Source organism: Proteiniclasticum ruminis (assembly GCF_900115135.1).
GTDB lineage: Bacteria > Bacillota > Clostridia > Clostridiales > Clostridiaceae > Proteiniclasticum > Proteiniclasticum ruminis_A.
Genome location: NZ_FOVK01000003.1, coordinates 1 through 115343, shown reverse-complemented (window position 1 = coordinate 115343; position 115343 = coordinate 1). Strand labels below are relative to the sequence as shown.

109 protein-coding genes, 2 tRNA genes, 1 pseudogene, 1 riboswitch and 3 other annotated features (1 of these 116 running past the window's edge) are annotated in these 115343 nt (G+C 44.4%); of the genes and pseudogenes, 41 read left to right on the top strand and 71 right to left on the bottom strand.

Translation table 11 applies throughout. The features are described from left to right. The 5 genes from rsmA to metG all read right to left on the bottom strand — a co-directional run. Positions 1–453, bottom strand: the 5' portion of a protein-coding gene (gene rsmA, locus BM243_RS06940; RefSeq protein ID WP_074911668.1) for a 16S rRNA (adenine(1518)-N(6)/adenine(1519)-N(6))-dimethyltransferase RsmA. It extends 378 nt beyond the left edge of the window; only the first 453 of its 831 coding nucleotides appear in the window; the start codon lies at positions 451–453; its stop codon lies off the left edge, out of view. Beyond that, positions 446–997, bottom strand: a complete 552-nt coding sequence (rnmV, locus tag BM243_RS06935) for a ribonuclease M5 (RefSeq protein ID WP_074911667.1) — start codon at positions 995–997, stop codon at positions 446–448. Before rnmV ends, rsmA begins: the two co-directional genes overlap by 8 nt. A 118-nt stretch (positions 998–1115) precedes the next feature. Continuing rightward, a complete protein-coding gene (locus tag BM243_RS06930; protein WP_074911666.1) occupies positions 1116–2309 on the bottom strand; it encodes a ubiquitin-like domain-containing protein in 1194 nt (397 codons plus the stop codon). A 149-nt stretch (positions 2310–2458) separates the two neighbouring features. Further along, a complete protein-coding gene (locus BM243_RS06925) occupies positions 2459–3226 on the bottom strand; it encodes a TatD family hydrolase (RefSeq protein WP_074911665.1) in 768 nt (255 codons plus the stop codon). Positions 3227–3665: 439 nt separating this feature from the next. Continuing rightward, complete coding sequence (gene metG, locus BM243_RS06920) at positions 3666–5585, bottom strand: methionine--tRNA ligase (RefSeq protein ID WP_074911664.1); 1920 nt, start codon at positions 5583–5585, stop codon at positions 3666–3668. Between the two features lie 65 nt (positions 5586–5650). Further along, positions 5651–5887 (bottom strand) — a binding site (T-box leader). 241 nt (positions 5888–6128) lie between these two features. On the opposite strand from metG, the gene BM243_RS06915 reads away from it, so the two are divergent. The 3 genes from BM243_RS06915 to BM243_RS06905 all read left to right on the top strand — a co-directional run bounded on the left by BM243_RS06915 (position 6129) and on the right by BM243_RS06905 (position 6745). Then, a tRNA-Ala gene (locus BM243_RS06915) sits at positions 6129–6204 on the top strand. An 86-nt stretch (positions 6205–6290) separates the two neighbouring features. Beyond that, a tRNA-Leu gene (locus BM243_RS06910) sits at positions 6291–6377 on the top strand. Between the two features lie 113 nt (positions 6378–6490). Further along, positions 6491–6745, top strand: coding sequence for a hypothetical protein (locus BM243_RS06905; protein ID WP_074911663.1), 255 nt, complete (start codon positions 6491–6493; stop codon positions 6743–6745). 48 nt (positions 6746–6793) lie between these two features. On the opposite strand, the gene BM243_RS06900 is transcribed toward BM243_RS06905, so the two are convergent. After that, the gene (locus BM243_RS06900) at positions 6794–8035 is read right to left on the bottom strand and encodes an aminopeptidase P family protein (protein WP_074911662.1); all 1242 of its coding nucleotides are present in this window, start codon (positions 8033–8035) and stop codon (positions 6794–6796) included. A gap of 245 nt (positions 8036–8280) precedes the next feature. Beyond that, positions 8281–8384, top strand: a riboswitch (THF riboswitch). 66 nt (positions 8385–8450) lie between these two features. On the opposite strand from BM243_RS06900, the gene BM243_RS06895 reads away from it, so the two are divergent. Then, a complete protein-coding gene (locus BM243_RS06895) occupies positions 8451–8990 on the top strand; it encodes a folate family ECF transporter S component (protein ID WP_083422683.1) in 540 nt (179 codons plus the stop codon). 207 nt (positions 8991–9197) lie between these two features. Beyond that, on the top strand, positions 9198–9671 hold the full coding sequence (locus BM243_RS06890) for a hypothetical protein (RefSeq protein WP_074911661.1): 474 nt from the start codon (positions 9198–9200) through the stop codon (positions 9669–9671). Positions 9672–9761: 90 nt separating this feature from the next. On the opposite strand, the gene BM243_RS06885 is transcribed toward BM243_RS06890, so the two are convergent. From BM243_RS06885 to BM243_RS06870, 4 genes are all read right to left on the bottom strand, one after another. Next, the gene (locus BM243_RS06885; RefSeq protein WP_031574984.1) at positions 9762–10199 is read right to left on the bottom strand and encodes an ACT domain-containing protein; all 438 of its coding nucleotides are present in this window, start codon (positions 10197–10199) and stop codon (positions 9762–9764) included. Positions 10200–10223: 24 nt separating this feature from the next. Next, positions 10224–11186, bottom strand: coding sequence for an L-threonine 3-dehydrogenase (locus BM243_RS06880; protein ID WP_074911660.1), 963 nt, complete (start codon positions 11184–11186; stop codon positions 10224–10226). A gap of 12 nt (positions 11187–11198) precedes the next feature. After that, positions 11199–12386 carry a glycine C-acetyltransferase gene (locus tag BM243_RS06875; protein ID WP_074911659.1) on the bottom strand — a complete coding sequence of 396 codons (1188 nt, stop codon included), beginning with the start codon at positions 12384–12386 and terminating at the stop codon, positions 11199–11201. A 183-nt stretch (positions 12387–12569) separates the two neighbouring features. Next, positions 12570–13325, bottom strand: coding sequence for an HNH endonuclease (locus tag BM243_RS06870; protein WP_074911658.1), 756 nt, complete (start codon positions 13323–13325; stop codon positions 12570–12572). A gap of 312 nt (positions 13326–13637) precedes the next feature. Here BM243_RS06870 and BM243_RS06865 point away from each other — a divergent pair, with 312 nt between their 5' ends. The 4 genes from BM243_RS06865 (at position 13638) to BM243_RS06850 (ending at position 15273) form a co-directional block, all read left to right on the top strand. After that, entirely contained in the window at positions 13638–13877 is a 240-nt protein-coding gene (locus tag BM243_RS06865; RefSeq protein ID WP_074911657.1) for a hypothetical protein, read from the top strand. A 9-nt stretch (positions 13878–13886) separates the two neighbouring features. Then, on the top strand, positions 13887–14072 hold the full coding sequence (locus BM243_RS06860; protein WP_074911656.1) for a hypothetical protein: 186 nt from the start codon (positions 13887–13889) through the stop codon (positions 14070–14072). Between the two features lie 71 nt (positions 14073–14143). Beyond that, on the top strand, positions 14144–14863 hold the full coding sequence (locus BM243_RS06855; RefSeq protein WP_074911655.1) for a Crp/Fnr family transcriptional regulator: 720 nt from the start codon (positions 14144–14146) through the stop codon (positions 14861–14863). Positions 14864–15069: 206 nt separating this feature from the next. Beyond that, a complete protein-coding gene (locus BM243_RS06850) occupies positions 15070–15273 on the top strand; it encodes a DUF6199 family natural product biosynthesis protein (protein ID WP_074911654.1) in 204 nt (67 codons plus the stop codon). A 100-nt stretch (positions 15274–15373) separates the two neighbouring features. Here BM243_RS06850 and rimO read toward each other — a convergent pair whose 3' ends face one another. Both rimO and BM243_RS06840 read right to left on the bottom strand, forming a co-directional pair. Then, entirely contained in the window at positions 15374–16699 is a 1326-nt protein-coding gene (gene rimO, locus BM243_RS06845; RefSeq protein ID WP_074911653.1) for a 30S ribosomal protein S12 methylthiotransferase RimO, read from the bottom strand. Positions 16700–16837: 138 nt separating this feature from the next. Then, complete coding sequence (locus BM243_RS06840) at positions 16838–17725, bottom strand: LysR family transcriptional regulator (protein WP_074911652.1); 888 nt, start codon at positions 17723–17725, stop codon at positions 16838–16840. A 108-nt stretch (positions 17726–17833) separates the two neighbouring features. Between BM243_RS06840 and BM243_RS06835 the strand changes: the two genes are divergently transcribed. Both BM243_RS06835 and BM243_RS06830 read left to right on the top strand, forming a co-directional pair. Beyond that, entirely contained in the window at positions 17834–18415 is a 582-nt protein-coding gene (locus BM243_RS06835) for a chromate transporter (protein ID WP_074911651.1), read from the top strand. Beyond that, a complete protein-coding gene (locus BM243_RS06830; RefSeq protein WP_347499603.1) occupies positions 18399–18968 on the top strand; it encodes a chromate transporter in 570 nt (189 codons plus the stop codon). The genes BM243_RS06835 and BM243_RS06830 overlap by 17 nt, the downstream gene beginning before the upstream one ends. Before the next feature lie 87 nt (positions 18969–19055). On the opposite strand, the gene BM243_RS06825 is transcribed toward BM243_RS06830, so the two are convergent. Together BM243_RS06825 and BM243_RS06820 are read right to left on the bottom strand one after the other, a co-directional pair. Continuing rightward, positions 19056–20315, bottom strand: coding sequence for a sensor histidine kinase (locus BM243_RS06825; RefSeq protein ID WP_074911650.1), 1260 nt, complete (start codon positions 20313–20315; stop codon positions 19056–19058). After that, the gene (locus BM243_RS06820) at positions 20296–20994 is read right to left on the bottom strand and encodes a response regulator transcription factor (RefSeq protein ID WP_074911649.1); all 699 of its coding nucleotides are present in this window, start codon (positions 20992–20994) and stop codon (positions 20296–20298) included. The genes BM243_RS06825 and BM243_RS06820 overlap by 20 nt, the downstream gene beginning before the upstream one ends. Positions 20995–21112: 118 nt before the next feature. On the opposite strand from BM243_RS06820, the gene BM243_RS15235 reads away from it, so the two are divergent. Then, positions 21113–21286, top strand: coding sequence for a hypothetical protein (locus BM243_RS15235; protein ID WP_177213476.1), 174 nt, complete (start codon positions 21113–21115; stop codon positions 21284–21286). A 59-nt stretch (positions 21287–21345) separates the two neighbouring features. On the opposite strand, the gene BM243_RS06815 is transcribed toward BM243_RS15235, so the two are convergent. Continuing rightward, a complete protein-coding gene (locus BM243_RS06815; protein WP_074911648.1) occupies positions 21346–21789 on the bottom strand; it encodes a MarR family winged helix-turn-helix transcriptional regulator in 444 nt (147 codons plus the stop codon). A gap of 168 nt (positions 21790–21957) precedes the next feature. On the opposite strand from BM243_RS06815, the gene BM243_RS06810 reads away from it, so the two are divergent. The 5 genes from BM243_RS06810 (at position 21958) to BM243_RS06790 (ending at position 28454) form a co-directional block, all read left to right on the top strand. Further along, positions 21958–24162, top strand: coding sequence for an ABC transporter ATP-binding protein (locus BM243_RS06810; protein WP_074911647.1), 2205 nt, complete (start codon positions 21958–21960; stop codon positions 24160–24162). Then, positions 24162–26015, top strand: coding sequence for an ABC transporter ATP-binding protein (locus BM243_RS06805; protein ID WP_074911646.1), 1854 nt, complete (start codon positions 24162–24164; stop codon positions 26013–26015). The genes BM243_RS06810 and BM243_RS06805 overlap by 1 nt, the downstream gene beginning before the upstream one ends. A gap of 246 nt (positions 26016–26261) precedes the next feature. After that, positions 26262–27587 (top strand): alpha/beta hydrolase family protein, encoded by a 1326-nt coding sequence (locus tag BM243_RS06800; protein ID WP_074911645.1) that lies wholly within the window; start codon positions 26262–26264, stop codon positions 27585–27587. Beyond that, on the top strand, positions 27562–28008 hold the full coding sequence (locus BM243_RS06795) for a LytTR family DNA-binding domain-containing protein (protein WP_074911644.1): 447 nt from the start codon (positions 27562–27564) through the stop codon (positions 28006–28008). Before BM243_RS06800 ends, BM243_RS06795 begins: the two co-directional genes overlap by 26 nt. Continuing rightward, on the top strand, positions 28008–28454 hold the full coding sequence (locus BM243_RS06790; protein WP_074911643.1) for a DUF3021 family protein: 447 nt from the start codon (positions 28008–28010) through the stop codon (positions 28452–28454). Before BM243_RS06795 ends, BM243_RS06790 begins: the two co-directional genes overlap by 1 nt. An 80-nt stretch (positions 28455–28534) precedes the next feature. On the opposite strand, the gene BM243_RS06785 is transcribed toward BM243_RS06790, so the two are convergent. The 8 genes from BM243_RS06785 to BM243_RS06750 form a co-directional block, all read right to left on the bottom strand. Beyond that, positions 28535–29953 (bottom strand): MATE family efflux transporter, encoded by a 1419-nt coding sequence (locus BM243_RS06785; RefSeq protein WP_074911642.1) that lies wholly within the window; start codon positions 29951–29953, stop codon positions 28535–28537. A gap of 234 nt (positions 29954–30187) precedes the next feature. Further along, on the bottom strand, positions 30188–30685 hold the full coding sequence (locus BM243_RS06780) for a phosphatidylglycerophosphatase A family protein (RefSeq protein WP_074911641.1): 498 nt from the start codon (positions 30683–30685) through the stop codon (positions 30188–30190). A gap of 13 nt (positions 30686–30698) precedes the next feature. Further along, a complete protein-coding gene (locus BM243_RS06775) occupies positions 30699–31697 on the bottom strand; it encodes a LacI family DNA-binding transcriptional regulator (protein ID WP_074911640.1) in 999 nt (332 codons plus the stop codon). Positions 31698–31998: 301 nt separating this feature from the next. Beyond that, a complete protein-coding gene (gene ileS / locus BM243_RS06770) occupies positions 31999–35112 on the bottom strand; it encodes an isoleucine--tRNA ligase (protein WP_074911639.1) in 3114 nt (1037 codons plus the stop codon). Between the two features lie 47 nt (positions 35113–35159). Beyond that, positions 35160–35392: a binding site (T-box leader), on the bottom strand. A gap of 76 nt (positions 35393–35468) precedes the next feature. Further along, positions 35469–36563, bottom strand: a complete 1095-nt coding sequence (locus BM243_RS06765; protein ID WP_074911638.1) for a hypothetical protein — start codon at positions 36561–36563, stop codon at positions 35469–35471. Between the two features lie 154 nt (positions 36564–36717). Beyond that, positions 36718–36987 (bottom strand): barstar family protein, encoded by a 270-nt coding sequence (locus BM243_RS06760; RefSeq protein ID WP_074911637.1) that lies wholly within the window; start codon positions 36985–36987, stop codon positions 36718–36720. Then, complete coding sequence (locus BM243_RS06755; protein ID WP_074911636.1) at positions 36984–37544, bottom strand: ribonuclease domain-containing protein; 561 nt, start codon at positions 37542–37544, stop codon at positions 36984–36986. The genes BM243_RS06760 and BM243_RS06755 overlap by 4 nt, the downstream gene beginning before the upstream one ends. Further along, positions 37544–37768 (bottom strand): (2Fe-2S)-binding protein, encoded by a 225-nt coding sequence (locus tag BM243_RS06750; protein WP_074911635.1) that lies wholly within the window; start codon positions 37766–37768, stop codon positions 37544–37546. The genes BM243_RS06755 and BM243_RS06750 overlap by 1 nt, the downstream gene beginning before the upstream one ends. Before the next feature lie 162 nt (positions 37769–37930). On the opposite strand from BM243_RS06750, the gene BM243_RS06745 reads away from it, so the two are divergent. After that, positions 37931–38407 (top strand): hypothetical protein, encoded by a 477-nt coding sequence (locus BM243_RS06745; protein ID WP_074911634.1) that lies wholly within the window; start codon positions 37931–37933, stop codon positions 38405–38407. Between the two features lie 15 nt (positions 38408–38422). Continuing rightward, on the top strand, positions 38423–38767 hold the full coding sequence (locus BM243_RS06740) for an SH3 domain-containing protein (RefSeq protein ID WP_177213475.1): 345 nt from the start codon (positions 38423–38425) through the stop codon (positions 38765–38767). Positions 38768–38804: 37 nt separating this feature from the next. On the opposite strand, the gene BM243_RS15035 is transcribed toward BM243_RS06740, so the two are convergent. From BM243_RS15035 to BM243_RS06705, 6 genes are all read right to left on the bottom strand, one after another. Then, positions 38805–39905, bottom strand: a complete 1101-nt coding sequence (locus BM243_RS15035) for a histidine phosphatase family protein (protein WP_083422673.1) — start codon at positions 39903–39905, stop codon at positions 38805–38807. 26 nt (positions 39906–39931) lie between these two features. Continuing rightward, positions 39932–40651: a 2-phosphosulfolactate phosphatase gene (locus BM243_RS06725; protein ID WP_074911632.1), complete on the bottom strand. Its 720-nt coding sequence runs from the start codon at positions 40649–40651 to the stop codon at positions 39932–39934. Beyond that, positions 40641–41618, bottom strand: coding sequence for a tRNA modification radical SAM protein MnmL/YtqA (locus BM243_RS06720; protein ID WP_074911754.1), 978 nt, complete (start codon positions 41616–41618; stop codon positions 40641–40643). The genes BM243_RS06725 and BM243_RS06720 overlap by 11 nt, the downstream gene beginning before the upstream one ends. 132 nt (positions 41619–41750) lie before the next feature. Beyond that, a complete protein-coding gene (locus tag BM243_RS06715) occupies positions 41751–42914 on the bottom strand; it encodes an N-acetylmuramoyl-L-alanine amidase (RefSeq protein WP_074911631.1) in 1164 nt (387 codons plus the stop codon). Between the two features lie 23 nt (positions 42915–42937). Continuing rightward, positions 42938–43798 carry an RNase adapter RapZ gene (gene rapZ / locus BM243_RS06710; protein ID WP_074911630.1) on the bottom strand — a complete coding sequence of 287 codons (861 nt, stop codon included), beginning with the start codon at positions 43796–43798 and terminating at the stop codon, positions 42938–42940. A 47-nt stretch (positions 43799–43845) separates the two neighbouring features. Further along, positions 43846–44142 (bottom strand): ATP cone domain-containing protein, encoded by a 297-nt coding sequence (locus BM243_RS06705; protein WP_083422672.1) that lies wholly within the window; start codon positions 44140–44142, stop codon positions 43846–43848. A gap of 270 nt (positions 44143–44412) precedes the next feature. Between BM243_RS06705 and BM243_RS06700 the strand changes: the two genes are divergently transcribed. From BM243_RS06700 to BM243_RS06670, 7 genes are all read left to right on the top strand, one after another. Beyond that, positions 44413–45033 (top strand): 50S ribosomal protein L25, encoded by a 621-nt coding sequence (locus BM243_RS06700; protein WP_074911629.1) that lies wholly within the window; start codon positions 44413–44415, stop codon positions 45031–45033. A 190-nt stretch (positions 45034–45223) separates the two neighbouring features. Further along, a complete protein-coding gene (locus BM243_RS06695; protein WP_074911628.1) occupies positions 45224–46375 on the top strand; it encodes a baeRF3 domain-containing protein in 1152 nt (383 codons plus the stop codon). A gap of 118 nt (positions 46376–46493) precedes the next feature. Beyond that, on the top strand, positions 46494–47354 hold the full coding sequence (locus tag BM243_RS06690) for a Cof-type HAD-IIB family hydrolase (protein ID WP_074911627.1): 861 nt from the start codon (positions 46494–46496) through the stop codon (positions 47352–47354). Between the two features lie 13 nt (positions 47355–47367). Then, on the top strand, positions 47368–47778 hold the full coding sequence (locus BM243_RS06685; protein ID WP_074911626.1) for a hypothetical protein: 411 nt from the start codon (positions 47368–47370) through the stop codon (positions 47776–47778). 96 nt (positions 47779–47874) lie between these two features. Further along, positions 47875–48696 (top strand): alpha/beta fold hydrolase, encoded by an 822-nt coding sequence (locus BM243_RS06680; protein ID WP_074911625.1) that lies wholly within the window; start codon positions 47875–47877, stop codon positions 48694–48696. 269 nt (positions 48697–48965) lie between these two features. Further along, complete coding sequence (locus tag BM243_RS06675) at positions 48966–49304, top strand: hypothetical protein (protein ID WP_074911624.1); 339 nt, start codon at positions 48966–48968, stop codon at positions 49302–49304. A 2-nt stretch (positions 49305–49306) separates the two neighbouring features. Beyond that, a complete protein-coding gene (locus tag BM243_RS06670; protein ID WP_074911623.1) occupies positions 49307–50509 on the top strand; it encodes a cation:proton antiporter in 1203 nt (400 codons plus the stop codon). 49 nt (positions 50510–50558) lie between these two features. Here the strand turns inward: BM243_RS06670 and BM243_RS06665 are convergent, their stop codons facing one another. The 9 genes from BM243_RS06665 to BM243_RS06620 all read right to left on the bottom strand — a co-directional run bounded on the left by BM243_RS06665 (position 50559) and on the right by BM243_RS06620 (position 58648). Then, on the bottom strand, positions 50559–51020 hold the full coding sequence (locus BM243_RS06665) for a hypothetical protein (protein ID WP_207646172.1): 462 nt from the start codon (positions 51018–51020) through the stop codon (positions 50559–50561). After that, positions 51013–52782, bottom strand: a complete 1770-nt coding sequence (locus BM243_RS06660) for a M3 family oligoendopeptidase (protein WP_074911621.1) — start codon at positions 52780–52782, stop codon at positions 51013–51015. Before BM243_RS06660 ends, BM243_RS06665 begins: the two co-directional genes overlap by 8 nt. A 108-nt stretch (positions 52783–52890) precedes the next feature. Continuing rightward, positions 52891–53619 carry an ABC transporter permease gene (locus BM243_RS06655; protein ID WP_074911620.1) on the bottom strand — a complete coding sequence of 243 codons (729 nt, stop codon included), beginning with the start codon at positions 53617–53619 and terminating at the stop codon, positions 52891–52893. Further along, the gene (locus tag BM243_RS06650; RefSeq protein ID WP_074911619.1) at positions 53606–54535 is read right to left on the bottom strand and encodes an ABC transporter ATP-binding protein; all 930 of its coding nucleotides are present in this window, start codon (positions 54533–54535) and stop codon (positions 53606–53608) included. Before BM243_RS06650 ends, BM243_RS06655 begins: the two co-directional genes overlap by 14 nt. Next, positions 54532–55680: an ABC transporter permease gene (locus tag BM243_RS06645; RefSeq protein WP_143093554.1), complete on the bottom strand. Its 1149-nt coding sequence runs from the start codon at positions 55678–55680 to the stop codon at positions 54532–54534. The genes BM243_RS06650 and BM243_RS06645 overlap by 4 nt, the downstream gene beginning before the upstream one ends. Before the next feature lie 24 nt (positions 55681–55704). After that, entirely contained in the window at positions 55705–56652 is a 948-nt protein-coding gene (locus BM243_RS06640) for a glycine betaine ABC transporter substrate-binding protein (protein WP_074911617.1), read from the bottom strand. A gap of 349 nt (positions 56653–57001) precedes the next feature. Then, positions 57002–57691 carry a helix-turn-helix domain-containing protein gene (locus BM243_RS06630; RefSeq protein WP_074911615.1) on the bottom strand — a complete coding sequence of 230 codons (690 nt, stop codon included), beginning with the start codon at positions 57689–57691 and terminating at the stop codon, positions 57002–57004. Between the two features lie 7 nt (positions 57692–57698). After that, positions 57699–58094: a DUF3783 domain-containing protein gene (locus BM243_RS06625; protein ID WP_074911614.1), complete on the bottom strand. Its 396-nt coding sequence runs from the start codon at positions 58092–58094 to the stop codon at positions 57699–57701. Between the two features lie 41 nt (positions 58095–58135). Beyond that, positions 58136–58648 (bottom strand): peptidylprolyl isomerase, encoded by a 513-nt coding sequence (locus BM243_RS06620; RefSeq protein WP_031575117.1) that lies wholly within the window; start codon positions 58646–58648, stop codon positions 58136–58138. A gap of 314 nt (positions 58649–58962) precedes the next feature. Continuing rightward, positions 58963–59213 (top strand) — a binding site (T-box leader). A 169-nt stretch (positions 59214–59382) separates the two neighbouring features. Between BM243_RS06620 and tyrS the strand changes: the two genes are divergently transcribed. After that, positions 59383–60579, top strand: a complete 1197-nt coding sequence (tyrS, locus tag BM243_RS06615; protein ID WP_074911613.1) for a tyrosine--tRNA ligase — start codon at positions 59383–59385, stop codon at positions 60577–60579. 76 nt (positions 60580–60655) lie between these two features. Then, positions 60656–61435, top strand: a complete 780-nt coding sequence (gene murI, locus BM243_RS06610) for a glutamate racemase (RefSeq protein ID WP_074911612.1) — start codon at positions 60656–60658, stop codon at positions 61433–61435. A 61-nt stretch (positions 61436–61496) separates the two neighbouring features. Here murI and BM243_RS06605 read toward each other — a convergent pair whose 3' ends face one another. Then, positions 61497–62318, bottom strand: a complete 822-nt coding sequence (locus BM243_RS06605) for a hypothetical protein (protein ID WP_074911611.1) — start codon at positions 62316–62318, stop codon at positions 61497–61499. A 19-nt stretch (positions 62319–62337) separates the two neighbouring features. Continuing rightward, complete coding sequence (locus tag BM243_RS06600) at positions 62338–63240, bottom strand: aldo/keto reductase (RefSeq protein WP_074911610.1); 903 nt, start codon at positions 63238–63240, stop codon at positions 62338–62340. A gap of 189 nt (positions 63241–63429) precedes the next feature. On the opposite strand from BM243_RS06600, the gene BM243_RS06595 reads away from it, so the two are divergent. Next, positions 63430–63726 carry a hypothetical protein gene (locus BM243_RS06595; RefSeq protein ID WP_074911609.1) on the top strand — a complete coding sequence of 99 codons (297 nt, stop codon included), beginning with the start codon at positions 63430–63432 and terminating at the stop codon, positions 63724–63726. A gap of 39 nt (positions 63727–63765) precedes the next feature. On the opposite strand, the gene BM243_RS06590 is transcribed toward BM243_RS06595, so the two are convergent. After that, positions 63766–65511, bottom strand: a complete 1746-nt coding sequence (locus BM243_RS06590) for a phosphoenolpyruvate carboxykinase (ATP) (protein ID WP_074911608.1) — start codon at positions 65509–65511, stop codon at positions 63766–63768. A 186-nt stretch (positions 65512–65697) separates the two neighbouring features. Here BM243_RS06590 and BM243_RS06585 point away from each other — a divergent pair, with 186 nt between their 5' ends. Further along, positions 65698–65901: a PspC domain-containing protein gene (locus BM243_RS06585; RefSeq protein WP_074911607.1), complete on the top strand. Its 204-nt coding sequence runs from the start codon at positions 65698–65700 to the stop codon at positions 65899–65901. A gap of 90 nt (positions 65902–65991) precedes the next feature. On the opposite strand, the gene BM243_RS06580 is transcribed toward BM243_RS06585, so the two are convergent. From BM243_RS06580 to mgsA, 3 genes are all read right to left on the bottom strand, one after another. Then, positions 65992–67635 (bottom strand): cobalamin-dependent protein, encoded by a 1644-nt coding sequence (locus BM243_RS06580; protein ID WP_207646171.1) that lies wholly within the window; start codon positions 67633–67635, stop codon positions 65992–65994. Further along, on the bottom strand, positions 67632–68738 hold the full coding sequence (locus BM243_RS06575; protein WP_177213474.1) for an NAD/NADP-dependent octopine/nopaline dehydrogenase family protein: 1107 nt from the start codon (positions 68736–68738) through the stop codon (positions 67632–67634). The genes BM243_RS06580 and BM243_RS06575 overlap by 4 nt, the downstream gene beginning before the upstream one ends. 262 nt (positions 68739–69000) lie before the next feature. Further along, positions 69001–69390, bottom strand: coding sequence for a methylglyoxal synthase (gene mgsA / locus BM243_RS06570; RefSeq protein ID WP_074911605.1), 390 nt, complete (start codon positions 69388–69390; stop codon positions 69001–69003). 180 nt (positions 69391–69570) lie between these two features. On the opposite strand from mgsA, the gene BM243_RS06565 reads away from it, so the two are divergent. Then, positions 69571–70407, top strand: a complete 837-nt coding sequence (locus BM243_RS06565) for an aldo/keto reductase (protein WP_074911604.1) — start codon at positions 69571–69573, stop codon at positions 70405–70407. A gap of 93 nt (positions 70408–70500) precedes the next feature. Here BM243_RS06565 and BM243_RS06560 read toward each other — a convergent pair whose 3' ends face one another. Both BM243_RS06560 and BM243_RS06555 read right to left on the bottom strand, forming a co-directional pair. Next, on the bottom strand, positions 70501–70893 hold the full coding sequence (locus BM243_RS06560) for an arsenate reductase/protein-tyrosine-phosphatase family protein (protein ID WP_074911603.1): 393 nt from the start codon (positions 70891–70893) through the stop codon (positions 70501–70503). Between the two features lie 76 nt (positions 70894–70969). Next, complete coding sequence (locus BM243_RS06555) at positions 70970–71866, bottom strand: tRNA 2-thiocytidine biosynthesis TtcA family protein (RefSeq protein WP_074911602.1); 897 nt, start codon at positions 71864–71866, stop codon at positions 70970–70972. Between the two features lie 229 nt (positions 71867–72095). Between BM243_RS06555 and BM243_RS06550 the strand changes: the two genes are divergently transcribed. Then, positions 72096–72416 (top strand): putative heavy metal-binding protein, encoded by a 321-nt coding sequence (locus BM243_RS06550; RefSeq protein WP_031575158.1) that lies wholly within the window; start codon positions 72096–72098, stop codon positions 72414–72416. An 82-nt stretch (positions 72417–72498) separates the two neighbouring features. Here the strand turns inward: BM243_RS06550 and BM243_RS06545 are convergent, their stop codons facing one another. Then, entirely contained in the window at positions 72499–73446 is a 948-nt protein-coding gene (locus BM243_RS06545) for a D-2-hydroxyacid dehydrogenase (RefSeq protein ID WP_177213473.1), read from the bottom strand. 171 nt (positions 73447–73617) lie between these two features. Between BM243_RS06545 and BM243_RS06540 the strand changes: the two genes are divergently transcribed. Together BM243_RS06540 and BM243_RS06535 are read left to right on the top strand one after the other, a co-directional pair. Then, complete coding sequence (locus BM243_RS06540; protein WP_074911601.1) at positions 73618–74517, top strand: DMT family transporter; 900 nt, start codon at positions 73618–73620, stop codon at positions 74515–74517. Positions 74518–74593: 76 nt separating this feature from the next. Beyond that, positions 74594–74959, top strand: coding sequence for a RidA family protein (locus BM243_RS06535; RefSeq protein WP_074911600.1), 366 nt, complete (start codon positions 74594–74596; stop codon positions 74957–74959). Between the two features lie 90 nt (positions 74960–75049). On the opposite strand, the gene dhaL is transcribed toward BM243_RS06535, so the two are convergent. From dhaL to BM243_RS06500, 6 genes are all read right to left on the bottom strand, one after another. Beyond that, complete coding sequence (gene dhaL / locus BM243_RS06530; RefSeq protein WP_074911599.1) at positions 75050–75673, bottom strand: dihydroxyacetone kinase subunit DhaL; 624 nt, start codon at positions 75671–75673, stop codon at positions 75050–75052. A gap of 24 nt (positions 75674–75697) precedes the next feature. Then, entirely contained in the window at positions 75698–76693 is a 996-nt protein-coding gene (gene dhaK, locus BM243_RS06525; protein WP_074911598.1) for a dihydroxyacetone kinase subunit DhaK, read from the bottom strand. Between the two features lie 310 nt (positions 76694–77003). Then, positions 77004–77363, bottom strand: a complete 360-nt coding sequence (locus BM243_RS06520) for an MmcQ/YjbR family DNA-binding protein (RefSeq protein ID WP_074911597.1) — start codon at positions 77361–77363, stop codon at positions 77004–77006. 105 nt (positions 77364–77468) lie between these two features. Next, positions 77469–77663 carry a hypothetical protein gene (locus BM243_RS06515; RefSeq protein ID WP_143093553.1) on the bottom strand — a complete coding sequence of 65 codons (195 nt, stop codon included), beginning with the start codon at positions 77661–77663 and terminating at the stop codon, positions 77469–77471. 271 nt (positions 77664–77934) lie between these two features. Next, positions 77935–79509 carry a DEAD/DEAH box helicase gene (locus BM243_RS06505; protein WP_074911594.1) on the bottom strand — a complete coding sequence of 525 codons (1575 nt, stop codon included), beginning with the start codon at positions 79507–79509 and terminating at the stop codon, positions 77935–77937. Positions 79510–79728: 219 nt separating this feature from the next. Continuing rightward, a complete protein-coding gene (locus BM243_RS06500) occupies positions 79729–80769 on the bottom strand; it encodes a polysaccharide deacetylase family protein (RefSeq protein WP_143093552.1) in 1041 nt (346 codons plus the stop codon). Between the two features lie 292 nt (positions 80770–81061). On the opposite strand from BM243_RS06500, the gene BM243_RS06495 reads away from it, so the two are divergent. Continuing rightward, positions 81062–82075: a lactonase family protein gene (locus tag BM243_RS06495; protein WP_074911592.1), complete on the top strand. Its 1014-nt coding sequence runs from the start codon at positions 81062–81064 to the stop codon at positions 82073–82075. A gap of 133 nt (positions 82076–82208) precedes the next feature. Here BM243_RS06495 and BM243_RS06490 read toward each other — a convergent pair whose 3' ends face one another. From BM243_RS06490 to BM243_RS06480, 3 genes are all read right to left on the bottom strand, one after another. Beyond that, entirely contained in the window at positions 82209–83603 is a 1395-nt protein-coding gene (locus tag BM243_RS06490) for an NCS2 family permease (RefSeq protein ID WP_074911591.1), read from the bottom strand. 369 nt (positions 83604–83972) lie between these two features. Next, positions 83973–85421 (bottom strand): decarboxylating NADP(+)-dependent phosphogluconate dehydrogenase, encoded by a 1449-nt coding sequence (gnd, locus tag BM243_RS06485; RefSeq protein WP_074911590.1) that lies wholly within the window; start codon positions 85419–85421, stop codon positions 83973–83975. 168 nt (positions 85422–85589) lie between these two features. After that, positions 85590–85796 (bottom strand): helix-turn-helix domain-containing protein, encoded by a 207-nt coding sequence (locus tag BM243_RS06480; RefSeq protein WP_074911589.1) that lies wholly within the window; start codon positions 85794–85796, stop codon positions 85590–85592. Between the two features lie 155 nt (positions 85797–85951). Between BM243_RS06480 and BM243_RS06475 the strand changes: the two genes are divergently transcribed. Together BM243_RS06475 and BM243_RS15030 are read left to right on the top strand one after the other, a co-directional pair. Beyond that, entirely contained in the window at positions 85952–86290 is a 339-nt protein-coding gene (locus BM243_RS06475; protein ID WP_074911588.1) for a helix-turn-helix domain-containing protein, read from the top strand. Between the two features lie 157 nt (positions 86291–86447). Beyond that, positions 86448–87781, top strand: a protein-coding gene (locus tag BM243_RS15030) for an IS3 family transposase (protein ID WP_143093551.1) whose coding sequence is annotated in 2 segments (ribosomal slippage) — positions 86448–86829 and positions 86829–87781 — 1335 coding nt in all. Because the reading frame shifts where the segments join, the coding sequence is not laid out codon by codon here. A gap of 39 nt (positions 87782–87820) precedes the next feature. On the opposite strand, the gene BM243_RS06460 is transcribed toward BM243_RS15030, so the two are convergent. The 4 genes from BM243_RS06460 to BM243_RS06445 all read right to left on the bottom strand — a co-directional run bounded on the left by BM243_RS06460 (position 87821) and on the right by BM243_RS06445 (position 92621). Continuing rightward, positions 87821–88834, bottom strand: coding sequence for an aromatic acid exporter family protein (locus BM243_RS06460; protein WP_177213472.1), 1014 nt, complete (start codon positions 88832–88834; stop codon positions 87821–87823). Then, positions 88821–89315, bottom strand: a complete 495-nt coding sequence (locus BM243_RS06455) for a MarR family winged helix-turn-helix transcriptional regulator (protein WP_242943522.1) — start codon at positions 89313–89315, stop codon at positions 88821–88823. The genes BM243_RS06460 and BM243_RS06455 overlap by 14 nt, the downstream gene beginning before the upstream one ends. 111 nt (positions 89316–89426) lie before the next feature. Continuing rightward, complete coding sequence (locus BM243_RS06450) at positions 89427–91223, bottom strand: FAD-dependent oxidoreductase (protein WP_074911584.1); 1797 nt, start codon at positions 91221–91223, stop codon at positions 89427–89429. Between the two features lie 162 nt (positions 91224–91385). Next, positions 91386–92621 (bottom strand): MerR family transcriptional regulator, encoded by a 1236-nt coding sequence (locus BM243_RS06445; protein WP_074911583.1) that lies wholly within the window; start codon positions 92619–92621, stop codon positions 91386–91388. A gap of 270 nt (positions 92622–92891) precedes the next feature. Between BM243_RS06445 and BM243_RS06440 the strand changes: the two genes are divergently transcribed. The 4 genes from BM243_RS06440 to BM243_RS06425 all read left to right on the top strand — a co-directional run bounded on the left by BM243_RS06440 (position 92892) and on the right by BM243_RS06425 (position 96924). After that, a complete protein-coding gene (locus BM243_RS06440; RefSeq protein ID WP_074911581.1) occupies positions 92892–93584 on the top strand; it encodes a response regulator transcription factor in 693 nt (230 codons plus the stop codon). Continuing rightward, positions 93581–95047: a sensor histidine kinase gene (locus tag BM243_RS06435; protein WP_074911579.1), complete on the top strand. Its 1467-nt coding sequence runs from the start codon at positions 93581–93583 to the stop codon at positions 95045–95047. The genes BM243_RS06440 and BM243_RS06435 overlap by 4 nt, the downstream gene beginning before the upstream one ends. Positions 95048–95157: 110 nt before the next feature. Next, positions 95158–96261, top strand: a complete 1104-nt coding sequence (locus BM243_RS06430; RefSeq protein WP_074911577.1) for a TolB-like translocation protein — start codon at positions 95158–95160, stop codon at positions 96259–96261. A gap of 264 nt (positions 96262–96525) precedes the next feature. Then, positions 96526–96924 carry a 23S rRNA (pseudouridine(1915)-N(3))-methyltransferase RlmH gene (locus BM243_RS06425; RefSeq protein ID WP_074911575.1) on the top strand — a complete coding sequence of 133 codons (399 nt, stop codon included), beginning with the start codon at positions 96526–96528 and terminating at the stop codon, positions 96922–96924. Between the two features lie 108 nt (positions 96925–97032). Here the strand turns inward: BM243_RS06425 and BM243_RS06420 are convergent, their stop codons facing one another. The 11 genes and pseudogenes from BM243_RS06420 to BM243_RS15330 all read right to left on the bottom strand — a co-directional run. Beyond that, complete coding sequence (locus BM243_RS06420; protein WP_074911573.1) at positions 97033–97665, bottom strand: DUF4230 domain-containing protein; 633 nt, start codon at positions 97663–97665, stop codon at positions 97033–97035. Next, the gene (locus BM243_RS06415; RefSeq protein ID WP_074911571.1) at positions 97662–98255 is read right to left on the bottom strand and encodes a DUF4230 domain-containing protein; all 594 of its coding nucleotides are present in this window, start codon (positions 98253–98255) and stop codon (positions 97662–97664) included. Before BM243_RS06415 ends, BM243_RS06420 begins: the two co-directional genes overlap by 4 nt. Positions 98256–98523: 268 nt before the next feature. Further along, entirely contained in the window at positions 98524–99765 is a 1242-nt protein-coding gene (locus tag BM243_RS06410; protein ID WP_074911569.1) for an McrC family protein, read from the bottom strand. Further along, positions 99762–102017 (bottom strand): AAA family ATPase, encoded by a 2256-nt coding sequence (locus tag BM243_RS06405; protein WP_074911568.1) that lies wholly within the window; start codon positions 102015–102017, stop codon positions 99762–99764. Before BM243_RS06405 ends, BM243_RS06410 begins: the two co-directional genes overlap by 4 nt. Before the next feature lie 80 nt (positions 102018–102097). After that, positions 102098–103135: a hypothetical protein gene (locus BM243_RS06400; RefSeq protein ID WP_074911566.1), complete on the bottom strand. Its 1038-nt coding sequence runs from the start codon at positions 103133–103135 to the stop codon at positions 102098–102100. 87 nt (positions 103136–103222) lie between these two features. After that, complete coding sequence (locus BM243_RS06395; protein ID WP_074911565.1) at positions 103223–103990, bottom strand: hypothetical protein; 768 nt, start codon at positions 103988–103990, stop codon at positions 103223–103225. 2 nt (positions 103991–103992) lie between these two features. Next, on the bottom strand, positions 103993–105075 hold the full coding sequence (locus BM243_RS06390; protein WP_074911563.1) for a radical SAM/SPASM domain-containing protein: 1083 nt from the start codon (positions 105073–105075) through the stop codon (positions 103993–103995). Between the two features lie 45 nt (positions 105076–105120). Beyond that, positions 105121–109701 (bottom strand): sacsin N-terminal ATP-binding-like domain-containing protein, encoded by a 4581-nt coding sequence (locus BM243_RS06385; RefSeq protein ID WP_074911561.1) that lies wholly within the window; start codon positions 109699–109701, stop codon positions 105121–105123. A 2-nt stretch (positions 109702–109703) separates the two neighbouring features. Continuing rightward, positions 109704–112823 carry a DEAD/DEAH box helicase gene (locus BM243_RS06380; RefSeq protein WP_074911749.1) on the bottom strand — a complete coding sequence of 1040 codons (3120 nt, stop codon included), beginning with the start codon at positions 112821–112823 and terminating at the stop codon, positions 109704–109706. Between the two features lie 190 nt (positions 112824–113013). Next, the gene (locus BM243_RS06375; protein ID WP_074911559.1) at positions 113014–114561 is read right to left on the bottom strand and encodes a BRCT domain-containing protein; all 1548 of its coding nucleotides are present in this window, start codon (positions 114559–114561) and stop codon (positions 113014–113016) included. A 539-nt stretch (positions 114562–115100) separates the two neighbouring features. Further along, positions 115101–115343 (bottom strand): annotated as a pseudogene (locus BM243_RS15330) (AAA family ATPase); the annotation flags it as partial.

Here is a 115343-nt window from a genome sequence, read left to right as displayed (position 1 = left end):
ATCCATTCTCTCTGCCACTTCCTTCTGGATCATGATGGTCAAAGAGGAAAAAGCCACCTTGTCATTTAAAATCTTCGTGATGATGGGCGTTGTCACATAGTACGGAAGATTTGCCACGAGTTTGATTTCTTTTCCTGGATAAACAGCGTCCAGCTGCACCTTCGTAGCATCGCCATGGATGAGATGAAAATTCTCATAGTCTTTCAGCTCTTCCTTTAGAATGGGCAGAAGCTTGTCATCTAGTTCTATGGCCGTCACGGAAGCTGCCTCTTTCAGCAGTTCCCTCGTAAGGGTTCCCACCCCAGGACCGATTTCAATGACGTAATCCTCTTTTGTCACTCCGGCACCTTTGACGATATCTCTAACAATGTTCTGGTCCACAAGAAAGTTCTGACCCAGACTCTTGGTGAACCTGAACTGATATTTCTCTACTAGTTCTCTTGTATTACTCATCCCTAAACTCCTCAAAATTATTCACAACCGCTTCCATAAACTCTTCTTTTGAAATCCTGAAAGAATTCAGTTTCGATAAGAAGGAACTGGAATTTCCATATCCTATGCCCAGTGCCTTTCCTAAAATCTGTCTTCTGTTTTTGGAGTCTTGCGCACCCGTCAGCTTGAAATACTGCATATCCCGTATGCTGAAGGTAATGACAGCATCTTCCATCACCGCTTTCGCTTTGGAGAGGGCTCTTAAGATCGCTTCAGGGGCAGCATTTTCCACACCGATGTCTCCATCTTTATAGCCTTCCTCCCGCATGATATAGGCATGCTTGGCCTCTGGCACTCTTTTGGCAATCATCCTCCTGATTCTTTCTCCTGCGTGATCCGGATCTGTCAGGATGATGACCCCGGTTCTTCTGGAAGCTTCTTTGATCTTGTCCATGGAGGCTTTATTGATGCCATATCCGCTGACAGAAATCACCTCTGCATCCACAGCCTTTTTCACCGCCGACACATCATCTTTTCCTTCAACCACAATTACTTCTTTAATCATTGTTTTTACTCACCTTCAAAATTTCTACCCTTTATTATAACAGATAATCTGAAACTTCCCAAAAAAAGGACCAAGAAGCATACTACTTCTCAGTCCTTTTGGAATGTCTTTGATGGAATTACTCCAGAATGTAAATGGTTACGGTTCTTCGTCCCCAACGGTAGGCTTCTGCAGTGCTGTTCACATAGATGTCGATCTTGTTGCCTTTAATGGCTCCACCTACATCTTCTGCGATGGCATATCCGTAGTTTTCTACATATACTTTTGTTCCCAGCGGAATGACATTTCTGTCTACCGCGATGGTGGACCAGCCGCTCGGATTTCTTACAGGTTTTGTACCTGTTGCTGTAATGCCATGTCCCGCATAGGCTGTGGCTTCAACTCTAAACGCCTTGGAGTAGTTTAAAGAGCTTGGTATGGCTGAGCCTCTGGATGCATTGATAGAAGATGCCGATGGCTTCTTTCCATATACTGTGGTATTCTTTGTGCCCACATGAACAATCTTGTCTACAGCCTCTTTCAGCACTTCAGTGGATAGAACTTCTTCTGATACCTGAACGCCGTCTTCAAAGGTCAGCTTCTTGGTGACAACACGCTCACCCTTGACGCCTTCCTGCTTCACAACAGTCTTTCCTTTGTCTATGGTGCTGTCCTTCTTCTCTTGAACAGTAAATGCAATACTCTGGTTTTCCTCTACCACTTCAGTGGTGACACGGATGATGGTGATGGCCATCCCGTTTGCTATGGCATCTTCCATAGAAGAAGAAACTTTGTCGAGCTCATTGACTACCACTTCTTCAGCAGTAAAAAATGCACCTACAGTCTTTTCTGGAGTCAGATATGTAACTTCCTGTCCATCCGCGATGAGGGTCACACCAACAGCACGGTCAATGTTGACCTTCATGCCGCTTGTTACTTCATCTTCCAGGGATGCGGATACTTTATCCTTCTCCATTAAAGCAATATTCTCAGTTTCAAAAAAAGCACCAACGGTTTTCTCTGGGGTCAGATATGAGGTGACAGTCCCGTCAATAGAAACCTGCACAGGAACTGCGCGGTCAATCTGGATCATATCTTTCTTTCCTAGGGTTTCGTTTGTATTTTTGCTTAATTTGTCTTTCTCAGCAATGGTGATTCCATTTTCTTCTAAAACTTCCTCAACAGTGTCTTTAAATGTTGATACTACTTGCTCTTTTCCATCGATAACAATTGTAATGTTCTTCATCATACTGTCTACAGCAATGACCACTGTCATAATTACAGCGGCTGCAAACAGGGCAATGAATACACTCTTTGAAAAATATCTTTTCATATTACCCTCCTTTGAGCTACGGACCTATTATATCCGCGCCTCAAATCGGTGTCAAAAAATAGCGATAATCATTGACGCTCAATGACTATCGCTATTAAATATTCTAAATATGAATAAATTGTTAACAGGATTCTTCACAAGTCCCAGTCTTAAATCTTGAAAAGTTTTCTCATGTTCTTTTCTGTTGCCAAAAGCACTTCTTCTTTTGTCATATTTTTGATCTCGGCGATCTTTTCTGCAACCCCATGAAGGTAATCAGAACGGTTTCTTTTTCCTCTATAAGGAACCGGAGCCATATAAGGGGCATCGGTTTCAATGAGAAGCCTTTCCAGTGGAATTTCTGCTACCACATCTGGCAGCTTTCTGGCATTTTTAAATGTCACTACGCCAGATATCCCCAGATACCCTCCAATCTTTACGATCTCTCTTGCCATCTCCACGCTTCCAGAATAGGAATGAAATACAGAAGTGACCTCTTTGTATTCCTTGGCCATGGAAAGCACATCCTCATGTGCTTCACGGTCATGCAAAATGATAGGAATTCCAAGGGTTTTCGCTATCTCATACTGAGCTCTTAAAGTTTTTTTCTGTACTTCTTTGGGTGGATTGGACTCCCAGTAGTAATCAAGACCTACTTCACCCACTGCAACAAATTTATCTCTCTTCAAAATCTCCAGAAGCTCTTTCTCCACTTCTTCATTATACTCATCAGCATGCTCCGGATGGATCCCCACAGCACCATAAATATAGTCATGATTTTCCACCAAGTCCACCGTCTTTTGGACAGAGGCATAGTCGGAGCTCATATTTAAAATGGCCCCTACACCATTTTCCTTCATTTCTTTTAGAAGCTGTTCCCGATCTTCATCAAATTGCTCATCGTCATAGTGTGCATGGGAATCAAAAATCTTCTCCATAACCTTCCTCCTGCTTCTCACTTGTGAAGTGAAAACTTTACATTCATGTACAAATTGTAAACATATTAAGCGAATGTTCATCATTTGTACATAATTGTAAAAACCCATTGATTCTCAAGGACTTTTCCACTTGTAAAGGACTCTTCACAGCTATTAATTTTCTAAAACGTCTCTATTTCGTAAGTTTTTTGTCATAATTGGCCCCTTTTTCGCACCGTTTTTTTACTTTTCTTGGTCTGATACACTGTAAAAGGAGTCCTTTTTCAGTGTACCATGAATTATTGTGCACATCAAAATCAAAAGCTGAAATTCACATCTCTCATTTCAACATTCACCCACAGTCTCTCCTCTATATACAACCCTATTTCATGAAAAAGGAGGCTCTGCACATCTCTTCAACGTGCAGAACCTCCCTTCCTTATATATGTAGTGATGGGATTTAGCTGACTACTGTTCCTTCTTCCATTTCTTTATCCAGTGAAACAATGGATAGCGCATCCTCATCAGAGGCTGCCAGAATCATTCCTTGAGAAAGTTCTCCTCTTAGCTTCACAGGTTTCAGATTTGCTACCAGGACCACTTTTTTACCAATGAGATTCTTTGGCTCGTAGTGCTCTGCGATGCCGGATACCACTTGGCGGATCTCATTTCCAAGGTCCACTTTGAGCTTCAGAAGCTTCTTGGCTCCCTTGATCGGTTCGCATTCCAGCACTTTTACCACACGAAGATCAAGCTTTGCAAAATCATCAATAGTAATCTCTTCCTTTAAAGGCTTCACATCTTTCTTGGGTGCTTGAGAAGCATTCAGTGCATCCAGCTCTTCCAGCTTCTTCTCCACATCTATCCTAGGGAAGATGATTTCCCCCTTGGCTACGGAAACGCCCGCCTTGGTTCCACCAAAGCTCTTCACACTTTCAAAGGAGATATCTTCTGCGCCAATCTGCTCTTTGACCTTCTGCGCTGTGGTAGGCAGGAACGGCTCCACAAGAGCTGCGACAATTCTTAATGTCTCCACCAGATTGTACAGTACACCCCCAAGTCTTGCTTTCTTTTCTTCATCCCTTGCAAGAATCCAAGGTGTGGTTTCATCAATGTACTTATTCGCTCTGCCAATGAGGGTCCAGATATGGCTCAGCGCTTCTGGAATCTTCAGTGTATCGATGGCTTCTCCAACGAGCACACTGGTCTTTTCTGCAAGCTGCACCAGATCCTTGTCAAAGTCTCCTTCGTCACATCTTTCTGGAATAACTCCTTCAAAATACTTGTCCACCATGGAGACACTTCTGGACAGAAGGTTTCCAAGATCATTGGCAAGGTCGGAGTTGATTTTCTTGATGAAGGTTTCATTGTTGAAAAGTCCGTCGCTGCCAAAAGGAATCTCTCTTAATAAGAAGTAACGCACCGCATCCACACCAAAATGCTCTACAAGAACCACTGGGTCCACCACATTTCCTTTGGATTTGGACATCTTTCCACCATCCACCAGGAGCCAACCGTGGCCAAACACCTGCTTGGGGAGTTCGATATCTAAAGCCATGAGCATGATGGGCCAGTAAATGGTATGGAATCTTAGGATGTCCTTACCAATGAGATGCACATCGGCAGGCCAGTACTTCTTATATAAAGTGTCATCATTTAAACCATATCCCAAAGCAGTGATGTAGTTGGAAAGCGCATCGATCCATACATAAACCACATGGCCCTCATCGAAGGTCACTGGAATGCCCCAGTCGAAACTGGTTCTGGATACACAAAGATCCTGAAGACCCGGTCTTAAGAAGTTGTTGAGCATTTCATTCTTCCGGGATTCTGGCTGAATGAAATGAGGATGATCCTCTATGTGCTTGATGAGCCTGTCAGCATACTTGCTCATTTTAAAGAAGTAGGCTTCTTCCTTAGCCTTTTCTACTGCTCGTCCGCAGTCTGGGCACTTGCCATCCTTCAGCTGTGAATCTGTCCAGAAGGATTCATCCGGTGTGCAGTACCATCCTTCGTAAACGCTCTTATAAATGTCTCCCTGGTCATAGAGCTTCTTGAAAATATCCTGCACCACTTTGATATGATCTGCATCGGTGGTTCTGATGAACTTATCATAGCTGATGTCCATGAGTTTCCACAGATCTTTGATGCCTGCAACAATATGGTCCACATACTCTTTAGGGGTCACGCCTTTGTCTTCTGCCAGTCTTTGGATTTTCTGGCCATGCTCATCACTTCCTGTGAGGAACATCACATCAAAGCCGTCTTTTCTCTTGTACCTTGCCAGGGCATCGGCTGCCACTGTGGTATAAGTATTTCCGATATGCAGGTTCGCTGATGGATAGTAAATGGGGGTTGTAATGTAATAGGTTTTCTTCATGAATCCTTCCTCCTAAATCAGTTCAATGTTACAAATAAAAAAGTCTCTATGATCTGAATCCAGATCATAGAGACGTGTTTTACAACGTGTTACCACTCTACTTTGCAGCCGCTTCACAGCAGACTGCCTCAAAAGGTGACTCCTTATCACCCTGCCCTTTAACGGTGGCATCCGTGCATCCTGATTATTCAGATGCAAGACTCCAAGGCCATCTTCCAGAATTTCCTCTTTACCTCTCTTTCACCAAACCGGAGGCTCTCTGAAAAGCATTCATTCTGTACTCTTCTCTTCTTCGTCTATATATCGTACTTTATTCTAGCAAAGAAGATGAAAATATGCAATGATTCCTTCTTTTTTGTTCTTTCTCCTGGCAGAACCTCATAGAACCTAGCAAATCCTCTGCTGTTCAAGGAAAAACCAGTGTGTTCTTTTGAAGGAGCATCTCCGATTCAAGGTTTTATCAAGCTTTATCAAGCTTTGATGAATTTTTATCTCCTTTCCTATAGATATTTTCTCGTTCCTGTTATATAATATAATTTGTTTGGGGGCGTAGCTCAGCTGGGAGAGTGCCACACTGGCAGTGTGGAAGTCGTGGGTTCGAGTCCCATCGTCTCCACCATTATTTTTTTCACCGTCAGGAAATAAATCCTTGACAAAACCCTATGAACACTGATATAACAGTATAGTAGGTTTTAAACAGAATATGCAGATATGGCGGAATTGGCAGACGCGCTAGCTTCAGGTGCTAGTGGGGGAAACTTCGTGCAGGTTCGACTCCTGTTATCTGCACCACAAAGAATGATCTTTTCTATGGAAGAGATCATTCTTTTTTTGCTTTTCATTTCTACTGTAGCTTTTAACAATGATATACTGATATAAAAGAGAGAAGAAAGGAGCCGCATTTGATGAACTATAAAATCAGTCATTATATTTTCCTGGCAGGGCTTTTTCTCGGGGTTATTTTCTATACCTTGGCTGCATCCATAGGCGAAGGAAATGAAGGGCTAGGAAGAATCCTAAGCTACCTTTCCATAGGTACGCTTCTACTGGGACTTCTTCAATATGTGCTCTATTACCGCTGCCCTCACTGCAAGAAACCCCTCATCAGCAGCAAAGGAAGAATTCCAGTTGCCTGTCCTCACTGTAAGAAAGAGCTGTAAAAAAAGACAAGAGCTTGAAACAAGCTCTTGTCTTTTTTCTTTCATAATTTATCTGGCTGCGAGAAACGCTTCCACTTCTTCTGGACGTATTGGAATGTCCTTGGAGAGATTCTCCATGGCGTCTTTGGTGATCAGGATGTCATTTTCCAGCCGGATGCCAATGCCTTCCTCTTCAATATAGAGACCAGGCTCCACTGTAATGACCATACCTTCTTCCAGGAGACCTTCCCGTCTTCCCACATCATGGGTATCCAGTCCCAGGAAATGGGAGGTATTGTGGTAATAGTACTTTCTCACCTCTTCGTCCTTTTCGATGAGTCCCAGAGCTTTCAGTTCTTTTGCATAGATCTCATGAACCAGTTCATTGATTCTTGCATAAGGAACACCTGGTTTTAAAATCTTCAGCACTTCATCATGGGCTTTCAGGACGATATCATAGAACACCCTCTGCCTTTCGGTGAACTTACCACTGACAGGGAAGGTTCTTGAAATATCAGCACTATAGTAGCCATACTGAGCGCCAAGGTCCAGAAGCATCAAATCGTTCTCCTTCACTTCTGCGTCATTGGCCACATAATGAAGCACTGTAGCATTTTGCCCCGCAGCACAGATGGTGGTGAAGGCAAAGTCCTTCACGCCATGACTCTTCAGCGTGAAATTGAAATGAGCCTCCAGCTGATATTCTTTCATGCCAGGCTTGGCATTTCTCATGAGATTTCCAATTCCTTCTTTAGTAATCTCAATGGCCTTCTTCATGAGGGCTATTTCTTCTTCTGTCTTATATACTCTCAGCTTGCAGATTTCGTTATAGATGTTCTTCACACGCACCTGAGGATACTTGGCTGTAATTTCTTTTGCAAACAGCACACCCTTTGTATCTGGGCTTCCATAACCGTCTTTCTCAAGGTCCAGATAGATCCTGGAAAGATCATCTTTAAAAATACTCTGATTGAGGAAACCTTCAAAGGTATCGAGGAATCTTACTTCCTCCACACCAGATACTTCCTTTGCTTTTTCTTCAGATATGGTTTCTCCCACCCATTTCACCAGGACCGGATCTCTTCTTTTGATAAAAAGAAGCTCTTCCACTTTTCCTGGGGTTTTTCTCAGGGCTAAGATTACATGCTCCTCTTCTATACCTGTCATATAATAGAAATTTCTGTTTGGTGTGAAGTCATAGGCTGCATCCGCCGACTTCTTAGGGGCTTCCCCTGCAAAAAGAAGCAGCAGTGACCCTTCTTTCATTCCATCCGCAATGCGGCTTCGGTTGTTCTTATGAAAATCTTTCATGACATCCTCCTCAAATATACGATAGTCTTCTTTCTTGATTGTATCACAGCTGAAAAAATCTAAAACCCAGAAAATACTGAAATCTGATATATTTCACTAAAAACTAGTACTGAACCCGTACGAATATAAGAGTACTGTTCATCCTGATTTCTCCTTCTCAATTAATTGGGCTAAACTTAATCGCGCCTGTGTTATTTCTTGTGAAAATATTGAAAAAGTCTTCAGGATTACATACAATGAAAGTAGGCAAAGTAGGTTGATGTGCGTTAAGTGCCAGATGGACGGGAAGTTGCCACTGGACGAAAAACTGCTTTACCAGTTTACGGTACATCATCCGCATTCCGTTGCCACACAAGGAGTCTTCTCTTTATGTGGTGAATCACCAATAATAAGGGAGGTCATTTTTTTGGAAAAAATGATGCACACAGTCAAGTTGTCCGCACAGGAGATGAGAAAAACCTCCGTGGTTACCATCGGTGGAGTCCTCATCGCCATCAGCGTCGTCTTATCTTTCTTTAAAGTCCCACTGGGTCCGACCCTGCAGATCAGTTTCGCCTCGCTGCCCATAGCCGCCGGGGGAATGCTCTTTGGTCCATTTGTAGGCGCTGTCATCGGTTTTGTCAGCGATCTTCTCGGATTCATCGTGAGACCAAATGGGTTCTTCTTCCCAGGATTTACCCTGAACGCCATTCTCATCGGTGTTTTCTACGGGTTCTTTTTCTACAAAAGAAAGGTAACGCTTCTGAACGTTATTCTAAGTTCCTTACTGGTGACCCTTGTCATCAACCTGGGACTTACAACTCTTTGGCTCAGCATGATGTATGGAGATGCTTTCATTGTGCTTCTCGGTGCACGCGTCCTGAAAAACGTTCTGCTGTTCCCCATCGACACAGCGCTTCTTTTCATGATTTTAAAGATCATGGAGGATCTGCGGCATCGCTTCAAGATCAGTTAGCTCCTGAGCACACCACTTACCCAATGACGATTTCTAAAGCAGTTCAATTTTTTGAACTGCTTTTTTGTTTCATCAATCTTTCAGGAAGTCTTCAGGTTTTTATCACTAGATATCTCCCCCTATATGTTATACTCTTTTTAATAATACTATTGAATCTTTTATACTATGCATCTTCAAAACTATATTGCCATAGAGGAGAGGTGTTCCATGAAAAACAATATCCTCAGTAAACTGTTCAAAAAGCTTGCTGCCGCTGCAGCCATCCTTTTGGGTTTCGTTCTCCTTCTATCTCTTGCTGGTTCCTATGGACGATATCGAACTAAGGAAAATACTAGGGAATTAGTCATAGAACATCTTGAGTTTCTCAATGAAAGCATTGAAAACGAGGAATACGAGAGAATTCTTGAGCTTGAAGGTGTGCAGAAACAAAATTTCTGGAAGAATGATGAGGAGAGCCTCATTATAGAGTATTTCTGCAAGGGTGCAGGCATAGCCTCAGCTGGGACCTATGCTGGATTTTACTACACCAGTGAAGATCAGCCAGTAGGTTTTGATGGCACTGCGTTAAACTTCACCAAAACGAAGAACGGTGGGTGGAGATGGGAAGAAGAGAATGGCGACAACTATGAGTATACAGAAAGAATCTCAGCCCATTGGTACTACTATGAAGCCGGATTCTAACTCTTATCCCATCGCCATTCTGTAGCCTCATATAGAACAACTGAAAAAGCACAGCAAAAAAGAGCACCCTCGTGCTCTTTTTTAGTTTCATTATTCCACTGCCACCAGCTGAACAGTGATGATATACTCTTCTTTCTCAAAAATATCCAGAAGCTCTTTCACACCAATGTTCATTTCCTGAGTATCGATGGTGAGATTCATGCTTGCCGCATTATTGATGGGAATATCCTGGTTGATGGTGATGATATTTGCATTGAACTGACGGAGGGTCTCCAAAATCTTGGAGAGAACGCCCGCCTCGTGGCTGATCAGGAAAGAAAATGTCGCTTTTCTTCCTTTGCTTCCTTCTGAAAGAAGAAAGACATGATCTTTATATTTATAGTACGCACTTCTAGAAATGCCTACTGCCTTTACCCCTTCACTGATGTCTTTCACTTTTCCGGTATGAATCAGTGTCTTCACTTCCAGTACCTTTGTGAAAATCTCAGGCAGGATTCTGCTGTTGACTACATAGAGCTCATCGCCCATAAATTCACCTTCTTTCATCTTCCCTTACCTGTCCTTGATATTAAGCTTGATACGAAGCTTTTCCAGCATATCCTTGGTCATGGCTGCCAAGTCATACTCTGTCTTGAAGCCCCATTCCTCAATGGCTGCTGTGAAGTCAATGTTGTCCGGCCAGTTGTTTGCGATGCCTTGTCTCACTGGATCCACCTGATAGGTCATGGTAAATTCAGGAATATGTTTTTTGATTTCCGCTGCAATCATCTCTGGATCAAAGGACATGGCGGAAATATTAAATGCATTTCTATGGATCAGCTTCTTAGGATCTGCTTCCATGAGCTGGATGATGGCATTGAGCGCGTCGGGCATGTACATCATATCCATGAAGGTTCCTTTGTCTATATAGGATTCATAAGAACCTTTCTTCAGCGCATCATAATAGATGTCCACTGCGTAATCTGTGGTTCCGCCTCCTGGAGGTGTCACATAACCGATGAGTCCCGGGAATCTTACCCCTCTTGTGTCCACCCCAAACTTCTGGAAATAATAATCACAAAGAAGCTCTCCTGAAACCTTTGTCACACCATAAATGGTCGTTGGTCTCTGGATGGTATCCTGTGGCGTATCCTTCTTTGGTGTGCTTGGTCCAAAGGCTCCGATGGAGCTTGGTGTGAAAAAGCTCGTATTGTTTTCTCTTGCTACTTCCAGCGCGTTCACCAGTCCACCCATATTGATGTCCCAGGCAAACTTTGGATTTCTTTCTGCAGTGGCAGAAAGAAGTGCTGCCAGATGGATGATGGTATCCACCTTTTCATTCTTCACAATTTCCGCCATTTTCTGTCCATCCAGAACATCTAGCAGCTCATAAGGACCTTCTAGCAATGGTGAACCCTCTTCCGGTCTTCTGATGTCTGTACCAATAACGTTATTTGCTCCGTAATGGTCTCTTAAAACAGTGGTCAGTTCTGATCCCAGCTGGCCCATGGCACCTGTGATGAGTATTTTTTTCATAGTAGCTCTCCCTTATATTACGCCTAATTCTTTTCCAATTTTTTCATAGATTCTCACTGCTTCCAGAAGCATTTCTTTGGTATGCTGGGCTGTTGGCATATTTCTCACTCTACCGGTACCCATGGGCACGGTTGGGAAGACGATGGATTTGGCATAAACCCCTTCTTCAATGAGTCTTCTGGAGAACTTCTGAGTCAGTGTCTCATCTCCAATGATTACAGGTGTAATTGGTGTCGCAGATGCTCCAATGTTGAAGCCCAGGTTCTTCAGTTCTTTCTTCAGGAAATCTCCGTTTTCCCATAGCTTCTGATGAAGACTTGGATCTTCTTCCATAATTCTGATGGCTTCAATACAAGCCGCTGCATTGGCTGGGGTAAGAGATGTGGAGAACAGGAAAGGTCTTGCGCGAACCTTCAGCCAGTCAATAAGATCCTTGGTTCCTGCCACATATCCACCAACGACGCCAATGGCTTTGGACAGTGTCCCCATCTGGAAGTCGATGTTCTTGGCATGACCGAAATGCTTCACTGTCCCAGCACCTTTTCCCATGACGCCTGATCCATGAGCATCATCGATATAGGAAATGATATCCAGCTCCTTACATACTTCTACAATGCCATCGATGTTTGCCACATCCCCATCCATGGAGAAGACGCCATCACTGATGTACATGATTTTCTCATAAAGTCCGGAAGCAATGGCTTCCTTTGCTTTCGCACGAAGATCTTCCATATCCTGATGCTTCACACGGATGATCTTTGCACCGGATAGTCTGCATCCATCTATGATGGACGCATGGTTGAGTTCGTCAGATAAGATGGCATCCTTCTTTGTCATCACCGCAGAGATTGCCCCCATATTGCAGTTGAACCCAGATTGGAAGGCAATGGCCGCTTCCGTTCCTTTAAATCTTGCAAGGGTCTTTTCCAGCTCATCATGAATGTCCATGGTACCATTGATGGTTCTTACCGCACCTGCACCTACACCATATCTGTCTGTAGCTTCTTTCGCCGCCTTCTTCAAACGCTCATCGTTTGCCAGTCCAAGATAGTTGTTGGAAGAAAGATTAATCAGTTCTCTTCCTCTAATTTTTATCTTGGGTCCATTGGCCCCTTCCAGAATATCAATCTCATTATACAGTCCTTTGCTCTTCAGATCGTCCAGGTTCTCTGATAAGAACTTTTCTAACGCTTTACTCATTTCGACCTCCTGTGTACTTCGTGTATTTACAAATAGTTTTATTTGTCCGTATACTCAATTATAACAGAGGGGAATCAGTTAGAAAACCCTCCCCGTAAAATTGATTACTTTATAAGAAATCCTTTACATTCATCGATAATCTGATAAAAGAAAAAAGTCTACCCATACAATGTGATAGACTTTCTACTTATCCAGTTTATGAAGTTCTGACTGAATCTTGATGATCTGCTGCAGCTCTTTCACGGACAGATCCACTTCTTTATTTCTGTGAAGAATACCATGACAGTTATCACAGACGGGGATAAAATCTTTCTCCAGATCCAGCTCCTCCAGACCCTTGTCTTCACTGCCGATCTGATGGATCTGGATATATCCTTTGGCCACATCCCCATAGATATGCTCAAAGTTAAAACCGCAGATGCCACAGCTGACCCCATGGATTTTGAGAACCTTCAGCCGGACGTCTGGATCCAGCTCATAGCGGGCCTTTACTCCATAGATGAATTTGTCCTCGTGGAGCATATACTCCTTGGCATCCTTCTCCACTTCCTCCGGAAATATCACATCGGCTCGGAAGGTGAGCCGGTCCACCTTCTCCAAACGGAGAAGTGGTGCATTCTCTTCCCGGATGTCGTACCCGTAGCTTTCATAAATATATTTCGATGCGGTATTTCTCAGCTCTCTTGTAAGCTCTTTACCCCACCGGAGCTTCCCTCGGAGTCTCTTGTAGTCATCCAGATACAGCACTCCGTAATAAAGGGAATGATGATAGGTGATTTCTATATCCCACCGGTCATGCTTCTCCATCTCATGAAAATGAAAAAAGTCCCGAAGATAATTGGGAATGCGGATTTCTCCATAGGTAAGAAGAGACTTGTCTATTCTTTTAATGATAATATTTTCATTGATGATCTCAAAAGAATGTACTGTTTTTTCCAACCGCTCCCTCACCTCCATGGATAAAAATTAGCCCAACATTTTTCTGGTGTCTTCTGTATGAACTTCATGAGAATCTAGATTCAAATCTTCATGTTCATTCCAAAACCCTCATGGGAGAACTTTTCCAGACACCTTAAAACTGTTTGAAATTTCCCATTGGTCTAATTTTCAGTATATTATCTATTATAGGGGAAGGAGCATAATTTCTCTACCCACTTGAAAATCTTTTTTCCTTAGCCCCATAATCTTTATTGCATAAAATGCATCTTAGTGCTAACATAGGGAAGAATTATTCCTAAGGGAGGAACTCGTGTGAACTTAAATGAAGTAATGAAGTTTGTAGAAAGTGAATATATCATCATCAACAATACCCCCTGCGAACTCTGCGGTGGTAACTTTCTCACTGAATCGGTGGGTCTTCGCTTTGACAGCGGAAAGCCTGAAAATATCACCCTATGTATCTGTGAAGACTGTGGACATGAAAGAGAATTCTCTTTCAGAGCTCCTTTCATACATCCCATGAGTGGGGAACAGCAAGAAGAATTAAACTAGAGGTGCAGAATGAAAAAAGAAATACTGGATGCAATCAACGAAGACATCGAAGCAGCATTAACTGATGTAAGCGAAATGGAAGCCATTTTGACAGAGGAAAGTGCAGAAGAAAAAATCAAAGAGAAATTCAGGATGCTTTCTCACAAAGTATCCAATCTGGAATCCCTGCTGAAAAAAGAAGGTATACTGGAATAGTAAAAACAGGATGCTTATGGTATCCTGTTTTTTAAGCTGTAGTGATTATCGACAAAAGGACAGGTGAAGCTATGCTGCTAGAAACTGGATGCAAGTGCAGCTGTGACAGCTGCAAGAGAAATGGGGTCTCCTGCGTAGATCAGATTACTCTTTTTGACTCCCTTACTTTTGAACAAAAGAGACTGATTTTAAGCAAATCAGTCCATAAAACCTTTGATAAAGGAGAACTCATCTTCTCTCCTGGAGACCCCGGGGACAATCTCTATATCATCAACCTGGGCGAAGTGAAAATCTATAAGCTGTCCAGCCAGGGGAGACAGCAGATTCTCCACGTTCTTGGACCCGGAAGCTTTTTAGGTGAACATGCTCTTTTTGACAGTCAGCCCATCCTAAATACAGCAGAAGCCATGAAACGGACCAATCTCTGCATCTTAAAAGGACAGGACATCAAGGAACTGATTCTATCTCATCCGGAAATGGGACTGAAGATCCTGGAGCAGTATGCCAAGAAAAATGTGCAGATTCTGGATATCGTAGAATCCATCGGGCTCTATGATGTGGAGCAGCGCATTGCCAAGTATCTTCTGGATCTCTCTACAGAATTTTCCATGAAAGCCTTCAAGCTTCCTTTCAGTAAAGGAACTCTTGCCAGCATCATTGGCACTTCCCAGGAGACTTTAAGCCGTAAGCTTTCTGCTCTTCAGGATGAAGGAATTCTGTCTCTTCAAGGGCAGAGAAACATCAACATTCTGGACCAAGAACGGTTGAAAGCCATACTGGACCGAGAATAACTCTCCTCAAATCAGCGAAGACCATGCAAAAAATGCATGGTCTTTTATTATGTGACTGGAACTCAATTTTCATAAAGAATAATCCATCAAAATCAAGTATACTATATGTATACAGATGGAACACGGGTACCCTTACACGTACCTTTGAAACCAGATAAAGATATCCATGCTTCAAGAACCTGGTACATGATAAAAGGGGGGATACCATGATTTTTATGGCATTTATACTCCTTCTACTAGGACCCGTCATGTTTTTCAAGACAGATTGGTTTTGGAGACTCACCGAATCCTGGAAGTCAGAGAAAGTCTCTGGTCCATCGGAGCTCTATGACATCAATATCAAATTTGGAGGGATCATGTGCTTCCTCGTCGGTTTGGCAGGTGTGATCACGGAGCTGTTTTTTAGATAAGAAATAATACTGGATAACACAAAAGGGATTTGCTGCAAATCCCTTTTGTTATGCTTTCATTTAATATTTTTGGTAATTTGTGCCTGGATATTAGAGCCCGCTATAAAAGCACGCCCACGAGGTCATACTCCAGCGCCTCTATGATTTTCACGTCCACAAAAGATCCTACCATCAGGTCCTTCTGCGTTTTGATGATGATCATGCCATCCACTTCCGGTGCCATTTCGAAGTTTCTGCCATAATAGCCGTCTTCTCCCATGCCCTCCACAAGGACTTCATAGGTCTTGCCTACTTTACGTTCCAGAATTCTTCTGCTGACTTCCTGCTGCCTTTCCATGATGAGATTTCTTCTGCGTTCCTTTACATCTTTACGGATCTGCTCCTTCATGAGTGCCGCTGCAGTCCCCTCTTCCTTGGAATAGGTGAATACGCCCAGCTTGTCAAACTCAATCTCGTCCACAAAGTCATAGAGCTCTTTGAACTCCTCATCGGTCTCTCCCGGGAATCCCACGATAAGAGATGTTCTCAGCACCAGATCCGGAATTTCATGTCTCAGGGTTCTTAAGAGAGAAAGAAGATCCTCTTTTTTAGTCCTCCTGGCCATTCTCTTCAGAACACCATCACTGATGTGCTGAATGGGAAGATCCAGATACTTCACAACCTTCTCATTGGTCTTCAGCTCTTCAATGAGCTCCTCGGTGAACTCTTCCGGATACAGGTACAGCACACGGATCCACTTGATCCCTTCGATTTCCTTCAGCCTTCTTAAAAGCTCCGGCAGTGCTTTTTTACCATAAAGATCTGTTCCGTATCTTGTGGTGTCCTGTGCCACCACAATAACTTCCTGAACGCCCCCTTTGGCAAGGGTCTTCGCTTCTTCCAGGATCTTCTCCATGGGTCTGCTTCGATAGGTTCCACGAATTTTTGGAATGATACAGTAGGTGCAGTGATTGCTGCAGCCTTCTGAAATTCTTAAATACGCCGTCTGGCCAAATCCAGTGGTGAGGATTCTTTCTCCTTCATTAATCCCAGAATCGAGATAATCCACTGCCATGATCCGCTCACGGGTCTTGATGAATTTTTCCACATACTGGTCCAGGAAGCCATAGTTGTTTACCCCAAGAATGATATCCAGCTCCGGCATGAGCTTTAACAGCTCTTCCCCATAGCGCTGGGTGAGGCACCCAGTAGCCATGAGAAGCTTGCAGTTATAGTCTTTCTTATATTCTGCCATCTCCAGGATGGTGTCAATGGACTCCTGCTTGCTGCTTTCAATAAAGCCGCAGGTGTTCACGATGATGATGTCTGCTTCCTTGGGCTCTTCGGTGATCTCATAGGTGTTTTTCAGCATGCCCAGCATGATTTCTGAATCCACCCGGTTCTTGTCACAGCCAAGGCTCACAAGCCCTAATTTATATTTTTCCATAGTATTCTCCCTTATCCCATACGTTTCCACTTTTTTACAACGTTACTATTATATCTTTAATTGGAAACCGTGCCAAGAGCATCACAACATATGAAAAAACTTAGCCCACCTAGGATTTATCCATTCTCTTTGGAAGAGTCACATCCATTTTCCCATCTCTTCTTCAATGAAGGACAAAGCTTCTTTCATTTCTTCCTTCATATACTTGTCTTTATGCCAGATCAGGTGGAAGGTTCTTATGAAAGGTTCCCCTTCCATCTCTATTTCCCGGAGCAGCCCCAGCTTGATGGAAGGCTCCACGATAAAATGGGACAGCACGGCCACCCCCAGATTCTCTCTTGCGGCAGAGACCAAGGACTCATTGGTGCTGCTCTCCATGAGCACTGTGGGCTCCCCAATCATTTTCCTGAACCGCTCATCCAATAGATCTCTTCCAGCGCTTCCTTTCTCTCTTAACAGCAGCGGTTCTTCGGTAAGCTCCTGCCATGAAAAAATCCTATGGGGATCCAGATGATACTTGGGAGAACAGACTGGCACCAGCCGGTCCCTTAAAATCACTTTACTGTCTATGGACGAGTCTAATGAAGGAATTTCAATGATGCCCACATCCAGAAGATTCTCCTTGATTTTCCTTATGATGCTTTGGGAGTTTTCCACCTGCACCGAGAACTTGATGCTGCTGCCCTTCTCTTGAAGCAGCCTCACCACTTGGGGAAGAATATACGTGCCGATGGTCAGACTGGATCCAATCCTCAGATGGAGGGTTTTTTCATGGTCTTTCATGGCTTCCTCCAGAGATTCTTTCTCATGGATCATACGCCGCGCATGATAAAGAAAAGTTTCTCCTGCTTCTGTGAGCAGTGTTTTTTTCCCGAAACGCTCAAAGAGCTGAACCCCATAAAGGTCCTCCAGCTGCTTTATGGTCCTTGAAACACTGGGCTGAGCCAAATACAGTTTTTCAGAAGCTTTGGTGAAACCGCCCCTCTCCGCCACAGCAAGAAAAATTTCCAGATCCCGTACTTTCATTTTCTCACCTCTATAACAATTTCGTTATGATTATTCATAAATTATACTATTTCACTTATAACCCTACAAGAGGTATCATGGAAGAAACAAAAAAGAGGAGGGATTCTCATGAAAGAACCCCAAAATTTATATAGAACTCTGTTCACCTCAACCTTTATGCTCAGCGCTTTTACCTTTGGCGGAGGTTATGTCATCGTCCCCCTCATGAGAAAGAAATTTGTAGAAAAGCTGAAGTGGATCGATGATGAAGAAATGCTCAACATGATCTCCATCGCCCAGTCTTCTCCTGGAGCCCTTGCTGTAAACACCTCTGTGATTCTGGGGTACAAGCTGAAAGGCATCAAAGGAGCTCTCGTTACTGTACTTGGCACCATTCTTCCCCCACTTCTTCTGCTTTCCCTGATTTCACTTTTTTATGCTTCCTTCCGGGACAACGCGCTGGTTTCCTCAGTCCTTTCCACCATGCAGGCAGGGGTGGCCGCCATCATCCTGCATGTGGTGTATACCATGACCAGAAGCATCCTGACATCGAAAAACCTGACCTCTGCCTTGATTCTTTTCACAAGCTTTCTCCTGGTGATTCTGTTTCAAGTACCCATTCTGCCTGTACTCATTCTCTCTGCACTGGCTGGCTTTCTCCCAGATCTCTCCATGATAAAGGAAGGTGAATCCCATGATGCTGTATCTTGAACTGTTCCTCAGTTTTGCCCAAATCGGCCTCTTCAGTTTTGGTGGAGGTATGGCAGCCCTTCCCCTCATTGAAAACCAGGCGGTTCGGGTGAAGGGATGGCTGGCTCTTTCTGAATTTGTGGATCTCATCACCATTGCAGAAATGACTCCCGGTCCCATTTCCGTAAATTCTGCCACATTTGTGGGCACCAAGGTGGCGGGACCTTTGGGGGCAGTTTTTGCAACCCTTGGCGTGATTTTCCCCTCCGTTGTCCTTGTGCTTGTCCTTGCTTCTCTCTATCACAAATACAGAGATCTGCCTGTGCTTGCAAAGGTGCTCCGTGGACTTCGCCCTGCTACCGCAGCACTGATCGGTGCAGCAGGCTTTGCCATTGTAAAAGTCGCTCTGAAGCAGACACCAGAGAATGCCCTAAGCCTTCAGAACTTCAATGGGTTTTCTTTCCTGCTTCTTAGCGCATCCTTTTTCCTCCTGGTCCGCTACAAAAAAAGTCCGCTGTTCATCATCGGGCTCACAGGTCTCATCGGAGGGGTTTCCTACTTTCTCTTCTCCTGATGGCATGAAAGCATCCTATTTTTTTCAGCATAGCAAAGCACCCTATAGATGGTCTCCCATTACATAGAGTGCTTTGTTTTTCTCTTCTCATGATTCCTTTTCGGAACTGTTTTTTCCTATTTTTAGCTTGTTTTCTTTTGGCAGCTGCACCTCAATCATGGTGCCGCCTTCTTTTCGCCGTTCTGCTCTTATGGTGCCACCATGACAGTCGGTGATCCATTTGGCGATGGAAAGACCGAGACCTGTGCCGCCATTGTTTCTGTTTCGCGCTTTATCCTCCCGGAAGAATCGGGTAAAGACTTTGTCAAGATTCTCTTCCTTGATGCCTACCCCATTGTCCAATACCCGAATGATGCCTTTGTCCTTGGAGGAGGTGATGGAAAGCTCAATGATTCCTTCATCCTTGGTGTATTTTAACGCATTGTCCATGAGAATGATCAGAAGCTGATGAAGATTCTCATAGTTTCCTTCAATAATCACTTCTTCTTTTGGTGTATAGACAAACTTCTTGTTCTGAATGGCTGCAAACTCCCCATAAATAATGGCAATGTCATCGCCAAGCTTCCGAAGGTCAAATTTCTCCATCTTGTCCAGGGTCGCTCCCGCATCTGCCCGAGTAAGGATCATGAGATTAGAAACCATTCTGGAGATTCTTCTGCTCTCCCGAAGGGCAGGCTCAATATACTCATACCGGTCAATGATTTTCTCCTCGGGATTCCTAAGAAGTCCCTCGAGTCTGCTCTGAATCACCGCAATGGGGGTTCTCAGCTCATGGGAAGCATCCTGGAGAAAAGCTCGCTCTTTCTCAATGGACTCTTTCATGGGCTTGATGGTCCTGTTGGCCAGCACATAGCTGATCATGATGGACGCAAAAATAATGAGAATACTTCCATTCACAAGGATGCTCTTTAAGCTGTTCAGAACCCTAATATCCGAATCGATGTTATAAAGCACCTGCACGTCCCGGACTTCTTCCCCCAGCATCAGCTGGAACCTGGTGGTCCTATAGTGGCCCCCTTTATAGGCAACGGTTTTCACTTCATCCAGTGGAAATGCCTCAAACATCTTTAAAGACTCTTCATAAAACTCCGATACAGGAAATCTCATATCAAGCTTTCCATCTTCTTCTCGGACAATGGTGATGGTCTTAGGATTCAGCGGCAGTGCCACATGAAGGTCATTGTCATATACCCTTACAATTGCATTTTTAAAAAGCTGCAGATCAGTGTCCACTTTCTTCATCTGATTATGGGACACAAATATAAAGATACTCATGGAGAAAAGGCAGATGATCACAAAAAATATGGACGCATACGTCAGAAGAATCCTAAGCTTTTTCTTCTTCATCAGGCTCTTCCTCCACAGAGAACATGTATCCTAAACCTCTCACTGTCTTGATGGGCAAGGAATATCCATAGTTTTTTAAAGCTTTGCGGAGATTAGACACATACACCTCCACCACACTGACCATGGTGTCCGAATCAAAGCCCCAGATTCTGTCAAAGATCTGTTCTTTGGTCAGGATGGTGTCCTTATTGGAGATGAGATATTCCAGAAGATCATACTGCTTCCCTTGAAGAAAAATCTCCTTCTCTCTTAAGAATACTCTCTTGGTCTTTCTCTCTAAAGTGAGGTCCCGGTACTTAATGGTGGCAATATCCAGAAGCCTTCCGCTTCTTCTGAGGACCGCTTCCACTCTTGCCAGAAGCTCTTCTCTGAAAAATGGTTTCACGATGTAGTCATCGGCTCCAAGCTTCAGTCCTTTGATCTTGTCCTCCAGTCCGTCCTTGGCGGTGATCATGATCACCGGCGTGGAGATGCCTTGCTTTCTTAACGCTTCCAGCACCTCATAGCCATTCATTTCGGGCATCATGATGTCCAGAAGAATCAGATCATAGATATCTTTTTCCGCCTCATAGAGGCCTTCTTCGCCATCCTTGGCCAGGTCCACAGAGAAACTGTCCTTCAGATAGTCTTTGATGGATTCTGCCAAGAGCTTATCATCTTCAATGATGAGCATTTTCATTTTACTTTCACCTCTATATCCTTCCTGTCTCCACAAAATGCAAAGATTTTCAGAAACCTCATGTTATAATGGATTATATCCTTTCATAATTAAACTTCTCTTAAAGGAGGCTCGCGCCATGGATTATCTCATCATACTGCTGGCTGTCATTGCTGTGGTGACGGTGCTGAAGATCGTGAAATCAGCATTTAAGTTTGTACTCACCGCCATCATCATTCTTCTTGCACTTTACTATATGGATATGCAAGGATTCATCGATCTGGGCCCGTTCCTGGATGCTATAGGCATCTGAGATATGAGAATCTAAAAGAGGACAGAATGCTTTACGCTTTCTCTCCTCTTTTTTCATCCCTATAATTTCCTCAGCACATCCTGTAAGGTTTTGGTTGCCTCATGAAGCTTCAAGAGGTCTTCCTCTGACATTTCTGAAAGCCTCTCACCAAGCTTTTCTTTAGCTTTTTCATGAAGCATATGGATGAACGCTTCTCCATCTTCTGTGATTTCCACCACCAGCTTTCTTCTGTCTTTCTGCGCTTCTTTCCTTGCAATGAGCTTTTCTTCCAGCAGCCTGTCCACAATAGGCGTAAGGTTCGGCTTCGACACCTCCATGATCTTGGCCAGCTCACTCATGGTTTTTTCTCCCATCTTTTTCAGAAAGAACAGCACTTTGATATGGCTGGGCGGAAGATCTGAGATCTTTGCCATGTTCTGAAAGTTCATGAGCTTGCTGTGCATCAGCATATTCACATGAAATATATATTCTCCTGTTTCACAGATGATCTCTTGCCTGTCCAACTGCCCATCTCCTTTTTTTCTTCTATACTCTATTATAAAGAAAAAATGTAAGACTTCAAGGTTTATTTATGAATTCATAATTATTATTGACTTATAACTTTCTCTAAAATATAATGAGTAAGATACAAAAAGAAGCAACAAACAAAAGCCAAAGGAGTGACCCAATTCATGCTGAAACTCATGCAGTTCCTAAAAAAATACAGCGTGCATATACTGATCATCATTGCACTCCTCTTTGCTCAGGCTTCCCTAGAGCTCTCGCTTCCAGACTATATGTCCAGAATCGTCAACGTGGGAATCCAGCAGGGAGGGATTGAAAAAACTTATCCTGAAGTCTTATCTGGAGAGCAGCGAGAGATTTTAACTCTACTCATGTCTCCTGATGATCTGACCTCTTTCAATGAAGACTATACAATCTATGATGGCGGAGATGCCTCATTAGAGAAGCTTTACCCTAATCTGACCCCAGGCTCAGACTACGTGCTGGCAGAGGGAGAAACCTCCGAAGACAGCCTGTCCTACCTGACCCCATACCTGGTCATGGCTTCCGGCCTCCAGGGAGAAGCAGGAGATGACAATCCTTTTGCCGGGGATGCCTTCGCAAACCTTCCAGAAGGCATGACGCCTCTGGATGCGCTGAAGATGATGCCAGAAGCCCAAAGATCTGAGATCCTCGCCAAAATCACAAGCGCTCTAGATGCTCTGCCAAAAAGCATCCAGGACCAGACTGCAACACAGTTTGTCAAAGGAGAATATGAAACCCTGGGAAGAGACATCGGAAAAATCCAAACAAGCTACGTGATCACCGCTGGACTTCAGATGGTGGGCCTTGCGCTTCTTGCCATGGTGGTCGCTGTCCTGGTGGCGTATATTTCCAGTAAGGTTTCTGCCTACCTTGGCAGAGATCTGAGACTGTCTCTCTTTAAGAAAGTAGCTTCCTTCAGCAATGAAGAGTACAACGAATTTTCCACAGCCTCTCTCATCACAAGAAGCACCAATGACATCCAGCAGGTGCAGATGTTCACCGTCATGCTTCTGAGAATGGTGTTCTTTGCTCCAATCCTTGGTATCGGCGGTATCATCAAAGCTCTAAGAACCAATCAGTCCATGGCTTGGGTCATCGCTGTTGGCGTTCTAGGCATTCTGATCCTTGTGGTCACCATGTTTACCGTAGCCCTGCCCAAGTTCAAATCCCTCCAGAAACTGGTGGATAAAGTGAATATGGTGGTCCGAGACTCCCTGGTGGGCCTCATGGTCATCCGTGCTTTTAACACAGAACGTCATGAAGAGAAAAAATTTGAGGAAGCCAATGAGAACCTCACCAAAACAAACCTCTTCATTTCCAGAATGATGTCACTTATGCAGCCTCTCATGATGCTCATCATGAATGCCCTGGGTATTCTCATCGTCTGGGTAGGCTCTTATGAAGTGGACCTGGGTAATATGCAAGTGGGAGATATGATGGCGTATATCCAATACACCATGCAGATTATGATGTCCTTCCTGATGCTTTCCATGGTCTCCATCATTCTGCCAAGAGCTTCCGTTTCTATGAACAGAATCGGAGAAGTTCTCGATAAAGACCTCAGCATCACAGACCCTCTCCAGCCCATGGCCATGGAGAAAGGTATGAAGGGAGAGATTGAATTCAAGAATGTCTCCTTCAAATATCCAGGAGCAGAAGATTATGTACTGAAGAACATCACCTTCTCTGCAAAACCAGGAGAGACCACTGCCTTCATTGGTTCCACCGGTTCAGGAAAATCCACGCTGGTGAATCTGATTCCAAGATTCTATGACGCCACCGAAGGAGAAATTCTTCTAAATGGAGTCAACATCAAAGATCTGATGCTGAAGGATCTGAGATCAAGAATCGCCTATGTGCCACAAAAGGGAATTCTGTTCTCTGGTACTGCAGAGTCCAACATCAAATACAGTGATGCAAATCTTTCAGATGAAGCCATGAAAAAGGCTGCAAGAATTGCCCAGGCGGAAGACTTCATCCTGGACAAAGAGGATGGCTACCAGTTTGGTATTGCACAGGGAGGCGCCAATGTCTCCGGTGGACAAAGACAAAGACTTTCCATCGCCAGAGCTCTGGCAACAGATGCGGAAGCCATCATCTTTGATGACAGTTTCTCCGCACTGGACTATAAGACAGATTCAGCCTTAAGAGCGCAGCTGAAAAAAGAAGTGAACAACACGGTGCTCATCGTCGCTCAGAGAATCAGCACCATCAAAACCGCAGAAAAGATTATCGTATTGAACGAAGGAAAAATTGCCGGACAAGGCACCCACGAGGAGCTCATGAGAAGCTGCAGTGTCTATCAGGAAATTGCTTCCTCACAGATGACAAAGGAGGAGCTGGCATAATGCAAGATGAAAAAAGAAATACTCAAATGAAAGCTCCCCGAGGACCTGGAGGTCCTGGCATGGGCCATGGAATGCCCATGGGAGATAAACCGAAAGACTTCAAGAAGACCTTCAGAAAGCTGAAAGACTTCCTGAAGCCCTACTTCCTGCCCCTTATTTTAGTGGTATGGTTTGCCATCGGCAGCACCATTTTTGGCATCACCGGACCTAAGATTCTTGGTAATGTCACCACAAAGATCTTTGAGGGACTTTTGAGCAAGATCACCGGAGGTCCTGGTATTGATTTTGAAGGCATCCAAAGAACACTGCTGCTCCTTTTGGGCGTCTATGTCATATCCAGCATACTGGGCTTTATCCAGAGCTATATTGTGGCAGGCGTTGCGCAGAAAGTCTCCTATAACTTAAGAAAATCCATCGAAGAGAAAATCAACAGGCTGCCTCTTAGTTATTTTGACAAGAACAGCCATGGAGATGTCCTCTCCCGCATGACCAATGATGTGGATACGGTGTCTCAGAGCCTGAATCAATCTCTGTCTCAGATCATCACCTCCGTCACCACCATCTTGGGTATACTGGTGATGATGATTTCCATCTCTGTACCAATGACCCTCATTGCACTGCTCATTCTGCCCATCAGCATGGGGCTCATGGTCACCATCATCAAGAGAAGCCAGCGCTTTTTCAAACAGCAGCAGGAACTTCTTGGTAAAGCCAATGGATATGTGGAGGAAGCCTTTGGCGGACACATCATCCTGAAAGCCTTCAACCGGGAGGAAAAAGCAGTATCCGAGTTCACGGAGATCAATGAGGACCTGAAGGATTCCGCTTGGAAATCCCAGTTCTTCTCTGGACTCACTCAGCCGGTCATGATGTTTGTGGGTAACCTCGGATATGTGTTTGTTTCCATCTTAGGTGGGTACCTGGCCATCCTCAAAGCCATTTCCGTCGGAGACATTCTTGCTTTTATCCAGTACATCCGACGTTTCACTCAGCCCATAGCTCAGGTGGCTCAGATTTCCAACGTTCTGCAGTCTACTGTGGCAGCATCAGAAAGAATCTTCGCCTTCCTGGAAGAAGAGGAAATTACAGAAGACGGCACTTTATCGCTCCGTCAGGAGGATGTGAAAGGTGAAGTCACCTTCCGCAATGTGCAGTTCGGATATAAAGAGAATGAACTCATCATCAAGAACTTCAGTCTTCATGTGGAGCCTGGCCAAAGGGTCGCCATCGTCGGCCCAACAGGTGCAGGTAAGACAACCCTCGTGAAGCTTCTGATGAGATATTATGAGCTGAACAGCGGTTCCATCGAAGTGGACGGCACAGACATCAAGAACCTGAAAAGAAGAGATCTGAGAGACTCCATCGGTATGGTGCTTCAGGACACCTGGCTCTTCTCCGGCACCATCATGGAAAATCTACGCTATGGAAAACTGGATGCATCAGATGAAGAAGTCGTGAGAGCCTCCAAAGCCTCCTATGTGCATCATTTTGTAAAAACACTGCCCAACGGCTATGATATGGAGATTAATGAGGAAGCCACCAACATCAGCCAGGGCCAGAAACAGCTTCTGACCATTGCCAGAGTCTTCCTGAAAGACCCTGCCATCCTGATTCTCGATGAAGCCACAAGCTCTGTGGATACTCGTACAGAAGTGCTCATTCAGGAAAGTATGGAAAAGCTCATGAAGGGCAGAACCAGCTTCATCATCGCCCACAGACTGTCCACCATCCGTAATGCCGATGTGATCCTCGTCATGAACGAAGGGGACATTGTGGAAACCGGCACCCATGAAGAGCTCCTCGCGAAGAAGGGCTTCTATGAGAAACTCTACAATTCACAGTTTGAAGGCTGATAAGCTCCACTAAGAACTAAGACCACGATGAAAACCGTCCTTTTCCACTCAAAGTGGGAGGACGGTTTTTTTATTGACAAATCCCATTTCATTCTTCAATATGAAGATAGGAAAAGATATAATTTTGTTATTATTTATCACAGCAAGCAACTTATCCCCACATATTGCAACTCATCCAATTTTCCTTGAAGCTCAATCTCTTTCAGGAATATACTGAGCACATAGAAAAACTTGGAGGTATAAATTATGTTTTATGTGGTATTGATCCTGTTGGTTCTTTTGGAAACCGCTCTCTTCTATTTCAGCCTGAAGCAGAAGAACAGGCTGTTTCAGGAAAAGTGTATTGCCTACTCTGCTTTCACATTGATTCTGGTCCTGCTTTTTGGAACAAAGATTCTCCCCTACAGCTTCCGGTTCACCCCACTGATGCTTTGGCTCACCGGAAGACTCCTCGTAAATGGAGTCCTTCTCCTGAAAAAAAAGAAGCGACCTTTTAAAAAAGTAAAAGCTGGGATGTACTACACCACTGCAGTCCTCACACTTCTCCTTTCCCTGGTTCCGCTTCTTTTATTCCCGCCTTTTGAACCCATCCAGGCAAGCGGATCCTATCAAGTGGAGACTAAAAAATTTACGTATACAGATCAGAGCCGGATGGATCCTTTCAGTGATGAGAAAATGCCTCGAAACGTCACCGTAGATTTTTACTACCCCAAAACGGATCAAGGGAAGTTCCCTCTCATTGTGTTTTCTCATGGTGCTTTCGGATTCAGCGGCAGCAACTTCTTCACCTTCCAGGAACTGGCTTCCCATGGATATGTTGTTGGAAGCATCAGCCACACCTCCCATGCCTTCTTCACGGTGGATACAAAAAGAACCCTCACACTGGCTGATCAGGATTTCCTTCAAAAAGCCGTGGAAATCAACGGACTGAAAGACACCAGCCGGGAAGAGGAGGTCTTCCACATCACAAAGGAATGGATGAACCTCCGAACAGAAGATATCCATTTTCTTCTGGATACCATCCTCGGTGAAACCAGAAGCATTGCTCCAGGCCTTCCCTTCTCCCTCCTTAACATTGAAGCCATCGGACTCTTCGGTCACTCTCTGGGAGGTGCATCCTCCGCAGAGACGGCCAGAGAAAGAAATGACGTGGATGCGGTGATCGTTCTGGACGGCACCATGCTGGGCGAAGAAGTGGACTTTGAAGATGGACGTGTGGTTCTTAATGATACTCCCTACCCAGTACCCCTTCTGAATGTATGCGCGGAAGATCACTACGAAGGTGCCATAGAAACCCAAGGAGAAGAATATGATAACTTTTATGCTTCTGCCCATGCCTTGGATGCTCGAGAGACGGTTTTCAGAGGAACAGGACATCTGAACTTCACAGACCTCCCCCTATTCTCCCCCATCCTTGCTGAAAAACTGGGCATTGGCACCGCGGATGCAAGGTCCGCCATCGTCACCATGAATGAAATTGTGCTGGAATTTTTCAACAGCTATCTGAAAAATGAGGGTGCGCCTCAGATTGAAAAGGAATATTTGGATGAAAGTACAAGTGCGGAAAATTAATGAGAAAGATCAGGAACAGCTTATCATTGAATGTGTGGAAGTCACAAAAGAGGTAGAAGAGATCAAATCCTTTGTCCTCTCAAAGGGCACGACACTCACAGGAATTCTTGAGGAAAGGATATTCACCTTTCCTCTTTCTGCTGTCTACTATTTTGAAGCGGTGGATGAACGGGTTTTCGCTTACACCAAAAACCACAGCTACGAGATGAAGGTGCGGCTTTATCAGGTAGAAGACCTCTACAAAGAACACCATTTCATCCGGTGTGGAAAGTCCTTTGTCATCAATCTCCTGAAACTTCAGAGCATCAGTCCGGCCCTCAATGGCCGCTTCACAGCGCATATGAAAAACGGAGAAAAAATCATAGTTTCCAGGCAGTATGTGCCCTCTCTAAAAAAAGCAGTACTTGGAGGTACGTTCTAATGGACTTTAAAACATTTCTCATAAAACGGATCATGATGAGTTTTTTCATCACCGTGACCCTCATTACTTTAGCCATGGCCATCGTCGGGCGGATCTTTGAGCCCGATATGACCTTTGGCTATGAAGCGTTTTTCTCTCCTCTTATTTTCGGAGCCATCGCTTCCTTTCCTATGCTGGTCTTCTACAGTAAAAAAGACCAGAGCATCAAAGAAGTCCTTCTGAGGTCACTTCTACATTTTTTACTCCTAGAGATCCTCATCCTCTCAAACCTGTATGTTTTTGGAATTCTCACATCTCCCTCCATGGCTTTTTCTCTTGCACTGACAATCTTCATCATCAATCTGGCAGTACATCTTGTGTCCTACGTCCATGACAAACGAGTGGCTGAGGAATTCAACAGTGCGCTCAAGCATCTTCAGAAAAAGATACAGGATACAGAACCTTAGATGGCTCAAAATGGAAAAAAGGAACAGCTTCATCCGATGCTGTTCCTTTTTTGTTCTATGAAATTATTCCTCAGAGATTCTTAAAGGCTTGCTCCAAGCTTTTTCTCCACATTCTCTTCAATCTGATCTTTTCTCTCTTCACGGTACTGCAATTCATCCCGATGGAGATTCTTCATTTCGGCAATGAGAACCACTGCGGTTACTGCGGTGGCGATGAAGTCCGCAATAGGCACTGCAGTCCAGATACCCATGAGGCCGAAGAAATTCGGCAGAATGAGAATCAGCGGAATGAGCAGTATCACCTGTCTCAGCATGGACAGGATAAAGGACTTCTGAGCCTTTCCGATGGCCTGGAAGAAGTTTGCACTGATGATCTGTGTTCCAATCACTGGCATCATGATCATAAACCTCTTGATGCCCTCCACACCCATGGTCCTGATTTCAGGATCCTTGGAGATGAAGTTGATGAATACCTCAGGCATGGTCTGGACAAAGATAAATCCAACGACACAAACTGCCGTTGCAGAAATCAGTCCCACATTCAGCGCTTCCCGGACTCTTCTGAAATTCTTCGCTCCATAGTTGAACCCAATGATGGGCTGGAGACCCTGATTCATTCCAAAAATTGGCATAAAGAAAAGTGTCACCACGGAGTTGATGGCTGCATAGGCACCAATGGCCAGAGAACCACCGTAAGTGGAAAGGCTCTGATTCATGAGAATTCCCACAACGCTTCCTGCCACCTGCATGGCAAAAGGTGAGGCGCCGATGGACATGATCTTCAGCACCAGTGAATTGGAATAGCGGATATACTCTTTCCTTAGTTTCAGCATGCTCTTCCCAGTGACAAAATAGGACATGGTCCATACAAAGCTCGCAAACTGAGCGATGATGGTGGCCCAAGCAGCACCAGCTACACCCATGTTGAATCCGTAAATGAGAATTGGGTCCAGCACTGTATTGGTGATGGCACCCACCAGCATGGTATACATGGCAATCTTCGCATTTCCTTCTGCACGGATGATGTTGTTGAGTCCAAAGGCGATGGTATTGAAAATGTTTCCGTATAAGATGATCCTTAGATAATCCTTGGCGTATACTCGTATGGTATCATCTGCACCATAAAGATTGACAATCTGCTCCAAAAAGATCAGACCAAAAACCGTAATGGCAACGCCAGCTGCTGCCAGCATGAAAAATCCTACACCAAAAATTTTCTCTGCGTCGTCTTTCTTGTTCTGTCCCAGCTTGATAGAAATATTCGCTCCGGAACCTATACCAAAGAGCATACCAAATCCCATGATGATAAAGGTGATGGGCAGTACGACACCAATACCGCTGATGGCAAGTCCACCAACCAAAGGAATATTACCAATAAAAATTCTGTCCACAATATTGTACAGGGACTGGACAATCATCCCTAAAATAGCTGGAATTGAAAACCTCAAGAACAGCTTGAAGATTTTCTCCTCTCTCATCAGCTTTGCACGATCTCCCATAATATGAATCCTCCTCGGCCTTACGGCAAACTGCAACGCTAAAATATGTCTCACAGTTTTATTTTTTTATTTAATCATTGTACCTTATTAGGCATACCCATTATGATATTACTTTTATCCGGTTCTGTAAAGTCATTTTTTCACTGAAAGAGATACAGATTTGAAAAATCTGTACTGCTTCTGAAAAAAAGGAAAAGACACACAATCATCATTGTGTATCTTAACCCTTTTCTTCTATGATCTGTCTGAATGAGCGAGTCTGCTGGCAGCTGCCGCAGCAAGTGCTGCAACAATATCATCCAGGAAGGTATTCACATGGATGCCATGCTTTTCCTCATCCAGTTTTTTGATGATCCCAATTTTTTCTTTATCCAAATAACCAAAGTTTGTGAGTCCGATGCTTCCATAGACATTGACGATGGAAAGAGGCAGGATTTCATCAATTCCATAAAGCCCTTCATCACTTTCCACGATTTCCTGCAAAGGTTCCGGCAGAAGCTTTTTCTCTGCAATCTCATCAATGGCGATGCCCGTCAGCACCGCATGGATGATCTCACGCTTCCGAAGAACTGCTTTGAGATTTTCCACACACATTTCTTTGGTGAGGCCTTCATAGTATTTCTCCTGAAGGATCATGACGATATCTGCGATATCTTCTAAGGTAACGCCACGCCTTTCCAGAGTCTTAACGGTCATCTCATGGAGCTCCTCCATGTTGTATTTATAAGCCATGGCACTCTCCTTCCTACTTCTTTACAGAGTCTCTTTCCACTAAGTAGTACTGAAGTACGTACTGGTTGTCTTCCAGAGGCTTGTTGTTTACAGCTTTGATGAGCATTCTCATGCCAACAGAACCCATGTCATACATTGGCTGTGCAATGGTGGTGAGCTTTGGATAGAATACCGCTGCCATGTTTACGTCATTGAATCCCATGACATCCACATCTTCGGGACATCTTAAACCCTTGTCTCTTAATGCATTGATGGCACCCATGGCTGCTTCATCAGAAGCGCAGAACACCGCATCAATTTCATTGTTTTCCAAGATCACATTGATTCCGTTATATCCGTCTGCAGGTTTCAAGTCTCCAAAGTACACAAGGCCTGGGTCCACTTCCATGCCGCTGTCCTTGAGAGCCTTCTCATATCCGTTATAACGCTTGGATACCGCATTGTTTCGGTCTTTCTTGAGTCCGATATAAGCAACTTTCTTATTGCCTTTATCGATGAGATATTTGGTGGCGTCATAGGCAGCCTTCTTGTTGTCGATGGTGACGCTTGGCAGCTTTCCACCTGAAATCTTCGTTTCTACAAGAACGGTCTTCAGCTCCAGCTCATCAATAAGATCCAGAATCTCTCCTTCCAGGGAAGAACTCATATAAAGCATCCCGTCTACCATTTTTTCCTTCAGCACACGGATGTACTCTTTTTCTTTTTCAAGATCAGAATCCGAGTTGCAAAGAATGATGTTGTAATCATAAATATTCGCTACGTCTTCTGCACCTCTGACGACTTCAGGATAGAACTGGTTAGATACATCCGGAACGAGAATTCCGATGGTCTTTGTCTTTTGTGTCTTCAAGCTTCTTGCCACGATATTCGGTCTGTAGCTCAGCTTTTTAATGGCGTCCTGCACCTTTTTCTTTGTATCCTCATTGACTACATCCACATTGTTTAATACTCGAGATACGGTGGCGATGGAGACGCCCGCTTCTCTTGCAACATCCTTAATTGAAGCTGCCATTTTACCCACTCCTCATCTATTCATTTTCATTGATTTACATTTCACTTTCAGATTCACTTTGCGAATTTACCGGTTTCGTAAACCTTTCCAATTCTATTGTAATATAGATTTCATGAAATAATTTTGAATTTTTCATGAAAATGTAAACCAATACTGATTTTACATTTAATGATACTATCATATCACCTTCCACTCCATTATGTAAAGGTTTCATGAAAATAATTTACATAATATCCTGTATTTTCATTGTGCAAAAAACCAGCTGCCTGTTAAACAGCTGGTTTTCTTGAAAATCCTTAGATTACTTCACAACTTCTACTGCAATCTGAAGTGCTTCTCCATTGATGTTGAACTCCTCATAGGCATGTTCTTCACCATAGTGGAGCTCTTCTGTCAGGGTCTCCTTCTTCAGATGGTCTTCAAACTTCTTCATGATGCTTTCCAGTCTTTCATTGCCGGAAACATACAGCCTGATTTTATCTGCCACTTCAAAGCCCGTTTCTTTACGGAGATTCTGAACCTTGGAGATGATTTCTCTCACATCCCCTTCTTCCTTCAGTTCAGGTGTCACATTGGTGTCCAAAATAACACCCAGTTCACCCTGACCTGCAAAGGCATAACCAGGCAGACCCTGCATGGTCACCAGTAGATTCTCGGCATTGAGGATGATTTCTTCCCCATCAATGTCCACAGGCACTTCCTGACCGCCATTGATCTTGGATGCCAGATCCATCTGGTTCATGGCACCGATGGCCGCTCTGATCTTTGGAATCATCTTGCCGTAAGTCTTTCCAAGAACTGGAAGATTTGGCTTGATCTCGAAATTCACGTACTGGGACAGATCTGCACCTAGTACAACTTCCTTGATGTTCAGCTCTTCCTTGATGATGTCTCCATAGTACTCTGGAAGCTCCTTTTCAGAAATCAGCATCTGGGACAGCGGCTGACGGTTCTTCATATTGGAGGTGTTTCTTGCACTTCTTCCTAAAGCCACCAGACTGTAGGCAAGTCCCATCTCCTTCTCAAGATTCTCATGGATGAGACTTTCGTCTGCTTCAGGGAATCTGGTGAAGTGGATGGATTCTTCTGCTGTTTTGTCCAGATTCACCACCAGGTTCTGGTACATGCTTTCAGCAAGGTATGGGATAAATGGTGCTGCCGTCTTCACTAGAGTCACCAGCACATGGTACAGGGTGGTGTAGGCACTGATCTTGTCCTCTGACAGTTCATCAGACCAGAATCTTGCTCTGTTTCTTCTGACGTACCAGTTGGACAGGCTGTCTGTGAACTCTTCAATGGACAGCGCCGCCTGGGTGATTCTGTAGCCATCCAGGTCTTCCGTCACCTTCTTCACGAGAGAGTTCAGCTTGGAGAGGATCCATTTGTCCATAACATTGTCTGATACATGGTTCTTGTACTCCAGCGGGTTGAACTGATCCAGATCCGCATACAGCACATAGAAGGAGTATACATTATAAAGGGTCAGCAGGAACTTTCTCTGGCTTTCTGCCACATCATCTTCAGAGAATCTTGTGGGCAGCCATGGCATGGATGCTGTATAGAAATGCCATCTGGTGGCATCTGCTCCCTGCTCGTTGATGACCTTCATCGGATCTACAACATTGCCCTTATGCTTGGACATCTTGATGCCCTTCTTGTCCAGAACATGGCCCATAACAATGACATTCTCAAACGGACTTCTGTCAAAGATGGCTGTGGAAATGGCGAGAAGAGTATAGAACCAGCCTCTGGTCTGATCCACTGCTTCAGAGATGAACTGTGCAGGGAAGTTCTCCTCAAACATTTCCTTGTTTTCAAAAGGATAGTGCCACTGGGCAAAAGGCATGGAACCTGAATCAAACCAGGCATCAATAACCTCATGGGTTCTCTTCATGTCCCCGCCGCACTTTTCACAGGTCAGGTGCACTTCATCGATGTATGGCTTATGGAGCTCGATGTTTTCCGGCACATGCTTGCCCTTTTTCTTCAGCTCTTCGATGGAACCGATGCATTCCTTATGGCCGCATTCGCACTCCCAGATTGGCAGTGGGGTTCCCCAGTATCTGTCTCTTGAAATGCCCCAGTCGATGACGTTCTCCAGGAACTTGCCCATTCTACCGGTTCTTACATTATCTGGATACCAGTTGACGCTGTTGGAGTTTTCCAGAAGTTTGTCTCTTAAGGAGCTCATTCTCACAAACCAGCTGTCTTTTGGATAGTAAAGAAGCGGTGTGTCACATCTCCAGCAGTGTGGGTAGGAGTGAGTATACTTCTCAGTATGGAACAGCTTGTTTTCCTGTTCCAGCCAGTCCAGGATGGCTTTGTCTGCCTTTCGGACATCCATGCCCTTGAAAGGCTCCACTTCATCCACAAACTTTCCTTCTTCATTGACTAAATGGATGAATGGGATGTTGTTCTTCATGCCCACCATATAGTCGTCTTCACCATAGGCTGGAGCGGTATGTACCACACCGGTACCGTCAGACAAGGTGACAAAGTCCCCATGAATGACAAAGAACGCTCTCTTCTCTGGTGTATGGAAAGGCATCAGCTGCTCGTAATCGGTGTTTACCAGCTCTTCGCCCAGGAATTCTCGGACGATCTCATATTCTTTTCCTTCCAGAACTTTTTCGCAAAGCTCCTTGGCCAGGATGAGGATCTCCTCTCCCACTTTCGCTTCCACATAAGTAAAGCTCTTATTTACAGCCAGTGCCGCATTGGATGGCAGTGTCCATGGGGTTGTGGTCCAGGCCAGAATGTACTTGTTTTCTGTGCCCTTCACCTTGAACTTTGCAATGGCGGTGGAGTCTTTGACATCCTTATACCCCTGCGCAACTTCATGGGAAGACAGACCTGTTCCACATCTTGGGCAGTAAGGCATAACCTTGAAGCCCTTATAGAGAAGATCCTTCTCCCACATGGTCTTCAGCGCCCACCACTCAGATTCGATATAATCATTTTTATAAGTGATGTAAGGATCTTCCATATCTACCCAGAAACCGATCTTCTCAGACATTTCCTTCCACATGCTGGTGTACTTGAATACACTTTCCTTACATTCATTGATGAAGTTTTCTACGCCATACTCTTCAATGCCTTCTTTTCCATTGATGCCCAGTTTCTTCTCGATTTCCAGCTCCACTGGAAGACCATGGGTGTCCCATCCAGCTTTTCTCAGAACCTTGTACCCTTTCATCACTTTGTATCTTGGAATAAGATCCTTGATGACTCTTGTGAGCACGTGTCCTACGTGTGGTTTTCCATTGGCCGTTGGAGGGCCATCAAAGAAAGTGAACACTTCCCCATCCTGATTCAGTTTGTAGTTTTTTTCTACGATGTCTTTCTCATGCCACAGTTCACGGATTTCATCTTCCATGGAAACAAAAGATTTTCCCGCTTCTACTTTTTTGTACATGCTCTCAACAACTCCTTCTTTCCCTAATAAATAAAAAAGACCTGCCCAAATAGGGCGAGGTCTCGCTATACCACCTAAATATAAATCTTCAGATACAGGAAGAAACATTTCTTCTGATATATCCTATTTCCGTAACGTGAAATCACGTATCTTCTTACTACATCGTTCAGAAGATCCGCTCCCAGGTGATTTTCTCATCTTTCCGCTTCAGGTTTTGCACCAACCAACCTTTCTCTATAAGCGATGAATAGAAGATACTCTTCCTGATCACAGCGTTTGACCACATAATTATAGTATATGCCTTATACCTTGTCAAACAACTTATTTGACTGTTTAGCCCACCATGAGCACGAAGCTTAGGATGGATTTTTACGTCCGATATATGCTTTCATGGAAACCACATTTTTGTTCTCCATCTTTTTCTTTGGATGTTGGTCAAAGGAATGGCCTAAATAGCTCCATCGGGCCACTTTGTTCACATAATCCATGAATCTCTTACGGATGTCTTTGATGCTCTCCTTCTGGCTCAGGGTGATACCGCTGAAGAACTCCTCCACAATGACCTCCGGATGAGGATGCTTTCTCGCCAGGTCCATGGTGAAGTTCAGGAACATCAGAAGAATCACTTCTTCCGGCACCTGATAGAAAAGGTCCTCTGTAAGCTCTTCCGAAACCTCGGCTTCTTCCATGGATAGATAAAGATCCATGAACTCCTCCTCATTTTCTATAAAGTCCGGATCTCCTGCCTGAAGGAGTTCTTCTCTCGTGAGGGGACGATAGCCATAGAGCTTTTCTTTCATTGAAATCTCGGTTAAGTCATAAAAGTCCTGATAATCCGCAGCCAAAATATACTCTGTTTCGCCAATGTCCACAGACTCATAGAGTCCATCCAGGGTCAGCTTGTAGGACAGCACCCGATTGAAGAATGTGAAATCCATATTGCCGTGATTGGTATGAACCAGCTCAAAAAGCTTCTCTAGCGGCAAAGCACCATAGTAATACAGTGCACCCTCCACCATACGGGCTGCTTCATCCAGATACCCCGCAAAACTTCTTCTTTCCGGTTCCAGATAGGATTCGAATACAGAAAGGAACTCTTCACTGACAAACACGTCCGCTAGCTCACTTTCCACATCAGATTTTGACGTCACGATGCAAAGATCCATGAGTCTGTCCACTGCATCCATGAGTTCATGGTTTTCTTCATTCATATCTACGGTGATCATACCGTTTGCTTTCTTTATGGTATTCAGTAGTGCAAGGTCTTCCTGGGAGAGCATATAGAAGGCTTCTGCTGGATAGGATTTCTGAGCGTTCTCCAGCTTCTCTATGAGGTCTTCCTGGGTCTCCTCTTCTCTATACTCCTCATCAAAATGGTCCAGTGCAATGGCAAGGTCCTCCATTTCACAGTTTAACAAAAGTTCTCTTATGGTCTTATATCTAAAATTCATCTGTTTCTCCTTTGACTTTTAATGACTCCTTTATTATGAGGAATCCGTCTTCTTTCTATTCATTATAACGGATAGTTGTGAAAACGTAGAGAAGATTCTTGAAAAAGGCAAAAAGAAAACCGCCAGGGAGGATTTCCTCTCCGGCGGCGCTTCACTATCTGATTTCCACCTTGATCCGGTCCGACTCTTCAGGAAGCTCCAGAAAAAGAGCCAAAAGCGCTTCTCCATAGGATCCCAGGTTTTCCAGGATGCAGTCTTTATGGAGAATAATAATGTCCGTGTCTTTTCCAAGGGTGGTGAGAAGATCCCACAAAGCATCCAAGTTCTTTCCGTAATAATCCGGGAAATTAAATTTCCGTTTGAGATACGCATGGGTCACTTCTTTTGAGATCATTCTTTTTCCGTTCAAATGCACTTTTTTCATGGTACTGCTCCTTCCGCATCATAGAGCTGCACAAAAGACTCATAATGGTCTCCCGTATAATAAATGAGTCCATCGCTGGAATAAACAATCCTCTTCTCATTCCGGTATCCGCCTGCATAATCGATGTCGCACTCATACCACTTTCTGCCGCTGGCACTAGGGAGAAGCCCTTCCCGGTTTCCGAACCGGTCTCCTCCGATGCTCATCTTTTCTGTCACTTCCCAGAGATTCCCTTCACTGGCTTCCCAGCCAAGATCTTCCGCTTCCCTTTTTGTCAGGTAATTTCCTGGAAGCTTCCCGAAGGTATGAAGATAAAGGGCCACCTCTTCTTTGCTGGTATAGAATCCCTCTTCTGTAATTTCCTTCACACTGGTTTCCGGGTGTTCTTCCTCCTCCGGAGACTCCACACCTGGAGACTCACCAGGGTTTTCTTCAGATACCCCCGGTGTATTTACCTCTTCCTCCACCACAGCATCAAGGATGCTGCATCCTGCAAAAAGCGTAGACAGCAGAAAGACCAGTAAGAAGGATAGACTTTTTCTGTGAATCCACTTCATTACTCCCAGTCTCCTTCCTTGTAGCCATCAATGAGCCCTTTGATTTTCAGGCCGCATCGTCTTCCTCTGCATTCTCCTGTCATGGCTCCTGTAGCTTCACTGACCTTCATCACCGTATCTGCCCCTTTTCTTATGGCATCCTTGATTTTCCTTCTGGGAATGGCTCTGCAGATGCAGACCTTGGTGATGTTGTCCATGATTTGTTCCTGTTTTTGATCATCCATCTATTTTCACCTGATTTCCTGTTTTTCTTCATTATAACTTTTTCTGTCCGCCACTACTACCTCTGAAATTATTCATAGGATTGTCATCCTGGCTTCATTGAGTTTTTTTCAGAATAATGGCATAATTAAACTAAGTTTTCCAAACATCGGAGGTGTTTTCAAATGGAAGATAAAATTCTCGTCATTACCCACAGCATTCTGGACCAGGGCATGCTCCCCGCTGAGAAAAGATTTGGCATGGGACCTTTGCCTGTGGTAAAAGATCTGATGGATTTATCTGTGAATCTTGTGGCTGTGCCCAATGTGGAAAAGCAGTATGCACTGTTCCAGAAGGATCAGATCCAGCGGAATACAGGTGTGGAAGAAGACTATGAAAAATACATCAAAAGAAGCCTTGCCCCCCTGGTCAATGAGGTTATGGAAAGGGTTAAAAATGGAAGCACTTTTCTTGGTGTGCTTTCCTATCAAGGAGATGAAACCCAGCGGGTGGAGCCAGAGACTTCTCCCATCATGATTGAACTGTTCCGGCTTTTTGACAGAAACTGCATGCTGACTCCTTATTTTGAGATCAGCGATAAAATCTCACAGGAAGAGATGGAACTTGTCATCTCAGACATTGTCCTCTCTCTTGGGATCTGATTTATGAGACATCTTGTGGTTAAAAATCATATTATCAATGAAGCCAACCTCATTGAAGTCAAGAAAGATGACCGGGTTCTCCGCCTGGAAGAGTACATTGGAAATCCTGTTTGGAAAAACTGGGTCTACTGCCTTTCCCATGACACACTAGCAGAAGGCTGGATTCCAAGAGCGTATCTGAAAGACATTGGAGATGAGTCTATACTTCTGGAAGATTACTGTTCCAAGGAACTAGCCGTCACCGTAGGAGATGTGGTGGAGCTTGTGAAATTCATCAACAGCTGGGCTTATTGTATTCATGAAAAAAGCGGCAATGCCGGCTGGCTGCCCCTGGAGAGTCTTGAACCGATTTTTATGTAAAAATGTAGGATACCTGAAAAAATCAGGTATCCTTTTTTTAGAACCGTTTATAGGTTTTTTGAAGATAGAACTCTTCACTGAAATTCATAAGTTTGTCTCCCTGAAAAGTAAGCTTCACAATATAGGGCATAAAATCGATGATTCTGAAAAAATCCTCCACCTGGAAGGCTGGATTGTAGTGATTGAGAATCATACTTAACGCCGTGCCATGGGTGCCCACAACCACGGTTCTCCCTGATGCTTTTTGGAGAATTTCAGTTAAAGCTTCCAGGTTTCTTTTCTGAACCATGGCAAGAGACTCTCCTTCTTCCTCATGGAAATGGAAATCTTCCCAGCGCTTCCTGATCATCTCTTTGGTGTTCTCACTTTTCCCGTTTTCCCGCTCTCTCAGTCCGAAGTGCTCCTCTATCCCCATCCCCTTTTCCTCTGCGCTGCCTCGGATGGTGTCTTTACTCCGAAGATACGGACTGGAATAGTAGGCATGCACTTCTTTTTCTTTGAAAAATTCTGTGACTTTCTTAGCATCTTCGTGACCTTCTAGGGTCAGAGGTCTTGTCCGGTCTTCTTTATGACCATGCACAGGCTCTGCATGCCTGACAAAGTATACCGTCGTGACCTTGTTTTCTGTATTGTTCAAACTTCTCAGCTCCTTCAAAATATCTGTCTCTCTCTCAATCCACCGGAAATGAAGGTCTTCGCCTTTCTGAAGCACTTTTTCATTGCTTGAAATGGCCTCCTCCAGGGATACCCAAACGGGAGTGAACTGAAGATCCAGCTCATACCCTTCCAGTGCTTGGACGCCTTGCTCTCCGGATATGCTGCAGAGAAAATAATAAGATTCCATCTCAAAGGTGGTATCATCCAAAAATTCATCTTTCTTCCGTTCCAGCACTTTCCCCAGATACGTTCCTACTTGAAAGAGTCTGAATCCAGTCTCTTCCATCACTTCTCGTCGAAGTGCCTCTGTATCTTCTTCCTCTTTCTTGACTCCACCACCCGGAAACTTATAGTCTCCATTTTTAGTCTGAAGCATCAGAAGCTTGCCATTTTTCATGATCACCGCACGTACCGCTTTTCTATAGGTTTTTTGTCTATAAAGCGGCAGGTTTTGAGGTTCGTAGAGACGCTTAAAAAACATAGGCTCCTCCTTAACATGATTCCATACTACACAACATTCTCACTGAGACGGATGACACCATTTTTATATTCGGGCACCACTTCCAGAAGGTCTTTCTGGAAGCAGTAGGCAAGATCCTCTTCAAGCTGAAGATTCTCGAGCACTTTATAATGCTTCGCCTCTTTCACATAACTGATTAGGTCCGGATGACTTTCATAGATGAAAAGTGAGGTCCTGGCAATATCTGTCAGCTCATAGGGCTTCTCCTTCAGCATCTCATGGATCAGCGCTCCTGTGGTGATGAAATCGTCCATACTGAACTGTCCGTTGGTTCCGGAGTTCACCACGATGATGTCCGTGTCCTCCCTTACAGCTTCCTTTGCCACAGCTGTAGCATTCAGAAGAGCTCCGATGAGCACTCTTTTGGCCGCACTGCTTCTGGTGATGGCCAGAGTCCCATTGGTGGTGGTCAGAATCACATTCTTATCATGGATGGCCGTATGGGTATATTCCAGAGGGGAGTTAGACAGATCAAACCCTTCAATCTTCTGGGCCTTTCTTTCACCGCCCAGAACCACCTGCTCCAGTTTTTTCTTTGTGAGAAGAGCCTCCTCCACAGACTGGACAGGAACCACGCTTTTTGCACCATTTTTCAGCGCCGTGATGATCACAGAGGTGGCTCTCAAGACATCCACCACCACTACAGCAGTACCTTTCACCTGTTCTGGGCTGACTTCTTTTCCCGTCAGAATCACATCAATCTTCATTCTTTTCTCCTGTTCCAAGCATTTCTGCTTCTTTTGTTTCTTTTTTTCTATAGTTTTTCCCCTGATAGAGATCATGGTCCACAAAGTACTGGTCAATGGCATTGAGCACTTCCCATTTCTTCAAGGACCACAGAGGTCCAATGAGAAGATCTCTGGGCGCATCTCCAGTGGTCCTGTGAATCACCACAGACTCCGGAAGCATGGCAATGGACTCCGCCACCAGGGATACGTACTCTTCCATGGAGAGAAACGTAAGCTTTCCCCGTTCATAAAGGTGCACCATGGGGGTATCCTTCATGAGATGAAGAAGATGGAACTTCACCCCTTGTATATCCTTTGCAGCCAGATAGCGCACCGTTTCTTTCATATCTTCGAGGCTCTCACCGGGAAGCCCAAAAATCACGTGGACCACCACATCTATGCCACTACTTCTCAGCTTCGACAGAGCCTCCTCAAACACCGGCAGATCATACCCTCGGTTGATTTTTCTGCCCGTCTCATCCGATACCGTCTGAAGCCCCAGTTCCACAAAGGTGTAGACTTCATCCCGGAATTCCTCCAGCACTTCCAGCACAGGTTCTCCCAGACAGTCTGGTCTTGTGGCAATGGAAAGCGCCACCACCCCTTCCTTGCTGATGGCTTCCCGGTATTTCTCCCGAAGCACTTCCGGCTCTGCATAGGTATTGGTATAAGCCTGAAAATAGGCGATATACTTTCCGCTGTGCCATTTTTTCTCCATCATGCAGCGGATATCCTCAAACTGCCTTGTGATGCTGAAATTTCTGTCCCCGGCAAAATCACCGGACCCCCGCTCGCTGCAGAAAATGCACCCTGTGCCATGGATGGTTCCATCACGGTTTGGGCAGGAGAATCCTGCATCCAGACTGATTTTATATACTTTATCCTGAAACTTCTCCCTTAAGAAGGCGTTCAGGCTGTGATATCTTTTGTTTTCCCAAGTTTTCATTCTGCACCATGTCTTTCTTCTTTCTATCTGAAACAAACATCTACTTAAAATTATACATCCTTTTCGCTCAAAAAAAAGAAAAACAGCACCTGCCGGCATAAGGCTTGGTACTGTTCACAATTCTAGCTAGGACTATTCAAAAGAAAAATACGCTTTGATCCCTTCTACCATACCTTCCACAAGTTTTGCCTGATAGGCTTCCTCGGAAAGAAGCACATCCTCCTCGCGGTTGGACATATATCCCATTTCAATGATGGTGGCAGGGGATTTTGACCAGTTGAGACTGGCCATATGGTCCATGGGCACTGCACCCACAGGATTCGCTCCTGTCTTCTCTACCATGGCATCATGAAGAAGCTCTGAAAGCCTTCGGCTTTCGTCACTAAGATGAGAAACAAATGGGTTGTCCTTGGATGGATAGATGGTGAGAATTCCCTGCTTCCTGCTGTTCTCACTTCCATTGGCATGGATGGAGATATAAAGATCTGCTCCCCAGGCGTTGGCCATTTCTGCCCGTTCCTTGTTGCTGATGGAAACCTCATGGGATGAACGGACCATTTTCACCAGGAATCCTTCCTCCAGCAGTCTCTTTTCCAGTTTCTCTGCCATGAGAAGATTCAGCTCATACTCGTAAATACCCGTGGCCACACCTCTGGTTCCAGAGGTTACACGGTTTTTGGTCTCACTGCTGCCAGGACCCAAAGGCTCCTGATTCTTATCCTGCACCTTCTGGTGCCCCGCATTGAGGACAATCAGCTTCTTGGGTTCTTCCGGTTTGTTCTTCTCTTCCAGAATGGTTTCATGAAGGACCAGAATGTCAGAATCTTCCCCTCTTAGCCTTTCATATTCTTTCAGAAGAGCCAGGGCCTCATCAAAGGCCTCTTTTTCCAGAAGCGTTTTTCCTTTGGAGAGAAACTCCTTTTTCATATCCTCCAGAAGAGCCTCTTTCAGGAGCACACCTTTTTCATCCTCCTGATGGACCCCTTCCAGAGATTTCAGCACCTCCTGGTAGTTTTCCTCCTCAAGGTAGGCTTCCGCTTTTTTCAGTGCATTTCTAGACGCCTCCAGAGTAATGGCATACTCCAGCTTCTCCATGAGGGTGATGCTGTCACTGTTTTCCTTATATAGAGCCTCAAAAAACTCTACCGCTTCCCCATACTTCTCCGCCTGAAGGAGCACTTCTCCTTCTTTCATTTTTGTGTTGAATGCCTCTCTGCTGCTGGATTTGCATCCAGTAAAGAGCACACTGAGGGACAGGAGTAAGACCATGAGGAAAATCCTTTGTTTTCTTTTCATGACAATGTTTCCTTTCACCCCTTCTAGACCCTTTCAATATCACGATGCTGGGTCACTGCTGGGAATCCTTTTTCTTTGAGATACTCTGCAGTCCTTCTGGCAAAGGATACAGAGCGGTGCTTACCGCCGGTGCACCCATACGCAATGACCAGCTGGCTCTTGCCCTCTTCTGTATAGAGAGGAATCAGGTACTCAATGAGATCAATGAGTTTCAGAAACAGACTCTCTGCCTGTTCTGTCTCCATGACATAATGAAACACCTCATCCTGTAGTCCTGTCTTCTCCCGAAGCTCTGGAACATAGTAGGGATTTGGCAGATACCGCAGATCAAAAACAAGATCCGCGTCGTTGGGAATTCCGTATTTGTATCCGAAAGACACCGTTTTGATCTGCATTCTGTGATTCCCTTCCACAGAAAAGAGATTATTCACTTCCTTCTTCAGCTTCTGGCTGGAAAGAAAGGTGGTATCCAAGATATAGTCTGCACGGCTTCGGATGGTTTCAAAGGAAGTCCGCTCCAGATCAATGGCTTTTTCCAGAGAGGTCAGCTCACTATCCATCAGCGGATGCTTCCTTCTGGTTTCCTTATACCGGTTCAGGAGCACCTCATCGGATGCATCCAAAAATAAGAGCTTATAGCGGATTTTATTCTCATCCAGAAGATTGATCTCCTCGTTGAGACTGGTGAAGACATTTTTGCTTCTGGCATCCACCACCAGCGCAATTCTGTCATTTTTTCCTTTTGTGCCGATACTGAGCTGCGCAAACTGCAATAGGAACTGTGGCGGCAGATTATCCACACAGAAAAAACCCAGATCCTCCATAGCATTCACCGCAACTGATTTTCCAGCGCCGGACATTCCTGTGACGATGACAAGCTCCATGACGCACCCCCTGTTTCTGTTTTACATATCGATGTCGTTGACCCTTGTTATTTTGAGTCTTCCTTCTTTCTGATTTTTTCCCCTTCATAGAAATCCTTGGCGATATTCTTATAGCCCATTTCCTTCAGAACGCGGACCACGACACCTCGGATTTCATAGGTTGATGTAATGCCTTCTTCCCCTCGGACCTTACGGATGGTTTTCTCCACCTGATGGGAGATGAGATCCAGCTCCTTCTCGGTCACCTGGATTTCCGAATCTCTGGCGCTGTTGGCCACAGACACTTTGATGCGTTCCAGATCAAAATCAATAATTCTGCCGTCTCTTTTTACCACTTTCAGCATGATACTCCCACCTTTTATTATATTCTTGCCTTTATTATACTATAATCCTTGAAAATTATAAGGTTCTACAGGATTTTTACCCGGAAAAACCGGAAGATCCTCTTTATGGCCCATGAGATTATGAACCTGTCTTAAACATTCTAAGCAAACTATAAACCCTTAGATAATATACTTTAAATAATCTGTTTATTCCGCCATTTATTCTCCAGTGTGATGTATAATAATAGTTGTCGGATGTCGGATATACGTTTGTATGAGGAGTGAGTGATTATGAGTAATACAGTATATCAAGTATCAAATCGAAGTGGTGTAAAAGCCAAAAAACTCAGAAGAGATGGGATCGTCCCAGGTGTTGTCTATGGAAGAGAATTCAAGGACTCCATCCCTTTGGAGATGAGTCTGTCAGAAGCCAACAAGCTTTTGAAGGAAAACACAAAGACATCTATTGTAAAACTGGAAGGTCTTGAAAAAGCTGTCACCGCCATTGTGAAGGAAGTCCAAAGAAATGGTGCCACCTTCCTGCCGGAACACATTGATTTTCAGGCCATCTCATTAAGAGAAGTCATTTCAGTGACCGTTCCTCTCCATATACTCGGTGAGGAAAGCCTGACCCACAGAAGACTTCTGTTCCAGCCGAATGTGCAGGAACTGATTCTGAAGGGCCCTGCAGAAGATCTGCCTGAAAAGCTGGAAATCGACGTCACAGGGCTGAACTTTGAAGATAAAGTGCACCTCAGTGCCCTCTCGATCCCTGAAGGAATTGAAGTAGAAGCCGAAGAAGATGTGCTGCTCGGAGTCGTTCTCTCCGCTCAGATGGCAGAAGTGGATGAAGATGCAGAAGAACCTGCAGAAGACAGCGCTGAGCCCAAGGTCATCGGTGAGGAAGAATAGCAACCTAGCTTATAGAGACTGTTCCCCTGCGGAACAGTCTTTTTCTGTGAAATGCATACTTTACATACCTTTCGTTCATGTTTCTTTCAAATTCTGTTCAATAATTTATTGTATAATAAGAACACTCATAGGAGAGGTCTTTCCTTATCCTAAAATGTCAGAATATTACGATTAATTTAGGAGGTATACTATGGCGTACATCGTTGCAGAAAGATTCCCGCATCCTATCATTGAAAACGGAGAGCCCCCTTTTGTTTCCATCTACATGCCTACCAGCAGACTGACCACTGAAACAAAGGATAATGAAATCCGCTTCAAGAATCTGCTGAAAAAAGCAGAAGATCTACTCGCTAAAAATTATCCCGGAAAAGCGGGAGAGGAGATATTAAGTGATTTAAAGACCCTTCTTGAGGATAAACCATTCTGGAGCTACCAGCTGGATGGTCTTGGCGTTCTGGCCAAAAGAGACGAGATGGTTGTGTACAAGCTTCAGCGTGACGTGAAAGAATATGTGGAAGTCTCGAAAAACTTTTATGTAAAACCTCTTTTGAATGCCTATCAGACCGATGACAGCTACCAGATACTGGCCCTCTACAAAACGAACTTCACGCTCTTTGAAGGAAACCGCTACGGCATCAGAGAAGTGGAGCTTCCTAAGGAAGAGCAGAAATCCCTGAAAGACGTGGTGGGCAGCTTTTATGAGGAAAACAGAACCCACGGCGTATCCTTGGGCACCAGTGGTAAAACCATGTTTGGCGGAGGCGGAGACAACCGGGATGAGGAAGCCGTGGACCAGGAGAAGTATTTCCGCTGGGTGGACCGTTATATCCATGAGAATCACTCCAAGCGCACCGATCTTCCGCTGATTCTCGCTGCACTGCCAGAGTACCATGCAGAGTTTCAAAAACTCAGCCATAACCAGTATCTTCTGAAAGACGGCATTAAAAAAGATCCCCAGACTGTCACACCAGAGGAGTTCATCTCCTTTGCCTGGAACCTGCTTTCTCAAAAATATACCGAGAACATCAGAAAGCTCCATGAAAAATATGAGTTCAATAAATCCAGAGAACTGGCTTCCGAGGATCTTAGTGAGATCGCACGGGCTGCAGCTACCGCCCGGGTGGATACACTCATTGTAAATCTCGATGCCACTGTGCCTGGAAGCATCAACAAAGATCTTGGTCACCTCAGCCATGAGGATACGGGCACCGATCTTCTCAACGATCTGGCTCTTCTTGCACTGGAGCAGAAAGCAAAAGTCATCGTGGTCTCAAACGGGGAGATTCCTTTAGAGACAGGCGTTAAATCCATCTTCCGTTATCCGGAGCCAAATAGAGCATAGTCTTTTCGGCAGCGGTGAATGAAAATTTCCTGCTGCCGAGTTTTCTTTACTCGTGAAAACGATGCCCTATGATATACTGACCTTGAAGAAAGTAGTTTCATATTTGGAGGTAAATTTTATGAAGTTATTTGTGACAGATTTGGATGGCACTCTTCTGGCTTCCGATCATACCCTTTCCCCCTACAGCCTTGCATCCCTGAACAGCGCCATGGAGAATGGTCTCCCTGTGTGCATTGCCACTGGAAGATCCTATTCTGACATTCTGGAGATCATCAAGGATTTTAAAATCAGACCTTATATCATTTCCAGCAATGGAGCCAGTATCTACGACAATAACGGGAAGAAAATCTACTCCATCTCCATTCCAAAAGATCAGGTGAAAGACATCATCCAGTATCTTCAGGGGCAAAACCTGGAGTACGAGGTGGCGGATGATGATTATACCTATATCACAAAGGAGAGTCTTGCGATTCTCCATAAAGAACTGGAGGATGTTGGAGCATTGGATTCTGCCAAAAAGAAAGAACTGGAGCAGGATATTCTGGGTCTTGTCTTATCTCAAGGAAACCTGAAAGTGGTGGAGGATATGGAGACTTTATTAAACTCCATTGACAGCGGAAACAGTGTGTCTTCCATCAGTGCGTACCTCAATAAAATACACAAAGCGATGGAGTATTTTACCATGGATAAGAGAATCCGGACCTTCAGCTCCTGGAAATATAATTTTGAGATGACCAGCAGCAAAACCAGTAAAGGCATCGCCCTGACCCATCTTTGTGAGATCCTTCAGATAGATCTTCAGGATGTGGCAGCCATTGGAGACAACTATAATGACCTTTCCATGATCAAAGTGGCCGGCATCAAGGGAGCCATGGGAAATGGCGTAGAACATATCAAAGCCATGGCAGATTACCTGGCCCCCACCAACGATGAAGATGGAGCAGTGAAGTTTTTACAGCACTTAACCGAAAAAGAATAAGGAGTCGATTGTTATGCGTGAATTAGGCGAATTCTTAGGTTGGTTTACCGTGGTTTTTTTCTCTCTTTCCTTTCTCAACCCTGTTGTGAAATATGTGCAGAAAACCTTTGGTAAGACCCTTCTTAAAAAAGAAACCCTCAAAAAACCCTGGCAGATGTTCATGAAATTCATAGTGAAAAACCATAGACTCTTTGGCCTCATAGCAGCCCTGGGCGCTGTTGGACACTTCCTTGTCCAGTACAGCCGTTGGGGATTTGTTCTTAGTGGTGTCGTTCCGGCAGTACTGATGCTCCTTCAGGGAGCCCTTGGGTATCTGGTTTCCAAGGCGAAGAAAGAAACCAAGAAAACGCTGCTTCTCGTTCATAAAATCATCGCAGTGCTGATGGTTCTTGCCATAGGTACGCATCTCATTCAGATGGGGTAGCTGCATCCTGAACGAAATAACCAAATATGATGATTGCATCAGGTTCCCCTTTGGATTATAATGGGCTCAAATTATCATCCAAAGGGGGCTATTTTTATGTCATTTTTCGAACTAGATGGAATGAAGCTTTATTTTGAGCTGCGGGGAAATCCAGAGGGAAAGGAGACCATTCTTTTTCTCAATGGCGTCATGGCATCCACAAACAGCTGGTACGTGCTGTCAAAACCTTTTGAGGACTCAGGTTACCGGGTGCTTCTCCATGACTTCAAGGGGCAGCTGAAGTCCGGCAAACCACAAGGACCCTATACGTTCAAAGAGCATGCGGATGAAGCCGTAAAGCTCATGGATCATCTAGGCATCCAAAAAGCACACCTGGTGGGCACTTCTTATGGGGGAGAAGTGGCCATGAGGCTTTCCATGCATCATCCTGAGAGAGTGCAAAGTATGGTGGTCATCGACTCCACCAGCGAGAAAACCGCCGTGGGCAGCTCCTTTGTCTCCTCCTGGAAAGCACCAGCTCTAACAGGCGATGGGGAGTCCTTTTTCAACACCCTGATGCCTTCCATCTACGGAGAAAAGTTCATCAAAGAGAACAAAGAGTTCCTGTCCCAAAGGGCAAAAGCCACCAAGGGCATCGGACAGGACTATCTTTCCGGGCAGGTGACTCTATATGACAGCTTTCTTCAGGATGTACAGATGTCAAAAGAAGAGCTTCAGTCCATCAAAGCCCCTTCTCTCATTGTTTGCGGAGAACAGGACATCCTGAAAACACCGGAGGAGTCCCTCCGGATCCACCACCATATTTCCGGATCGGAGTATGTGACACTTCCGGAGTGCGGTCATGTATCCATCTTCGAAAAACCCAAGGAAGTGACAACACTCCTTCTTGGCTTCATCCTGAAAAACACTGTAAAATAAACTGCTGCCACATCCATGAAAAGCATCCATCCTAGAGGTTTCTCAATAGGTATGGATGCTTTTTCCGTGGTATTAAAATCTTCGTAAATTTCACAGATACAAAGAGAAAACTATTTCATACTTAAATTGTTTCAATTTAACAGTTAATTTACCTCAATTAATGAGGGATTCTTTATTATTTCTTTGTCTGTCAAAATGTATCTCTTTTGACAAAGAAAAATCAGAAGCGTAACATAGAAAACGTCGTTTTAGGAAAGAAAGGAGACTTTATGCAATTATTAATTCTTATTTTGAAAGATCTGGACTGTATCCAAACCCTCATCACCTCCCTGGCAGAAGCCGGTGTGAAAGGCGGTACCCTTCTGGAAGGAAAGGGTATGGCCAACATCCTCATGAAGCAGGAAGAAGTGCCGATTTTCGGTATGCTGAGACATCTCATGAATGATACCATTGAAGAAAAGAGCCATGTACTGCTTTTCGTCCTTCAGGAAGAGCAGGTGCTTGCAACGAAATCCACCATCAAGCGTATCACTGGAGACCTCAACAAACCTGGCGCAGGGATCATGTTCTCTATTCCCATCACTTCTGTGGAAGGGCTGGGTGAATAAGCATGGAAAACAGTCTTTTTATACATTTGGGCATCGCTCTGATTCTGGCTCTTCTTTCCAGCAAGGTGGTAAAGAAGATGCACCTTCCAAACGTCACAGGATATCTTCTCATGGGCATCCTGGCAGGACCCTTTGTTTTGGGCATCCTTTCAGAAGAGTCTGTGGCGAGCTTTCATTCTGTCTCTGAGTTTGCGCTGGGCTTCATCGCCTTTTCCATTGGGGCAGAATTTAAACTCAGTTATCTGAAGAAAGCGGGCAAAGCCCCCATCATCATTGCCATCCTGGAAGCCCTGCTTGCAGTGATTTTTGTAGACGTCGCACTCATTGCCACAGGGCATAACCTTCAGTTTTCACTCATGCTGGGTGCCATTGCCGCAGCAACTGCTCCAGCAGCTACCCTCATGGTGGTAAGACAGTATAAGGCCAAAGGCCCTGTAACAGAAACCCTTATGCCCGTGGTTGCCATTGATGACGCCATCGCTCTGATGCTTTTCGGCATCTCCCTGGCAGTAGTAAAAGCTCTTGGGGCCACAGGCACCAGCCCACTTTGGCTGACCCTTGTGACACCGGTTCTTGAAATTATTCTCGCTCTATTGCTCGGTGCTGCCATGGGTGTTCTTCTGACCCTTCTTGTCAAATGGTTCTCCAATAAGGGAAACCGGCTTTCCATCGCCATCGCGATGATTGCACTGACGGTAGGTCTTTCCAAGATGTTCGGGCTTTCTGAACTTCTTTCCGCCATGGCCATGAGCGCTCTATTTGTGAATCTCTCCAAGGATTCTGAAGCCATCTTCAGTATGGTGGACGGGTTTACGCCTCCCATCTTTATGCTGTTTTTCTTCTTCTCTGGAGCAGACCTCAACATCGGTATTCTCCCCTCTGTTGGCGTAACAGGCCTCATCTATGTGCTCGTTCGGGTTCTAGGCAAGGTTTTTGGCGCAACCCTGGGTGCTACCCTATGTCATTCTCCTGAACCTGTAAAGAAGTATCTCGGATTCACCTTGATTCCTCAAGCTGGTGTAGCCATCGGTCTTGCAACTCTTTCGCTCACGGTGGTGCCGGAGTTTGGACAAACCATCAAGGTCATCATTCTCGCTGGCACAGTGATCTATGAACTGGTAGGTCCTGTGGCCACGAAGATTGCTCTGACCAAGGCTGGCGACATTGAACCTGCCATGAAAAAGAAACTGAATCCAGCTCTATAACAAAGAAGACCTGACAGATTTTGTCAGGTCTTCTTTTTATCTCTATGTTTTATCGTGATATGCTGTGAAGCTCCCGGAGCACATACTCCTCATCTTCTTTATTCTTCACGCTTTTTACTGCTTCCCTAGCCAGAGAAATCCACTTTATCATGTCTTCCTTTTCAGAAAGTACTGCACTTGCCCTAGCCAAAGCTTCAAAGGCAAACACCAAATCGAAATCTCCATGGGATCCTTCCTTACAGAACTGAAGGCTTTTCTCGCCATGATACAGTGCTTCTTTACCGTGACCAAGAACACTGTACACCCTTGAAATCTGCCACTCTCCCCTGGCCCATTCCAGTGTAGTACCCACAAAGCCCCAATGATACCTGGAGGCATGAGCTTGATGGATCATCTGAAGATCCTCTTCTTCGGTGCGGTTTTCCTTCTCGAGAAGGTCCCAGGCGCCATTGAAAGCCTCTACCGCAAGTTTCCTATGGATAGTGCACATCTCTTCATCCATACTACTCACTTGTAAGCTCCAGGAACTTCTCAATATCTCTTTCCACAATCTTCAAAGAGTCTCTGAAGAAGCCTGGCTTTGTGACATCAATGTCCATGAGCTCTGCCACTTCTTTGATGCTTTTCTTTCCAGTCACAGAGAGCAGCGCATCATACTCTGGCACGAAGGATTCTCCACGGTTCAGGTAGATGGCGTACAGACCCTTGGAGAATAAGAGTCCAAAGGCATAAGGGAAGTTGTAGAAATTTCTGCCCGCAGAGTAGTAGTGGGTCTTATTGAGCCACATGTAGGGATGCAGAACTTCCTCATCCAGTCCATCCCCATAGGCTTCCTTCTGGGCTTCCAGCATAAAGGCGTTGAGCTCTTTCACGGAAAGAGGATGGTCTTTTCTTGTTTCAAAAAGCTTGGTTTCAAAGAGGTATCTGGAATAGATGTCCACGATGACCTGGGTGGCATCAGAGATGCTCTGCTCCAGAATGGTCACAGCCTCCGCATCACTCATTTCCTTCAGCGCTGCCTGAACCACGATGGTCTCACAGAAGATGGACGCAGTCTCTGCAATGGGCATAGGATAGCTGCTGTTTAAGATGGTTTCCTCTTTCAGATTAAACCCATGATAGCCATGGCCCAGTTCATGGGCAAGGGTCGTCATGTTGCTGAAGCTTCCGTCAAAGTTTGAGAGAATTCTTGATTCTCCGATGACATGAAGATTGGAGCAGAAGGCGCCGCCTCTTTTTCCTTCCCGAGGCTCCACATCCAGCCAGTTCTTCTCATAGGCTTCCTTAGCATACTGTCCGAGTTTCGGGCTGAAGGTGCTGAAATTTTTCACGATGTAGTCCATGGCTTCCTCATAAGTGAACTGCATCTGGCTTTCACCCATGGGAGCAAAAAGGTCGTAGAAGGGCAGTCCCTTCTGATGTCCAAGAAGCGCTGCTTTTCTCTTAAGATATTTTCTGAAGCTTGGCAGAGCCTCTCTTATGGCGTCAAACATGGCGTCCAGAGTTTCCTTCTCCATACGGGACTGGAAAAGAGTTTCATGAAGGGGTGTCTCAAAGCCTCGCAGCTCTGACACCGTGAGCACTTCTCCTTTGATGCCGTTCAGGGCTGCGGCAGAGGACTCCTCCACTTTTTTGTAGGCAGCAAGTTCTGCCTCATAGGCAGCTTTTCTCACGGCAGGATCCTTGTCATAAGCAAGGTTTCTTACAGCAGGAAGGGGCAGTGACACGTTCTCTCCTTCCTTTTCCATCTCCACCAGAAGTGTCGAAGTAAGGATGTTCTGCAGATTGGTCCAGGCTTTGGAGCCAGTATTGGACATCTTCGCAAGGAGCATTTCTTCCGCATCACTTAAGAGATACTGCCCTTCCTTTTTCGCTTCTTCTAAAATAAATCTGTGCTCCGTCAAGAAGGCGCTTTCACTGACAATTTCTTCCAGATTCTCAAGTTTTTGCACGAACCTCTTAAAGAGAACTTCTGCCTTCGTAATGGCAGAAAGCTTCATGGCAATTCTTGAAAAATGTTCTCTGGCTGCTTCATTTCTCGCGTCCGTTGACATGGTGAGGTTTGCAAATCCCATGACCCTTGACACGAGATTTGACATCTCCATCTCATACTGAAGGTAGGTCTCAAGTTTCTCCTTGGCCCTCTCCACCTCTTGAAACTCTTTCTCTGCGTAGGCATTCACTTCTTCAATGAGGGTGAGGATCCTTTTTGAATCCCTTAAAAATTCAGGGGATTCAAAGCTCTCATACAGTTCTTTCAGACTCCATTTCATTCTAGTTCCACCTTTCTTTGTTCCATTTCGTTATTCCGATTATAACACCCACTTCAGAGAAACTGAAAAGAGAGCCGTGTTTTCTGTACGGCTCTCCAAGATTCTGTGTTATTGGGTATAAATCGTTCTTTTCTGCAGCTCTTCCAAGGAAAGCTCCACAATCACCGCCAGAAGGGTCACTGGAATGGATCCCATGAGGATGAGGATCATATCAAAGGTCCTAACGCCGTTGACCACAAGAACCCCAAGGCCACCAGCCCCTGCTGCCGCCGCTAAGGTTGCGGCGCTGATGTTGATTACCGTAGAAGTTCGGATGCCCCCTAAAATCGCATTCATGGCCAAAGGAATCTTCACTTTTCTATAAATCTCCACTTCACTCATGCCCATGCCCTTTGCAGCCTCCACGACACTTTCCGGCACTTCCTCAATCCCCACCACCACATTGTAGACAATGGGCATCAGAGCATACAGATACAGAGCAATGAGTGCGCCCTTGAGGCCATAGCCCACCACAGGCACCACCAGAGCCAGGAGCGCTGCCGAAGGAAAGGTCTGTCCAAGGCTCACCAGTTTCAGAAGAGAATCCTTAAAAGGTGCTCCCACTTTCGTGGTGAGAAAGATGCCCAGAAAGATGCCTGAGGATATGGCCAAGGCACTGGAAATCACAACCATTTCCATATGCTCGATAAAAAGCTGAGATAGTGGCGTTCTGGATCCTTCTGGAAACTTGGAGAGGAAATATCTTCCGAGAAACCCCTCAAACTCTTTGGGAAAGACGAGAAGAAGCAGAAGAAGGACACTGAGAAGAAGTGCGGCATAGACTCTACTCCTCTTCATGGCTCCACCTCCTGATAACCTCCATGATGGCTGCCAGCGTGATGCTGCCGCCGCCAATGGGAAGTCTTCCTACGCCAAGAAGCATCATGGTGGAGAGCGCTTCTTTCAGGGTGGTCTCCTCGGGAAGAGGTTCTCCTGGAAGGGGCTTCTCTTCCCTGAAATCCATGGCTTTGAATCTGGTGAGAAGACTTAAAGTCCCTTCTTTGCCAAAGAAATCCTCCACAAAGGGGTCCTTAGGTCTTAGAATCACCTCTTCTGGTGTTCCTTCCTGAACGATGTTCCCCTCTTTCATGAGGCAGAGCCGGTCCGCAAGCAGCAGAGCCTCTTCCACGTCATGGGTCACAAAAATAACGGTTTTTCCAAGTTTCTTCTGAATTTCCCGGAACTCTTTCTGAAGCCTCACCCTGCTGATGGGATCCACCGCCCCAAAAGGCTCATCCATGAGAAGAATATGAGGATCTGCCGCCAGGGCTCTTGCTACACCCACTCTCTGGGCTTCTCCCCCAGATAGTTCCTTTGGAAGTTTCTTGCCATATACTTCCGGAGACAGTCCCACAAGCCTCAGCATCTCCTCTCCTCTTTTTCGGATGTCCTCTTCCTTCCATTTGAGAAGCCGGGGCACCGTTGCGATGTTCTCCTCCACAGACATATGGGGAAAAAGCCCAGTGCTCTGGATGACATACCCCATTTTCTTCCGAAGGGACTCCACTTTGAAGGCGTCCACAGGTTCTCCTTCCACAAAGATCTCTCCCGAGGTGCGGTCGATCATCTTGTTGATGAGCCGAAGAGTCGTGGATTTTCCACAGCCCGAAGGACCTAGAAGCACATAAAGCTCTCCTTCTTTGACTTCTAGAGAGATGCCTTTCACCGCCTCATATCCTTCATAATTTTTCACAACATTTTGCAGTTTAATCATAATTCATCCCTCCTCAATCTCTTCACCAGCGCTTTCAAGGTGCTGTCCAGCGAAAGGGTCATGACCACAATGGGGATGACCCCAAGAAGCACAAGATCCGGAGATCCTTCTGCAAGGCCCAGGAACACAAAGCTTCCAAGACCTCCGCCCCCCACAAGGCCAGCCAGTACTGCGCCTCCCAAGGTCTGGACCATGGCGATGCGAAGACCTGTCAGAATGATGGGCAGCGCCAGAGGAAAAAGGATCCGGCGGAATATTTCAGACCTGTTCATGCCCATGCCTCTGGCCGCTTCGATGACACTCTGATCCACGGTGGAAAATCCCACCAAGGTGTTTCTGCCGATGGGCAAGAGCGTATAAAGCGTGAGGGCAACAAAGGCCGGTGCCCATCCGATGCCGCTGACCCCAAGGGCTTTAAAAAAGGGAAGTCTTCCCAGGGCAGCCAAAGGAACCAAAAGAACACCAAAAAGAGACAGACTGGGAATGGTTTCCAGAATGGACAGCGGCACCATGACAAAAGACTCCAGCTTTTTTCTGCGGTAGGCCAGATACCCCAGGGGAACTGCAAGGAGCAACCCTGCCAGCACAGAGCCCATGGAAAGGAACAGGTGCTCCGTGAAGCTTGTGAAAAACTGGGCTCTTTTATTTTCAAACTCTTTCATGATGGAAAACACCTGAAACTGTCCAGACGTAAGAAGAAAGACCATCACTGCACCGCTGAGAAGAAGTCCCATATAGATGAGATACTGCCTTCTGGGTTTTTTCGACAGCCCATGTCCTACGAGAAGATACACCATGAGAAGAATCCCGTAGAAGCCAGCGGAAAAGGTCAGCCTCATGGTGGGCGCATCTTTCGCCATATCCAGGGAGACCCTGCCCAGGACAAAAAGAATCCCTGCGAACAGAACCGGGGAAAGGATACCGGAAACCACGGCCTTACTTCCCGAAAAATCATAGGAAAGCAGCATCAGCACAAGAAAGCCCATGACAAAAATCATCATGGGCAACCCGGAAAGCTCAAAGAGTCTGAACTTTTCTCCCGGCGCAATACGGTTGGGTTTCACTTCGGATATATTTAGTAAAAGCAGTGCCAGCAGACCTAAAAAGCTGTACACCAATTGGGGATAATCCAGTTTCTTCTTCAAAAGCAGCACCTTCCATCTCGTCTGTTATGGCAGCAGTTTATTTTCAGTGAGGAACTCCTTTGCCACATCCTTGGGGGATTTTCCATCCACGATGACGGCTTTGTTCATTTCCTGCAGATTTTCTTTGGTCAGGAGCGCAAATACTTCCTCCACGATTTCTTTCACTTCCGGATACTTGTCGAGGACTTCTTTCCGGATGATGGCAGAGGGCTCATAGACCGGCGGAATGGACTTTGGATCTTCAATGATTCTAAGGGCCAGATCCACCAGGGATCCATCTGTAGCATAGGCAAGAGCCACATTGACACCATCTGTTCCACTGGCCAGTGCCTTCAGAGTCTCTGCGGTGTTTCCATGGGGAAGTAGAATCAGCTGGCTTGGCTGCAGCTTGAATCCATAGGCTTTTTCCAGTCCCAGAAGTCCCTGCTCTTTTTCAGCGAAGAGCTGAGAAGTGATAAGCTTCACTTCCCCACCTTCATTGACATATCTTGCAAAATCTTCCATGGTGGCAATCCCATTCTCTTCCGCAAAGTCTTCCTTCACCGCCAGAGCTTCTGTATTGTTTGCTTTGGCTGGAGCCATCCAGATGAGACTGTTCTCTTCTTCATCATAGGCTTGTATGGCTTCATAGCCCTTCACCGCATCCACCCAGACCGAAGGGTCAATGCCTTCTGAGTAGAACTGTCCGTTTCCTGTATAGTCGATGCCTAGATCGAGTTCTCCTTGCAGAAGCGCATTTCTGTGCACATCCGGTGTTCCGAACTGCACTTTGTCTTCTATGAGATATCCCTTGTTTTCCAGGGCCAGAAGCAGCATATTGCCAAGGATTCCTCCTTCTGTATCCACAAAGGAGCCCAAAGTGATGGCATCCTCCGGATTCTTCACCTCTTCTCCAGTTTCAGGAGATGCACAGGCGGAAAGTATACCAAGAGCCAGGGTCAGAGACAACAGCAGTCCTATTTTCTTTCTCATATCTATCTTCCTTTCGTTCTTTCATTGTAGCGTAATCTTATCATACTTCTTTGTACTTACTATTATATCTTCTCCTTTACGACCAAATGTAATATTCCGTGAAGAATAAGGGAACAATGCATGAACTTTTTACGATGAGATTTCAATGTGCATAAATAGAAGGATTCACCTTGTGCATAACCTGCTAAAAAAGAATAGTTATCCATAGAAAAGGGTTTTTTATCCACAATCTGTGGATAAGCTGTGACGGAATCTTCTGACAATGCTCTTTTGTACTCTGAATCAGTGTAAAGAAAAAGAGCAGATCCCCGATGGTTTTCCACAGGTCCTGCTCCTCGTTTGTTGATAATTATAATGCTCTTTCTAATTTATGAAATTTTACCAAAGGAAGCACATCTTTTACGGGCACCTTTCTGACCTCTTCTTTTTCTCTGAAGCTCTGAAGCTCCACGGACCCATTGTTGAGGTTTTTGACTCTCCTCAAAAGGTTCTTTCCCTGTACAGAGACCAGCATAAAACTGGTTCCTTGAATGTCCTTTGCTTCCACACCAAAAAGAAGATCTCCCTTCCTGATGCCATAGCCTTTCAGATCCTCACTTCCTGATTTCACAAGAAGCACCTTGTCCATGGGAAACCCTTCAATCTTCTTGCTTTCCACCACATATCCCTTATGGGAGATGGGGCTTTTCATGGATTCTTCAAACACTGGCACATTTTTGATGTTTTCGCCAAAGGCCTGGTTCCAAAGCTCATTCACCGGTGTTTTGGGTGCCACATAGACTTCTTTCTTGATGATTTCTTTGGTTCTTGCCACAGACTCCGTCTGAGCCGCTTCCTCCAGGGATCCAAGACCCATGGTGCTGATGTTCTTGTCGAACACCTTGCTGAAGCGTTTCAGAAGATCCTCGTTGACGACCTTTCTGCCTTGCTCCACTTCATTCACAAAGCTTTCAGAAACACCCAGCTTTTTTGCCACCTGTTTCAAGGTCATATTGGCATCCAGCCTGTTTTTCTTCAGCTCTTCGCCTACTCTTGCCATTTTATTTTCACCCCAGTTTTTCCTGATACTGCGCCCGGCGTTCTTTTTCAATCTGACGGTTCTCTTCCCGTTCTTCCAGGAGATGCTCAATCATATAGTCAAAACGCCAGCTGATGTTGGTTTTTGTGATGAGGGCCATGATGGACCCAAACACATACTCTTTTCTGATTTTCGTGATCAGCTCTTTTAAATGATCGTCCGCTTCAAAGCCGCAGAAGATCATGATTTTCACAACGCCTAAAGGCTCTCCCACATGAGGAACTTCTTTGTTTTCAATAAGCTCTCCCAGTGTGCCTCCAGCATTTCCCTGATGGATTTCATGAAGATGAAGCCCTTCTCCTCGAAGATGGGCCATCTCCGTTTCACTCAGTCCATAAACCAGTATTTTTTTATTCTCTGACATTGTACTCTCCTACAAGTTATTTAACACACACTTGAAAGATGCTACAGAACCTCTGGTGCTCCCAGGTCTTCTGCATGTTCTACTGTGACTTTTTCCATAATCTGGTCCACTCTTGGCATATCTCTGTAGTCTCTGTCCACTCTGGCAATTTCCAGGGCATTCTCAAGACCTTCAATGACTGCGCCAAATCCTGCGTACTGTCCGTCCAGATGTGGGGCATCTGCCACCATAAGGAAGAACTGGCTTCCTGCGGAATCATTGTGCTGGCTTCTTGCCATGGAAATAACACCTTTCGTATGCTTCAGATCGTTCTGGAAACCATTGGCCCGGAACTCCCCTTTGATTCTGTGCCCTGGTCCGCCAATGCCGATGCCTTCTGGGCATCCACCCTGGATCATAAAGCCTGGGATGACTCTGTGGAACTTCAGTCCGTCATAAAACCCCTTGTTCACCAGAGACACAAAGTTCTTTACGGTATTTGGCGCCAGATCTTTGTACAGCTCTATTTTAATTTCTTTTCCAGTTGCAAGCTTAATGGTTACGATTGGATTCATGTATAAAACACTCCTTTTTAATTACATTGCCCCTCTATTATACCAAGAGTTCCAAAGAAAAGAAAAATATTCTTCCCTATTGACGTGAACACCTGTTTGTATTATACTTTAAACAGAACAAAGGTTCGTAGTGTCATCATCACTATCCGGCAGGAACATCTTCCCATGGGACTGCCCAGCTGAAGAGAATGTCAATCGTTCTTTTCCCTTTTTATCATCTCATAACCCCATATGGGGGTTTTTTTTTGAGTAAAATAAAATTACAGCCTTGACATCCGGATCTAAAAGACTTAGAATCAATCATAAATCAAACAGCAAAGGCTTTGATGGGAAAGAGTAATAAAAGTATGGCACTTAAAGAGAGTTTCCGGTGTGGTGTGAGGAAATAGGTCAGCTTCTATGAATACGTCCCTGAGCCAGGCACCGAAATGCGTAAAGAGTAGGCTGCCTCGGAAGACTGCACCCGTTACCGTGCTAGGGTATGAATGTACCCGATAAGTTTTCTCATGGCAACATGAGAGATAAATTAAGGTGGTACCATGGAGCTTATGTCTTCATCCTTTCAGAGAGAATCTGAAGGGATGGAGATTTTTTATTTTTGGCCAAAATAAAGAAAAGCCAGCAGTACAGAAGTATGGAGAAAAAAAGAAGCACAGAAGCACAGGCAGTATGGAAGCATGGAAAAGAACAGAAGGTTACGGAGCACGGAGAAAAAAAGTTAGGAGAATGATCGTATGGAAAACTTGGAACAACTGGACTCGATTCTGGCACTCATTGAAAAAGGGGCAGAGGAAGTCATCGGCATGGAAGAACTGAAGGAAAAACTGAAGCATGGAAAAAAACTGAAGGTGAAACTGGGGCTGGACCCCAGTGCACCGGACATTCATCTGGGACATACGGTGGTTCTCCGTAAACTGAAAGCATTTCAGGATCTGGGTCATGAGGTGCATATCATCATTGGAGATTTTACAGGAAGAATCGGAGATCCCACGGGAAAATCAAAATCCCGGGTGGAGCTCTCCAAAGAAAAGGTGCTGGAAAACGCAAAAACCTACACGGATCAGATTTTTAAGATACTGGATCCAGATAAAACTGTGGTCCACTTCAACAGCACTTGGCTGGAGAAGATGGATCTTCAAGAAACCCTTCTCCTTATGAAAACCACCACCGTGGCAAGAATGATGGAGCGGGAGGATTTCAAAAAGCGGTTTGAATCGGGTTTCCCCATTGGCCTCAATGAGTTTGTCTATCCCCTTCTTCAAGGATACGACTCCCTCATGATAAAAGCGGATGTGGAGCTTGGGGGAACCGATCAGACCTTCAATCTTCTCATGGGAAGGACTCTGCAGAAATCCAGAGGCCAGTCTCCTCAGACGGTGCTCATGATGCCTCTTTTAGAAGGTCTGGATGGTGTGGAGAAGATGAGTAAAAGCCTCGGAAACTATGTGGGCATTGACGAGGAACCTAAAGTGATGTTTCAGAAAATCATGACGCTGCCGGACAGCCTCATCCTGAAATACTTCACCTTAGTGACAGATCTCACACCAGAAGAACTCTTGCATATAGAGAACACCCTAAAAGAGGAGAACCCCAAAAATGTGAAGCTTCAGCTTTCAAGACTTCTCACAGGACTCTATCATGGGGAAGAAGCTGCCAAGGAGGCGGAAGTCTATTTCACCACCGTGTTCACCAAGGAAGAGATTCCTGAGAATCTGCCGGAGCTTCTCTGGGAACCCTCCAGTATGCCTTTGGCAGTTCTACTGAGAGAAAGAGGCTATGTGGAGAGCCAGAATGCATTCAAAAGGCTGCTGGCGCAAAAGGGACTTGCTGTGAATGGAGAAAAAATCTCCAAAGAAGAGGAACTGCCAGCAGAAGGAAGCTTCACCCTTTCCATTGGAAAGCGGACCCATGTGAAAATCATACCTGCGTAAATTGTAAAAGAGCCTCTCTTTTGCTAGAATGAATCTAGTAAACAGTATGAAAACATGCTACTCAGGAGGCGCTTTTATGGCAAGTACAGCACCCATTGGCTTTTTCGATTCCGGTGTCGGCGGCATCAGTGTTCTAAAGAAAGCCATGGATATTTTACCCCAAGAAGATTTTGTCTATTTCGGGGATTCCTTGAATGCTCCCTATGGTGATAAAGATCTGGCTACCATCAAAAAGCTCTCTTTTCAGGTGGTGGAAAAACTCATGGAGTATTCCATCAAAGCCTTGGTCGTGGCCTGCAACACCGCCACCAGTGCTGCCATAGAAGATCTCAGACAGTCTTATCCAGATCTTCCTGTCATTGGTATTGAACCAGCCCTGAAGGTTGCGGTGGACCATACGGAAACAGGCAATATCCTCGTCCTGGCCACGAAAAGAACCCTGGAGGAAAAGAAGTTCAAAAATCTTCTGGACCGCTATAAAGAAAGCCGCAGCGTAGAGACACTTCCTCTGCCAGGCCTTGTGGAAATCATTGAAGAAGGTGGGGACTACCAGGAGAAAAGCTATCTTTTTCTGGAAGAAGCGCTGAAAAGCGTGGAAAAGGAAATGAGCGCTGTGGTCCTTGGCTGTACCCACTATCCCTTCATCAAGCCTTCTTTAAGAAGAATCTACGGAAAGGACGTCCTCATCGTGGATGGCAGTGAAGGCACCGCAAGGCATCTGAAGGAAGTGCTCCTAGAGAGGGATCTGCTCACAGATAAAGAGGAAAAAGGAACCCTCCTGGTGCTGAACTCCAGCCCTGAGGAAAAGTTTCAGGAGCTGTCCTTCAGGCTTCTTGAAGAGAGCAGTGACCAGTGAACTAGAAGGAAAGTAAAAGCCTAAGCATCAAACTGAAAGATGCTTAGGCTTTTTGTTTCGTTTATTCCAGAATGAAGAGGTTCAACGCTTCATCCTTTGTATACATGCCCAGTCTTTCCATCTCCTGAATGGCATAGTTGTCGATGGAACGCTTGGCTGTGTTCTTGATTTTTGTATCGATGAGCTTCACCTCATCCTTGTTCTTTTCTGTCACCTTCAGCTCATAGTCCCGTCCGCTGAGAAGTTTGTAGTGATAGTACAGAACATTATTTTCTCCTTCCTGCTTGGTGGAAGCGTGCACTTCCGTCACATCCAGGTACGTGGATTCTCTGTTGGCAAAGATGCTTCTGTCGATGAGCTTCGTCTCTGTGAAATCCACATAGCGGAAATAACTTGTAAAGCCAATGAAGGCGATGAGGATGCTGACAAGAATCGCAATGCCCTTCTGCTGCCCGGTGAGCTTTCCACGCTTATTAAACAGAGAAATGCTGGCGATGATCAGTAAGATCAGGGCTGCCGCAATCATGGCTGTGCCTACAGGAGGGATGAGCATTCCACCCTTGGGCACGAAAATAAGAGAATCCTCTGCACGGAACACGGATCTTCTGATGGTTTCAGAGAGCAGCACCAGAATCAGCACCAAGGCTGCCACCAGGGCATACATCTGACCTTTCTTCGGCTTCTTGAAGGCCATGGACTTTTCTTCTTTCTTCACCAGAACCTGATCCGGCTCCACCACATTCTTTTTCTTTTCTTCCTGAAGATCCTTGGCCAGTTTCTTATCTGCCTGAACTTCCTCTTCTTTCAAAGGAAGGGGCGCTTCAAACTTTTCCTGACCTAAGGTTACTTTTTCTTTTTCATCTTTGTTTTTTCCATTCGTCATAGGACACCTCCCGCTTCTATTATGGCAAGTTCTTGCCGATGGATGCTTTGTAGACAGAGAGCCACTCTTCTGAAGTAAACTTGATTTTCAGCGCATCCACAGCATTTTTGATGCGGTCCAGTTTCCCGGAGCCCACAATAGGAAGAATCTTCGCCGGATGGCTCAGAAGGAAGGCATAAGCTAAAGTATCCAGTCTCTCTTCGCCATACTTTTCACCAATGGAGAGCAGTGTGTTCTTCACATTTCTGATTCTCTCAGAGTCTCCTGTGAAAAGATCTCCCCCTGCCAGGGGCGACCAGGCCATGGGATAGAGTCCTCTTGTCATGAGGCTGTCCATGGTGCCATCTTCAAAGACCTGGAGATGAAGCGGTGAAATCTCCACCTGATTGGTCACCAGAGGATACGGCACATAGGAGCTGAGAAGCTCAAACTGAGACGGTTTAAAATTCGATACCCCAAAGTTTCTTACTTTTCCAGACTCATAGAGTTCTCTAAAAGCTTCTGCCACCTCAGCAGGATCCATAAACGGTGAAGGCCTGTGGATGAGTAGAAGATCCAGATGGTCTGTGCCCATATTCTTCAGGGATCTTTCCGCTGACTGGATGATGTGCTTTCTGGACTGGTCATAGTGATGGCTCTTATACTGGGGCCGGTTCTCACAAGGAAACACAATACCGCATTTGGTCACCAGGGTGAGTTTTTCCCGCAGGCTCTTGTCCAGCTTCAGTGCATCTCCAAAGGCTTCCTCGCAGGAAAATCCTCCATAGATGTCTGCCGTGTCAATGGTGCTCACACCAAGCTCCAGCACTTCCTTGGTAAAGGAAAGAAGCTCCTCCGGTGTCATCTTCCAGTCCATCAGCCGCCAGTGGCCGTGGATGACCCGGTCCATATTCATGGTATCTGAAATTCTTACTGAATCCATATGATCTCCTCCTGATTTTTCAGTCTTTTCTTCATTATATCCTGTTTTTTCCTGTTGTTACAAAGATTTTGAAAACTTCTTCCGGATCTCCCCTCATTTCCTCAGGCTCTCTTCACAGGAAAGTGATGCAAATAGAAAACTTTTCCTGAACCTTTCCTTCTCATATAGAAAAAGAACTGATGGCATAGTATGATTGAAATAAAGCAGAGTACACATAGAAAGGAAGTGCTGACCATGGATGAAAAAAAGAAACCCGACGAGCTGAAATATGATGAAGCCTCTTCTCATTTTGAAGCAGAGAACCTCAATAAATATGATGAGCTGGAGCTGAAAGAAAAGAACCTGGTCATCAGTGAGTTTGAAAAAGAGTATGTGGATCCCATCACAGAAGAAGTGAAAAACGCCAAAGATCTACCAGGGTATGATGAAGAAGAGATCAAAAAGCACAATCCCGATGAACTTCTGAAAAAAGAAACAGAGAGCTAAAATGGAAACCGGAGACCACGTGGTCTCCGGTTCTTTCTCTTATAAACTGGTGATTTCTTTAAAGAGCTCCATGGCCGCATCTCTAGGACCGCTCTTTTCTTTGCCGGGTACCCCCAGCTGTGTGTAGATTTCTCCCACTTTGATGTTGTAGGAGAAGAGCTTGTCAAAGTAGTAATCAAGAAGCTTGTCCGTTTCTTCCTGCTTCTGATAGGGCCCGAAGGGATTGGCGAAGTAGGACTCCACAAGACCATTCTCCTGGGTGGTGCCTTTGGCCATTCTCTTTCCAGAGCGGAAGACTTCTTTGGCCTCCTCCTGGTCCTTAAAGAATATAATGCCCGGCTCTCCAGCTTCCAGCACTTTATAGTTGTTTGCATACAGGAAGAGATCCACTTTGTATCCTTTGATGATTTCCTTATACGTAGCCACAGGCATTACAAGTCTGGCATTGGTTTTGTCCGGGTTCATGAAGATGGACCGGTCAATTTCCTTGAAGGCGTAGCCCTGATCCAGATCATCCAGTCTTACGAAGGCGCCGATTTCAGTGCCGTAGCCCACGATGGTGCCATCTTCATGGGCGAAAATACCCATATCGTCAAAGACAATGGTCATATCACTGATGTGGTCCTCAGAAAGGCTTCGGAGCGCTTCTAAGGATTCTGATTTTCCTGCTCCCGAATCTCCAAGGATCACCACATTGGCAGACTTTCCATTTTTCATGTTGATGTTCACCATGGCGCCATGGATGGGCAGATTGCCGCGCTTGATCATGAGAAGATTATGAAGGGTGAGACTCATTTTCTTCATATAGCCAAAGTAGTCAATTTCATCACTGTAGGGAACAAAACCTGTCATGATGCCATTTTTATGGTCGTCATAAAATACGTTGCCGATGGACTCGTCTGTGTTTTTTCCTCCAAACACATAGACAATATCTGGTATTCTGCCAACATATTCCTCTTCTCTTGCCATCTCGAAAAGATTGGACAAAGAGATGCCATGAGCCATGAGGTCTCTATGGAAATAGAGGAAGGCCACCAGTTTTCCGATCTTTGCAGGATAACAGAAGAAGTGGTCCTTATTGAGGTAGCAGTCCTCGATGGGGTTCACAAAAGTCTCTTTAAAGTACCCGCTTCTGGTATTCTTCTTCGGATAGGAGATGAAGGGGGAGTCCATGAGAATGGTGTTGATGAAGGGAATATCGCTGAGGATCTCATATCCCTTTGGAATGGGCCAGATGATCTCCTGCAGGATGACTCCTGCATTGACACCGGCTGGAACCTGTCTGTAGACATTGGGTTCAATGCCCAGCACATTCTTCTCCACCTTCCTGTAGAGCTCCAGAATAAGGTTTGTGAACTTGTTGTTGGCTTCAATGAAGCTGGTTTCCGCAAGTCCTTCTGTATTTTTTCTGTTCTGGATGATGGAGTAGCGCTCCAGTCTTCTCCAGAATCCGTAAAAGTCCTCTATGAAGGCAACAAACCAGTCCGGATCTTCCAGAAGAGGGCTGTAATCTGCCCGAAGTTTTTTCACTTCCTCTGCTCTAAAAATAGTAAGAAGCTTCATCACTTGAACCAGTCGCTCGGTGAGGTCTCTGATGGAGGTTTCCTCATAGAGAGACATGAGCTGCTTGTAATTTTTGGTATTTCTCCTGGCGATGGATTCCAGATAAGTCTCCGTCACCCTTCTGAAGGAATCTGATTCCAAGATTTTTTCGATGGTATCACAGTACTTGGCTGAAAAGTTGATCATTGCTTTGCCGCTGCTGAGTGAAAATTCTTTTTTCATGGGAGATGCTCCTTTTCTTCTGTATCGTCGGACATGGTAATTTATCCTATGTTACATAGTATACAACAGATTTTTTGATTTTACCTCATAAACAGATGTATTTATCAAAAATTTCACGTTCATTTTTATCTTGTTTTAATTTATTCTTCGTATGATAAGTGCAACAGAAAAGAGAGGTGATCTTATATGAACCAGAAAAAGCCCCTGACCAAATCTTCCCAGAACCGTTGGCTCTTCGGAGTTCTTGGCGGGTTTGCCGAGTACTTCAATATGGATGCCACCCTATTGAGAGTCGGATTTCTTCTGTTTTCCCTTCTCCCTGGGCCATCCATCATTCTCTATATCATCTGCGCCGTCATCATGCCAAAGGATGATACTCCATATGCCTGATATTTCATGGCATTTTAATCTTTCATCCTGTTAAAAAACCTTCTTCCCACAAGGGGAGGAAGGTTTTTCTGTTTCTTCATTTCACGAACATTACACTTTGCTGTTCATCTCCCGGACCCGTCTGATCCTCTCCTCTTCCTCCAGGATTTTTCCATCATCGTCCACCGTCACATGATATCCTTCATGGATTTCTGTCCTGAAGTTTCCTTTGGCCACACTGAACCCTTTCAGCCCTGGTGCATCCAAAAGCCCTTCTCTGATGGCCAGATAAATCACTTCGGGATCCACAAGGGGATCTTCTACATCTTTCAGCTTGCTGATTTCTCCCAGAAGATACCGTACTTCTTTTTTCAAAAATTCCAGTCTCTCTTTAAACCGTCTGTCTTCATGGATATTCTCCAGAAGCCCTTTGTCGGCGATTTCCATGGATTTTTTTACCATACGGACGCTTTCCAGGATTTCCACGCTGGTGGCCCTTTTCACCGCTTCGGAGTAAGACACCACATGGACAATATCCGGTTTCAGGAAGGTGCCATAGAACATGGTGGAGGATATGAGGCCCTTGGCCTGGTCCATATCCGCAGGATAGGCAAGAAGTCCGGTTCTCACCATACGGTAGATTGTAAAGTTCTCGTCCTCTTCCTCACCCATGAGATCGATCTTCGCCTGCATCTTTGCCAGGTCCATGAGAGGCGAAATGGAAGGTGGATTTGCCAGCATGTACTGCATCACCATCTCCTTCACACCCAGGTGCTTCGCCACTTTGGCGGTGATGACGCTGATGGCCACTTCAATGACATCAGAGCAGTATCTTAAGGCCCACTGATGGGATTCATTCATTTCCACTGGGACCCCCAGCTCAGCATTATAAGCAATGGCCTCCATGTTTTCACGGATGGCCCGAAGAAGCTCTCTGTCAGAGCGCCTGTCCAGCTGACTGTACCAGGTGAGTGGAATGGCCGCCCAGGCATTGTTCAGCGTATCCTTCAGAATTTTCGAGAAAGGATAAAGATCTCTGGTGCCCGAGTAGCAGCGCATCATGGGATAGTTTCCACGTCTGGTGGCTTCATACATCCATCTTAAATGCTCCTCATTTCTGATGGGTACCCCTCCTGCACCGTCTTCTCCTTTTGGCATCAGCTCCTGCTGGAAATAATGCTCCTGAGCATTCTGGTCCGGCGCTAAAGAGATCACATCCAGAAGCCTGCTTTCTGCAAGGATCTTGATGTGCTCGTAGGTATCTTCTAAGGTTTCCAGTCCGATGTGGTGACGGATGATGGGAAAAGGCTTTTTCCAGGCGATACGCTCTCCCAGGGTTTGAGGTGGGATCTCTTCTTCTGACTGCTCCTTCTCCATATTCCGAAGATAGATGACGCTTTCTGAAATGTCCTCACTGCCGTCAAAGACTTTCCGGATGTAGGAGAATTTTCTCGCGGCTTTGGCCGTCTCCACGGTGCCTCCGAAAATAAAAATGATTTCCTCAAAGCCCTGCTCACCAATGATCCCTTCCAGTTCTTTCAAAAGATAATAAGCGCCCTCTTCCGAAAGACGGTAGCTTAGTGCCACCACGTGGGGTTTGAACTCGATGATTCCACCAACCAGTTCCTTGATGGGCACTGCTGAACCCATATATTCCACCTGATAGCCCTCTTTTCTTGCCAGCACACTGAAATTATAGATGCCTGCCGCATGGACACAATTGCCGATGGAGGCCACAATCATCTTGTTCTTCAAATATCATCCTCTCCTTTTTTATTCTCTTCTTCGATGTCCTCCACTCTGACACCTCTCATGAGGTCCTTATAGTCAAAATGGAGTTTTTCTGCAGTTCTACCGGTTTCTCTGAAATTCTCTCCCAGCAGCGCATTGGCCAAATCGATGACAAGTCCTGTATAGCGCATGGAAAGTCCCAGATCTTTCCCCATACTCTCCAGAGGAACCAGCCCAAAGGGGATGTCCTCGTAGATATAGCGGTAATTGAGATTTGCAGGCGCAAAGATCTCACCATAGGAAGGATTGTTCTGGATGCACTCATAAAGACTTGTGCATTCCAGACCATAGGAATGAGCCAGCCACTCTTTGGCCGAAATCACAGGATGCTTCAGAAGCTTTGCCACTTCCTGACGCTCCTTGTCGATGTTTTCAATAAAATCAGCCACGGTTCTGGAAATGCCTTCCCGATAATAGCGGAACTTATGTCCAGACTCTACCCAGCCCGTATTAAGGAGCATGGGCGCACAGTGAAAGATCATGCCCACATTTCCAATGGAGGTCTCTACCATACTTTCTGCTGGAACATAGAACCTATTGAGTTCATCTGGAAGCCTTGTCAAAATTTCAGGAAGATCGATGCCGGCAAAGGTGGATATGAGGACATCTTTCTTCAGCGCTATGATGTTTACCTTTCTCGGGGTGACTTTTCTGCAGGTGTAGATGATGGTCTGGGTTTCCAGGATATCCACCTGATGAAAATTACCGTGCTTCAGAAGCTCATCTTTAAAATCTACAGCTCCAAAGGTTCTGCCTGGATTCAGCACCACGATATGCCCATCCGTCAGATGCGGCGCCATGAGCCTTGCCAGGTCATGGTGAGATGTGGCGGGTGTCGTGACAAAAACCGCTTTGGCCTCCCGAATCACGTCCCCCATATCCGTTGTGACCATCTCCAGAGGAAAAGTACCAACCAAAGCGCCTGTAGCTTCCACTGTTTTTTCTTCCACCAGTTCTTCTATATGCTCACCGCTGCGGTTCCATAAATAGACTTTATTTCCTGTAAAACTCATATGGGCTGCCATGGCAAGGCCTGAGTTGCCAGATCCGATGATTGCCACTTTCATCTTTTTTCCCTCCCTTATTCTGACCGTGTTTTTGTCATTATTGAGCTTTTGTTCATATTTTGTTGACATTTTATCTATAGTTAATGGTTTTCACTTCAAAAGTGTTTGTACTTCATTATACTTTATGAGGACTTCACTAAACCTTAAATTTTCGTGAGTTTACATATTTTTAGCTTTTGTACCGATTTTTTCACATAGTAAAACCCTCCACCTGGAAGAAGCCTGAGCTGCCTTTGATGGAGGGAATCTATTTAGAAAGGGTCTATTTCAGTTTATGGTCTCCAATGAGACGGTTCAGATAGGAAATCATGATTTCCGCTGTGGTGATGTTGGTGGCAAAGGGAATCTTATGCACATCACAAAGACGGAGCAGAGCCTGCACATCCGGTTCATGGGGCTGGGCGGTCAATGGGTCTCTCAGGAAGATGACAAAATGAATCTGTCCCGCTGCAATGAGGGCTCCAATCTGCTGGTCTCCGCCAATGGGACCGGACTGCAGCCTGTTTACAGGAAGTCCTGTTTCATCAATGAGTCTTTTTCCGGTGGTTCCTGTGGCATATAACGTAAACTTGCTGAGAATCTCCCGGTGCTTCTGGGCAAAAAGCACCATATCGTCTTTCATGTTGTCATGGGCTATGAGGGCTCCATTCATCTTTCTTCTCTCCTTTAAACTGCAAATGTCTTCATCACTCTGATTATAGCACAGAGAAGACCGTTCTTTTCAGGGAAAAACTGTTCTGGTCCCTCAGAAGATTTACAATATTTTCATCTATCTCTTTTCTATTTGGGTATAATGGAAGTATCGAAGAAAAAGCAGTAAGGAGGCTATTTTATGTCAAATATTCCAATATGGAAACTGAATAACGGGATTGACATCCCCAGCGTTGGCTTTGGTGTTTTTAAAGTAAAAGAAGGGGACGAAGTCTACACTTCTGTACTTGAAGCATTAAAAGCAGGCTATCGGCTCATCGACACCGCGGCCATCTACGGCAATGAGGAAGGTGTCGGAAGAGCTTTAAAAGACAGCGGTATTCCAAGAGAAGAGATTTTCCTCACCACAAAGCTCTGGAACTCCGACCAGGGGTATGAAAGCGCATTTAGAGCCTTTGAAGTGAGCCTGGAGAAACTTGGCACAGACTACGTGGATCTTTATCTTGTACACTGGCCAGGAAAAGACAAATATGTGGAGTCCTATAAAGCCCTGGAGAAGCTTCTTCAGGAGAAAAAGGTCCGAGCCATCGGTGTCTGCAACTTCCACATCCATCATCTGGAGAAGCTGATGGCAGAAACCAAGATCATTCCTGCCATGAACCAGATTGAGCTGCATCCTCTCATGAACCAGAAGGCCATCAGAGACTACTGCAGAGACAGAGGCATTCAGGTGGAAGCCTGGGGACCTCTTATGCAGGGTAAAGAAGATCTGGCAGCCCCTGTACTTGTGGCTCTTTCTGAAAAATACGGAAAGTCCCCAGCTCAGATCATCTTGAGATGGCATTTCCAGAATGGAGTTCTGGCCATTCCAAAATCCGTCACTCCATCCAGAATCAAGGAAAACATCAGCATCTTTGATTTTGAGCTGTCACAGGAAGATATGGCGCAGATCGACGGCATGAATGAGAACAAGAGACTCAGTGCAGATCCCGACACCATGATGAACGGCTTTGAATAGCCTTTTAAAACACTGATACCGTAAGAATTGAAGAAGGTGCATCCCAAACATTAGGGATGCACCTTCTTTTGCGGTACGGAATCTTTTTTAAAATTAGGAAGCAAAGGTCTCCATATAGAACTTCTTGATTTCTTCCTTCAGCTGGTTCTTGGCTTCCACATAGGCCTCTTCCCCCTGATCCTTCAGGTTTGTGATAAAGTCCCATTCGACGACCTTGTCTGCAAACACCAGAGGGCATCCGCCTTCATCGCAGCCCACGATGAGCGCATAATCCAGATCAAAGTCCATATCAAACAGTGTTTTCAGCGTCAGGTTCTCTGTGGAGATGCCGTCTTCAGAAAGCACCTTGGTGACCATAGGGTCTAAGGTTTCCCCTTCCAGGCTTCCCACTGCAGAAATCTCTGCGTCTTTGAAGAATTCTCTTCCGATGGCTGCTGCCATCTGTGCGCGTGCACTGCTTCCATTACAAACAAATGCCATTTTCATTGTCCATTCTCTCCTTCTCTGTTTCCTTTTCTTCTTTCTCTGATTTTATCATAGAAAGAGTTCCATCTCCACTATTCTAGAAGTCACTTGGATCGTCAAACATCATGGCGTCATCATCGTAATAGTCCAGGTAGGAATGCTTTTCCCCTTTTTTGTCTCTCCAGCCCACCACGGAGTCCATCTGGATGTTCTCCTGGGATCTGAAGATGCACTTGTCCACATCTTTGTTCTGGGCTTTGAGATTCTTGATGAGTTCGCGGATCTCGTAGCGCTTGTTGCCGATCTTCTTCGCAGCCACCATGCAGGCACAGTTGAGAGGCCAGATACCGGCACTCTGAATCCAGTTTTTGATGTTGTCCTCTTCAATGAGATACATGGGACGGATGATCTCCATATTTTCAAAGTTCTGCGCCTTCAACTTCGGCAGCATGGACTTGAAGGTTCCACCATAGATGACGTTCAGCATCACGGTCTCGATGACATCATTGAAATGATGGCCAAGGGCCAGCTTGTTGCAGCCAAGGCTCTGGGCATACTCATAAAGGGATCCTCTTCTCATTCGGGCACACATGTAGCAGGGATAATCCTGTGCAATCTTGTCTATGACATTGAAAATACCGGACTCATAGATCTTCACGGGAATCTCCAGGAATTTGCAGTTTTCCTCCAGAAGTTTTCGGATCTCCTTGTGGTACCCTGGGTCCATGGCGATGAACTCCACTTCAAAGTCCACCTTCTTGTGCTTTTTCAGTTCCTGAAAAAGCTTCGCTAAAATGAGGCTGTCCTTTCCACCAGAGATGGCCACGGCCACCTTGTCTCCCTCTTCCACGAGATTGTAGTCATTGATGGCTTTGATGAACTTCCCCCACACATTTTTCTTATAGGTGGTGGTGAGGCTTCTCTCAATCTCCTGCAGCGTCTTCCGCTCGCTGAAAGGAACGAGAATCTCACAACCTTCTCCTGCTATACTCATATCTATCTACACCTCTTATTAAAATCATTCATTGGAATACAGTGTTAAATTATAGCACAAAATCTTCCCCTGCAATAGTTTATTTTATAAAAAACCATGTGGCTCAAGGGGTAAAGGTCTTCACCCCCGGTGAAAAATGTCCTTTTTCGTTAAAAATATATTAAAACCCGCTCAAGTCACAAAAACAGGACTATAATGATATCAATAGTAAAAGATGGAGGAAAAAAATATGATTATCACAACAACCAATGCTGTCGATGGAAAGAGAATCATTGCTTATAAAGGAATTGTCTTTGGCGAAGTCATCTCCGGTGTCAATTTCATCAAGGATTTCACCGCTGGTCTTTCCGACCTCTTTGGCGGAAGAAGCAAAACCTATGAAAGCGAGCTCATCGATGCCAGAATCAATGCGTTAAGAGAACTGGAAGAAAGAGCCTACAGCCTGGGCGCCAATGCCGTGGTAGGTGTGAAGATCGATTATGAGACCTTGGGTCAGTCCAACGGAATGCTCATGGTCACCGCTTCAGGCACCGCTGTGGTTGTAGAATAACTAAGAAGCTGAATCCCTGCAAAGAGAAAGAAGGAGTTTGTCCATGACCATGGAGACTCCTTCTTTTTTGCTTTTCAAGATGCTAATATCCTAAATGAAGATCCACTACATTCTGAAGCTTCTCTCCTTGTCTAAAACGCTTGATATTTTCTGCCATGAGCTCTACAGCCCGTCTGTTTGTCCCATCGCTGAAGCCTCCAAGATGGGGGGTGAGGAGCACATTCTCAAGATCCCACAGTGGACTCTCTTCCGGCAGCGGCTCTTTGTGGAATACATCAAGACCTGCTCCACGGATTCTGCCTTCTGCCAGCGCCCTGATGAGAGCTTCCTCCTCCACCAGTGGACCTCTTCCTAGGTTTATGAGCACTGCTTCTTTCTTCATTCTCTGGAATGCCTCTTCTCCCACCATACCTCTGGTGTCTTTGGTGAGGGGTGCCAGGATGACAATATAATCTGCCGTTTCCATGGCCGAAAGCATGTGCTCTAAAGGCAGCACCTGGTCAAAATCCTGCAGCTCCTCTGGCGTTCTTTTCAGTCCCACCACAGTCATATCAAAGGCTTTGGCTTTCTTCGCCAGAAGCTGTCCGATGCTTCCTGCCCCTACAATGAGAAGTTCTTTTCCCCGAAGCTCTGTGAGCCGGTACTCATGAGACCAGCGCCTTTCTTTCTGATGCCTTATGGCGGGCAGAAAGTCCCTGGAAAACGCCAGGATCATGCCCATGATGTGGTCTGTCATCTGTGGGGCGTGAACCCCACGGGTATTGGTTAAGACGATTTCATTCTCCTTCAGATAAGAAAGAGGATGGGTGTTGACCCCAGCGGAAAAGGACTGCACCCATTTGAGGTTTTTCATGGGCATCAGATCTTCCGCTTTATACCTGAAAGGAGGAATCACGGCTTCCACCTTCTCATAAAAACTTTCCGCGTCTGACATCTTTTCAAGGTCTACAATCTCTTCAGAAGAGAGTTCCCTGAGAAGATCCGCTTCTTCTTGGGACAGGACCGATCTTGGCATACAGTTGATGATCATCTTCATTTCCCTCCAGAACTTTTCTACTATTTTAACATAGTTTCTCTGACTTTCCTCAAAACTTTCCCCTAGTTATTCCATTCTTCATATACCCGCAAAAAAAGTTCACAGTTTTTCCATAAAGTAGCCTATAATAGTAATAATTCATAGATTACCGGAGGATACTTTACAATGCAGAGTAAAAAATCGGGCTATCTGGCAGCGGTCAGCATGTCCCTCATCGTTGGTTTTTCTTTTTACTTCAGTAAGATTGCCCTTTCCTTTGCTTCCCCTTTGGAGGTCCTGGCCCACAGGTTCACCGCAGCGGCAGCTTTTTCTGCGGTGCTTCTTCTTTTGAAGGTGCTGCCCTTAAAAATCACCCGGGAGGACTTCCTGAAGTTTCTTCCCTTTTCCATTTTCTATCCCATTCTATTTTTCCTATTGCAGATCATTGGACTCACCAGTGTGCAGAGTTCCCTGGCCTCCATCATCCAGGCAACCACACCGCTCTTCACCATGGTCCTGGCTGCCCTGCTCTTAAAAGAGAAGGTGGACCAGAAGAAAATCTTTTTTCTTCTCCTCTCCCTCTCAGGGATCCTCTACATTTCCTTTCATAAGGGCATCAGCTTCGAAGCCTCCAGTGTACTGGGATATGCCTTTCTTCTCTTCTCCAGTTTTTCTTCTGCTGCGAATTTCATTCTTGTGAGAAAATATGCAAGAAGCCTTGGATATCTGAAGATCACGGTCATGGCCGTCTTTGCCGGTTTCATCTTTTTCAATGGTGCTCTGTTTATCCGAATGGGACTGGGACCCTCTTTGGGCTCCTACAAGATGGCTTTGGGCACCTATCGCTACCTTTTTCCCATTCTCTTTCTTGGGATTCCCTCCACGCTCTTTTCCTCCATGCTGACAAACTTCTCCCTCACAAAGCTGGAGGCTTCCACCATGAGCGTCTTCCATCATCTGGGCACCTTCGTGTCCATTTTTGCCGGAGTAGTACTCTTAAATGAGACGCTGTTTTTCTATGAGATCATCGGCAGCCTTCTGATTCTTCTTGGGGTCCTCGGCATTACCTTATCCGGCAGAAAGTAGCACTGTCTGCTTGGTTTTCTTTCTCCTATATCCTTCAATTCTTCTCCATCAACTACTATAAAAGGAGCATCATACTATGAGAGAAATTATACGAACCGATATTCATGAAGACTGGGCCCATGCCGGCATTGTGGAAGCAGGGGATTTCGCTTTCATCGGCTACTGCGTGGGGAACATCGGGCAGCCCATTGAAGCCCAGATACAGGGAGCCTTCGATCACCTTGAAAGCCGCTTGAAGACCATTGGTCTCACATTGGAATCCGTGGTGAAAATAGACTGTCTTTTCCGGGATGTCTGGAACATCCCTGTCATGGAAAGAATCATCAAAGAAAGGTTCCACGGTAAATACCCTGCACGAAAGTCCATTCAGACAGAGTTTGCCCATCGGGGCGGCGAAGAAGGTCTTCTATTCCAGCTGGATGACGTGGCTTTCAAAGGGTGACATCCCATAAAGAATCAGCACAAAAAAAGAGTAGAGCACTGCATTCTGGATGCGTCTTCCAGAGTGCAGTCTCTACTCTTGCTTTTTTAGTTAAAACTGATCCGCGATGGTCTGCAGGATCACATAGGAGGACATGGCGCCAGGATCTTCATGACCGATGGAACGTTCTCCCAGATAGGAAGCTCTTCCTTTGGTCGCAATGATGGTCTTGGTGTATTCCACGCCTTTCCCCGCTGCTTCTACTGCCGCATCGAGTGCTTCTCTTGTGGAGGAACCGTTTGAAATGGCTGCCTTCAAAGCTTCCAGCGCTGGCTCCAGAGCATCCACCATGGTTTTCTCTCCCACAGTCGCTTTGCCTCTGGCCTTTACGCCATCAAGACCTGCTTCCAGCATCGCCTGAAAATCTTCCAGAGTGATGTCTTCCTTGCCGGCAACGGCTTTGCCCGCATTCATAAATGCAGTTCCATAAAGAGGACCTGCAGCACCGCCCACCTTGGAGATCAGGGCCATGCCCACTGCCTTCATCACATCTGATGGTGTAGCCATCTCAGAAGCTTCCAGCTTCTCCTTTGCCGCACCAAATCCCTTCGCCATATTGAGGCCATGGTCTCCATCGCCGATGGCGGCATCCAGCTGTGTCAGAAACAGTTTCTTTTCTTCAATCACCTGACCTACGGCCAGGATGACTTCCTTTACCTTTTGTGCATTTGCCATAATACGTGTCCTCCTTGCAGTAAATTATAGAGACTTCAGAGCTGGTGTATCTGCTGGAGCATCAAAGAGTTCCTTCAGTTCATCATCCAGTTTGAGAAGAGTCACAGAGAATCCAGCCATTTCAAGGGATGTCATATATTCTCCCACCATGGACTTGTATACTTTGATTCCTTTTTCTGCTAAGATCTCATGAACTCTCTTGTTGACAATATAGAGCTCCATGAGTGGTGTGGAAGCAAGGCCATTGACAAGAACAACCACTTCGCTGCCGGTATAGTCGATGTCTGCCAGGATCTTTCCTACCAGATGGTCTACCATCTCATCTGCGCTCTTCAGGCTTTCTCTGTGGGTTCCTGGCTCGCCGTGGATACCCATACCTACTTCCATTTCATCCTCACCTAAAGTGAAGTTTGGTTTTCCAGCTGCTGGCACAATACATGGTGACAGTGCAAGACCCATGGATCTTACATTCTTGATGACTTTTTCAGCCACAGCTTTTACTTCTGGAAGCTCTGCGCCTGTTTCAGCCTTTGCGCCTGCAATCTTATGAACAAGAACGGTACCTGCGATTCCTCTTCTTCCTGTGGTCCAGGTGGAGTCCTCTACAGCTACGTCATCATTGACCACTACATAATCTACTTTCAGATCTTCTGCTTCTGCCATTTCCTTGGCCATTTCAAAGTTCATGATGTCTCCGGTGTAGTTCTTCACGATGAGAAGACATCCCTTAGGGCCTGTGACGGCTTTCACAGCTTCAAATACCTGGTCTGGAGTTGGGGAGGTGAAAACTGCTCCGGCTACTGCGCCGTCCAGCATTCCTTTTCCTACGAATCCGCCATGAGATGGCTCATGTCCAGATCCTCCACCACTTACAAGGGCTACTTTTCCTTCCACTGGGGAATTCTTTCTCACAAGGACTTCAAACCCATCCAGTTTTCTTACGTGGTCTGGATGTGCGTACACCATACCCATCAGCAGTTCGTCGACGACATTGTTTGGATTGTTGATTACTTTTTTCATGTTACCCTCCTTGGATATTTGTAAACCTTTACTTCAAAGTGCAAATAAAACTAGACAGTCTTCCCATCTAGTATTTGAACCCTATACGTACATTGTGAAACCATTGATGAACAAAGTCAATTCTCTTTAGGTAAATATTTCATTAATATTTAGCATAATTAACCAATTGTTTTCAGGTATCACTCCACTAGACAATGGGTTTTGCTGTTTTCCTTCTGCAGATGTTCATTTCTCGAACATGACAGATTGTGATGTCTTTGTTTTATCTATTGAAAAACCGCTCGGTGAAGTGGATATTTTTCTGTGAATTTTATGTCTCTTTCGTGAGATGATAACTTGCTTGAAGAAGCTGCTTCACTTCCTTCGTCGCTACAGTGCCATCCAGGAGGATAGAGATCCAGTGGTTCTTATTCATATGGTATGCAAGATAGATTCCTGGCTGGCTTCTCAGGACAGGAGTAAGTTCAGGGTCGCACTTCACATTAAGCACATCCACAGGAAGATCCTGAGACAGACCAAGCTTACTTCCTGGTACTTTCAGGAGAAGCCCAAACCACTTTCTGCTCCTTTTATGACGAAACACTGCATGCTCAGGACTTTTGAGAAATGGATAGTCCGGCAGCACTTCATACTCTTCCCTGATATAGTCCAGCACTTGTTTCCGATTCATCTGGCCCTATCCTCCTTTAAGCTCTCCGCTGTTCTTTCTTGCCGTATCCATCTGCATCAATATTCTCTCCATTCCTTTGACAGCAGCTTTCTTTCACCTATGCCATCAGCCAAGGAAAAAATCAAGAATGACCTCTACCGCCTCTTTCAGATATCCGCCCAAAAATATGGCAGCCAAGAGCGACCATGTGGCAAAAAGAACCACTAGAAAGCCCAAGGTCCCATCAAACTTGTAGTAGACTTCTATTGCCACAAAAGCAACAAAAAGCCAGAAAAACAGAAGGGATAATTTTCTTTTCATCAGCGCATCTTTCCTCCATGATCTTGGTTGTGATCTCTTCCTTCTTTTTGGTTTTACCAACAGCATTTCTTTCTATGCGTTCAGATTAGGGGTTCCTCCATCTCTTTATGTACAGATTCCATGAGAAACCGGAAAACCCGCTTCAGCAGTACTATACTTCTATTATACCGGAATCTCAGGCAGCAGTTCATTTTTCAATTGGATTTCAGACAAAAGTAAAAAAAAGAAAGAACCTAAAACCCATCGTGGATTTGAGATCCTTTCTTAAAACTTATCTTCTTCTCTTCTGAGCAGCTACTTCAAACTTCGCTTTTCTGCCTGAAAGTTTCTTGCCATTGAGATTCTCGACGATTTCACGTTCTGCACCCTGCAATACATCCACAAAGCTGAACTTTGTCATGATGTCGACGGTGCCAATGCTGTCTGGCTTTAACTTTGTATTGTAGGTGATGAAGTCAATGAGCTTCTTTGGTGTGAGCTTATCCATGGACCCTACGGTGACAAAGAGTCTTACGTACTTCTTTGGTGCTTCCAGCACATTCACTTTATAGTCAAAGCTCAGCTCATCCTTATAGAGGGAATGCATAAGAGCCGCTGCGATGTCTTCCACATTGAAGGTCTCTTTCAGCTCTTCGATGATGGGATAGAATCTCTCGTAGCCCTTTTGTGACAGCTCTGCCACAACCTTATCCTTGAAACGGTCATTCTTTGCCTTGAAGATGTCTTCTACGGTTGGAATATCACGCTTCACGATCTTGCTCTTTGTGACCTTTTCAATCTGTCTCAGGAATCCGATTTCTCTTCCACTGACTAAAGAGTAGGCAATTCCTTCTCTCTTGGCACGTCCGGTTCTTCCGATTCTATGTACATAGGATTCAATGTCCTGTGGCAGGTCATAGTTCACTACGTGGGACAGGTTGTCGATGTCAATTCCTCTTGCAGCCACATCCGTTGCCACCAGGAACTTCAGCTTACGTTCTTTGAACTTCTTAAGCGTTGCAATTCTTACATTCTGTGTCATATCGCCATGCATACCTGCAGCGTTATAGCCTCTTTCTCCAAGACTTGTGACCAGGTCATCCACGCCACGCTTGGTTCTGCAGAACACAAGTACAGATTCCATATCTTCGGTATCCATGATTCTGCACAAAGTTTCCAGACGGTACTGTTCACGCACTTCATAATAGTACTGTGATACGGTGGAAACGGTCATGGAGTTTACCGCAATCTTGATGTGCACACGGTCTTCACTCATGTACTTCTTGGAAAGTCTCTTGTATTCATCTGGCATGGTCGCTGAGAACAGCATGGTCTGCTTTTCCGCGCTGGTTCCTGCCATGATCTTTTCGATGTCTTCCACAAAGCCCATGTTGAGCATTTCATCTGCTTCATCCAGCACCAGGAAATCCACATCCTGAAGCTTCAGTACTTTACGTTCCATGAGGTCAATGACTCTACCAGGCGTTCCTACAACGATGTCTACGCCTCTTCTTAGGGTTCTGATCTGATTGTCAATGCTGGAACCGCCGTATACAGCCAAGTGCTTGAATCCAGTGAATTTTGCAATTCTCTCGATTTCTTCGCTGACCTGCATCGCCAGTTCTCTTGTGGGTGCCAAAATGATGGCACTGACACTGCTCTTCTTCTCCATCATGCTGAGCATTGGTGCTGAGAAGGCCAGAGTCTTTCCGGTTCCGGTCTGGGCCTGTCCAATGACATCTTTGCCTTCCAGAATGATTGGAATAACTTCTCTTTGGATGTCAGAAGGCACCTCGTAACCCATGGCTGCGATTCCTTTTTCCACCGCTTCACTTAATCCCAACTGAACAAATTTAATTTCTTCCATATATACCTCTTTTCCTTTAGATTTTCTTTTTCTGTGCTGACTCCATAAAAAAACCTCGCAGTTTGTGCGCTGCAAGGTGTTGATAATCGAAACTTCTTTAAAATTTATGTACTATCCTAAACCACTGATGTATTATAGCACTAAAATCCTCGAATGGCAATGAGTTTTGAAAAAGACTTCCGGGGAAGTTCGCCCCAAAATGCCCCAGTGAACTCCCGCTTACTTGAGGATCCCAAAGGTGAATCCGGCTTCAAGAAACTCATCGATGAGATGGTCCAGATACTCCGGTGTGGTTTTTTGCACATCATGCATGAGAATCACCGCAACCTTTCGGTCTCCATTGTCCCGAAAAGTCTTCATGGCATATGCTCCCATGGCTTCAGAGGTAGCGGGTCTTCTGTTTTTAGGCTCCGCATCCCCAGACATGGAGTTCCAGTCAATGTCCACAATCCCTTCAGCAAGAAGTGCATTCTGCGCTTCTTCCATATTCTTCCAGCTCATGGAGCCTCCCGGGAATCGGAAGACATGGGTATCAAAGCTCTCTCCCAGATGTCCCCGTATAGAAGTCCTTGTTTTCTCATACTCTTCCAGGATCCGGTCCGGTCTTGCGGATCTTCCCGGATAAAGATAGCTGTAATCATGGCTGTAGCTGTGCACTGCAATACCGTGGCCTTCCTCAATATACCTCTGAAGAAGCAAAGGGGTTCCATTCTTATCCACATTATCTCCCAGAAGGAAAAAGGTTCCCGGAACGCCGTGCCTTTTCAGGACATCCAAGACTTTCTCCGTGTTCTTATGAGGACCGTCATCAAAGGTGAGAAATGCCAGGTTCTTTTCGCCTTCAAAGTCTTTCCTTCCCCGCATCCATGCTTTCACATCTCTTGTGTCATACGCATAGGCAGAAGCTTCATAGGAATGGTTGGAGCCTTCCTTGAGCCTTTTCAGGTCCTTCACTTCCGGCGCAGTTTTTTCTGCCGGGATTTTTTCAGCAGGTCTTTTGGGGGTGAACTCCTTCACTTCTGGCAGCTCTTCGCTTTTGGGAGCTTCCCCTGGATTTCCCGCTTCCGGTAGAGGAGCCTTCACAAAAGAGTCCCCCGCCTCTTGAAGCTTCGGCAGAAGCGTATTTCTCAGAAAGAAGCCTCCTGCTCCCAGCACCAGAGCAACGCCTACACTGGAAAAGAAGATTTTTCTTCTCCGTCTCTTTTTTCTCAGTTTTTCTCTTTGATTGAAATTTTGTCTTTTATAGATATAATCTTCCATGTCCTTCACCGTTCTCTTTCTATCCCATTTGTAAACCTATAAGAAATGGGCTCCAGAAGCCTTATTTCAGCTTCACTGCCCCTCTTCCTGGCACTAGTCTAACACCCGTGTATAAAACTTAGGTTACATAAAGGTGGCAATCCGTTTACAAAATATGAAAAACCTAAAGTGAGGAAACACAAGGAGCTCTGCCTATTATTTTCAGAAAGGTTTACAAAAGAGTCATGGGATCCCTGGTTTTTTTTGCTATGATAGGATGTAGAGAAAACCAAGAAGAAAGGAATGAACCAATGTGAAAGATTATAAAGGATATATCGGCTCCTACACAAGAAAAGAAAGCCGTGGTGTGCGTGCCTTCCACTTTAATGAGGAGGAGTTTGTCATTGAAGACTTTTATGAGGTAGAAGACCCTTCTTACCTGGCTCTCAGCTCTGACATGAATATCCTCTACGGGTCCATGAGAGACGGCAGCAGTCATGGCGTCTTTTCCATGAACCTCACCACAGGCATCGTGGATAAAGTGCTTTTTGAAAAAGAAAATACCCCTTGCCACATCTCCACCTTTGAAGACAGACTGCTTGCCTCCAACTACCACCAGGGTCTTCTGGATCTGTATGCTCTGGAAGAAGGCATGGTGAGAAGAAGGCTGGACCAGGCTGCCCATGAAGGCTCCGGTCCCAATGAGAAGCGCCAGGAAGGACCTCATGTGCATTTTGCCATGAAAAATCCCCACCAATCTGAAGTGCTCGTGTGCGACTTAGGCACCGACAAAGTGTACCGCTATGAAGCTTCTGATGAGCTTAAAAAAGTCGGCGAACTACTTCTCCCCAATGGATCCGGACCAAGACACATCGCTTTTTCTAAAAAGCATCCCTATCTTTATGTCTTCACCGAGCTCTCCTCCGAGATTTTTGTCTATGACTTCAAGGACGGCGACTATCAGCTGAAACAAGTGGTGAAGACTCTACCGGAGGATTTTCAGGGCGAGAACACTGGCGCGGCCATCCGGCTCTCTCCGGACGAGAAGCACCTTTATGTCTCCAACCGCGGACATGACTCCATTTCCGCCTTCAAGATCAAGGAAAACCATCAGCTGGAGAAAATCGGCACCTATCAGACAGAAGGGGAACACCCGAGAGATTTCAACCTCAGCCCCGATGGATGCTTCCTTTTGGTGGCCCATATGATCACAAACGATCTCAGTCTCTTCAGAATAGATAAGCAAAATGGTGAGCTGACGCTTCTAAAGAAAGGCATCCGAACACCAGAACCCATCTCCATCGTCTTTTTGGAGAAGGAATCTTAGATTTTCCAGGGTTCCGAAAGAGCAAATGAAATATATCCTAGAAAAAGATGCACCCTCTCGTAAGAAAGGATGCATCTTTTCACTTATATGGAATATATAGGGATCGAGCTAAAGCGCGGGGACGCTGTAGCCTTTAGGCAATAGCAGTAAGTACGAAGGAGAGCATAAAGAGTACAGTGATGACATAAAGAATCGGATGTACTTCTTTACCCTTCTTCTGAAGAATCTTGGAGATGGCATAGAACAGGAATCCAAAGGCGATACCATTGGTGATGGAGTAGGAGAATGGCATGAAGGCGATGACCATGAATGCAGGAACTGCAACGGCCAGGTCGTGCCAGTCAATGTTCTTCAGACCTTCAGACATGAAGATACCTACTACAATCAGTGCAGGAGCAGTCGCTGCGCCTGGAACCATCAGTGCGATGGGGGAAAGGAAGAGAGAGATGAGGAACAGTACCCCTGTGGTTACAGAAGCAAGTCCTGTCTTTGCTCCCTGAGCGATACCCGCAGCACTTTCCACATAGGTGGTTGCATTGGAAGTACCAAGCAGTGCACCAATGGAGGTGGCAGTCGCATCTGCAAAGAGGGCCTTTTCCATCTTTGTGCTCATTCCCTTGGAGTTTTCGATGGAGTTTGCATCTTCTTCTGTGAAGATCCCTGCTTTTCTACCAGCACCCAGGAAAGTTCCGATGGTGTCAAAGGTATCGGTGAGGGAGAATGCAAAGACGGTGGTCAAGGTGATAAACAGCTTGTCCGCTGCGAAAATGCCTTTGAAATCCAGCGCAAAGAGTGTTGGGGATAAGCTAGGCACTTTGAACATGTCTGCAGACAGTTCTGGAACATGGGTAACCCCAAAGAAAATACCAAGGACTGTGGTGGACACGATACCAATAAGAATTGCACTTCTAACTTTCAGAAGAAGAAGCACTACAGTGATGATGAGTCCAATTAAAGCAACCTGAGCGGTTGGATTTGTAAAATCAGTCAGAGCGGGGATGATGTCTGCGAACATTCCGCTGCCATCTCCGTTGTCGGTGATTCTGGATACAGTTTCTGCAGTAAATGTCAAGAATCCTGCCTGCTTGATGCCAAGGTAAGCAATGAAAAGACCGATACCACCGCTGATGGCATACTGAAGGGATTCAGGAATCGCCTTCACGATCATCTTACGGATTTTAGTCACGGTGATGAAAATGTTGATCAGTCCACAGATGAATACCAGTGCCAGAGCTTGCTGCCAGGAGTATCCAAGAACAAAAACAACGGTAAAAGTGAAGAATGCATTCAGTCCCATACCAGGAGCCACTGCAAAAGGAACATTTGCAACAAATGCCATGATGAAGGTTCCGATGGCTGCGGATAGAATGGTTGCGGTAAATACTGCACCCTGATCCATTCCAGTCAGTGCCAGAATCTGTGGGTTGACGAAAATAATGTAGGCCATGGTCAGGAATGTGGTGAAGCCACCCAGCACTTCGGTTTTTACATCTGTGCCGTTTTCCTTCAGCTTAAAGAGTTTTTCCATTTTACACCTCGTATGAATATTTAGTATGATTACTTCTCTATTCTATCCGAACATTAAGGAATAAGCAATATTTTTTATTCGTGATTTTGAACTCTTCACAGTTTTGAGAATGGAAACGGTTTTCTTTGGTCTTTTCTGCTTTTTTAGTGGATTTCTTCCTCAATATCCGTATTTATCCATATGATATCCACAGCTGTGCATAACATCATTCGGTCTTTTATCCTGGATCCCGGGTACTTTTATGGTAGGAGGTATACGTACATCCGATGTCCTTTTCCCATATATTTCGTATTTTATTTTCCTTTTTATTCGTAAAAAGACCCCCGGGATTCTTCCCGGGGGTCTCTTTATATGCTGTTTTCAGCTTTCTTATACTTTGTAAATGGTGGAAGCGGTGTTGCCACCCTCTCCACTCCAGTTGTGGTGGAAGAACTCACCTTCTGGGCGGTCTACTCTTTCATACATATGAGCCCCAAAGTAGTCTCTTTGGGCCTGAAGAAGATTCGCTGGCAGGTTTTCTGTGTGATACCCGTCATAGTAAGACAGGGCCGAGCTCATGGCTGGCATGGCGATGCCGTTCCGGATGCCAAGAATCACCATCTCTCTTAAGCCCTTCACGGTTTCTTCCAGTTCAGTTCTGAAGAAAGGCGCCACCATGAGGTTCTTCAGCTCCACATTCTCTTCATAAGCTGCCCGGATGTCATTCAGAAACGCCGATCGGATGATGCAGCCGCCTCTCCAGATGGAGGCGATTTCTCCCAGCTTCAGTTCCCATCGGTAGTGATCCGATGCCGCCTTCATGAGGGAGAACCCCTGGGCATAGGAGATGATCTTTGCCGCATACAGGGCTTTTTCCAGAAGATCCACTGTGTCCTTCTTCTCCGCAAGACTTCTTGGTTTTTCCACCCCCTTGGCCGCTGCCACTCTTTCCGACTTCATGGAGGAAAGGATTCTCGCATAAACCGCTTCTGTAATGAGGGTCACAGGTTCTCCTTCTTCCAGGGCAGAGATCACTGTCCATTTTCCGGTTCCCTTCTGCATGGCTTTATCCAGGATGTAGTTCACAATATACTCTCCGGTTTCATCTTTCTCATTGAGAATCTCGGAGGTGATTTCCACCAGGTAGCTCTCCAGTCTTCCTGCATTCCAGGTGGAGAAGATCTTTGCCATCTCCTCATTGTCTGCACCCACCACATCCCGTAGGATGGCATAGACTTCAGAGATCAGCTGCATGTCTCCATATTCAATGCCGTTGTGTACGGTTTTCACATAATGGCCAGAGCCTCCGTTTCCGATCCAGGTGGTGCAGGGCTCCTCTCCATTTGTGCCAGCCTTGGCGGCAATGGCCATGAAAATGTCCTTCACGCCTGCCCAGGCTTCTTTGTTTCCGCCGGGCATCATGGAAGGTCCATAGAGAGCGCCCAGCTCTCCGCCAGAAACACCGGAACCGATATAATAGATGCCTTTTTCCTCCAGGTACTGAACTCTTCTTTCGGTGTCCTCATAGTTGGAGTTTCCTCCATCAATGAGGGTGTCTCCTGGTTCCAGATAAGGCAGGAAGTTCTCAATGGTAAGATCCACCGTTTCTCCAGCCTTGATCATCAGCATGACCTTTCTGGGCTTCTCTAAAGAAGCGGCAAACTCTTCGATGGAATAGGCGGGAATAAACTTCCCTTCCTTTCCCTTTCCTTCCATGAACTCCCGGATGACTTCCACGCTTCGGTTGCCAATGGTCACCGGATACCCTTTAGACTCTATATTTCTCGCCAGGTTTTCTCCCATGACACGAAACCCATAAATTCCTATTGCACCTTTCATTTCCTAACCTCCAAGGGGCAGATTCCCGCCCAAATCAATTTGATACAAGTTAATCTCTTTCTTCTTATTATCATGGTTTCACTGTTTTTTTTCAAGGGGCAACGGAAACTTCGTGAAAAAAGTAAAAGGGAGCAGAAAAGATTCCTGCTCCAGATGAAATGATTGCTTCTATTCTTCTGTATCTTTCAGTAGGTCCACATAGCTGATTTCCAGGCCTTTGGCGATTCTTTTCAGTGTTTTAATGGACGGATTTGTTCTTCCGATTTCCATGTCTGAAAGATATGTATTTGATATTCCTACAATGTCTCCAAGTTCTTTTTGTGTCAGATTCTTCTTTTTTCGGTATTTGCGTATATTATCTCCGATAGTGACCACTCCTCCACCCCCTATAAGATTATTATACGTTCAAACCGAAATAATTCAATGGATTTTACGTCCTTGACGTAATTTATCTTTCCTGTAACTTCTTCCCTGTTTTTCATTGTAAAATAAACGTAAAATACCAAAATTTACGGAATTTGGAGGATCTTATGAGCATTGGTGAAAAACTGAAAGCAGCCAGGAAACAAAAGAGACTTACTTTGAAAGAAGTCGCCAGTGTCACAAACCTTTCCATCTCCTATATCAGCGATATAGAGCACGGGAAGAGTTTGCCCCCCATCGATACCCTGACAAGCCTCTGCAAAGCGCTGGACATTTCCATGTACAGCTTTTTCAAGGAGGAGGAGCCCATGTTTCTCCGGGAGACCACCCTGCAGGGCGAGCTGACAGAACTTCTCCGGGATTTTCCGGACTGGAGCCCTGAAGATAAAGAAGAGCTCATCCGCTACCTGAAAGCGAAGAAAGTGGTCAGAGAAGGAGAATCCTAAGAAAGCAGAGAAAACAGAAGATAAAACTAAAAGATGGAGCAGCCAATTTAGGCTAAAATGTACCCTATAGAGTAGACACCTGAAAAAAGGTATCTACTTTGTAGGGTATTTTGTTATACTCAGAGAAATATCAGAAAAAGATTCAGGAGGAGAGCAGATGAGCAATAAACTGTTTACGCAGGAAGAGATAGAAGATCTATCCCAGAACCCACATGTCCTATCAGTCAGTACCAAAGGTATCACCTATACCGATAATTTCAAAGAGATCTTCATCGCATCATATTCCAACGGTAAGCTTCCCAGGGAGATCTTCGAAGCCCACGGATTTAGGATAGAGGTCCTTGGCATCAAGCGGATCCAGGCCGCTCAATCACGTTGGACCAAGGCGTATCAGATCGATGGGATTATAGGACTTAAGGATAGTAGAAAGGGAAACTCCGGAAGACCTATTACAAGAAATCTGACTTTGGAAGAAAAGAATGCTCGGCTTAAGGCCGAAATCCATATGCTTAGGGCTGAGAACGAACTGTTAAAAAACATCGACAGAGCCGAAAGGGGGCTGAGAAAGAAGCGTTAGAGCTTAGCGCAGAAGATAAGTACCACCTGATCAGACAGGTCATCACGAAGTACAAGCTGAAAAACATGCTCTCCTATCTGTGCAGCCTCACCGGAACCTCGCGTTCCGGATATTACCGGTACTTCTCGGAGAAAGGCGAAGAATCCCGTAGAAAGCGCGAAGAACGTGAGGAAGAACTTAGAAAAACTATTCAGAAAGCATACGACTTCAAGAAGCGAAAGAAAGGTGCAAAACAGATCAAGATGACCCTTGCAGGCCAGTTTGATATCGTCATGAACCTCAAGCGCATCCGCAGAATTATGAAGAAATACAATATCGTCTGCCCATACCGCAAGCCCAGTCCTATCAGGAAAGCCTTGAAGGCGACACTGGAACATACCGTGGTCCCTAACCGACTGAATCGAAATTTCAGACAAGGGATTCCTGGAATGGTCCTGTTAACTGACATCACCTACGTACCACATCATTCAGGACGATGGGCTTACCTATCGACAATTAAAGACGCTTCTACCAGTGAAATACTCGCTCACAACCTATCCTCCAGCCTGGAGATGCCCTTGGTCACCGATACCTTGAAGAAGCTCATGGCGACGGGGATAGCCTTTCCTGAAGGAGCGTTCATCCATTCGGACCAAGGCTCCCACTACACCAGCCCGATCTTCCAGAACATGGTGAAGTCAATAGGACTCGGTCAATCGATGTCCCGCAGAGGAAACTGCTGGGATAATGCACCTCAGGAGTCTTTCTATGGGCACTTTAAAGACGAAGCAGAACTCCGCACCTGCCAAACCTCTGATGCGCTCGAGGAAGAAATTGATGACTACATAGATTACTACAACAATTTCAGGTACCAGTGGAACTTAAAAAAGATGACCCCCGCACAATACAGGGATCATCTTCTCGGTCAACTATAGCTATACTTTTTTCCAACTGTCCTTTACAAAGGGTACAATTTAGGCCGCCCCATCTTTTTTCTGTTTCCAGAAGGTTTCTTTGTCATACTCAGAAAGAGTCTCTGAAAACTTCTTCTTAATTTCCAAAAGCCGCTGAAGATCCCTTATATACTGATAAAGACTGGACCGGTTCTCAAACTCTTCTCTGGTTTTGGGCAGGTCCTGGCTTCTGAAAATCTCCAGATAATCACAAAGATCATCCATGAGCTCCTTTGCTGTATTGATCTCATGGAACTGATCACTGACCAGCTCTGAAAGAGAGGCCACCAGACGGTTCTGCTCATAGTACCTTGTCACGTGGTTCAGATGATCGCTCATGATTTTCAGCACTTCATACTGCTTGATCCGCATTTCCATATACCGGACATAATACACAAAGCTTTCGGAGAGGTAGTTGGAGGCAAGCCTCTGGGCTTTGTCCATGCCTCTTTTCAGCGTTGCATCCAGTCTCTGTAAAAGAGCTTCCGCCTCCCCATCCTTCTTCTGGGTGAGGATGCTTCTGGAGAAGCTGAGAAGAATGGCACGGAAGAGCTCTTCCACTTCCTTCTGGGCAGCCCGGATGTCTTTTTCCACACTGGGCATATAGGTATTGAGAAGAAGGGCAATGCCTGCGCCTATGATGAGAATGCCGTACTCATTGAGGATCCAGGAAAAAGCCACAGACTCCTCCACCAGCAGATGGGTCACAAGGACGGTGCTGGGCACAATGCCCTCGTTGAGGTTTAATGCCGCTGCCGTGGGGATGAAGAGGAGAAGGTAAATCCCAAAGCTCCAGGCAGAGTAGCCAAAGAGAAGGAAAACCACCACCGCCACAGCCAGGGCAAGGGTGGTGGAGCCCAGTCTCCGAAGAGCGATTTCTATGGATTTTCTCTTGGTGCTCTGGACGCTGAGCACCGTGATGACGCCTGCTGAAACCGCGTAGGAGAGTCCCACATACTGAGCGATGAGGACTGCCAGGGTTGCGCCTATGGCCGTTTTAAAGGTTCTATATCCTACATATTTACGGAGCTTCATGTTCATCCAGCCTTTGCATTTTTTTCAGAAGAGTGATGAGGGTTTTCTTTTCGTCCTCGCTGAGGCCCTCCATGGACTCTTTCATAATGGAAAGATGCTTCGGGAACACCTCTTCCATGACATCTTTTCCTTTTTCTGTGAGGCTCAGCTGATAAGACCTTCTGTCTCCAGGAGTGGCTTTTTTCACCACATAGTCTTCCTTAAGAAGGTTTTGTATGACCACAGTCATATTGCCTCCACTGGTTAAAATCTTCTCTGTGATCTCGCAGACCCTCATGTCTCCTTTGTGATATAAAACCTCCAGTACCATAAATTGCGAGGGGGTCAGTCCAGAGTCCTTCATATTCTTCATGGTCTCCTTATGGACCATGGAAAGGCTCCGGCTGAGTGAGATCAGCAGTTTCAGATTGAGATCGTGTTCTTTGCCATAACTTTTTTTCTTTACTTCCATACCTTTACTATAATCGAAATCCTGCCCCATTTCAATTGTACCCAATCAAATAGACGAGATTCTTTTTCCCCCTCTCTACAGTCCTGGTTTCTCCATAGAAAAAAGTGCTGTCTCCAGCACCTTTTCCTGTAGTCAAATGAATTATTTGAGGTTCTCTGCAGCATGCTGTCCTGCGATTCTTCCGCTGGTCAGCGCGAACTGCACTGCGGATCCGGACATGTACACCTGATTGTAGAGAATTTTGTTGGCATTTTCTCCTGTGGCGTAGAGGTTTTCGATGATGCTTCCGTCTTCTTTCAGCACCTGGAAGGAATCATTGGTCTTCACTCCGCCAAAGGTCCCCATGGTCACGGGATAGAACTTAATGGCATAGTAGGGAGCTTTTTCCACGGATACCAGATAGTCCTTGGACTTGCCCATGGCATCCACACCAGACTTCACGCCGTCATTGAAGGTCTTCATGGTTTCTTCCAAAGTTTCCACTGGGACCTTCATATTCTCAGCCAGTTCCTTGAAGGTTTCACCCTTCACCACTTCCTCAGAAGGCATGGCCGCTTCTAAAGCCTTCACAAGATCGGCATTGGCTTCTGTGGAATCCACCAGGAGCCAGGTGCCCTTTTCTTCAATGAGCTTGTTGGTGGCGATGGAGTAGTGCACTTCCTCGTTCATGAATCTTTCACCCTGGTAGTTCACATAAAGCCTTGTCCAGTCCATGCCCAGGGCTTGGGTCCCTGGAATCTTGCTGCCGATGCCAAGGCCAATGACCCAGGGCTCTTCATAAAGCGCCGCCCCGAGCTTTTCTGCCATGACGATGCCGTCTCCGGTGCTTCCTGCAGAAGCCCAGCTAAGAGCTGAGGTTCCTTTGGCTTCTGGCACAAATCTCTCCAGAAGCTCTTCACTCTTGGCAAAGCCTCCTGCTGCAAGGATCACTTTATCCGCATGGACAATGAGTTTACCGTTCTTGTCTTTTGCTTCCACACCAATGACTTTTCCATTTTCATCCACCAGGATGTCCACCACTTCGGTTTCTGTTCTGATTTCTACGCCTTCACCGGTGATGAAGTTCTTGATGTTGTTCGTCAGGGTTGTTCCACCTTTGGTGGTGGCGTCGCTCTTAGCAAAATGAAGTCTTCTCACTGGATCCAGTCCAAAGCCCATGATGGCAGAGTATTCATGCTTCACCGTATCCACCAGCCATTCGGTGGTGACTACAGCGGCATCCATGAACCGGTCCACAAAGTCGTAATCTGGATACATCCCTTCTTTATTGGACGCGTCCTGGCGCTCTTTCCAAAGCTCCATCCAGGATTCCTTGGAGTCTTCAATGCCTTCGGCTCTTTGGAACTTGGTGTCTGTGGCGGAAATCCCTCCACCAGACAGTGCAGTGGATCCTCCTGTGGCAGCAAGTTTTTCCAGCACGATGACTTTGGCGCCATGCTCTTCTGCCGATGCGGCTGCTACGAGTCCAGCACCGCCGCCACCGACTACCACCACGTCTGTGGTGATCTCAGTGACCTTGGTTTCTTCTTCCTTGTCTGTGGCTGCTTTCAGCTTTTCTGCATCTCCACCTGCTTTTATAATGCAAGCTTCTACTGCGGCCAGAATGGCCTTGGATGTTACCGTGGCTCCCGCAATTGTATCCACAGCCAGCGTCTGTCCATCCACAATCTCCGCAGGGATTCTTTCGAGGGGTGTGTCGCTGATCCCTGCAGATTCTTTGTGGGACAGCACCTTTACGGATACGATGGCATCCTTGGACAGTTCCACAGAGACCGTCAGGTCTCCATTATGTCCCTGGACGGTTTCTTCATAGGTGCCTGCTGTATAAAGTCCCTTTTCTTCTTCTTTTGGCGCATCGCTTTTCTGGCATCCCGCAAAGCTCATGATCATAAAGACCAGTAGAAGCCCTGCATACCATTTCAGATTTCTCTTTTTCACTTCTGTTTCCTCCCGCATTTTGTTTGATATTTTTCAAACTTATATATTTATGATAAATTATTGTCTTTTGTCCATGTCAACAGGAAGATTCAGCGGATTTTCCATAAAATAACAAAAACCATGGTCTTGACCCCATGGTTTTCCTGATGATTCATTCTTCTCTTATATAGCTTCTAAAACAACGCTTCTCTTACTCTTTCTTCCATGAACCACCTTCTGATAAAGAGGTTTTCCAGAGAGGAAGGCATCTTCCGGATTCTCTTGATAAGCTGGCCCCAGCGCAGACTCTTTTATCCTCTGAAGACCTTGCGCCTTCATCTTCTCTGAAAGATAATTCTCCTCATATCCTTTTCCTTCCGGGCGAAGTTCTGACTTTTTCACCTCAGCATAAAGAGACGCCCCCACGTAGTCTCCTTCCTCTTTCAAAAGAGGAAGCACTGGAGTAAGAAGACACTTTCCCGTTTCTTTCTCAAAGTTTCGTACCATACCAAAATCCACCACAAGATCCACACTCTGATTTTTCAGTGGAAGCTGGTCATAGTCGCAGCAGAGAAAGAGAAACTTCTCATGCTTTGCATAGCATTCTAGATTCCGTTTCAGCTGAAGAATTCTCTCTAAGTCATAGTCCACCAGAATATAGGTGGTTTCCTCCCGAAGCTCTTTCAGATACTGCTGAAGGAAAAAGCCCACACAGTTGTTCAGCTCCATCATATAAGGAAGGGGCTTCTTCACCTCTTCGATGCGCTCCATCATAAGGCCCATGGTCTGATAGAGATGATTGATGTAGGTATGGCTAGATTTTTGAAGAAACTCCTCTTTGGTCTGCATTTTCCTGCCACAGTTCATCTTTGTCCGGACAGAAGGCTCATAGACAAAGACCCCTGCACTGACCTTGGCCACATAGCCACAGCCGCACAAAAAGTCCCCTTCCACCACCATATGATCCACCAGATCGCCTCTTTTTAGAGGAAGCTTTTCCCCGCAGGCGGGACAGGCAAGGATGGAGAGGGCTTCTAAAGGAATCCCCAGCACCCGGTCCTTCTTCTCTTCCTTTTCCACTTCGTCGATGCGTTCATGAAGGATCCTCTCCAGGCTTTCGGCTTTTTTCCGCATGGCAAAAGCCTCTTCCTGCTGAGCTCTTAAATGCCTCAGATACTTCTGTCTGTAGAGAGCTGAGTCCTCACCGCTGAGCCTTTTAAGGGTCATGAGCTCCAGTATGGCACTGAGGGAAAACTGAAGTCCTTTCAGCATTTTGATGGTCTCCAGATCTTCTCCGTCAGAAGAAGTGAAGTAATACTGCTCCCCCCGCTTATGGGCCACTAGTAGCCCCTTTTCCAGGTAAAAACGCACTGCATCCTGCGTCACCTGATGTTTTTTAGAAAATGCCCCAATTCTCATCTCTTTCCCCCACTGTATCTGTTCGTCTAGAAATATATCATTTCTATTCTACCTTACTGTGAAAGATGTGACAATTCAAAGGTGAACCCTTTTAGATGGATCCTTCCTCAGATTCCACTTTCTGTTTTCTTTGACAAAATTAAACAATGCCATTCTTTTGATACGTTTCCTCTTCTCTCCTAAAGTACGCTAAAGCTATGAACCTGTGTGCGTATGAAGATCCCATACAGTAACAGAGAAAACCACGAATGTGCAGTGAGGTGAACATAGATGAAAGGAAAGATCCTTCTTCTGGAAGATGAACTGAGAATTGCGGAAGCCATAGCCTATGGCCTGGAAAAAGAAGGTCTCACGGTAAGGATGCTTCATACAGGACAAGGCGCTCTAAAAGCCATCGAGGACTTTCAGCCCGATGTGCTGCTTCTCGATGTGATGCTGCCGGGTATGGACGGTTTTGAGATCCTCAAAAGGCTTTCCTATGAGAAGTCTTTCGGAGTCCTCATGCTCACCGCCAAGGGAGAAATCATTGACAAGGTGCTGGGGCTGGAGCTGGGCGCCGATGACTATATGACAAAACCCTTTGACATGAGAGAGCTTCTCGCCAGAGTAAAATCTCTATTAAGGCGGGTGGAGGAAATAAAGAGTCAGGAAAAGGATCCTTCCTTCATTGAAATCCGGGGTGTCAAGTTCTACCCTGAGGAGCGGAAAGTCTATGCAGGAGAGAATCTTCTAGAGCTCACACCTAAGGAGTATGATCTTCTTTCTACCCTCTTTCTTCATCCGGACCGGGTGTATGAAAGGGAGCAGCTGCTGGACCTCATCTGGGGCATGGACTACATTGGCGGCACCAGGACCGTGGACCTTCATGTGGGAAGGCTCCGGAAGAAACTGGGTCCTCATTTTTCTGATGTCATTGAAACCAAGCACGGTGTGGGGTATAAGGTTTCAGGTGGCAGCTTATGAGAAGCAGCATCAAAATGAAATTCAGCTTGTTTCTCCTGATTCTACTTCTCCTCACGGTCCTTCTTCTTCGGATCTTCATTCTGGAGGGCATCCGGGAGAATCAGAAAAGAGAGTATGAAAGCTATCTGAAGCAGCAGACGGATCTTTCCGAAGCTTATCTTCGGCAAAGCTTTCTCTCCAGTGAGGAGCTTCTGCCTGAAGTGTTTCTGAAAAAAACTGCTGCGGAGCTTACAGAGAATCTTTCAAGCTATACCGGTCAGGAAACGGCTCTCTTTTCCTTAGAGGGCACCTTGCTCAGTCCCAGAAAGGAGACGTTGAATGAGGAAACCCTGAAGGAGCTTCTGCCTTTGGCTTTGGAAGGAAAGACTCTGTACCGGGCAAAGGGGGATGATCTTTTCTACCTGACCCCTTTAAGGCTTCAGAATCAGCGGGTGGGGATCCTGGCCTTCTATTATTCCTTACGGAATGAAAACAGCTTCTATGAAAGCACCGCCAGCCGCTTTCTCTATGTGGGCGCCCTGGTGTTTCTTGTATCGTTTCTTGCAGCGTATCTCTATTTCAGATCCTATGCTACAGACATTGTAAAACTGAATGAGGCTGTGGAAAAGATAGAGACTGGATCCTATGACTTTACCGTTTCCAGAAGAAACGATGAGATCGGCTCTCTCAGCCAGGGAGTCTATCATATGGGACAAAAGATCAAAGCCACACTAAAAGACATGCAGGAGGAAGAAAAGAAGCTTACAGAAGCGGTGGAGAAACTGGAAGTCCTGGGGAAACAGCAAAAAGAATTCATCGGCGCTGTCACCCATGAGTTCAAAACCCCGCTGACCTCTGTCCGGGCGTACCTGGATCTTCTTTCCATGTATCCGGAAGATCCTGTGCTTCTACAGAAGGCCCTTCCTGCCATAGAAGAGGAGACCAGAAGGCTCTATGACATGGTGGAGAAAACCCTGGAACTTTCAAAGCTGGAGCATTATGAGCCTCATACCGCCCTCTCCCCTTTGAAGCTCTCTGTGCTTGTGGAGGAGGTTCTCCACAGCCTGAAGGGAAAAATTGAGAAGTATGATCTCACGCTTAGTAAAGAGGTGGAAGAAGTGGAAATCCTAGGTGACCGGGAAGCTCTCCTCATTGTTCTCATGAATCTACTGGACAATGCCATCAAATACAATAAGCCCCAAGGAAAGATCTTCCTCCGGATTTATCCAGAAGAGCATTTGGGCATCCTTCAGCTGGAGGATACGGGCATCGGCATCCCCATGGATCTCTCCCAGAGGATCTTTGATCCCTTCTACACCGTAGACAAAAACCGCTCCCGGGAAACTGGCGGAGTGGGCCTTGGTCTTTCTCTTGCCAAGAAGTACACGGAGCTTCAGGGCGGCACCCTGACGCTTCTTACTTCCTCAGAAGAGGGTACCGCCTTTAAGCTTTCTTTCCCTTTGGCGCCGGAATCCGATGGATGACCCTTTGTTCATTTATTGTTTTCATTTGAGTGAACCATGGATACAATCGGATATTCTATAGAAACATCCGGCGGGTATGATGAGGGTAATCAAAAAAGGAGGTACCAATCATGAAAAGAAAAAATATCGCACTTACACTACTTGCAGCAATGGTACTGACAGCTGTTACCGGTTGTGCCAGCGGAAAAACGCCTGATGCTTCTCCAGGGGAGAAGCCAGGGGAAGATATCGTGATCATCGGAGAAGAAGGAGAAGAAACGCCAGAAGAAATTTCGGTGAAATCCATTGAAGCCCTGAAGGGCATGGAAATCACTGGTTGGCTCAACGAACATACCGTGATTCTTTCCAAGGAGAATACGGACCTTCCGAAACTTTCACTGGAGGATCTCAAGGACTTCCATCCTAGAAGCCTCTACACCTATGACTTGAACACGACAGAATTCACTCTTTTCCAAGGTCAGAAAGACTTCAATCTTTGGGGAGGCGAACTTTCAAAAGATAGGAAGAGCCTCTTCTATTATGAGTACACTTTAGGAGATCCGGCTTACTTCGTGATGCTAGTGGCATCCACAAATGGAGCAGGCACCCTTATTGAGGAAGCTATGAGCGGAGAATGGACATCAGAGAACGTACTCATCGGACCATCCTATAAAGGTGGGGTCTATCTGAAGTCTCCTGCAGGAGCTGTGGAGCACATTGCGGAGCTGAAGGAGATGAATGTGGTTCATGCGGTGCAGATTAAAGATGCCGTAATCTTTGTGGAAATCAGCTCTACTTCTCTTAAGAAGTTTGATCTGAATACGAGAGAGATTGCCACCCTTCCTCTGGAAAATGTCTACAGTATTCTTCCTTCTCCAAGCGGCACCCATTTCACAGCCATTGTCAGCGATGGCGCGAAAAGCACTTTGGTCTTAAGTGATGCTGATGCTTCCACCAGAACCGTTTTGGCTGAAGGCATTTCCATCAGTGCAGTGGCCTGGTCCGAGGATCAGCGGATGATTTCCTACTATCTGAAGAAGGACGTCAATGGTGCATCCAATGAAGGACTCTATGTGTATGATCTTCTTTCCGGCACCACCACCGTGGTGGCTGTGGATGGAGAAATCCAGAGAAGCGTCTTCAGCCCCTCTGGAGAACAGCTTTCTTACACCAAGTACACAGGTACTGGTGCTGACAGCACCATTCTCACACTGACCCTTCCTGCAAAGAAGTAAACTTATCTCTATAGTAGGAGGAGCATCAGACACTCCATTAAGCGCATTTTCTTACAAGACGAACCTTTCGGGGTTCTTCTTTTTTCATTACACCAGGCTCTTCCACGGACTCCTTCCAGAACTTACCGCGGATGAATTTCCTGCTGTTTTCTGGTATGATTTTGGTAAATGGTGTCCAAGTTTTACATTCTAGCCCTTAAGGGGGTCAATATTCAATGTGAATCCTGGGCAAATCTACTTCCATGCACACACACTGGAGGCTTTATGCTTAGTATTATGATCGTTACCTCAAAAACTGTGCTTCCCTCTTATTATGAGAGTGCGTCCAAAGAGTATATAAAAAGACTGAAGAGATACTGCACGCTATCTCTTCAGCCTTATGATGAATCTATTTCTTTAGAAAATCTCCTCTCCGGATACCATACCATTCAGGTCTCTACCAAAGGACTGCCTAAAGATTCTGTGGAGTTTTCCGAGCATCTTCAGGAGCTGTCTCTTGGTGGCAGTTCTAAGGTTGCATTTCTACTGGATGTTCCGTTTGATTCGGATGATTCAATGAGGTTGTCTTCGCTGTCCTTAAGTCCTGAGCTTTCTTTTGTCTGTATGCTAGAGCAGCTTTATCGGGCGTTTCGGATTTGGAATCATGAGCCGTATCATAAGTAAATATGGTTAAGAATTATCCCCTACTTCAATAGAGGGTCTTAATTTAAGGGAATGAATTATGATACTCAGAATATTCAAAGCACTCTCTTTCTATCATCTATTACAACACTATGGAGTTTCAACTGGTGGGACTATGCTATCTATTGAATCACTCTCTGCAGGTAAATCGATCCACTCAATCTTATACTCAATATTAAGGTACTTTCCTAGATTCATCACATATCCTTCTAAGAGCATCTTCACTCTATCCCTTGCACTTTTCATTAGTGAGGTATCCTGCATTGCCGTATCAAGCATATTTTGTTCGGCCTCAGCAAACGCTATGCTCTCATCTTGAGCAGTAACTTTGGCAGATCCATCCTCAACTATAAATGCATCTTCAGTGAGTGATTTAGGGTCTACTTCATGATCTAGAATCTTAGCTGCTGGCAAATAGATTTTAACATCAGTATTATTAACCTCTATCATCAGCTTTGAAGCATCAATCCCTAACTCCACTACTCCATTATATTCTATCCAAAAACGTTTATCTTTCTTCCAGAACAAAAACCCAGATACATCTTCCTCTTCGAATTTCGCTACATTATTGTAATAACATTCCATCACTGCAAGTTCGGCAATAGCTCTCATTTGTGATGCCTCTAAGACATCCTTAGACTTCTCAGGCACACCACATGAAGTCAGCACGAGTGTGCAAAGTATGAGAACAGTTCTCTTAGCTAACTTGTGAACTCTCATCATTTTTCTCCTCCAACAACAACTTCAAAACTGTACTTACTGTCTAATGAAGATAGAAATGGTCTTACAAGCGCTACCATTACATTCTTAGCATTCTCTTCTGCAAGCTGAAACATATCTGTATTTTGATTACTTTCAACTATTGCGTCGTCTATACATGCCTGATATGCTTCTGCGCTAACAGAACTGTTGTTAATCTTCTTATTCTGGAAAATATAATCAAGTGTAGTGATATCCACGATGGGGTCTAACATTTTCATCTCTGGCAATATTAATGTTATTGCTTTACTTTGGTCATCTATCTCAATGATACAATCTTTAGGGTCAAATCCTGCATTCACTTTTGCATTATATGATACATAATAATCAATTTTTTCAGGATTCTTTTTGTTGTAAATTTCTGCAACTCCATTATATACAGCTTGATAAATTGAAAGCTCTTCGATATGAATGATCTCTTCTAATGTTGAACGTGTTACGATTTCCGCTTTCTTCTCCTCTTTTCCAAGAAGTTTGGGGCCGATGATTAGACTAGCAGCTATAACCAGAACCGCTACTATTACAATAATGATTTTGCTTCTTTTCCCATTCATAATAACTCTCCTTCTTATTACTTATTAAGTCAGTGACATTTCCAATATTAGTCAACCCTTTTGAATTTTCCAAGTCAATTTGACTATTACCTCCTCTAATAATGGGTCTGTTATTTTTGCGGGTTTAAATACTCTCATATCTCTATTTATCCAAGTGCGAAATCCCAGAACTCAAAAATGGTTTTTTTGAAGATACCACTATGCCTAATATCAAATTAAGAATACAAAAACCATGACTTTCTATTTTTCATGTTGTCCAAGAAAATATTCATAGCAATTTAGAGATTTCTAATGAAGTACTTAAAGGATCACTTTTCAAATCCACAGAGTGAACAAACACCTGATATTCTCCTTGAACATCTTTAAGCACAATTGTCTGTTTAATAGGTTGAACTTCATCAAATGATGGGTAGATTAGTGCAACTTTATCCACCCCATAGATTCTTGAATATGCATATACCTGATACAAATCAGAACTATTAATATTTTTATACGTTCCATTTTCATAACCAGGATTTTTATACTTCGCATCTACGACAACAGCTGTTTTACCGTCTTTTTCCAGTATAATATCCGGTCTAACCATCATCAAAGAATCTCCCGAATCAGAATATGCAAATCGATGTTTATTCTGATACCGTACCTGATATTTACCGTTTTCTTGAAAGAGCTTATAAAGATACTGTTCAAACAGCTCGTTAACGGGTACCAAAAAGGAGAATACAGACTCCTCCCCTTCATAATTCTGTGGTTGAAGGTTCAGAAAGAACATCCTCCCCATTTCGTAAACTGTTTTAAAGTCTTTGTTTAGCCTGGTAAATCTTACAGAGTTCAGAAGATTTAGGGACAGATCAATTTTTCTAGCATCTTCAAGAAAAAGCAGGGCTTTCTTAAGTTTCGCTCTTATTGCCTTACTCTTTGAAACGCTTAATAATCTCAGTATTACTGTTTTTACTACATTATTAATGACATTGTCCTGTTCAAAACTCTGATAGCTGATGAAATGTTTGTCTTTTCTAATGAGATTCTCTCTAATCGTCTCGGGTACTTTTATTTTCCCTCTAATAATTGAGGAGTTCTCATCAATCTCAATATACTCTCGATGCATTCTTGATGAATATGTCCAAAAAACTTTATCAGCAAAAATCTCAATAAATATCTCTAAGAGATCCTGTTCCAATAACTTGGAATCAATCTTTTCTGGCAGCTGTAGCACCTTATTAAATGATGAATACCTGATCATTTTATATAGAACAGCCATGGATTCTTTTATCTCTTCATCGTTTGAAATCCCGCTTTTCTCATAGATTTTAGGCAATATCTGTACACATGTATTCCCCTTAGAGATAAACCCCACATAATGCATAATCTGCAAGGAACCATCCATATCCAATCTAAGATTACGCTTTCCAATGATAGAGCGCATTTGATCAAGATCATGAATTTGTTCCTGACTCAATGATACTTTCGTTGCACGGTCCTCAAATATCGTTATTACTGAGTTTTTCATCCTTGGAATTCCTTCCCATAAATATCCATAAGAGCACTCTCAAACTCTGAGATGCCATTGTTATTGGGGGCTAGGCTTAGAAGGGCAATTTCGCCTGTCTTTTTATTGATAAACTTGCTTCCTACAATATCCTCCACTTGAGAAATATCATTGTAAAAATACTCCATTAGGAGAGGCATGATCTTGTAATACCAAACATAGTGAAGGTCTTCTTTTGTAATTAAATCTTCCCCCATAAAATAGCTGTGTCCGATTCTGTGATCGCGGTCTATCTTTTCTACAATTCTCTGGTTGAGTGCAGTAAGAAGTTTAGATGGTGAGACATTGCCTCCAACAGTGGGTGACACACTTTCTATGAGTTTAGGATCTGGGTTCACTTCCACAAACGCAAATCTTCTTCTGAGTGCTGTGTCAAGAAGAGCAATAGATCTATCACTTGTATTCATTGTCCCGATAATATAGAGATTCTTTGGTAGTGTAAACTCTTGTGATGAGTAGGGTAAATGACATGAAAGCACTTCCCGTTTGTCTTTCTCGATCAAAGTGATGAGCTCACCAAATATCTTTGCAATATTCCCTCTGTTGATCTCATCGATAATCAAATAATAAGGCTTTACAGGTGTCTCCACATCATCCTCATCTTCAATAAGCTTAAGTGCATCTGCAGCGGAGATTTTTAGCTCGTATAAGGACGATAATGTCATCTGCTTTTCCTGATTGAGATTATAAATATCCACCGGATTCTTCTCAAAGTTACCGATCCACTCTACTTTCCTTCGATGTCTGTATTTAATACCGTCATCCACATAAAGATAGTCGGATACTACCACGCCAATGAGTCTAATGGTTCTAAGAGAATTGAATATAAAGACAAGATCTCCTATTTGCATTTTACTTCGAAGAGTTTTGAGCATCCCCGATGGATCTGCACCATCAATAACTTCATCGGTCCATTCTTCAATACTCTCAGTTGGAGCAGATCCAATGGCAATCTGGTTCAAATCCCTCAGTCTATCATATACATCTTCTTCAATATTTTTTCTTCCCAGTGAAACTTTCCATACTTTACTCTCTCCTGTAGTGTGAGCTAAAGCTTCTTTCTGGAAACTTTGCTTCTTCTCTTCTACTCTGCAATCTTCCGCAAGTCTTTTCAGTACTCCTGGTTTGATATCGTACCTGATATTTCCTGCCTCATCTGTAACCGGACGAAGTCCTTCTACAAACTCTTCATAAGAAAAGGCTTGATGGAAAGTAATAAACCTTAGTCTACCTTCATCTTTCACCTGATGAAACGACGACTTGTATCCTAACTTCTCTTCAAACGCTTCAATAATTTTCATAGCCCCATAGGTCTTTCCAGTACCAGGTGGTCCATAAAGTATGATGTTAGGATTAAGCTCTAAGAGCTTCGCATAGGTCTCATACTCTGAAAGGTCATTTGACTCATCAGGATCAACCACATCAGCTGGAGTCTTTACTCCAGTTTTTGGTTTTACATAGGTCTTTTTTCTGCCCACAATGACATTATCGTAGAGAGCTACCGCATTATCAGCAATAAAATACTTTTCTGATTCAAGAGCACCTATAAGGCTGAGGATGTATTTATACTTTTTAGGTGAATTGTCTTTCGATGGTTTTGCATAATCCAGAAGCTCATGGAGTGTGTATTCCGATTTTCCATGTTCGATTTTATCTTGATAAAGAGTCCATGTTGCTTCATGCCTTTCAAAGGATTTACCGTTATATTCAAGAATATCTTTAATTCTGCCCTCTTTCAGACTGCTGATTATAATACAGATATCCTGCGGCTTCACAAATGTTAGTGAGTTCATCGCTTCCTCAAGAACAATAATGAACTTTCTCTGTGAATTCTCGAAATCAATGTCAGGGATCTCAGGACAGTTTTCTTCAAGACTGATTTCAAAAAAGCCCAATCCTTTTGTGGATTTTACTGTTTTGTTCCAAAGGTTCATATCAGGAATAAAATATTTGCAGTTGGTGATATTGCCAGCGTAGGTAAGATCCTTCGGATATGTTTTTACCACATCAAAGGTTGCATGAATGGATCCTTGCTTTTCTTCAAAGTCCTTGAATTTAAGCAGTTTCCCCACAAAAGTGCCGTGACTTGGTAATACATAATCCCCCTCACTTAGAGTACTGAATACCCCCATATCCTTTTTATCGTCAATTTTATAGTAGTTGTTTTCATACTGAGTTTTAACAGTGAATTTTCCAATAAATAATTTCTGCATTCTACTTACTTTTCCCCTTTACCTTATGAATGATTAATCTATGTCTCTCTAAGCCATTTGAGTTTACACGCACTCGCATTCTACTCTTCCAAAAAATCAATATTCTCCATAGGGAGATACACTTCTCCAACATCTTCCATCATTTCAATCATTATTCCCCTGCCATTTTTATACTGCACCACATTATCTGATTGGGTGCTATATGCACCTAAATCGATATATCTTTCATCCTCAGCTGTTATCATCACAACATAATAATCCTCGTCGTTGACTGGTGAAGAAAAAGTAATTTCAGGATTTACTACATCTACATAATCCTTAATTTCATCATGAACTTGATGAAGCACCTGAAAAATCTCTATAATATCTTCTAAACTGTATACTAATTTTCTTTCTTCGAACTTATTATTTGCATTACGATTATACCTTGTTATAACTAAATCGCTTATTTCTATACCCTCATCAACTTCATAAACACCATCGAAATAAGAATTTATATCTTGTCTTGTTGTGAGGATAGTAGTTATTTCCTTTATACGATTATACTTCTCACGGCTTATTATTTTGTCAAATTCATACCAAAAATAAAAACGCTCAAGATTGAAGACGGTTCCTTCCATGACTTCTTCAATATCCCCAGGGGCTACCATTCCATGATAAAGCTTCCCATTTCTCTTTTCAAAAACATAAAGATTTGCAGTTTCATCGGTCAACTCTTTGCACTTATATACCACATACTCAGAGAGTTTATCACTTAGTAATGCAGAAATTCTCTCAATTCCGAAGGGATAGAAATAAAATGCCATAGCATCATACTCCATATTGAGAGTAATATTCTCATATTCTCTCATGTTCTGAAGAGCATATTCAGCTACTTCTTTAGTCCTGCAATTACCGCGTATTTCTGTCTTATACTCTTTAGTTCCACTCTTCTCTTTATTAATCAAAATGTGTAAGTCGTCTAGATATACATCAATAGACAGTTCTCCGAGACTTTCAATCCTAACCCCATTCATTAAATCCATAATATATCTTTGTACAGATTCTAAAAAAGCTAGTGTGTTCAAATTTTCATTTTTCACCTTTATAATTTCGGAGTTAAATCTATAGTACGACATACTTTATCTCCTTCTTCACGTAATTTTATGTGCTATTCCAAACTGCTTCTCCAAAGAACATAAGTAACTTATACTCAAGTATCCTCTTTAAAAAAGCGTTAAAATCTCAGATTGAACAACCATTCCTGTCCCCATATCCAGTTCATACCGAGTTGTTGGATACGCCATCCAGTACATCCTATTTAGTTCTCTTTCATGAAAAAACTTACTCAGAAAGCCTTCCAGTCCCTCTTCATCATCATTCCACATGATTTTCCGCGGTCCGTCCATCTCCCCTTCATGATCTTTCCATACCATGACCGGTTCAGAGTCAATGTAGTTTCTTAGCTCAGCAAACACGGCCTCTTTTCCACTGGCATCTGCTGCATGATACCTCTCATAGTAATCTTCAAGGATTGGATTGTCCTCAAAAGGAATCCATGATGCAGAATCTCCATTGCCATACTTGATGTTTTTGACAGCAACACTATTAAGGTTGTTTAACGTTGGATACTCACTCATCAGCACTTCCTTACAAGAATTGAAATATTCGTCCAAATCCTCCTGCTTGAAGACAATGTCGTCCTCAAAGAACTCCTCCTCATCTGCATGATAAAACTCATCCACATAAAGTCTCTCATAAAGAATGCCCATCAGTTCCTCTATATCCTTAATCTGGGAAATTCTCTTTTTTTCATTGTCGCCATAATAAAACCCTTCTTCATCACTAGGTATATGCAGCTCTATTCCAGATGCTTCTTCTGGATGTACCAGGAACTGGATGGTTTGAGTATCTCCTTCTAATGGAATACAGTCAATCTCCACAATATAACTGGCACTGGATGAGTTCGTCACAAAATCTGTTCGGTATTTCATTTCTAAACCCCCTCGATGCTTCGCATTTGATCATTACAGAGTACAATCTCAGGCATCAGTGGACACCCTCCGAGACATAAGGATTTCTTGGAGCAAAGCTTACAGGAACTCTTTAAGATCCTTCTAAACTTCTCAAAAGCATTGCTGTTCCAGGCTTCTTCAATGGTCATTTCTCTAAGGTCAACACTATACTTTCCCCTAACATCAAAACTGCAGGGCACCATGTTCATCTCTGCACTGATATAGCAGCTGAAGCGTCCTCCTTCACAGGTGTCCAGTGATTCTGGAACAATTCTTTTGCATCTCTGAATCGCTCCAGGCACTGTGCAGCTGTCCATCCCCACTTTGAAAGGATGAGGATGCTCGATGAGTCTAAAAAACTCATCAAGCTTAGAATCATAAGCATCTAGCACGTTTTCTCCAGTGCCTTGCCCTGCCGGTTTATGAAGAAGAAAGATTACAGCGTTGATTCCTTTGGGGAAATCACTATTCTTCAGTCTTACGACGGCTTCCTCTATCGTATGCTTTCCTAGTACATAGTGGACATTGGTCTTTACCCCAGCGTCTAGTAATGTATCAATGGCTTTTATGGTATAAGGACTGCGGTACCAGCTTACAGCAACAGCACCGCAGTATTTCTTTGAAAGCTTCGCAATCCTTTCATTCATACCATATCCAGAGGTAGTATAGTTTGGCACCAAACGATTCTCAACAGAAATTCTAAGAATCTCTTCAAAAGCCTCATGCTGATCTGGATCCCCTCTGCCGCCTAATGCCAGCTGATTGCATCGTCCTCGGCTTTGCTCAGCAATATTTCTGAAATTATCCACAGACATGTTGGCTTTCTCCACAAAAAGTCCATTTTGATAACACTCTATGCCTGCCTTTATACATAGGCCTGTCTTTCCATGAACGCAATGCCCCATGATGCCAACATCGATGAGATGAGGATAGGAAGCCATAAAGGGATCTTCTCCTGTGTCTTTTCCTTTTTCATCCAAAATACCCGTTCGAACATAGGCTCCGGATTTGGTATTGAATGCTGTTTTGAATTGGTACTTTGTATCGTGAATGATGTACTTCAAGATCTATCCATCCTTCTCATTACTTTTCTAACAGTAGAAATAGTTTTAAACCAGCTTCTCCTCATCCTCATCAAGCTCTACCAACGCAGCAAAGTAGTTCATATGCACCTTACTCATTTTCATCTGATAATCCTTGTTGTCCAGAACCACATCCACAAGGTAGTAATCCCCGCCAAAGCTATCCACTGACTCAGCAAAGGTGTCGCCTTCCAGAACTTTCTGAGCCTCATCTAAAAGTTTGCTGAAATCTCTATTGCCACTATACTTTGCCATGGTATAGCAGTTGGGGCATAACCCGAGAATATTGAATGGTCTATCGTAAAACCATGCACCTTCTTTTCTCTCCTGAATATGATAGACGCTGATCCACTTCTTCCCAGAATCAAAGATAATCTGATTTCCACAGACCTGGCATCTACAGTCATATTCAGCTTCTAGGAATGCCTTGGGTTCAATACTGTCTCTGTCGATCAGCTTTTCATCCTCATCCAGTTCTTTGCCCTTATAAACTTTTCTTTTCTTCTTGATAATACTTAGTTTTTTCTTGTACACTTCAGGTCCTTCCTCCAGTGAGGATGCTATTTTCTCCACAAGGGTTTCTCGTATTTTCTCCTCTTCGTCTGGATCAGGTCCCAACCTCCAGTTGGCAAGACCTTTTTCTTCACTGCTTGAAGCACTTCCAGCAAGTTTGTCCTTCATAGTAGAAACCAGAGTGTTCACATTCTGGATTACCGCGATGTCTTCTTTCTTCGCTGTTTTATCTCTAAAATCATTTCTCTCTTTATCCTTCACCACTTCTTGTTCAGTGTATCCATTGAAGTCATCTGCTCCATTTTTTGAGTTTTCATGCTTCTCCGACTCATCACTTTTTTGAGCCTCTCGAGCACTATTTTCATAAGCTCTTTGTTCTCTTTCTATAGCTCTTTTGATTTCCAGAAGATCCCGTTCGATATTCCTTTTTGGTGCGAACTCCACCATCAGAAGAACATACATGATAATTTCGTATTCATTTGATGTTTTCTTCAAAACAATTTTCTTTTCAGATGAATAAACATATGGCAGCTTCACTTCATAAGAAATCCCTGAGCCTTTCTCCTCTCTATAAGCAGATGTTCCTAGTATCACATGAGAAAGCACTTTATTGATACCACCAAACAGTTTCAGCTTACTGTCTAGCCTTGCAATCTCCTTTTTCTCAAAAAGCTCCACATAGCTCTGAAGAACTTGCTCACTCTTCTCATAAAAACCACTGCTGAGGACTTCTTTTTCATTGATTTGAAGATTGCCAAAACTATCAGGCAGGATGAATCCTATTTCTCCTGCTGCCTTATACAGAAGACTCTTATCTGATTTAATCAGTTCTTCAGGAATCAGAATGCTTCGGATATGGTTTCGTTCGAAGGTCTGATGAAGATCTACATCACCAAGAACTAGAATTGGTGTGATCTTGTCTTCCACCATAGAGCTGAATTCTTCTATGATGGTCATCTTCTCATTGGCCTTATAGCCACCCCACTCCTGAATAAGGCTCATAAATCCTTTCAGAGTTGCATCACTGCATACCGTATCCTGAACCATTGCCAAGACAAAGCCCTTATAAGATTCTATGGTGCCTCCTTTTGTAAGGCCATAGCGCTCTCCGAGCTTTTTACCTGCTTCTCCATACTGTTCTTCAATCAGCGGCTCTTCATTCAAACTGATTTTCCCAAGCTTGAATCTGCTCAGATTGATCATTCTACCTGTATTTTTATTGAGTATCCGGATTTCATCATGGGCAATATTGAGGTCTATCAGGTGCGAAATGAAATCAATGATGTCCTCATGCCGATTCTCACTTATATCTTTCCATAATACATCCAGATGATGATATGTGATATGAGGCACCTCCAGAGTCTCCAGATACAGACTCTCATAGGAAAGCTGAGGATAATGAGCCTCTTCTCGGTGAACACCATTTAGGTAATCATAAAGATAATGGAGTCTCTTATCCTTAAGAATTGGAAGTATAAACGCGTCTGAAGAGCGTACTATTTTCCCATCAGATTTAATCAGAGGTATCTCCGATTTATCTACACCCGACCAATCATTCTCCTTAATCTGTACACATCTTTTCTCATTTCGCATATATTTGACCAGGAAATACCCTGGAAATGCTGTCCCCTTGTAATAATAGGAGTAGTCATTGATTTCATTTTTCTTAAAGTTTTCCAACCATAGAGAATACAAGTATCTTTCATACTCTTTTGTAACTTCACCTTGGCTTAAGATTTTCCTGTCCACTTCATCAAGCTCAACTCTCTCCACTGTGACTCTGTTTGATGAGGTATAATCATTTTTGATTCTCTGTCTCCATAAATCATACCTGGCTCGGTCTTCTCTCCTAAAAATGACAACGTCCTTGTATTCTTCTTTTTTAAAATGGAATATAGGTTTATGTCTGATTCCACATTCTAGGAGAAAATCATGGAACAGTACCCGATCCTCTTCTATTCTTGTCCGGTAGTGGGGAAGGATAAGAATCTCTTGAAGTCCAAAATGATCATAAATACTTTCCGTAGCTGAAATCCGCACAAACGTTGGAATCAGAAGGTTTTTCAGCTGATGAGGATGCCCATCCTGCCCATAAAGCCAAACATCATCCATCCCTTCGAAGAGTTTCTTGCTGAATCTTGGTGAAGTAATTTTATTTTTATAATAGTCAAAAAGAGCAAAAAACTTTTTAAACCTATCTTCTGGAGTAAACATAGCCGTACTTTTTAAGTCAGGAACGATGAAATCTGAAAGCACAATTTCGTCAGAAAGTTCTTGGATTCCGAGCTTCTTAAGCAGTGAAAGAAGCGTTTCTGAGAGTCTCATATCCAGCTTTTCATCCTCCGAAAGCGCTTCAAACTCTTCTTCTGAATACTTAGTATTCTTGAGGTAAGACCGGTCTATCAACAATGCGTTTCCTGATAAGATGCTTTTGTCTTCTCTAAGCACATAATAAATCCCCTCATCAGCGCTTACATCAGAGAACCCCTTTCCTTCTAGCGGAAAGATTTTCAGTGTTCTGATGGAGTCAATTTTGCGCTCCATATAACTTTCTCCAGGATTTTTTACCACGGCGTGTTTATTATCAAGAAGCTCGATGATGAACTCATAAAGACTCAAGAGTTTTTCTTTATCTCTCAATAACTCAGAAGGAAGGCCAATATCCGTCAACGCACTCAGAATCTTTGAATCCGTTGCCATGGTAACACCATAGCTTCCAAGTTTTTTTCGAAGTTGTGGATGGCTATACCACTCTGGATGAAGGATATATTTCTTCAGATAGTTATCGAACTCTTCTACCAAAAATGGGTATTCCAGAAACAGATTGTTTAGATAATCAGGAAACCCCATAATGTAGTCTGGCTTTCTCCAGAAAGACTCTTCTCCAAGAACTCTAACCCAAGGCTGATCTCGAAGTACCTTTCTAGCCTTTCCAAAAACCTGCTGCAGCTGATCGTTTCCATCCATGGTAGGGATCAGTCTATAAAGCTTCTCCACGGAATCCACCGTCTTGGACCAGTGGGTAATCGCTCTGGCAATGATACTTGGCAGTTCTTCAAGCAAATGTACATTCCATGGATTGTTTTGTGGATCATGCAGTCTTTCTCTGTCTGCCTTTGTAACTCCATCTACTTGCATATATACAGGAATCGGAAGAGAAACCGATGTAGGCAGGTAGCAGAAGAGTCTGCCCTGCTCCTCTAGCTTCGTCTCACTCATGGCAGCTGCAAGCACCACTTTTCTGTCCACACTGCCAAGACTGTTCCCAATCTTTTCCCATCTGGAAGATACAAGTTCTTGACTGAAATGAACATTCTCGCTGTAAAGCAGGAACTCTCTTTCTTCCCCAGTACTAAGAAGGCGAAGAGTCAATCTATCTCCTCTACGGTCTGCTGGGATAATCTCAACTCCATTTTCCTCATAACTTCCTTCACGTTTATCAATGAGAAGGAACTTCGAGATTTTCTGAAGGTAGATGAAGGTTTCTGCTTCTCCGCTGATATATCTTTGCAGTTCCTTGTGAATCTCTTCTGTCACATGAGGATCCGTAAAGCGGATGACCTGCCTTGTACCTGATATCGCTTCAGAACCTTCAACAGCTATAGGTACAATACATTGATCCTTTCCAAGAATAAAATGCCAGGGCCCGCTTTGAATCTCTACCGTTTCAGCCAGGGCAAAGACTGACTTGAATCCGATTCCTTTTTCTCCGATAAAGCTTGATGCATTGTTCTTCTTTGTCTTTTTGGTGGATGCACCCGTATCAGTAATACTAATGATGTCTTCCACGGTAAAACCTGTTTCGTTATAAAACAGCTCCAGACCTTCATCCGTAATATAGAAATGAATTTCTGGAATTTGATCCCCGTACTCTGCATCATCCGCATTCTGAATAAGCTCCATAAGAAAGTGCTTACGATCCTCATAAGTGGTATCACTGAGGATCGTCAAGGAGTTTCTATACCCTTCAATCGCCCAGTCCATTTTTTCTCGTACCACACGAAGCTTCTTTATTGCTTCTGTACCAGGTGTGCTGCGCCGTACATCTTCTAGCACCTTCTTTTTGGCATCTTCTAAATTAATGTTAAACTCCAATATCACTCATCTCCAATCATAAGCAGTGCAATCCCCACCAATGAAACGCTAAGTATCAGGTCATTTTTCTCCTGAAGCTTGTCAATTCTATCCATTGTTCTCTTCTCATCCTTTTCTATTTGTCCATTGACCATGCGTATGAATTCCTCACTTGGACTTCTTCCTGTCCGTTGCGCTGTTCTGATGTGATTATCCAGCCTCTTCTTCAATCTTTCCAGCCGCACTTCATTACCTTTTCTTAAGGAATTCACTTTACTCTCTATGATATATTTGTTCTGTTTCCTTAGCTCTTCCAGCTTTAGCTCCATTTGACGTTCAAGAGCATTACGTGCACTATCCATGTAAGCCTCTAGTGCATAAGGCTCCACTTCAATGGCACTTTTCCCATATGCTTTTTGTCCCAGTATCCTCATAAACGCTGTATAATCAACTTTCTGCACTTCTTCTGATTCTAGGTCTAGAGGAACTGCTGAAAGATTCAGCTCTTTCCTGAAGCCATCAAATTCCACTTCAAAGATTGGAACCAGATACTTTGACTCACGAAGTTCAAAGTCAGCGCTTGTGCCCTTAATCTGAAACACTTTCAGGATTCTTTCATTCTCTTCCATATACTTCAGAATAAATTTCATCCAGTGCCCTGTAGGAGGTAAAAATACAGCGCCAGGTTTTTCCAGTGACTTTTGTCCATTAAACACCACAGGAACCTTCTTCATTCTCTTTAAGAGTGGATGCAGCTCCTCCAATGCATTGGCGCTGCCAGGAAGTTTGGAATATTCTTCAATATCCACAGCTAATGAAGGACTTATTGTAATCTCACAGAAATCCTCTTCCAGCTCTGTAAAAGTACATCCTTCCTGATCTTCAAGAAATACCTTTGTAAGTCTCATGGAATCTACAGGTTTCACAAAATCTGTTGTCGTCATGTTGGCAATGGTATCAGATATTTTATCTTCCCCCAGCAGCTCTGATCTTCCGGTTTCAAATTTCATATTCTCAATTTTTGCTTGGGCGAGGGCATTTTCAATTTCTCTGGTTCTTTTCTCTATCTGCTCTTCCGTTAGTGAGTTTTCAAAGATTCCTTTCTGAAGATCCGCCAGTTGCTGTCCAATGATGGGTTCCATAAATCCAACACTGTCTTCAATGAGCTGAATTCTATCATAGAGAAGATGATATATTTTCTCATCCACCGTATCTTTAAGGTACATATTGGCTATGATGACTTTATCAGCCAATTGCCCGAAACGATCCAGTCTTCCGATACGCTGTTCCACTTTCATGGGATTATAAGGCATGTCATAGTTGATCATCGCCTGACAGAACTGGAAGTCCAGTCCTTCTCCGCCTACTTCACTCGACAAAAGCACATCTAATTCCTTGTTTTTAAAACGCTCCATGATCTCATATCGCCCTTCTACACCATTGGTTGTGGTCAGTGGCACTTCTCCTGAAATAATTTCGGCACGATAGCCCATCTTTTGGAGTCTTTCCTTTAGGTATTTAAGGGTTCTTCTAAAGAAAGAGAACACGATGATCTGCTTATTTTCCAGTTCATCCATCATCCGAGTTACAAGTTCCTCAAACTTATCCATTTTGGTATCTTCATCTGCAAGTTTTTCGCTTTCAGAGATAAGCTCTAGGAAGATTTTCTTCAGCGCAGGGCTTAAGTTCTGAGATACGACCTCATCTTCATCTTCCTCATCAAAAGGATCATCCTCAACAATCTGATCATACGCCACTGCCCACTTCAGATAATCATTCATCGCTGGTATGGAACTCGTAAGCATTCTCATGGGCATATTTGTAATAAAACCTAGTGCAATGGGGTTCCCGCCTCTTTGGAGATAGGCTTCCTGAACTGCATCTATTGTTTTAAGATAGAACGCGTACTCTCTTTCAGTGAGTTCAACGGGAACTTTTATGACTTCTCTCGTGACGCGATGGGACATCGATTCTCTTTTGAGAGTTCTTGTGAAGGAGCTGTCTAATGGACTAAGAGAAGTGAGCACTCGGTCATAATAAGCCACTTCTTCACTGCTAAGGGGCTCATCATGTGTAATCATTCTATGTTCAAGTTCCACTATGCCCTCATGGCTTCTAATGACTTTACCTATGCCCTCAGAAGCCATGGCTTGGATCTCACGAAGCACTTCAGCCTTCGTTTCGGGATCTCTCATGGAGATGAGTCTCCTGATCTTATTCAAAGATTTCACTGGTGCAATAAGCGCTTCAAAGGTCTGCTTGTCGGGAAACAGTGCAGGGTTCAGGATCGTCATTTGATTGAAGAGATCTTCATCTCTCAGGTTCAGGGGCGTGGCACTGAGCATCACCATCATCTGCGTAAGCATACTTATGAGATGACCCACCTGATTGCTTTCCGTACCACTATTTCTCATGTGATGGGCTTCATCTACGATGACCAGCGACCAGATTGGCTCTAATCTTTCTGAAGCCATTTTCTCTAAGTATTTCATGAACTTTTCTGTTCTTAAAAGCTGAATACTGACAATCCCCCATGGATTCTGCATGTGTTTGCTTTCATTGAATATCTTGAACATATTCTCCAGACTTCTGCTGTCGTGAAGGTGGAACTTCAAATTAAAACGCTCTTCCATCTCCTTTATCCATTTGGGACCGAGTACATTGGGACATACAATAAGAACCGGTTGATTGCGATCAATGCGCCCTCTGGCTAAAAGCTCCATAAGCAGTATTCCAGTTTCGATGGTTTTACCAACACCTACTTCATCTGCAATGAATAGCCGTTCTTCGGAACTTGGAGAAATAAACTTCAGAAGGGGTTTGAACTGGTAAGGATTGAAAAGCGTTCTGCTGCCAAGATAACTGTATAAATTTCCTTCTATTGGTTTTTTCAGTCTGAACCAAGTTTCAAAAAGCGCAAGATCATCGCCATCACCAAATAACTTTGCTTCTATACTCTCTATGATTTCATTCTCAGTATCTACATGCGGTTCAAGATATTTTTCAGCGTAAACTCTGGATGCTCCGTCAATCATCAACTTGTATGCATATTCTGAACGTCCTTCAATCACTTTATTGATTGTGCCAATCTTGCCTGAAGTCACCAGTTTCACATTCTGTCCAATTTCAAATCTTGGTTCCATCACTAATCAATAACTCCTTTCATTTCCCCTATCTGCTTCATTTGTATTAAAATGGAAGTTCTATACTACAGGACATACCTCCAAGTATTTTCATCTTTAGATCAAATACAGAAACACCCATTTCATCTTCAGAAAAAACGAGTTCTCTTGCTTTCTCCAATAATGGTACGTCCTATTCTCGTCCCTATAACTAATCTTCTCCCTGATGATTGATCATCCTACTTCGTAAGGCTTCTGGATCGAGAATCTCAATTATCCCTTTAGAAAGAAGTATGAGTTTTTGCTCCTGTAAATAGCTTAGAATTTCCGAATGAAGATGTCCCATATAGTATTCAAAATGAACTTTAGGAATACCTAAGTTTTCCCCTCCCTGGATTTCATAAAGATTCACCAGACCTTCAATCACTGCTTGCTTCTCTGTCTTACCTGAATATTGATTTATTATAGGTTCGATGCCGTATTCTTCCATAAAATCCGCCTCAGTAATCAGTTGGATATTCCAACCACTTTCCTTTAATTCCAAGGCTTTTTTATATTTAACTGTTTCTATCGAATTGAATATCAGCACTTGAGACTTTTTGTTTATGGTGTCCTTAATGATACCCTGTTTCTTCAAAATGAACTGAGCGACTTCCTTCCTGTAGTTGCAATCTGTGAGTACAAATATTATGTCTTTAAAATCAACCATACCAATTCTGTTAGAGCAGTAAGGTTTGTTATTCTCATCTACTAGCACTTCATCATTTTTAATATTTGGTGTTAAGTAATCAACAAGCCGATCCTCACGCTTTCCGAATATATTCTCAAAAGTCTGATACAATTGGCTAATCTTGCTGTGATAAGGTCTTACTTTCTTAGATTCAGGACCATAATATCCTAGAACAACGCCTTCCCCTTCATGTGTAATCATAATTTCTCTAAAAGAATCTTTTTCTCCGGACATTTCAAAAATGAGATTCAGATTCACTGCTTTTACCTTTTCTGGAGCTGTAGTGACAATTTTCTGCAGATACTCCTTTAATACCATTAGCTCTTCATAGGTGAGCCTATAGAACATTCCGAGATCATGGATTTCAAACTCTATTAATTTACTATGCTGCTTTCGTTCTAATTCCAGTCCAAAGGTATTCCTCAGTTCACTCTCTAGACTTAGGATTTCTTTTACTTCCTTTTCATTTACTGTACTGGAGAAACAAAAATATACATTACACACATCCACATTCCAAAGCTTTTTCTGAAACGGAAGAGGTGTCTCCACAGGAGCTATAACACCACTTATTATATTTCCTTCAGACTCATCATATTGATAGATGTGATGTTCAGAATCAAGGTATTCATTGGCCAGGTACTTAACCTTGTGGTTATAACTGCCCTCGAGTAATGAAGCCATCCTATCTACGCCATAAGGATGACCATAAAAAAAGTCACCACTATAGCTCATTTCGATATTAAGATCTCTATAGAATTCAAGATCTTGAATAATATGAATGATTTTGTCAGGATCTTTAGATTTAAGGTCAAACTCAAGCTCCTCACCTTGAAAGCTATCATCAGGTAAGCCTAACTTTAGAATCAACTCATCGCATCGTAAATCAAGTTCAAATCCATCTAGAGACTCAATCTTAACGTTATTGAAAATATCCCGGAGATATTCTTTAACTCCATGAACGACCTTCTTTATCTTCTCATCATCGTTACAAATCACTATTGTTTCCGTAACTCTTCTTCTGTAAGACATAATTCCACCTCCTCAAATCCCAATAGGTCTATCATTGCTTCAAACAAATGAATCAACAGACAAGTTCTCTTCACATCATTCTGCGGGTAATAGACGTAAACTTAAAATGAACTCCCAAATCGGTTTGATATACTTACTCTATCAAATCCAATATCCACTTTTCAGTACAGTTGGTTTTGTTCTAAAAGAGAAAAATACTATTATTAACTTTTTTTAAAGTCACTCTAGTTTATAATGAGCAGCGTTATCTATGTAGTAAGGCTAAGGCATTTACACTTTTCGTAAACGAATACATTGAATTCAAAAAAATTGAGTGCGTATATGCATTGTTAGATACCCACTCTCTTCAATCATCTGTCTCGTATTTCCGTCAAAATCTGTTCCTATCATTTATATTGAGGCATAAGAAAAACTCCTGCTGATTCCAGGCTAAGAATCAGTAAGTGTTAATGACTTTTTATAATGTCCAGAAACTGACGGTGTTTACTGTCCATAAATTGCTGGTAGAAATGGCAAGCTTGATAGGCTTGCCATTTGTTTTAGCTTAATTCTCCATTGATTACGATCTTTACCATATGGTCATCGATAATTCTTTTCCCATTCTGGTATCCATAGATGAGAGAACTGGTACATACCTTGTTTACGAGTCTGGAAGAGCCTCCTGAGAACCGGTAAATTATCTCAATCGCCTCATCCGTAAAGATATCTCGGTCGGTTCCTGCGTAATTTAGGTGACACCTCAAGTACTCGCGTACTTGGGAATGATCCATAGGTTGTATCTT

Excerpts from the sequence above, each read along its gene's own strand:
- BM243_RS06425 (WP_074911575.1), top strand. The coding sequence starts at position 96,526 with ATGCTTAGTATTATGATCGTTACCTCAAAAACTGTGCTTCCCTCTTAT.
- BM243_RS06720 (WP_074911754.1), bottom strand. The coding sequence starts at position 41,618 with ATGAAAACTTGGGAAAACAAAAGATATCACAGCCTGAACGCCTTCTTA.
- BM243_RS06660 (WP_074911621.1), bottom strand. The coding sequence starts at position 52,782 with ATGAAATGGAGTCTGAAAGAACTGTATGAGAGCTTTGAATCCCCTGAA.
- BM243_RS06375 (WP_074911559.1), bottom strand. The coding sequence starts at position 114,561 with ATGTCTTACAGAAGAAGAGTTACGGAAACAATAGTGATTTGTAACGAT.
- BM243_RS06880 (WP_074911660.1), bottom strand. The coding sequence starts at position 11,186 with ATGAAAAAAATACTCATCACAGGTGCCATGGGCCAGCTGGGATCAGAA.
- BM243_RS06680 (WP_074911625.1), top strand. The coding sequence starts at position 47,875 with ATGTCATTTTTCGAACTAGATGGAATGAAGCTTTATTTTGAGCTGCGG.
- BM243_RS06800 (WP_074911645.1), top strand. The coding sequence starts at position 26,262 with ATGTTTTATGTGGTATTGATCCTGTTGGTTCTTTTGGAAACCGCTCTC.
- BM243_RS06475 (WP_074911588.1), top strand. The coding sequence starts at position 85,952 with ATGAGCATTGGTGAAAAACTGAAAGCAGCCAGGAAACAAAAGAGACTT.
- BM243_RS06700 (WP_074911629.1), top strand. The coding sequence starts at position 44,413 with ATGAGTAATACAGTATATCAAGTATCAAATCGAAGTGGTGTAAAAGCC.
- ileS (WP_074911639.1), bottom strand. The coding sequence starts at position 35,112 with ATGTACAAAAAAGTAGAAGCGGGAAAATCTTTTGTTTCCATGGAAGAT.
- BM243_RS06415 (WP_074911571.1), bottom strand. The coding sequence starts at position 98,255 with ATGAATGGGAAAAGAAGCAAAATCATTATTGTAATAGTAGCGGTTCTG.
- BM243_RS06690 (WP_074911627.1), top strand. The coding sequence starts at position 46,494 with ATGAAGTTATTTGTGACAGATTTGGATGGCACTCTTCTGGCTTCCGAT.
- BM243_RS06850 (WP_074911654.1), top strand. The coding sequence starts at position 15,070 with ATGATTTTTATGGCATTTATACTCCTTCTACTAGGACCCGTCATGTTT.
- BM243_RS06785 (WP_074911642.1), bottom strand. The coding sequence starts at position 29,953 with ATGGGAGATCGTGCAAAGCTGATGAGAGAGGAGAAAATCTTCAAGCTG.
- BM243_RS06695 (WP_074911628.1), top strand. The coding sequence starts at position 45,224 with ATGGCGTACATCGTTGCAGAAAGATTCCCGCATCCTATCATTGAAAAC.
- BM243_RS06620 (WP_031575117.1), bottom strand. The coding sequence starts at position 58,648 with ATGAATCCAATCGTAACCATTAAGCTTGCAACTGGAAAAGAAATTAAA.
- BM243_RS06925 (WP_074911665.1), bottom strand. The coding sequence starts at position 3,226 with ATGGAGAAGATTTTTGATTCCCATGCACACTATGACGATGAGCAATTT.
- BM243_RS06705 (WP_083422672.1), bottom strand. The coding sequence starts at position 44,142 with ATGCTGAAAGTGGTAAAAAGAGACGGCAGAATTATTGATTTTGATCTG.
- BM243_RS06410 (WP_074911569.1), bottom strand. The coding sequence starts at position 99,765 with ATGAAAAACTCAGTAATAACGATATTTGAGGACCGTGCAACGAAAGTA.
- BM243_RS06780 (WP_074911641.1), bottom strand. The coding sequence starts at position 30,685 with ATGGCTTATAAATACAACATGGAGGAGCTCCATGAGATGACCGTTAAG.
- dhaL (WP_074911599.1), bottom strand. The coding sequence starts at position 75,673 with ATGGCAAATGCACAAAAGGTAAAGGAAGTCATCCTGGCCGTAGGTCAG.
- BM243_RS06420 (WP_074911573.1), bottom strand. The coding sequence starts at position 97,665 with ATGATGAGAGTTCACAAGTTAGCTAAGAGAACTGTTCTCATACTTTGC.
- tyrS (WP_074911613.1), top strand. The coding sequence starts at position 59,383 with ATGGAAAACTTGGAACAACTGGACTCGATTCTGGCACTCATTGAAAAA.
- BM243_RS06650 (WP_074911619.1), bottom strand. The coding sequence starts at position 54,535 with ATGATTAAACTGCAAAATGTTGTGAAAAATTATGAAGGATATGAGGCG.
- BM243_RS06400 (WP_074911566.1), bottom strand. The coding sequence starts at position 103,135 with ATGTCGTACTATAGATTTAACTCCGAAATTATAAAGGTGAAAAATGAA.
- BM243_RS06775 (WP_074911640.1), bottom strand. The coding sequence starts at position 31,697 with ATGGCAGCTTCAATTAAGGATGTTGCAAGAGAAGCGGGCGTCTCCATC.
- BM243_RS06545 (WP_177213473.1), bottom strand. The coding sequence starts at position 73,446 with ATGATCATCAACTGTATGCCAAGATCGGTCCTGTCCCAAGAAGAAGCG.
- BM243_RS06875 (WP_074911659.1), bottom strand. The coding sequence starts at position 12,386 with ATGAGTAAAGCGTTAGAAAAGTTCTTATCAGAGAACCTGGACGATCTG.
- BM243_RS06745 (WP_074911634.1), top strand. The coding sequence starts at position 37,931 with ATGGAAGATAAAATTCTCGTCATTACCCACAGCATTCTGGACCAGGGC.
- BM243_RS06905 (WP_074911663.1), top strand. The coding sequence starts at position 6,491 with ATGAACTATAAAATCAGTCATTATATTTTCCTGGCAGGGCTTTTTCTC.
- BM243_RS06625 (WP_074911614.1), bottom strand. The coding sequence starts at position 58,094 with ATGTCAGAGAATAAAAAAATACTGGTTTATGGACTGAGTGAAACGGAG.
- BM243_RS06885 (WP_031574984.1), bottom strand. The coding sequence starts at position 10,199 with ATGGGCGATGAGCTCTATGTAGTCAACAGCAGAATCCTGCCTGAGATT.
- BM243_RS06600 (WP_074911610.1), bottom strand. The coding sequence starts at position 63,240 with ATGGATTCAGTAAGAATTTCAGATACCATGAATATGGACCGGGTCATC.
- BM243_RS06405 (WP_074911568.1), bottom strand. The coding sequence starts at position 102,017 with ATGCAGAAATTATTTATTGGAAAATTCACTGTTAAAACTCAGTATGAA.
- BM243_RS06430 (WP_074911577.1), top strand. The coding sequence starts at position 95,158 with ATGAAAAGAAAAAATATCGCACTTACACTACTTGCAGCAATGGTACTG.
- BM243_RS06655 (WP_074911620.1), bottom strand. The coding sequence starts at position 53,619 with ATGAAGAGGAGTAGAGTCTATGCCGCACTTCTTCTCAGTGTCCTTCTT.
- BM243_RS06445 (WP_074911583.1), bottom strand. The coding sequence starts at position 92,621 with ATGAGAATTGGGGCATTTTCTAAAAAACATCAGGTGACGCAGGATGCA.
- BM243_RS06795 (WP_074911644.1), top strand. The coding sequence starts at position 27,562 with ATGAAAGTACAAGTGCGGAAAATTAATGAGAAAGATCAGGAACAGCTT.
- BM243_RS06540 (WP_074911601.1), top strand. The coding sequence starts at position 73,618 with ATGCAGAGTAAAAAATCGGGCTATCTGGCAGCGGTCAGCATGTCCCTC.
- BM243_RS06585 (WP_074911607.1), top strand. The coding sequence starts at position 65,698 with ATGAACCAGAAAAAGCCCCTGACCAAATCTTCCCAGAACCGTTGGCTC.
- rnmV (WP_074911667.1), bottom strand. The coding sequence starts at position 997 with ATGATTAAAGAAGTAATTGTGGTTGAAGGAAAAGATGATGTGTCGGCG.
- dhaK (WP_074911598.1), bottom strand. The coding sequence starts at position 76,693 with ATGAAAAAAGTAATCAACAATCCAAACAATGTCGTCGACGAACTGCTG.
- BM243_RS06930 (WP_074911666.1), bottom strand. The coding sequence starts at position 2,309 with ATGAAAAGATATTTTTCAAAGAGTGTATTCATTGCCCTGTTTGCAGCC.
- BM243_RS06455 (WP_242943522.1), bottom strand. The coding sequence starts at position 89,315 with ATGGGGCAGGATTTCGATTATAGTAAAGGTATGGAAGTAAAGAAAAAA.
- BM243_RS06535 (WP_074911600.1), top strand. The coding sequence starts at position 74,594 with ATGAGAGAAATTATACGAACCGATATTCATGAAGACTGGGCCCATGCC.
- BM243_RS06520 (WP_074911597.1), bottom strand. The coding sequence starts at position 77,363 with ATGAATCGGAAACAAGTGCTGGACTATATCAGGGAAGAGTATGAAGTG.
- BM243_RS06435 (WP_074911579.1), top strand. The coding sequence starts at position 93,581 with ATGAGAAGCAGCATCAAAATGAAATTCAGCTTGTTTCTCCTGATTCTA.
- BM243_RS06755 (WP_074911636.1), bottom strand. The coding sequence starts at position 37,544 with ATGAAGTGGATTCACAGAAAAAGTCTATCCTTCTTACTGGTCTTTCTG.
- rimO (WP_074911653.1), bottom strand. The coding sequence starts at position 16,699 with ATGGAAAAATATAAATTAGGGCTTGTGAGCCTTGGCTGTGACAAGAAC.
- BM243_RS06890 (WP_074911661.1), top strand. The coding sequence starts at position 9,198 with ATGAAAAACAATATCCTCAGTAAACTGTTCAAAAAGCTTGCTGCCGCT.
- BM243_RS06550 (WP_031575158.1), top strand. The coding sequence starts at position 72,096 with ATGATTATCACAACAACCAATGCTGTCGATGGAAAGAGAATCATTGCT.
- BM243_RS06820 (WP_074911649.1), bottom strand. The coding sequence starts at position 20,994 with ATGAAAATGCTCATCATTGAAGATGATAAGCTCTTGGCAGAATCCATC.
- BM243_RS06805 (WP_074911646.1), top strand. The coding sequence starts at position 24,162 with ATGCAAGATGAAAAAAGAAATACTCAAATGAAAGCTCCCCGAGGACCT.
- BM243_RS06395 (WP_074911565.1), bottom strand. The coding sequence starts at position 103,990 with ATGAAATACCGAACAGATTTTGTGACGAACTCATCCAGTGCCAGTTAT.
- BM243_RS06505 (WP_074911594.1), bottom strand. The coding sequence starts at position 79,509 with ATGGAAGAAATTAAATTTGTTCAGTTGGGATTAAGTGAAGCGGTGGAA.
- BM243_RS06460 (WP_177213472.1), bottom strand. The coding sequence starts at position 88,834 with ATGAAGCTCCGTAAATATGTAGGATATAGAACCTTTAAAACGGCCATA.
- murI (WP_074911612.1), top strand. The coding sequence starts at position 60,656 with ATGGCAAGTACAGCACCCATTGGCTTTTTCGATTCCGGTGTCGGCGGC.
- BM243_RS06490 (WP_074911591.1), bottom strand. The coding sequence starts at position 83,603 with ATGGAAAAACTCTTTAAGCTGAAGGAAAACGGCACAGATGTAAAAACC.
- BM243_RS06855 (WP_074911655.1), top strand. The coding sequence starts at position 14,144 with ATGCTGCTAGAAACTGGATGCAAGTGCAGCTGTGACAGCTGCAAGAGA.
- BM243_RS06810 (WP_074911647.1), top strand. The coding sequence starts at position 21,958 with ATGCTGAAACTCATGCAGTTCCTAAAAAAATACAGCGTGCATATACTG.
- gnd (WP_074911590.1), bottom strand. The coding sequence starts at position 85,421 with ATGAAAGGTGCAATAGGAATTTATGGGTTTCGTGTCATGGGAGAAAAC.
- BM243_RS06380 (WP_074911749.1), bottom strand. The coding sequence starts at position 112,823 with ATGGAACCAAGATTTGAAATTGGACAGAATGTGAAACTGGTGACTTCA.
- BM243_RS06685 (WP_074911626.1), top strand. The coding sequence starts at position 47,368 with ATGCGTGAATTAGGCGAATTCTTAGGTTGGTTTACCGTGGTTTTTTTC.
- BM243_RS06895 (WP_083422683.1), top strand. The coding sequence starts at position 8,451 with ATGATGCACACAGTCAAGTTGTCCGCACAGGAGATGAGAAAAACCTCC.
- BM243_RS06790 (WP_074911643.1), top strand. The coding sequence starts at position 28,008 with ATGGACTTTAAAACATTTCTCATAAAACGGATCATGATGAGTTTTTTC.
- mgsA (WP_074911605.1), bottom strand. The coding sequence starts at position 69,390 with ATGAATGGAGCCCTCATAGCCCATGACAACATGAAAGACGATATGGTG.
- BM243_RS06595 (WP_074911609.1), top strand. The coding sequence starts at position 63,430 with ATGATTGAAATAAAGCAGAGTACACATAGAAAGGAAGTGCTGACCATG.
- BM243_RS06440 (WP_074911581.1), top strand. The coding sequence starts at position 92,892 with ATGAAAGGAAAGATCCTTCTTCTGGAAGATGAACTGAGAATTGCGGAA.
- BM243_RS06640 (WP_074911617.1), bottom strand. The coding sequence starts at position 56,652 with ATGAGAAAGAAAATAGGACTGCTGTTGTCTCTGACCCTGGCTCTTGGT.
- BM243_RS06900 (WP_074911662.1), bottom strand. The coding sequence starts at position 8,035 with ATGAAAGATTTTCATAAGAACAACCGAAGCCGCATTGCGGATGGAATG.
- BM243_RS06860 (WP_074911656.1), top strand. The coding sequence starts at position 13,887 with ATGAAAAAAGAAATACTGGATGCAATCAACGAAGACATCGAAGCAGCA.
- BM243_RS15235 (WP_177213476.1), top strand. The coding sequence starts at position 21,113 with ATGGATTATCTCATCATACTGCTGGCTGTCATTGCTGTGGTGACGGTG.
- BM243_RS06715 (WP_074911631.1), bottom strand. The coding sequence starts at position 42,914 with ATGAAAAGAAAACAAAGGATTTTCCTCATGGTCTTACTCCTGTCCCTC.
- BM243_RS06605 (WP_074911611.1), bottom strand. The coding sequence starts at position 62,318 with ATGACGAATGGAAAAAACAAAGATGAAAAAGAAAAAGTAACCTTAGGT.
- BM243_RS06515 (WP_143093553.1), bottom strand. The coding sequence starts at position 77,663 with ATGAAAAGAAAATTATCCCTTCTGTTTTTCTGGCTTTTTGTTGCTTTT.
- BM243_RS06565 (WP_074911604.1), top strand. The coding sequence starts at position 69,571 with ATGTCAAATATTCCAATATGGAAACTGAATAACGGGATTGACATCCCC.
- BM243_RS06590 (WP_074911608.1), bottom strand. The coding sequence starts at position 65,511 with ATGAAAAAAGAATTTTCACTCAGCAGCGGCAAAGCAATGATCAACTTT.
- BM243_RS06835 (WP_074911651.1), top strand. The coding sequence starts at position 17,834 with ATGAAAGAACCCCAAAATTTATATAGAACTCTGTTCACCTCAACCTTT.
- BM243_RS15035 (WP_083422673.1), bottom strand. The coding sequence starts at position 39,905 with ATGTTTTTTAAGCGTCTCTACGAACCTCAAAACCTGCCGCTTTATAGA.
- rapZ (WP_074911630.1), bottom strand. The coding sequence starts at position 43,798 with ATGGAGCTTGTCATCGTCACAGGAATGTCCGGCGCTGGAAAATCAGTT.
- metG (WP_074911664.1), bottom strand. The coding sequence starts at position 5,585 with ATGAAGAAAACCTATTACATTACAACCCCCATTTACTATCCATCAGCG.
- BM243_RS06750 (WP_074911635.1), bottom strand. The coding sequence starts at position 37,768 with ATGGATGATCAAAAACAGGAACAAATCATGGACAACATCACCAAGGTC.
- BM243_RS06760 (WP_074911637.1), bottom strand. The coding sequence starts at position 36,987 with ATGAAAAAAGTGCATTTGAACGGAAAAAGAATGATCTCAAAAGAAGTG.
- BM243_RS06670 (WP_074911623.1), top strand. The coding sequence starts at position 49,307 with ATGGAAAACAGTCTTTTTATACATTTGGGCATCGCTCTGATTCTGGCT.
- BM243_RS06830 (WP_347499603.1), top strand. The coding sequence starts at position 18,399 with ATGATGCTGTATCTTGAACTGTTCCTCAGTTTTGCCCAAATCGGCCTC.
- BM243_RS06630 (WP_074911615.1), bottom strand. The coding sequence starts at position 57,691 with ATGGCAAGAGTAGGCGAAGAGCTGAAGAAAAACAGGCTGGATGCCAAT.
- BM243_RS06725 (WP_074911632.1), bottom strand. The coding sequence starts at position 40,651 with ATGAAGATTGATGTGATTCTGACGGGAAAAGAAGTCAGCCCAGAACAG.
- BM243_RS06575 (WP_177213474.1), bottom strand. The coding sequence starts at position 68,738 with ATGAAAGTGGCAATCATCGGATCTGGCAACTCAGGCCTTGCCATGGCA.
- BM243_RS06840 (WP_074911652.1), bottom strand. The coding sequence starts at position 17,725 with ATGAAAGTACGGGATCTGGAAATTTTTCTTGCTGTGGCGGAGAGGGGC.
- BM243_RS06675 (WP_074911624.1), top strand. The coding sequence starts at position 48,966 with ATGCAATTATTAATTCTTATTTTGAAAGATCTGGACTGTATCCAAACC.
- BM243_RS06555 (WP_074911602.1), bottom strand. The coding sequence starts at position 71,866 with ATGAGTATAGCAGGAGAAGGTTGTGAGATTCTCGTTCCTTTCAGCGAG.
- BM243_RS06765 (WP_074911638.1), bottom strand. The coding sequence starts at position 36,563 with ATGAATTTTAGATATAAGACCATAAGAGAACTTTTGTTAAACTGTGAA.
- BM243_RS06560 (WP_074911603.1), bottom strand. The coding sequence starts at position 70,893 with ATGAAAATGGCATTTGTTTGTAATGGAAGCAGTGCACGCGCACAGATG.
- BM243_RS06500 (WP_143093552.1), bottom strand. The coding sequence starts at position 80,769 with ATGGAAGATTATATCTATAAAAGACAAAATTTCAATCAAAGAGAAAAA.
- BM243_RS06825 (WP_074911650.1), bottom strand. The coding sequence starts at position 20,315 with ATGAAGAAGAAAAAGCTTAGGATTCTTCTGACGTATGCGTCCATATTT.